This window comes from Pedobacter frigoris, from assembly GCF_032678645.1.
Taxonomy (GTDB): Bacteria; Bacteroidota; Bacteroidia; order Sphingobacteriales; family Sphingobacteriaceae; genus Pedobacter; species Pedobacter frigoris_A.
In genome coordinates this window covers 346,030-461,372 of record NZ_JAVTSP010000004.1, presented here as the reverse complement: position 1 = coordinate 461,372, position 115,343 = coordinate 346,030, and the positions used below count along the sequence as shown (strand labels likewise).

102 protein-coding genes and 2 tRNA genes (2 of these 104 only partly in view) are annotated in these 115,343 nt (G+C 40.4%); 52 read left to right on the top strand and 52 right to left on the bottom strand.

Annotated features, from left to right (window positions below):
* The 4 genes in view from R2Q78_RS15410 to mutL are tightly spaced (at most 6 nt apart) and all read right to left on the bottom strand, a layout consistent with a single transcriptional unit that may run on beyond the window.
* On the bottom strand, window positions 1-842 hold the 5' portion of the coding sequence (locus R2Q78_RS15410; protein WP_316793444.1) for an endonuclease/exonuclease/phosphatase family protein. It extends 271 nt beyond the left edge of the window; the window shows 842 of its 1,113 coding nt (coding positions 1-842); the start codon lies at window positions 840-842; its stop codon lies beyond the left edge, outside the window.
* Between the two features lie 2 nt (window positions 843-844).
* Window positions 845-1,708, bottom strand: a complete 864-nt coding sequence (locus R2Q78_RS15405) for a rhomboid family intramembrane serine protease (protein ID WP_316793443.1) — start codon at window positions 1,706-1,708, stop codon at window positions 845-847.
* Complete coding sequence (locus R2Q78_RS15400) at window positions 1,701-2,450, bottom strand: rhomboid family intramembrane serine protease (protein ID WP_316793442.1); 750 nt, start codon at window positions 2,448-2,450, stop codon at window positions 1,701-1,703. The genes R2Q78_RS15405 and R2Q78_RS15400 overlap by 8 nt, the downstream gene beginning before the upstream one ends.
* Window positions 2,451-2,456: 6 nt before the next feature.
* Window positions 2,457-4,328, bottom strand: coding sequence for a DNA mismatch repair endonuclease MutL (mutL, locus tag R2Q78_RS15395; protein WP_316793440.1), 1,872 nt, complete (start codon window positions 4,326-4,328; stop codon window positions 2,457-2,459).
* 140 nt (window positions 4,329-4,468) lie between these two features.
* Between mutL and R2Q78_RS15390 the strand changes: the two genes are divergently transcribed.
* Window positions 4,469-6,286: a serine hydrolase domain-containing protein gene (locus tag R2Q78_RS15390; RefSeq protein ID WP_316793438.1), complete on the top strand. Its 1,818-nt coding sequence runs from the start codon at window positions 4,469-4,471 to the stop codon at window positions 6,284-6,286.
* Window positions 6,287-6,506: 220 nt separating this feature from the next.
* On the opposite strand, the gene R2Q78_RS15385 is transcribed toward R2Q78_RS15390, so the two are convergent.
* The gene (locus tag R2Q78_RS15385) at window positions 6,507-7,472 is read right to left on the bottom strand and encodes an isopenicillin N synthase family dioxygenase (protein ID WP_316793436.1); all 966 of its coding nucleotides are present in this window, start codon (window positions 7,470-7,472) and stop codon (window positions 6,507-6,509) included.
* 187 nt (window positions 7,473-7,659) lie between these two features.
* Here R2Q78_RS15385 and msrA point away from each other — a divergent pair, with 187 nt between their 5' ends.
* Both msrA and R2Q78_RS15375 read left to right on the top strand, forming a co-directional pair.
* A complete protein-coding gene (gene msrA, locus R2Q78_RS15380) occupies window positions 7,660-8,259 on the top strand; it encodes a peptide-methionine (S)-S-oxide reductase MsrA (protein WP_316793434.1) in 600 nt (199 codons plus the stop codon).
* A gap of 43 nt (window positions 8,260-8,302) precedes the next feature.
* Window positions 8,303-8,779, top strand: a complete 477-nt coding sequence (locus tag R2Q78_RS15375; RefSeq protein WP_316793432.1) for a copper resistance protein NlpE — start codon at window positions 8,303-8,305, stop codon at window positions 8,777-8,779.
* A 48-nt stretch (window positions 8,780-8,827) separates the two neighbouring features.
* Here the strand turns inward: R2Q78_RS15375 and R2Q78_RS15370 are convergent, their stop codons facing one another.
* Window positions 8,828-9,814: an outer membrane beta-barrel protein gene (locus R2Q78_RS15370; protein ID WP_316793430.1), complete on the bottom strand. Its 987-nt coding sequence runs from the start codon at window positions 9,812-9,814 to the stop codon at window positions 8,828-8,830.
* Window positions 9,815-10,044: 230 nt separating this feature from the next.
* Between R2Q78_RS15370 and R2Q78_RS15365 the strand changes: the two genes are divergently transcribed.
* The gene (locus tag R2Q78_RS15365; protein WP_316793428.1) at window positions 10,045-10,677 is read left to right on the top strand and encodes an NAD(P)H-dependent oxidoreductase; all 633 of its coding nucleotides are present in this window, start codon (window positions 10,045-10,047) and stop codon (window positions 10,675-10,677) included.
* 131 nt (window positions 10,678-10,808) lie between these two features.
* Window positions 10,809-13,532: a carboxypeptidase regulatory-like domain-containing protein gene (locus R2Q78_RS15360; protein WP_316793426.1), complete on the top strand. Its 2,724-nt coding sequence runs from the start codon at window positions 10,809-10,811 to the stop codon at window positions 13,530-13,532.
* Window positions 13,533-13,575: 43 nt separating this feature from the next.
* Here the strand turns inward: R2Q78_RS15360 and R2Q78_RS15355 are convergent, their stop codons facing one another.
* Window positions 13,576-15,120, bottom strand: a complete 1,545-nt coding sequence (locus R2Q78_RS15355; RefSeq protein ID WP_316793425.1) for a PspC domain-containing protein — start codon at window positions 15,118-15,120, stop codon at window positions 13,576-13,578.
* Window positions 15,121-15,123: 3 nt separating this feature from the next.
* The gene (locus R2Q78_RS15350; RefSeq protein ID WP_316793424.1) at window positions 15,124-15,477 is read right to left on the bottom strand and encodes a PadR family transcriptional regulator; all 354 of its coding nucleotides are present in this window, start codon (window positions 15,475-15,477) and stop codon (window positions 15,124-15,126) included.
* Window positions 15,478-15,767: 290 nt separating this feature from the next.
* Here R2Q78_RS15350 and R2Q78_RS15345 point away from each other — a divergent pair, with 290 nt between their 5' ends.
* Window positions 15,768-15,926, top strand: coding sequence for a hypothetical protein (locus R2Q78_RS15345; RefSeq protein ID WP_316793422.1), 159 nt, complete (start codon window positions 15,768-15,770; stop codon window positions 15,924-15,926).
* 1 nt (window position 15,927) lies between these two features.
* On the opposite strand, the gene R2Q78_RS15340 is transcribed toward R2Q78_RS15345, so the two are convergent.
* The gene (locus R2Q78_RS15340; RefSeq protein ID WP_316793420.1) at window positions 15,928-17,070 is read right to left on the bottom strand and encodes a putative sensor domain DACNV-containing protein; all 1,143 of its coding nucleotides are present in this window, start codon (window positions 17,068-17,070) and stop codon (window positions 15,928-15,930) included.
* Between the two features lie 23 nt (window positions 17,071-17,093).
* Window positions 17,094-19,367: a TonB-dependent receptor gene (locus R2Q78_RS15335; protein ID WP_316793566.1), complete on the bottom strand. Its 2,274-nt coding sequence runs from the start codon at window positions 19,365-19,367 to the stop codon at window positions 17,094-17,096.
* 119 nt (window positions 19,368-19,486) lie between these two features.
* On the opposite strand from R2Q78_RS15335, the gene R2Q78_RS15330 reads away from it, so the two are divergent.
* Genes R2Q78_RS15330 through R2Q78_RS15320 form a run of 3 tightly spaced genes read left to right on the top strand, consistent with a single transcriptional unit; the run spans window position 19,487 to window position 21,767 of the window.
* Window positions 19,487-20,149: a metal-dependent transcriptional regulator gene (locus R2Q78_RS15330; protein WP_316793418.1), complete on the top strand. Its 663-nt coding sequence runs from the start codon at window positions 19,487-19,489 to the stop codon at window positions 20,147-20,149.
* Between the two features lie 14 nt (window positions 20,150-20,163).
* Window positions 20,164-21,447, top strand: coding sequence for a DUF2130 domain-containing protein (locus R2Q78_RS15325; RefSeq protein ID WP_316793416.1), 1,284 nt, complete (start codon window positions 20,164-20,166; stop codon window positions 21,445-21,447).
* A gap of 11 nt (window positions 21,448-21,458) precedes the next feature.
* On the top strand, window positions 21,459-21,767 hold the full coding sequence (locus tag R2Q78_RS15320) for a hypothetical protein (RefSeq protein WP_316793415.1): 309 nt from the start codon (window positions 21,459-21,461) through the stop codon (window positions 21,765-21,767).
* On the opposite strand, the gene rlmF is transcribed toward R2Q78_RS15320, so the two are convergent.
* The gene (rlmF, locus tag R2Q78_RS15315; protein WP_316793413.1) at window positions 21,757-22,704 is read right to left on the bottom strand and encodes a 23S rRNA (adenine(1618)-N(6))-methyltransferase RlmF; all 948 of its coding nucleotides are present in this window, start codon (window positions 22,702-22,704) and stop codon (window positions 21,757-21,759) included. The genes R2Q78_RS15320 and rlmF overlap by 11 nt on opposite strands.
* A 100-nt stretch (window positions 22,705-22,804) precedes the next feature.
* Between rlmF and R2Q78_RS15310 the strand changes: the two genes are divergently transcribed.
* From R2Q78_RS15310 to fabV, 6 genes are all read left to right on the top strand, one after another.
* The gene (locus R2Q78_RS15310) at window positions 22,805-23,158 is read left to right on the top strand and encodes a diacylglycerol kinase family protein (RefSeq protein ID WP_316793410.1); all 354 of its coding nucleotides are present in this window, start codon (window positions 22,805-22,807) and stop codon (window positions 23,156-23,158) included.
* Window position 23,159: 1 nt separating this feature from the next.
* Window positions 23,160-23,885, top strand: a complete 726-nt coding sequence (gene recO, locus R2Q78_RS15305) for a DNA repair protein RecO (protein ID WP_316793409.1) — start codon at window positions 23,160-23,162, stop codon at window positions 23,883-23,885.
* A gap of 104 nt (window positions 23,886-23,989) precedes the next feature.
* A tRNA-Val gene (locus R2Q78_RS15300) sits at window positions 23,990-24,067 on the top strand.
* Window positions 24,068-24,113: 46 nt separating this feature from the next.
* Window positions 24,114-24,191 (top strand) — tRNA-Val (locus tag R2Q78_RS15295).
* A gap of 142 nt (window positions 24,192-24,333) precedes the next feature.
* Entirely contained in the window at window positions 24,334-24,906 is a 573-nt protein-coding gene (locus tag R2Q78_RS15290) for an acyl-CoA thioesterase (RefSeq protein WP_316793407.1), read from the top strand.
* 75 nt (window positions 24,907-24,981) lie between these two features.
* Window positions 24,982-26,175 carry an enoyl-ACP reductase FabV gene (gene fabV, locus R2Q78_RS15285; RefSeq protein ID WP_316793405.1) on the top strand — a complete coding sequence of 398 codons (1,194 nt, stop codon included), beginning with the start codon at window positions 24,982-24,984 and terminating at the stop codon, window positions 26,173-26,175.
* Between the two features lie 62 nt (window positions 26,176-26,237).
* On the opposite strand, the gene R2Q78_RS15280 is transcribed toward fabV, so the two are convergent.
* Window positions 26,238-27,662: a PQQ-dependent sugar dehydrogenase gene (locus tag R2Q78_RS15280; RefSeq protein ID WP_316793404.1), complete on the bottom strand. Its 1,425-nt coding sequence runs from the start codon at window positions 27,660-27,662 to the stop codon at window positions 26,238-26,240.
* A gap of 195 nt (window positions 27,663-27,857) precedes the next feature.
* Here R2Q78_RS15280 and R2Q78_RS15275 point away from each other — a divergent pair, with 195 nt between their 5' ends.
* The 8 genes from R2Q78_RS15275 to R2Q78_RS15240 all read left to right on the top strand — a co-directional run bounded on the left by R2Q78_RS15275 (window position 27,858) and on the right by R2Q78_RS15240 (window position 37,045).
* Window positions 27,858-28,238 (top strand): transmembrane 220 family protein, encoded by a 381-nt coding sequence (locus R2Q78_RS15275; protein WP_316793403.1) that lies wholly within the window; start codon window positions 27,858-27,860, stop codon window positions 28,236-28,238.
* 3 nt (window positions 28,239-28,241) lie between these two features.
* Window positions 28,242-28,952 carry an EboA domain-containing protein gene (locus R2Q78_RS15270; RefSeq protein ID WP_316793401.1) on the top strand — a complete coding sequence of 237 codons (711 nt, stop codon included), beginning with the start codon at window positions 28,242-28,244 and terminating at the stop codon, window positions 28,950-28,952.
* Window positions 28,927-29,949, top strand: a complete 1,023-nt coding sequence (locus R2Q78_RS15265; protein WP_316793399.1) for a TatD family hydrolase — start codon at window positions 28,927-28,929, stop codon at window positions 29,947-29,949. The genes R2Q78_RS15270 and R2Q78_RS15265 overlap by 26 nt, the downstream gene beginning before the upstream one ends.
* A gap of 2 nt (window positions 29,950-29,951) precedes the next feature.
* Complete coding sequence (gene eboC / locus R2Q78_RS15260) at window positions 29,952-30,863, top strand: UbiA-like protein EboC (protein ID WP_316793396.1); 912 nt, start codon at window positions 29,952-29,954, stop codon at window positions 30,861-30,863.
* 16 nt (window positions 30,864-30,879) lie between these two features.
* Complete coding sequence (locus tag R2Q78_RS15255) at window positions 30,880-32,052, top strand: 3-dehydroquinate synthase (protein ID WP_316793394.1); 1,173 nt, start codon at window positions 30,880-30,882, stop codon at window positions 32,050-32,052.
* Between the two features lie 2 nt (window positions 32,053-32,054).
* Entirely contained in the window at window positions 32,055-33,263 is a 1,209-nt protein-coding gene (eboE, locus tag R2Q78_RS15250; protein WP_316793392.1) for a metabolite traffic protein EboE, read from the top strand.
* 12 nt (window positions 33,264-33,275) lie between these two features.
* A complete protein-coding gene (locus tag R2Q78_RS15245) occupies window positions 33,276-34,628 on the top strand; it encodes an alkaline phosphatase family protein (protein ID WP_316793388.1) in 1,353 nt (450 codons plus the stop codon).
* A 62-nt stretch (window positions 34,629-34,690) separates the two neighbouring features.
* Window positions 34,691-37,045, top strand: coding sequence for a phosphocholine-specific phospholipase C (locus tag R2Q78_RS15240; protein WP_316793386.1), 2,355 nt, complete (start codon window positions 34,691-34,693; stop codon window positions 37,043-37,045).
* A 5-nt stretch (window positions 37,046-37,050) separates the two neighbouring features.
* On the opposite strand, the gene R2Q78_RS15235 is transcribed toward R2Q78_RS15240, so the two are convergent.
* The 3 genes from R2Q78_RS15235 to R2Q78_RS15225 all read right to left on the bottom strand — a co-directional run bounded on the left by R2Q78_RS15235 (window position 37,051) and on the right by R2Q78_RS15225 (window position 38,283).
* On the bottom strand, window positions 37,051-37,332 hold the full coding sequence (locus tag R2Q78_RS15235; RefSeq protein WP_316793382.1) for an isoleucyl-tRNA synthetase: 282 nt from the start codon (window positions 37,330-37,332) through the stop codon (window positions 37,051-37,053).
* A 69-nt stretch (window positions 37,333-37,401) separates the two neighbouring features.
* Window positions 37,402-38,013, bottom strand: a complete 612-nt coding sequence (locus R2Q78_RS15230; RefSeq protein ID WP_316793381.1) for a YdeI/OmpD-associated family protein — start codon at window positions 38,011-38,013, stop codon at window positions 37,402-37,404.
* 81 nt (window positions 38,014-38,094) lie between these two features.
* Complete coding sequence (locus R2Q78_RS15225; protein WP_316793379.1) at window positions 38,095-38,283, bottom strand: hypothetical protein; 189 nt, start codon at window positions 38,281-38,283, stop codon at window positions 38,095-38,097.
* Window positions 38,284-38,790: 507 nt separating this feature from the next.
* Here R2Q78_RS15225 and R2Q78_RS15220 point away from each other — a divergent pair.
* From R2Q78_RS15220 to R2Q78_RS15160, 13 genes are all read left to right on the top strand, one after another.
* Window positions 38,791-42,000 carry a SusC/RagA family TonB-linked outer membrane protein gene (locus R2Q78_RS15220; RefSeq protein ID WP_316793376.1) on the top strand — a complete coding sequence of 1,070 codons (3,210 nt, stop codon included), beginning with the start codon at window positions 38,791-38,793 and terminating at the stop codon, window positions 41,998-42,000.
* Window positions 42,001-42,033: 33 nt separating this feature from the next.
* The gene (locus R2Q78_RS15215) at window positions 42,034-43,938 is read left to right on the top strand and encodes a RagB/SusD family nutrient uptake outer membrane protein (protein ID WP_316793374.1); all 1,905 of its coding nucleotides are present in this window, start codon (window positions 42,034-42,036) and stop codon (window positions 43,936-43,938) included.
* A gap of 25 nt (window positions 43,939-43,963) precedes the next feature.
* Entirely contained in the window at window positions 43,964-44,437 is a 474-nt protein-coding gene (locus R2Q78_RS15210; RefSeq protein WP_316793371.1) for a DUF5018-related domain-containing protein, read from the top strand.
* Between the two features lie 38 nt (window positions 44,438-44,475).
* A complete protein-coding gene (locus R2Q78_RS15205) occupies window positions 44,476-45,825 on the top strand; it encodes a glycoside hydrolase family 16 protein (RefSeq protein ID WP_316793369.1) in 1,350 nt (449 codons plus the stop codon).
* A gap of 39 nt (window positions 45,826-45,864) precedes the next feature.
* A complete protein-coding gene (locus tag R2Q78_RS15200; RefSeq protein WP_316793367.1) occupies window positions 45,865-48,147 on the top strand; it encodes an FAD-dependent oxidoreductase in 2,283 nt (760 codons plus the stop codon).
* 37 nt (window positions 48,148-48,184) lie between these two features.
* Window positions 48,185-49,108, top strand: coding sequence for an SGNH/GDSL hydrolase family protein (locus tag R2Q78_RS15195; protein WP_316793365.1), 924 nt, complete (start codon window positions 48,185-48,187; stop codon window positions 49,106-49,108).
* 25 nt (window positions 49,109-49,133) lie between these two features.
* Window positions 49,134-50,819, top strand: a complete 1,686-nt coding sequence (locus R2Q78_RS15190) for a sodium:solute symporter family protein (RefSeq protein WP_316793363.1) — start codon at window positions 49,134-49,136, stop codon at window positions 50,817-50,819.
* A gap of 155 nt (window positions 50,820-50,974) precedes the next feature.
* The gene (locus R2Q78_RS15185) at window positions 50,975-52,462 is read left to right on the top strand and encodes a glycosyl hydrolase family 18 protein (RefSeq protein ID WP_316793361.1); all 1,488 of its coding nucleotides are present in this window, start codon (window positions 50,975-50,977) and stop codon (window positions 52,460-52,462) included.
* A gap of 88 nt (window positions 52,463-52,550) precedes the next feature.
* Window positions 52,551-54,143, top strand: coding sequence for an alpha-L-fucosidase (locus tag R2Q78_RS15180; RefSeq protein ID WP_316793359.1), 1,593 nt, complete (start codon window positions 52,551-52,553; stop codon window positions 54,141-54,143).
* A gap of 89 nt (window positions 54,144-54,232) precedes the next feature.
* Window positions 54,233-55,243, top strand: coding sequence for a glycoside hydrolase family protein (locus tag R2Q78_RS15175; RefSeq protein WP_316793357.1), 1,011 nt, complete (start codon window positions 54,233-54,235; stop codon window positions 55,241-55,243).
* Window positions 55,243-57,474 (top strand): glycosyl hydrolase family 95 catalytic domain-containing protein, encoded by a 2,232-nt coding sequence (locus R2Q78_RS15170; RefSeq protein ID WP_316793355.1) that lies wholly within the window; start codon window positions 55,243-55,245, stop codon window positions 57,472-57,474. The genes R2Q78_RS15175 and R2Q78_RS15170 overlap by 1 nt, the downstream gene beginning before the upstream one ends.
* Before the next feature lie 11 nt (window positions 57,475-57,485).
* Window positions 57,486-58,610 (top strand): glycoside hydrolase family protein, encoded by a 1,125-nt coding sequence (locus tag R2Q78_RS15165; protein ID WP_316793353.1) that lies wholly within the window; start codon window positions 57,486-57,488, stop codon window positions 58,608-58,610.
* A 155-nt stretch (window positions 58,611-58,765) separates the two neighbouring features.
* Window positions 58,766-59,827: a LacI family DNA-binding transcriptional regulator gene (locus R2Q78_RS15160; protein WP_316793352.1), complete on the top strand. Its 1,062-nt coding sequence runs from the start codon at window positions 58,766-58,768 to the stop codon at window positions 59,825-59,827.
* A 33-nt stretch (window positions 59,828-59,860) separates the two neighbouring features.
* On the opposite strand, the gene R2Q78_RS15155 is transcribed toward R2Q78_RS15160, so the two are convergent.
* Together R2Q78_RS15155 and R2Q78_RS15150 are read right to left on the bottom strand one after the other, a co-directional pair.
* Window positions 59,861-60,262, bottom strand: coding sequence for a hypothetical protein (locus tag R2Q78_RS15155; protein ID WP_316793351.1), 402 nt, complete (start codon window positions 60,260-60,262; stop codon window positions 59,861-59,863).
* A gap of 58 nt (window positions 60,263-60,320) precedes the next feature.
* Window positions 60,321-61,199 (bottom strand): AraC family transcriptional regulator, encoded by an 879-nt coding sequence (locus tag R2Q78_RS15150; RefSeq protein WP_316793350.1) that lies wholly within the window; start codon window positions 61,197-61,199, stop codon window positions 60,321-60,323.
* Between the two features lie 227 nt (window positions 61,200-61,426).
* Between R2Q78_RS15150 and R2Q78_RS15145 the strand changes: the two genes are divergently transcribed.
* From R2Q78_RS15145 to R2Q78_RS15130, 4 genes are all read left to right on the top strand, one after another.
* The gene (locus R2Q78_RS15145) at window positions 61,427-62,866 is read left to right on the top strand and encodes an alpha-L-fucosidase (protein WP_316793349.1); all 1,440 of its coding nucleotides are present in this window, start codon (window positions 61,427-61,429) and stop codon (window positions 62,864-62,866) included.
* Between the two features lie 68 nt (window positions 62,867-62,934).
* Complete coding sequence (locus R2Q78_RS15140) at window positions 62,935-64,023, top strand: mandelate racemase/muconate lactonizing enzyme family protein (RefSeq protein ID WP_316793348.1); 1,089 nt, start codon at window positions 62,935-62,937, stop codon at window positions 64,021-64,023.
* A 17-nt stretch (window positions 64,024-64,040) separates the two neighbouring features.
* Complete coding sequence (locus tag R2Q78_RS15135; protein ID WP_316793347.1) at window positions 64,041-64,802, top strand: SDR family NAD(P)-dependent oxidoreductase; 762 nt, start codon at window positions 64,041-64,043, stop codon at window positions 64,800-64,802.
* Window positions 64,803-64,823: 21 nt separating this feature from the next.
* The gene (locus R2Q78_RS15130; RefSeq protein WP_316793346.1) at window positions 64,824-65,840 is read left to right on the top strand and encodes a zinc-binding alcohol dehydrogenase family protein; all 1,017 of its coding nucleotides are present in this window, start codon (window positions 64,824-64,826) and stop codon (window positions 65,838-65,840) included.
* Here the strand turns inward: R2Q78_RS15130 and R2Q78_RS15125 are convergent.
* From R2Q78_RS15125 to R2Q78_RS15050, 16 genes are all read right to left on the bottom strand, one after another.
* A complete protein-coding gene (locus R2Q78_RS15125; RefSeq protein ID WP_316793345.1) occupies window positions 65,837-67,216 on the bottom strand; it encodes an alpha/beta hydrolase fold domain-containing protein in 1,380 nt (459 codons plus the stop codon). The two genes, R2Q78_RS15130 and R2Q78_RS15125, sit on opposite strands and share 4 nt — an antisense overlap.
* On the bottom strand, window positions 67,213-68,772 hold the full coding sequence (locus tag R2Q78_RS15120) for a sulfatase (RefSeq protein ID WP_316793344.1): 1,560 nt from the start codon (window positions 68,770-68,772) through the stop codon (window positions 67,213-67,215). The genes R2Q78_RS15125 and R2Q78_RS15120 overlap by 4 nt, the downstream gene beginning before the upstream one ends.
* Window positions 68,773-68,793: 21 nt before the next feature.
* Entirely contained in the window at window positions 68,794-70,188 is a 1,395-nt protein-coding gene (locus R2Q78_RS15115) for an alpha-L-fucosidase (RefSeq protein WP_316793343.1), read from the bottom strand.
* A 112-nt stretch (window positions 70,189-70,300) separates the two neighbouring features.
* A complete protein-coding gene (locus tag R2Q78_RS15110; protein ID WP_316793342.1) occupies window positions 70,301-70,747 on the bottom strand; it encodes a DUF5018-related domain-containing protein in 447 nt (148 codons plus the stop codon).
* Window positions 70,748-70,764: 17 nt separating this feature from the next.
* Window positions 70,765-72,669: a RagB/SusD family nutrient uptake outer membrane protein gene (locus R2Q78_RS15105; protein WP_316793341.1), complete on the bottom strand. Its 1,905-nt coding sequence runs from the start codon at window positions 72,667-72,669 to the stop codon at window positions 70,765-70,767.
* A 12-nt stretch (window positions 72,670-72,681) separates the two neighbouring features.
* A complete protein-coding gene (locus R2Q78_RS15100; RefSeq protein WP_316793340.1) occupies window positions 72,682-76,140 on the bottom strand; it encodes a SusC/RagA family TonB-linked outer membrane protein in 3,459 nt (1,152 codons plus the stop codon).
* Between the two features lie 216 nt (window positions 76,141-76,356).
* Entirely contained in the window at window positions 76,357-77,478 is a 1,122-nt protein-coding gene (locus tag R2Q78_RS15095; RefSeq protein ID WP_316793339.1) for a FecR family protein, read from the bottom strand.
* A 100-nt stretch (window positions 77,479-77,578) separates the two neighbouring features.
* Complete coding sequence (locus R2Q78_RS15090) at window positions 77,579-78,163, bottom strand: RNA polymerase sigma-70 factor (RefSeq protein WP_316793338.1); 585 nt, start codon at window positions 78,161-78,163, stop codon at window positions 77,579-77,581.
* A 182-nt stretch (window positions 78,164-78,345) separates the two neighbouring features.
* Window positions 78,346-79,872 (bottom strand): sulfatase, encoded by a 1,527-nt coding sequence (locus R2Q78_RS15085; RefSeq protein ID WP_316793336.1) that lies wholly within the window; start codon window positions 79,870-79,872, stop codon window positions 78,346-78,348.
* A gap of 41 nt (window positions 79,873-79,913) precedes the next feature.
* Complete coding sequence (locus R2Q78_RS15080) at window positions 79,914-80,555, bottom strand: DUF6266 family protein (protein ID WP_316793334.1); 642 nt, start codon at window positions 80,553-80,555, stop codon at window positions 79,914-79,916.
* A gap of 8 nt (window positions 80,556-80,563) precedes the next feature.
* The gene (locus R2Q78_RS15075; protein WP_316793332.1) at window positions 80,564-81,070 is read right to left on the bottom strand and encodes a CHAP domain-containing protein; all 507 of its coding nucleotides are present in this window, start codon (window positions 81,068-81,070) and stop codon (window positions 80,564-80,566) included.
* Entirely contained in the window at window positions 81,034-81,426 is a 393-nt protein-coding gene (locus R2Q78_RS15070) for a hypothetical protein (RefSeq protein ID WP_316793330.1), read from the bottom strand. The genes R2Q78_RS15075 and R2Q78_RS15070 overlap by 37 nt, the downstream gene beginning before the upstream one ends.
* A gap of 242 nt (window positions 81,427-81,668) precedes the next feature.
* Window positions 81,669-82,310 carry a DUF6266 family protein gene (locus tag R2Q78_RS15065; RefSeq protein WP_316793328.1) on the bottom strand — a complete coding sequence of 214 codons (642 nt, stop codon included), beginning with the start codon at window positions 82,308-82,310 and terminating at the stop codon, window positions 81,669-81,671.
* Window positions 82,311-82,433: 123 nt separating this feature from the next.
* The gene (locus tag R2Q78_RS15060; RefSeq protein ID WP_316793326.1) at window positions 82,434-82,778 is read right to left on the bottom strand and encodes a hypothetical protein; all 345 of its coding nucleotides are present in this window, start codon (window positions 82,776-82,778) and stop codon (window positions 82,434-82,436) included.
* Window positions 82,779-83,135: 357 nt separating this feature from the next.
* Window positions 83,136-83,780, bottom strand: coding sequence for a sulfatase-like hydrolase/transferase (locus R2Q78_RS15055; protein ID WP_410478492.1), 645 nt, complete (start codon window positions 83,778-83,780; stop codon window positions 83,136-83,138).
* Window positions 83,781-83,800: 20 nt separating this feature from the next.
* Window positions 83,801-85,315 carry a M60 family metallopeptidase gene (locus R2Q78_RS15050; RefSeq protein WP_316793324.1) on the bottom strand — a complete coding sequence of 505 codons (1,515 nt, stop codon included), beginning with the start codon at window positions 85,313-85,315 and terminating at the stop codon, window positions 83,801-83,803.
* Between the two features lie 255 nt (window positions 85,316-85,570).
* Between R2Q78_RS15050 and ileS the strand changes: the two genes are divergently transcribed.
* From ileS to R2Q78_RS15025, 5 genes are all read left to right on the top strand, one after another.
* Complete coding sequence (gene ileS / locus R2Q78_RS15045) at window positions 85,571-88,963, top strand: isoleucine--tRNA ligase (RefSeq protein ID WP_316793321.1); 3,393 nt, start codon at window positions 85,571-85,573, stop codon at window positions 88,961-88,963.
* An 8-nt stretch (window positions 88,964-88,971) separates the two neighbouring features.
* Window positions 88,972-89,352: a TraR/DksA family transcriptional regulator gene (locus tag R2Q78_RS15040; RefSeq protein WP_084237845.1), complete on the top strand. Its 381-nt coding sequence runs from the start codon at window positions 88,972-88,974 to the stop codon at window positions 89,350-89,352.
* Complete coding sequence (locus R2Q78_RS15035; protein WP_316793317.1) at window positions 89,352-89,954, top strand: lipoprotein signal peptidase; 603 nt, start codon at window positions 89,352-89,354, stop codon at window positions 89,952-89,954. Before R2Q78_RS15040 ends, R2Q78_RS15035 begins: the two co-directional genes overlap by 1 nt.
* A 74-nt stretch (window positions 89,955-90,028) precedes the next feature.
* Window positions 90,029-90,736: an SIMPL domain-containing protein gene (locus tag R2Q78_RS15030; RefSeq protein ID WP_316793315.1), complete on the top strand. Its 708-nt coding sequence runs from the start codon at window positions 90,029-90,031 to the stop codon at window positions 90,734-90,736.
* A gap of 125 nt (window positions 90,737-90,861) precedes the next feature.
* The gene (locus R2Q78_RS15025; RefSeq protein ID WP_316793313.1) at window positions 90,862-91,176 is read left to right on the top strand and encodes a hypothetical protein; all 315 of its coding nucleotides are present in this window, start codon (window positions 90,862-90,864) and stop codon (window positions 91,174-91,176) included.
* 189 nt (window positions 91,177-91,365) lie between these two features.
* Here the strand turns inward: R2Q78_RS15025 and serS are convergent, their stop codons facing one another.
* A complete protein-coding gene (gene serS / locus R2Q78_RS15020) occupies window positions 91,366-92,637 on the bottom strand; it encodes a serine--tRNA ligase (protein ID WP_316793311.1) in 1,272 nt (423 codons plus the stop codon).
* Window positions 92,638-92,770: 133 nt separating this feature from the next.
* Between serS and rsmI the strand changes: the two genes are divergently transcribed.
* From rsmI to lnt, 3 genes are all read left to right on the top strand, one after another.
* On the top strand, window positions 92,771-93,475 hold the full coding sequence (gene rsmI / locus R2Q78_RS15015) for a 16S rRNA (cytidine(1402)-2'-O)-methyltransferase (RefSeq protein WP_316793309.1): 705 nt from the start codon (window positions 92,771-92,773) through the stop codon (window positions 93,473-93,475).
* 197 nt (window positions 93,476-93,672) lie between these two features.
* Window positions 93,673-94,326 (top strand): PH domain-containing protein, encoded by a 654-nt coding sequence (locus tag R2Q78_RS15010; protein WP_316793307.1) that lies wholly within the window; start codon window positions 93,673-93,675, stop codon window positions 94,324-94,326.
* Between the two features lie 9 nt (window positions 94,327-94,335).
* A complete protein-coding gene (gene lnt, locus R2Q78_RS15005; RefSeq protein WP_316793305.1) occupies window positions 94,336-95,961 on the top strand; it encodes an apolipoprotein N-acyltransferase in 1,626 nt (541 codons plus the stop codon).
* Here the strand turns inward: lnt and R2Q78_RS15000 are convergent.
* Together R2Q78_RS15000 and R2Q78_RS14995 are read right to left on the bottom strand one after the other, a co-directional pair.
* On the bottom strand, window positions 95,958-97,598 hold the full coding sequence (locus tag R2Q78_RS15000; protein ID WP_316793303.1) for an NAD+ synthase: 1,641 nt from the start codon (window positions 97,596-97,598) through the stop codon (window positions 95,958-95,960). The genes lnt and R2Q78_RS15000 overlap by 4 nt on opposite strands.
* 36 nt (window positions 97,599-97,634) lie before the next feature.
* Window positions 97,635-98,309, bottom strand: coding sequence for a porin family protein (locus R2Q78_RS14995; RefSeq protein ID WP_316793301.1), 675 nt, complete (start codon window positions 98,307-98,309; stop codon window positions 97,635-97,637).
* 57 nt (window positions 98,310-98,366) lie between these two features.
* Between R2Q78_RS14995 and gldB the strand changes: the two genes are divergently transcribed.
* Both gldB and R2Q78_RS14985 read left to right on the top strand, forming a co-directional pair.
* The gene (gene gldB / locus R2Q78_RS14990; protein WP_316793299.1) at window positions 98,367-99,407 is read left to right on the top strand and encodes a gliding motility lipoprotein GldB; all 1,041 of its coding nucleotides are present in this window, start codon (window positions 98,367-98,369) and stop codon (window positions 99,405-99,407) included.
* Window positions 99,408-99,411: 4 nt separating this feature from the next.
* Window positions 99,412-100,197, top strand: a complete 786-nt coding sequence (locus tag R2Q78_RS14985; protein ID WP_316793297.1) for a patatin-like phospholipase family protein — start codon at window positions 99,412-99,414, stop codon at window positions 100,195-100,197.
* Between the two features lies 1 nt (window position 100,198).
* Here R2Q78_RS14985 and R2Q78_RS14980 read toward each other — a convergent pair whose 3' ends face one another.
* From R2Q78_RS14980 to R2Q78_RS14955, 6 genes are read right to left on the bottom strand one after another with little or no spacing between them, the layout of a single operon-like run.
* A complete protein-coding gene (locus R2Q78_RS14980; RefSeq protein ID WP_410478491.1) occupies window positions 100,199-100,912 on the bottom strand; it encodes a 2-phosphosulfolactate phosphatase in 714 nt (237 codons plus the stop codon).
* 8 nt (window positions 100,913-100,920) lie between these two features.
* Window positions 100,921-102,000, bottom strand: a complete 1,080-nt coding sequence (gene gcvT / locus R2Q78_RS14975) for a glycine cleavage system aminomethyltransferase GcvT (protein WP_316793296.1) — start codon at window positions 101,998-102,000, stop codon at window positions 100,921-100,923.
* A gap of 40 nt (window positions 102,001-102,040) precedes the next feature.
* Entirely contained in the window at window positions 102,041-103,243 is a 1,203-nt protein-coding gene (locus R2Q78_RS14970) for a glycosyltransferase family 4 protein (protein WP_316793295.1), read from the bottom strand.
* Between the two features lie 18 nt (window positions 103,244-103,261).
* Window positions 103,262-103,873 (bottom strand): ribonuclease HII, encoded by a 612-nt coding sequence (locus R2Q78_RS14965; RefSeq protein WP_316793294.1) that lies wholly within the window; start codon window positions 103,871-103,873, stop codon window positions 103,262-103,264.
* A 37-nt stretch (window positions 103,874-103,910) separates the two neighbouring features.
* The gene (locus tag R2Q78_RS14960; RefSeq protein WP_316793292.1) at window positions 103,911-105,047 is read right to left on the bottom strand and encodes a glycosyltransferase family 2 protein; all 1,137 of its coding nucleotides are present in this window, start codon (window positions 105,045-105,047) and stop codon (window positions 103,911-103,913) included.
* Window positions 105,025-106,002: a hypothetical protein gene (locus R2Q78_RS14955; RefSeq protein WP_316793291.1), complete on the bottom strand. Its 978-nt coding sequence runs from the start codon at window positions 106,000-106,002 to the stop codon at window positions 105,025-105,027. Before R2Q78_RS14955 ends, R2Q78_RS14960 begins: the two co-directional genes overlap by 23 nt.
* Window positions 106,003-106,046: 44 nt before the next feature.
* On the opposite strand from R2Q78_RS14955, the gene ruvC reads away from it, so the two are divergent.
* Window positions 106,047-106,610 (top strand): crossover junction endodeoxyribonuclease RuvC, encoded by a 564-nt coding sequence (gene ruvC, locus R2Q78_RS14950; protein WP_316793289.1) that lies wholly within the window; start codon window positions 106,047-106,049, stop codon window positions 106,608-106,610.
* Window positions 106,611-106,655: 45 nt separating this feature from the next.
* On the opposite strand, the gene R2Q78_RS14945 is transcribed toward ruvC, so the two are convergent.
* The 10 genes from R2Q78_RS14945 to R2Q78_RS14900 all read right to left on the bottom strand — a co-directional run bounded on the left by R2Q78_RS14945 (window position 106,656) and on the right by R2Q78_RS14900 (window position 113,758).
* On the bottom strand, window positions 106,656-107,513 hold the full coding sequence (locus R2Q78_RS14945; RefSeq protein WP_316793287.1) for a DUF4349 domain-containing protein: 858 nt from the start codon (window positions 107,511-107,513) through the stop codon (window positions 106,656-106,658).
* A gap of 169 nt (window positions 107,514-107,682) precedes the next feature.
* Window positions 107,683-107,898: a hypothetical protein gene (locus R2Q78_RS14940; RefSeq protein ID WP_316793285.1), complete on the bottom strand. Its 216-nt coding sequence runs from the start codon at window positions 107,896-107,898 to the stop codon at window positions 107,683-107,685.
* Window positions 107,899-107,973: 75 nt separating this feature from the next.
* Window positions 107,974-108,861, bottom strand: a complete 888-nt coding sequence (gene atpG / locus R2Q78_RS14935; protein ID WP_316793283.1) for an ATP synthase F1 subunit gamma — start codon at window positions 108,859-108,861, stop codon at window positions 107,974-107,976.
* 57 nt (window positions 108,862-108,918) lie between these two features.
* On the bottom strand, window positions 108,919-110,493 hold the full coding sequence (gene atpA / locus R2Q78_RS14930) for a F0F1 ATP synthase subunit alpha (RefSeq protein WP_316793281.1): 1,575 nt from the start codon (window positions 110,491-110,493) through the stop codon (window positions 108,919-108,921).
* 62 nt (window positions 110,494-110,555) lie between these two features.
* Window positions 110,556-111,104, bottom strand: a complete 549-nt coding sequence (gene atpH / locus R2Q78_RS14925) for an ATP synthase F1 subunit delta (protein ID WP_316793279.1) — start codon at window positions 111,102-111,104, stop codon at window positions 110,556-110,558.
* Window positions 111,105-111,133: 29 nt separating this feature from the next.
* Entirely contained in the window at window positions 111,134-111,628 is a 495-nt protein-coding gene (locus R2Q78_RS14920; RefSeq protein WP_316793276.1) for a F0F1 ATP synthase subunit B, read from the bottom strand.
* A 75-nt stretch (window positions 111,629-111,703) separates the two neighbouring features.
* Window positions 111,704-111,913: an ATP synthase F0 subunit C gene (atpE, locus tag R2Q78_RS14915; protein ID WP_062551197.1), complete on the bottom strand. Its 210-nt coding sequence runs from the start codon at window positions 111,911-111,913 to the stop codon at window positions 111,704-111,706.
* 41 nt (window positions 111,914-111,954) lie between these two features.
* Window positions 111,955-113,052, bottom strand: coding sequence for a F0F1 ATP synthase subunit A (gene atpB / locus R2Q78_RS14910; RefSeq protein ID WP_316793274.1), 1,098 nt, complete (start codon window positions 113,050-113,052; stop codon window positions 111,955-111,957).
* Between the two features lie 47 nt (window positions 113,053-113,099).
* Complete coding sequence (locus R2Q78_RS14905) at window positions 113,100-113,486, bottom strand: hypothetical protein (protein WP_316793273.1); 387 nt, start codon at window positions 113,484-113,486, stop codon at window positions 113,100-113,102.
* Between the two features lie 47 nt (window positions 113,487-113,533).
* Window positions 113,534-113,758 (bottom strand): AtpZ/AtpI family protein, encoded by a 225-nt coding sequence (locus R2Q78_RS14900; RefSeq protein WP_316793271.1) that lies wholly within the window; start codon window positions 113,756-113,758, stop codon window positions 113,534-113,536.
* 173 nt (window positions 113,759-113,931) lie between these two features.
* Here R2Q78_RS14900 and R2Q78_RS14895 point away from each other — a divergent pair, with 173 nt between their 5' ends.
* Window positions 113,932-115,343 carry the 5' portion of a tetratricopeptide repeat protein gene (locus tag R2Q78_RS14895; RefSeq protein ID WP_316793268.1) on the top strand. It continues 1,261 nt past the right edge of the window, so 1,412 of the gene's 2,673 nt are visible here — the first part of the coding sequence; its start codon is at window positions 113,932-113,934; its stop codon lies off the right edge, out of view.

The following is a 115,343-nucleotide window of genomic DNA, read 5'->3' as shown; positions in this document are numbered from 1 at the left end:
TGTTGCTTCATGATGTCTACTTGTTCACTACGCTTTAAAAAAGCACTCCTCAGCATACTGATGATTCTTTTGGATGGCATCAGTTCGGCATCCATCTTTTTAGTGACCTTATCTATATAGTTGTAATCCTGCTTGTCAAAAGAAATGGATTGAAGGTGAATGTTATACACCCTCAATTTTTGCTGATTAACTAGCAGATCAACATATATACTTGCATTTCCGCCGAAATTCTCCCCAAACACGATAATACCTTTATCCTTTATTGGATATCTTGAGAATATCGCCAGTCCGGTAGCTTCATAATTGTTTTCTGCCGAAGGCACGAAATAATAATACGGTGTTTTTAGAATCCGTTTTAAGCTATCCGTGATATCAAAAGAACCCTTTCTTCTGGTAAAATATTCCTGAAAACAGATGATGTCCGGATTTTCATTTCGAATCACCTCCAGCATCTGTTGTTTTACCGGCTCTATATTTTCAAGCCCGTAAGGTTTAAAACTATGGACGTTATAGGTCATCATACGGATATGGTCCGGATTGTCTTTTGCCCCTTTTCCGGTATCGCCAAATACGCCAAGAGTAGCTGTTAGTGCATTCCAGCCGATCAAGATCAGGACAGCAGTGCCTATGGCAAAATTCCAGCGCTTCCTAAGGCACCACCACAATATCATGAGTACATTAAATAACAACAGGAATGGGTAAGCAAGCCCGAAGAATGGAATGTATTTATGATCACGCGGGTCAAACCTCCCGGCCATGAAACCCAATACAAGAGCAATTGCCAAAATTATGGCGACTAAGCGTACCAGTTTATCAAGAATTGAAGGCTTAGATTTCTTCATAACTAATGTTTGCTTGCCTTAAATAGAGTTTCCTTTTCTTCCCTGGTTAGCTTATCGTAACCTGTTTTAGAAATCTTATCTAAAATTGCATCTATTTCCTTTTGATCTACGGTAGTTTCTTTTTTCTTTACAAAGGACGGCTTTGCCGGATCCTTTTTTACAACCCTCAGTTTTGGTTTTTTCTTAAAAATATTGCTCAGGTCATTTCCATTTTGTAATAGTTTGATGAAGGTAAAACCCATAATCATACCACCGATATGCGCGAAACTACCACCCGCATCGGCAGTTCCTATACCAATAAGGTTTAAAACTACGTATGCAATGGCAAGAAATTTCAATTTCAAATCTCCCAAAAATAGAAGTCTGATGCTATAATCGGGTACAAGAGTAGCTGTTGCGACCACAATAGCCATCACAGATGCCGAAGAGCCGATTACAGTGGCCCCTGCAGATGAAGCAAAAACAGGGAAAATATTATAAGCAAGAAGATACAATAATGCCCCTGTAAAGCCTCCCGCCAAGTACACAAAATGAAACTGTCTTGGCTTTAAAAAATCTAAAAATATTCTTCCCATCCAAAACAGCCATAACATATTGAACAACAAATGAAAAAATCCTCCATGAAAGAACTGATAGGTTAATATCGTGTAAAACCTAGTAGGCAGTTTAACCAGTGATGCAGGAAATCCGAAATACTCCCTGATCCAGTCCCCACCAGCGATGCTCCCATTTCCTGACAGGAAAAAAGGAATATTGATCAGCGCAAACACCACAAAAATGATGACGTTTATCCCTATGTATAAATAGGATGGGTCTCCAGATTGAAATACTTTATGTTTCAGTTCTTTTAAAGGGCTGTTATTCATAGTATGTATAAAATCTATCGTTGTTCTTATCCTTCCAAAGTTTAACTAAAATAAAGCCAATTATTGCTCCTCCCAGGTGTGCAAAATGGGCGATTGAATCTCCTGGTACTTTTGCCACTCCTAAAGAAAGTTCCATTAAAATATAAACCGGAATAATATACTTTGCTTTAACAGGTACCGGGATGAACATGATATACAATTCTGTATTGGGGTATAACATCCCAAACGCGACTAGCAATCCGAATATAGCCCCTGAAGCGCCCACCATAGGTCCGCCATATATGCCTAGCAAAGTATCAGAATCCGATTTTGTCAACCCTGGAAGATTAATATTTCCCTGGATGTATCCCCCCTGATGTACAAGATCGGTAATTGGAACATTTGCAACCATTCCTGTAATATGATATACCTCATAAGCCTGAACTATCATTTGCAGCACTACAGCCCCTAATCCTGTAATAAGGTAAAAATTGATAAACCGCTTGGTTCCCCATCTGCTTTCAAGAACACTACCGAACGTGAACAATGCAAACATATTGAAAAAGATATGCATAAAATCCCCATGCATAAACATATAGGTAATCAGCTGCCATACACCAAAAAACTGAGAATCAAAATAATACGCGCCTAGCAATAAAGTCAAATTAGGATCCATATTCGCAAAAACGTACTTTGCCGCAAAAAACAACACATTAATGATCAGCAGGTTTTTTACCACTGGTGGTATATGTATATTATTCATTATTATCTATTTATCAAATTTCTTATCCAATTCACTCAACCCTATCGTTTGTATTACCGGCCTGCCGCTAATGCTAAAGTTAGGAGTTTTACAGGCAAAAAGCTGTTCAATCAAAGTATTCATTTCTGCCTGTCCCAATACCGTACCACTTTTAATGGCACTATTCCGTGCCATGCTTCTGGCCAGTGAATCACGCTTATCCAGTCTTAGTTCCTGCTGAGAATTCTTAAAGCCCTCTATCAGGTGTTCAAACAATTGAGTTTCATTAATATTATTACTTCCCAGATCTACAGGAATCCCTTCTATGACTAACGTATTTTTACCGAATTCTCTTACTTCAAAACCTAAACTTTTTATATCATCCAACAGGCTTTTTGCAAGCTCGTAGTCATTTGGGCTCAAAGTAACTGTCTGCGGAAACAAACTTTGCTGCGAGGCGCCCTTCCTGTCTTCCAAATGCAGGATAAATCTTTCATATAAAATCCGTTCATGCGCTGCCTGTTGGTCAATCAGCATCAAACCTGACTTGATCTGTGAAATGATATACCTGTTATGCAGTTGCATCAGTTGCTTCTGTACTGGAGCAAATTGGTCATCAGTATTTGTTCCGGGCAAGTCCAGAGACGATTGTTCTGCCGGACTTTCTTTCGCTATTTCGTAAAGAGATCCCCAGTTTCTTGTACTTGGAGACATTCCCCCTCCGCCACCGCTATAATTTTTAGAGAAACTCGCATAAGCAGCATCTCTGGTAGAAGCAGGTTTTTCATCTGCGAAAGGGTTAAAATCCGGATTGAAGCTAATACTTGGGGGCACAATCTCCTCAGGCGCCTTATGAGTGATCATATTGCTAAATCCGGTTTCCTGATCAAAATCTATTGTCGGACTAATATTAAACCTGCCCAGTGATCGTTTAACAGCAGAATGAAGTATGGCATAAATGGATTTCTCATCCAGGTACTTGATTTCTGTTTTAGTAGGATGAACATTCACATCTATCTTTGCAGGATCAATTTCGATGAACAGCACATATAAAGGAAAATTATCATCTGCCAACAACTCTTCGTAAGCCCTGTTAACTGCATGATTCAGGTAAGCATCTTTAATGAAACGATTGTTTACAAAAAAGAACTGTTCTCCCCTTGTTTTTTTGGCAAACTCAGGCTTGCCTATAAAGCCTTTTAAGTTGATAATAGTAGTTTCCTCTTCAACAGGAATTAAGCGTTCATTGTAGTTATTACCAAATAAATGAACAATACGCTGCTTCAATGCTGAAGATGGTAGCCTATAAATTTCTGCCCCATCATGATGTAAGCTAAATGCAATACCAGGATGAGCCATTGCAACTCTTTGAAATTCGTCAATAATATGACGCATTTCGGCAGGATTACTTTTTAGAAAATTTCTTCTTGCTGGTGTGTTGTAAAAGAGATTTTTAATAGAAATGCTTGTACCTTCTGAAGTAGCCACCGGCTCCTGTTTGATAAATGTCGCACCTTCGATCTCGATGAGTGATCCTACTTCATCTTCGTGTCTGCGGGTCTTCATTTCTACCTGGGCGATCGCAGCTATAGAGGCCATTGCTTCTCCCCTGAAACCCATGGTCCTTATGGCGAATAAGTCTTCTGCTTTGCGAACCTTAGATGTGGCATGGCGTTCAAAACACATTCGTGCATCAGTAACACTCATCCCGCAGCCATTGTCTATAACTTGTATCAATGCCTTACCGGCATCTTTAATAATCAGTTGAATTTTATTCGCACCTGCATCTATGGCGTTTTCCAAAAGTTCTTTTACTGCCGATGCGGGGCGTTGCACCACCTCTCCTGCCGCAATTTGATTGGCAACACTATCGGGTAAAAGTTGTATAATATCTGACATCTATATTCCTTGGTAAAGGTTGCTAATTTAGGCAAAATAAGCCTCAATAAGGACTATCTTTTTATATCTTTAAAAATCCATAGATCAAAAAGCCTAATTTTACGTTGTTCTAACAAGTCCATTACAGAGATAGAGATTATATGAAGAAAAAGAACCTTGCAAGCATCATTACCATTAGTTTTATTGCCGTATTTACACTGAGTGCCTGCGCACAGGAACACAAAAAAAATGAACAAATCCTTACAGTTGTCAATAACATTGCGAGCAATACTGTTCTTTTAAATAATCATGAAAATATAGTCCCTCTGAAAGATCTCGACAAGAAAAATATAGCCTCAGTAAGCCTGGGTTTTAGCAACCAGACCGTATTCGACAGTCTGCTCAATAAGTACACTAAGATTACCTCTTTCTCTTCTGCTGACTATCAAAATTCAACAACATTAAACGATCTTGAGGATGATCTTAAATACTTCAACACTGTTGTTGTGAGCATCCCTTCAGCCGCTGCGAATGATGTAAGAAATACCAGTTTCATTTTAAATATCGCCCGCAACAAAGAGGTAATCGTAGCTTTTTTTGGAGATGGGCGAACTTTAGGCTCCTTAGATGCAATCAAGGCCCCAATTGTATGGACAGATCAGAATACACCAATGGCGGCGACTGTCATTCCACAGATTATATTCGGAGGCATTGGAACCAGCAAAAAGCTGGCTAACAATTTATCGCCAAAATATACCGCAGGCTCTGGCTTCAGCACTACAAGTACACGTTTAAAATACACTTTACCTGAGGACGCGGAGGTGAATTCTGACAACCTGAAAGACATAGACAACATTGCTAATGAAGCAATTAAAGCACAAGCAACCCCTGGAATTGTAGTGCTGGTAGCCAAAGACGGGAAAGTGATTTTCAATAAGGCGTATGGAAATCATACTTATGTCAATGGCATTCCCGACAAATTGACTGATATATTTGACCTGGCTTCGGTGACAAAAACTACTGCAACTACACCGGTAGTCATGCGCTTGTTTGAACAAAATAAACTAAATCTTGATACCAACATCGGCGCTTATATCCCTAAAGCCCGCACTTCTCCTATGAATGAAATTAAAGTACGTGAAGTTATGCTTCATCAGGCAGGATTTATCCCTTATATTCCTTTCCATGATTATGTAAAACCAGGAGACTACAGCAGGGACTCCAGCGCAGCATATCCTACAAAGGTTGCAGACAACTACTACATCAGGAAAAACTTCTTTAAGGATATCATGTGGCCAAAAATGCTAAACTCTCCTATCAAAACCAGGGGAAAATATGTGTATAGCGACATTAGCATGTACGTCATGAAAGACATCGTGGAACGCATCAGTGGTATCCCATTAAATCAATACGCATCAGATAATTTATACAAACCTCTGGGTATGCAAACTGCAGGATTCCTGCCAAGGAACCGGTTCAGTAAGGATCAGATTGTACCCACAGAGCAAGATACTTATTTCAGAAAGACATTACTTGAAGGCTATGTCCACGATCAGGGAGCTGCACTTGCAGGTGGCATCTCAGGGCATGCCGGGTTATTTGCAAGTGCCAATGATGTAGCTATTATTTACCAAATGCTGCTCAATAGGGGAACTTACGGGGGCCAGCAGTATTTTAAACCTGAAACGGTACAGTTATTTACTTCTAAACAATCCAATGTAAGCAGAAGAGGTCTGGGCTTTGACAGGTGGGATCCCGATTTAACAAAGAAGTATCCATCTGAACTCGCTTCGTCCCAAACTTATGGACATACGGGCTATACCGGAACTTGTGTTTGGGTTGATCCAGCCAGAGGATTGGTATATGTCTTCTTGTCTAACCGTGTTCATCCTAGTGTTAGTGAAAAGCTGGGCAATATGAAGATCAGAGGAAGAATACAGGATGTAATTAATAAAGCTATTGATAGCGGAGTAAAGTGATAGAAGTGATTCGGTAACCAAATGCTATAGAAAATAAACATTTACGAACATGCCTGTGTTCCCTATGCAATCGTATCACCCGGGGTACTGCTCCGCTCTTCTGGGGTGTGGCTAGGATAACGAGCCCAGCAACACCCCAGAGGCAACGCAGAAGAAGCGCAGTTGCAGCGCAGCAAAAGCCTACGCATACCTAAAGGAAGGCATAGACATTTCATTTTCCTTACATTTTTTTAAGTCCGATCTCTCTCAATCTTTCATCAAGATATTCACCAGCCGTCATGTCAGTATACAATTTTGGATGTTCAGCATCAATACATGACGCTAAGCATGTCAAGTCCATATCACTCCGTGGATGTAAAAAGAATGGAACAGAAAAACGTGAAGTTTTCATCAGTTCACGCGGAGGATTTACAACTCTATGTGTAGTAGATTTCAATTTATTATTGGTCAGCCTTTGCAGCATATCACCAACATTTACTACAATATCCGTATGCCCCGCTTTGATTGGCAACCATTCATTACTTCGGGTAAGCACTTCCAGTCCATCAGCACTTGCACCAATCAACAGCGTGATCAGGTTAATGTCCTCATGAGCTCCGGCTCGCACGGCATCATCAGGCAAAGAATCAGGATCCTGAATAGGAAAATAGTGAATCCCCCTTAATATAGAATTGCCATTGTGTACGTGCTGATCAAAATAATCAACAGGAAGATCAAGATAAGCAGCAATTGCCCTCAGCAAATGCTTTCCATTAGCTTCCAAACGCTGATAAATCTCTCTCGTCACTTCATTAAACTCCGGGATTTCTTCCAAAAATTCATTGTCCGGATATTGGCTTTTAATTGGGTCACCGTCCATTACCTCTTGGCCAATCTGCCAAAACTCTTTTAGATCGGCCGTTTTAGCTCCTTTAGCTGTCTCCTTACCGGGACTTGTGTATCCGCGTTGTCCGGCAAGTTCAACCTTCTCATATTTTTTCTTTTGATCCGGTGACAAGTTAAATACAGCTTGTATATTCTTATAAAGTTTATCAATCAGTTCCTGACTTACACCATGATTGGTTATGGTCACAAAGCCGGAATCATTGAATGCACGCCCAAGTTCTTCAGAGAACTTTTTACGTTGTTCATCATCTCCGTTGATGTATGAACCCAAATCTAAACTAGGGATATATGGTGTCGCCATTTGATGTATTTTTATGATTAATATGTTAAATCTAAGGAATTATCAGTCAATTGTAAAGTTAGATCGGCAATCATTTTTCAACAAACTATATGCCCGCCCGTTACGTAATTTTACGAAAGGATTGTGCTCCACGTCATCCTGACGAGTGTACCTTTTTAGGTAATCCGGTAACTTAAGCAATAGAATCATGAAATATATTTCAATTATGGCCCTTATATTATTATCGCTCAACAGTGCTGATGCACAATCAAAAAAATTAGAAAAAGCAACCTTTGGTATGGGCTGTTTCTGGTGTTCTGAAGCAATTTTTGAACGCCTGAATGGTGTTACGAAGGTTAGATCCGGTTTTGAGGGCGGAAATGTAGACAATCCTTCCTATGAAGACGTATGTACCGGCACTACCGGTCACGCTGAAGTTATTGAAGTTACCTATGACCCTTCGAAAATAAAGTACGAGGAGTTACTCGAAGTATTCTGGAAAAGCCATGATCCAACCACACTTAACCGTCAGGGTGCAGATGTAGGTACACAATACCGTTCAGTTGTCTTTTACAATAGCGATGAACAAAAGCAACTTGCAGAAGCGTACAAAAAAGAGTTGAATGACACCAAGGCATTTGACAAACCTGTGGTTACACAAATTGATAAATCGTCGACTTTTTATGTTGCCGACAGTTACCACCAGGATTATTTCAATAAGAATGGCGATCAGCCGTATTGCCGTCTGGTAATTCTACCTAAAATGGAAAAGCTGGAGAAGGTATTTAAAGCAAAATTGAAACATTAAAATCAGGCACTATTTGTGTGGGTAGTCGATACCTAAAAATACAATGATGAAAAAACAAATTTTGGCGCTCGCACTGACATCTGTAGCTTTATGGAGCTGCAACGTAGAGACAAAAACGGGCACAGTAAACATAGATACGGTATCATCTATTGAATCAGATACCATTCAGGAAGACTCTACGCTAATCGCAGATGACCACAATGCTCAAAATTCTATCGACTGGGCCGGCTCCTACAAGGGAACAACCCCTTGTGCAGATTGCGAGGGAATAGAAACAGAAATCACATTAAATGATGATGCTACCTATGTCATAAAAGCAAAGTACCTTGGAAAAGACGCTAAAGTTTTTCAGGAAAACGGAAGTTTTAGCTGGGACAAAACTGGCTCTGTAATTGTTTTAAATGATGTTAAGGACCGCCCTTCAAAATTCTTTGTAGGTGAGAATACCTTAACTCAGCTTGATATAGATGGAAAGAAAATTACCGGGGCATTGGCAGACAAGTATGTTCTTAGAAAGTAAAAGGAAAATCAAATAAAAAAGGGGTTGTCAATGACAACCCCTTTTTTGTTAAATACTGATTTTGACACCAACATTGAGGCCCAGACCTCCAATATTAATATATGACCTTAAATCATCAGATGGTTTTGAGGGATCATAATTTGCCTGGCCTTTTACATTCATTGAACTGGTTATTGTCTTATGATAGTTTACCTCCTTATCGCCTGTTGGCTGATCTCCAAGTATGAGTGTTTTGGAACCAGCCGGAGTGTTGGTCGCATTGACTACCACTGTAGCTGTTCCATCGTATTTTCTTAATTCTTTATCTTTTCCGCCGACAGAGATATTTCTGTATTCCAGTTCAGAAAACAGACTTACCCCATTCCCGATTTTGTAGTCGAATCCTAATGCACTTTGGAAACCGATAGTAGCCCTTGGATTGATTCGCTCTTCTCTGGCTAACACCAGTGTAGTTCTTGTTCCCGGAGGAGATACTGTGCCCTGAGACGCAGCAATCTGACCGGTCTGGTCATTGACCGCAGTATTAATTTCCAGATAGCCGCCAACCGGAACGATTACACCAATCTTGCTATAAGGCTGAAATTTGCCGCTACTTGGCAAACGAAATACCAATGCTGGCGCCACGTCGAAAGCCTTAACCTGGCCAACCGCATGCAAGCTAAGGGCGGTTGTTCCATTATTTATCACCGTTTGTTTTAGCATATCCTGCTTTTCACTGGAAAAATAATTCAGTCCGACCTCTAAGCCTATCACGTTATTGAACTGGTAGCCCCCAACTAAGCCTGCTCTGAAACCCTGACCAAATGAGCCGGTCAATGCAGTTTCAGAAGTGGAGGTGGTGGCAGTTGCCCCAGTTCCGGTTATGGTCGTAGTTTTATCCCTGGCAAGCTGGCCATTTATAGCCGGGAATTCAACAGGTGTTACTTTCATGAAATAACTCCCGGTAGGTTTAATGTAGAAGCCTTTCTCTTGTGCTAGGGTCGTCAAAGAAGCAGCGGCTAATAAAGCTGTAGATAGAATTAATTTGTTTTTCATAGTCATTTAATTTAGCGACACACATCCTATGCATGCATAATAGTTAACGCTAAACCCGCTGAAATAGTTTGTCATATTTTGTTATCATTTAAAAGTCATAAGCAATAAAAGTCCTTTACGGTATAAATTAACATGTTTACATTTGCTAACAGTGTTATTTTTTATTCAAATCAAAGAAGAAATACACTGTTAATGAATGAATTAAGATATTAAAAATAATAATTACTCATATGAGCGTAATAGAAGCTTTGAACTGGCGGTATGCCACAAAAAAAATGAATGGAGAAACTGTTTCTCAGGATAAAGTTGATCAGATTTTAGCGGCGGCGCGCCTTGCTCCTACTTCTTCTGGCTTACAGCCCTTCAAAATTATCGTGGTTACAAACCCTGAATTGAAAGAAAAAATTAAGGCTGTCTCATTTGGACAGTCGCAGATCACAGACTGCTCCCACCTATTGATTTTTGCTGCCTGGGATAACTATACGGAAGAACGTATTAAGGGTGTATTTTCACGTACGAATGCAGAACGTGGTGTTCCTGATTCAGCAACTGCCGATTATGTTAACACAATTATTGGTATGTATACTGCAAAAACTGCTGAAGAAAATTTCCATCATGCCGCTAAACAAGCATATATAGCATTTGGAGTAGCGTTGACAGAAGCTGCGTTATTGAAGGTTGATGCTACGCCAATGGAAGGATTTAACCCGGCAGATCTTGATGAACTTCTGGGATTAAGAGCTCAGGGTTTACGCAGTACTACATTATTGCCTTTAGGATATAGAGATAGTGCCGGCGACTGGTTGGTAAATCTTAAAAAAGTCCGCACCCCGGTAAATGACTTTGTAATCGAATTCAAATAAACATCGGATCTGATTAGATTCTGAAGAGGATGCTTTTGCGTCCTCTTTTTTTATGCCTTGGCATTTGTAAAAAAATGTTAAAGATGCGTTACAATTGACCGACTACACCCATAAATGAATATATTAGCGATATGAGATTTTCAAACTTCATCATAGCTTTTTTATTACTTTCAATTGCGACTCAGATCTCTGCTTTTGGACAGCAGCAGGATAGTGTAATTCTGGACAATATCCTCAATAAAAGTAAAAAACTGGCGGAAGAACATCCAATAGAGAAGGTTTATTTGCATTTTGACAAGCCTTATTACAGTGTAGCAGATACAATCTGGTTCAAAGCTTACCTTACAATGGAGCAAAACCTACCTTCTCTGCTGAGTAAAATTGTATATGTAGATGTACTGAATAGTAAGGACTCTTTGGTACAAAGCATCAAAATCCCTGTCGTAAAAGGAATGGCAACCGGCAGTATACCTTTGAATCAGGGGACTTATTTACAAGGCAATTATTACATCAAAGCATATACGCTTTGGATGATAAACTTTGGAGAAGCTTACTATTTTAGCAAGACCGTGCCAATTGGAGAGGCTATAGATAAACAATTGAATACCCACTTTAGCTTCAAAACAAGCCAAACGGATAAAAACCAGACGATAGATGCCGTGGTTCAGTTCAGAAACAGGGACAATGTGGTTCAGACCAACAAAACGGTCAACTGGAGAGTGCTTTCCAATTATGATGAAGTTACCCGGGGAAAAGGAACAACTGACCAGAATGGATTCCTGAGGATAAAAATTGATTCCAAAAAAAATGAAGCAATCACCAACGGGGAACTGATTACCGAATTGGCATTGGCAGAAAATGATGTTGTAACATCATCGTTTAAGATAAAACCTCCTCAAGGAGCACATGATATCCAGTTCTTTCCAGAAGGTGGTGAAATCATCAGTGGTGTTGCTTCCAGAATAGGGTTTAAGGCGGTTAATCCCTCCGGATTAGGAATAGATTTAAAGGGAACAATTGTTGACAACACTGGGGCCGTCCTCAATACTTTTGAATCCTCTCATTTGGGCATGGGTTCATTTTATCTAACTGCAGATGACACTAAAAGTTACAAAGTAAATATCACTTTTAAAGATGGTTCTGTAAAGAGTTTTGACCTGCCAAAAGCATTGCCTTCAGGTATTACCCTGCAAATTGGGAATACTGATCCCGCGGCAATTAATTTGAAGATGATTGCCAATGATCCTTATTTTGCCGCTAATAAAAACAAGACCTTGTTTATCATAGGTTCGAATGGAGGTGTTATTTATTATGCAGCTAAAACCAAATTGAGCACCCAGCTGACCACGACCAAAATTCCAAGAGATAAATTTCCAACAGGGATTACTCAGATTACCTTATTTTCTGAAACTGGTGATCCTATTAGTGAACGACTCACCTTTAATCCTTCAGCCAATAATGTAAGCGTTACGTTAAAGACAGACCTTCCTGCATATAAACCAAAGCAAAAAGTGAAATTAACCGTCACTGCAAAAACTGCAACAGCACCGGTAGAAGGCGATTATTCTATTTCTGTTACGGATGCGCAAAAAGTACCTGTTGATGAAGATAATGAAATCACCATTTTAAGCTCACTCTTATTAACCTCCGAGCTAAAAGGATATATCGAAAAACCCAATTATTATTTCAACAAACCAAGTGAAAAAAAGACAGCTGACCTGGACGTATTGATGCTGACCCAGGGCTTCCGTCGCTTTAATTACAAGGACATTATGGCCGGAAAGCTTCCTGTAATTTCTATTTTACCCGAGCAGGATATGAGTCTTAGCGGGACTTTAAGAGACCGCACCGGTATGCCGGTAAGAAAGGGTGCGCTAAGATTAACTGTGACCGGATCAAGGTATGCAGCTGAGACATTGACAAGCCCAAGTGGAAAGTTCGTTTTCCAGAATCTAACAATTCCTGATTCATCAGAGGTTGTAATCAACGCAAAATATAGCGCAAATGGATCTAATCTGATGATTGTAATGGATCCGCAAAATGCAGCTCCACTGACTAGAGGCATGTCAACCCCCGACGAAATCGTTAATATCGACAGTGCACTGGCGCCATACCTCAATAACAGTAAAAAGCAATATAATTTCCTGCGGACCCTTAAGGAAGTCAAAATTGAGACAAAAGTAAAAAGACCGAGTCATTCCGACCATTCGGCATTGGCAGGACTAAGTTCTATTTCAGGAACTGTAATTGAAGGAGAAAGATTTAAGGGCTGTAATTCAATAGCGCTTTGTCTGCAAACAATGGCAATGGGGATGACTTACTTTGAAAACAATTTTTATGTAAGTCGTGACTACCAGGCAGGCAGCCGTGTTCCCGTTCAGATTTTCTTAAACGGAACTCCTATAGACTATTTCGGACTTGCAAGCGTTCAACCAACAGAAGTAGAATCTGTAGAAGTATTCCCGAAAGATGAACTGGGTACGGTAAACAGGATGTACAATACCAATGGGGTGTTGGTCATCAATACTAAAAAGCCTGTGAAAGGAACAAAAATTAGTCTTGAAGAATTAAAAAAGATGATGCCTGAAGCAAACATCTTAAAGATAAGACCTAAAGGCTTCAGCAAGCAGAGAGAATTTTATCTGCCCAAATATGTAAACCCTGCGAACACTTATAACTTTAATGACCTGCGTACTACCATCTATTGGAATCCTAATGTTGCAACTACGGCTACAGGGCCACTTACGTTGGAGTATTACAATGCCGATGGAAATGGCGCTTATCGTGCGGTTATTGAAGGCATAGATAAAAATGGAAATGTTTCCAGGTATGTCTATCGATATACGGTTAAATAGTCAACCGGTTAAGAATAAAAAAAGGGGCTTAAGCCCCTTTTTTTTATTCTGGATCATTTTCTTCGTGCTCATATTTACATTTAAAGCCGGCATCTGTCATCACCCACTCCGTAAATCCGCTGTTTGGATCATGATCACAATCCCAATAACGATATCCGGTGAGATATCTTCCAAATTCCTTGCTGATTTTAACATTGGTACCGACTGGTAATTTTATAGTTAGCTCGACCTCCTGCCCACGCCAACTCGCATTTTTAGGAAACCAGAGTACAGGACTAAAATTGAGTACCGCACCCTGCTGGAGAAAACCGTAGTGGATTTGCTGCGCGCTCTTTAAAGCGACTTCAAAAGTTTTACCTCTGGATTTAAAATTCTGAATAAGTACAGTCTTTCCATCCTCACTTTTTTCTATATTCAATCTGATATTCCTTGGCTTGTCAAATTCATTGTCAAGATCCTCAAGAATTGCTCTTCCTCTGTAATTTTGCGCATCAATACTGTACTGAAGACTATCTTCTTTGGTAAAAAATCGCGTCCGATCTATTTGGAGTGTATATTCTTTAAATGGTTGTAATGGAGCGACCTGAGAAAACTCGGCCCCTTCTTTAAATTCAGAGGAAATTTTGGCAACATAAAAGATCCCGGTTACTACACCAACAATCCATATGATCAATAAGCCAAAGGACAGCGTTTTGTTGATTGGCTTACCATTAAAGGCCACCCTTATAGAAAATAAAACCAGGGCCAAAACAGGGACACTGAAAGTGATAAATGTTGCAAAAGTCAGGCTTGACAAATACTCTTCGTTTACCATACTAACAGGGAAATAATGTACCATATCAGAATCCCAGAAGCCTAGAAAAGCAGCCAGGGCAACAATCAGACAGAGTAGAAACATGGAACCAAAAAACACAATAATTGCAGCAATGACCTTAAAAATAACCTTTCCTGTGCTTTCAATAAAATTGCCAAGTACATGAAAAAATTCTCCAATGAAGCCCCGCGACTGACTTACCAATTGATGCCTGCTATTTGCAAACCCTTTAAGGTTTGTCTCTTCGCCCATCATCTCCATTTTCTCAGCTCTTGTTTGAGCCCTTGGAATCATAATCCACAACACCGCATAAGCAATGAAGCCAGAACCCGCTAAGAAAATGCTGAGGAATGCAAAAAGTCTGATCCAGATGACATCTACATTCAAATAGTGACTCAATCCGATACAAACACCAGCTACTACACCCCGGTCAGTATTCCTGTATAATTTTTTAACAGAATTGAAGGCAGGCAGTTCCTGAGGAACCGAATCCTGATTTTCTTCTTCAGAAGTTTCAAAATCTTTAACCGATCCCATCTGACTAATGATAGACCTTACATCCTCAATGTTGACGGCCTGTTTTTGCTGTTCCTGAAGTTTCTCTGCAAACATTTCGGCGATGCGATTTTCAATATCAGTAACGATTTCAAAATCATCGGTGCTTTTTGCAAAATGCTGTTTTACTTCATTCAAATAAACTGTAAGCATTTCATAGGCATCTTCCTCGATATAAATGATAGAATTGCCAATATTTATGTTGAGTGTCTTTTTCATTGATTATGAATTTTTTGGGTTAGTATTGTCGGCAACTTTCTTTGAGGTATTGATCGCATAGGAAAGTTCCTGCCAGGTTGTATCAAGCTGAGTCAATATGGATTTACCCTCAGGAGTAAGTATGTAATACTTTCTGGGAGGACCAGATGTAGATTCTACCCAATTATAACTCAGTAATCCGTTATTCTTCAGGCGGGTTAATAGAGGGTATAGTGTACCCTCCACGACAAGTAACCTCGCCGATTTTAGTTCGGAGATAATATCTGAGGCATATATCTCACCTCTTGATATAATCAGAAGCACACAATATTCTAGTATGCCCTTCCGCATTTGGGTTTGGGTATTTTCTGCTATCATAATACAAAGTTATATGTTTTATATAGTAATATGCAATACATAGTACTATATAAAAGTAAAAACTAAATGTATACTACTGAATATCAGTACAATAATTTTAAGCCGGATGTCTGAAAAAGCATACACAACTCGTCAAAATCAAACCATTTCGACTCAATTGGATCAAAATATATACAGATGAATGAAGAGAAATCAACAGAAAATGAAAGTTATTCACATTTTAACAATTTAGATTCCATTTGGCTTATCGTTTGTGTTAGGCTAATTGCACCTACAAAACACATCTACCTATGTTAATCAAATCACTCACAGTCCTCCAGGCATTTGCAAGGCAAAAAGAAGAGGTGAAGCGAAAAGCGGTTACCAAGACACAATGGATCAATGCCGACAGAGTAGTAATGATTGTAATTTTTTTAAGCGTGATCGTAGGCGCGATCGTATTTTCGTAGACTAGAGCAGCAGCGTATCAATTCTATGTGCTTGCACTCTTTCTTGCAGCACAGACCAGGTATAGATGGTAAAATGGCCGTCCTGTGAGGCAACCAATGCGGTAGCGTCGCGCTGATCGTGAACGAACTGGGCAGCAGACAGGTGTCTTGTTCCTCCTACTTTCGCTGGATGCATGACTATTGCTTCACCTCCTTCAATAGGTTCCGAAAATGAAAGTTCATCAATGTTATCCTTACCCTTAGCTCTTCCTATTTTCGCGCCAAAGGCAAGCAATTCATATTGACTACTAATTATAGTAGCGCCATCAACTGCAGTTAATCCTGCCAAATGCTCAACTTCTCTTTTCAATGCAGTTTGCCAGAAGATCTGGCTCGCCTCTTTCCTGTCCTGTTGTAATAATTTAGACAATCCGGTGAAAGATGGCTGTATGGAATACTGGATGGGTTTTATAATGGACTGTAACCAATTATTTGTTTCATTAGGAACAACGAGCAAGGTACCTCCTCTTCCATGCGCCCTCATAGAGACAGCTATTTGGATCAGCACATTGACAGAATCATTCCAATAGGACAATGCTGTGAGATCCAGGAGGGATAAAAGCATCGGCGGACAGTCAGGTAAGCTAGTACTGTGTCCATCAACCATTTTCACCTGGTCGCCTTTAAGAACCGCTATGTTTGTAAATTTCCCAAAGCCATAAATCCTCCTGTGTTTAATTACAAGAAGCGCAGGCTCCGAAACATCCAGTACAAAACAAAAATTAGGAATACTTACAGTAGTTCCCCAGATGTAAAGTCCGCCATCTTCTTCCCATATTCCTAAATGTATTCCTGCACGTTCTATACCAGGAGCAAGCTTCGTTAATGTACCAGGGTTCAAAGGAAACCTTTGCTTGAAAAGCAGCGGATTACCGGCCTGTTCGGGAGGAAGAAATGCAAGGGATATTTTTGGTGAATGTCCTTCTTCTTTTCTCAAACTAGCCCAGAAAGTGGCATCAATAATGGCTTCAACTATATGCGCAGAAGGTAAGGGGGCCAGATCATCTTCACCTTTATCACGGGCAGCAGCAAGGTGAGCAGCAAATATTGCCTCAACTTTTGGCGCGATGAGCCGTGCTGCCTGATAGGTAGAAGGATAGATCATGCCATAAAGTTAATGTATTGAATTTATTTTATGGTATACCTGACACCAAAAAATCCCCTTATTCCCTGGTTTGGCCCATAGACATAACTTGGATCAAATGTCAGTCCGTAAGGGTTGTCTTTTGTGACCATTACCTGACCATTTTGTTCCAGTTGAACATTCTTATCAAAGGGATCATTAGCCCTGGCAATAATAAAAGGATTCCCCTTATTTGGCGTCCAGTTGAGGAGGTTTTTAACCCCGCCGTACAATTCAAACTTATTGAATCCTGAATAGGTAAACTGAATATTCTGAATACTCCATACGGGCGAAAATTCTTTCCGCGGATCCAGCTTACTTAAAAGAGGAAGTCTCATGCGACTATAAATATTACCGGTATAATCGATAGCGAGCTTTAAAGGTTTCAGTTTATAGGATACTGCCCAGTTTCCTGAGAATTTTTCCGTAAGTATTTGCTGCATTTTAATCCCGTTTTCGTAGGTAGCAACGTCCTGATAAGTAGCCCCAGCGATGACCTTCAGACCATTTTTAAAAGTAAGGTCAAAGTTGGCGCTTAGTCCTTTACTGACCGCATAACCATTCAGGTTATCATAAATGATCTTATTAGGGTCTGTATCAAAATCCCCTATGATACGATTGTTAAAATAGGTGTAAAAGGCAGAGCTTTCTATACCTAAAAATGTTCCGTTATCGGTATAAATTTTCTTTAAGTAATTTAAGTTTACATTATAAGTTTTTTCTGGCTTTAGCTCGTTGGGGATTTCTACTGTCCGCGCACCTGTAAGTGCCGCATGATCCTCTGTAAAGATGTTAACTACTCTAAATCCAGTCCCCGCATTTAAGCGGATGATGTTATTGTCATTAAGGCTCCACTTGTAAGCGAATCTTGGTGTAAAAATATTACCATGTACAGAGTTATAATCATATCTAAATCCTGCAAGGAATTTATGCCGTTCAGCTAATGTGATTTCATCCTGAATGAAGATTCCGGGCAGCCAGGTATTTCGGGCAACACCCTGATTATGCACCGCGGTTGCAGGCGTATTGTCATCGTAAAAAGTGTATCTGAGTGCCGCCCCTACTAATAAATCGTGACTACCTAGTTTCTTGTCCCAGGTCATCTGCGTAAAGCCGATCTTCTGCTCCGCTATGTAAGATGTGGTGCCATACCTGCTATCCTGACTATGGTCGTTATAAGAAAATGCAAGAAACAGTTTTTCGTCAACCGGCAACTGATAATTCCCAATCAATTCCCATCTGCTGGTATAGATGCTTTCTCCGTATACCTGGTTTCCTCCCCTGAAAGATTTGTTCCATTGCATTTCGCCTCCCCAGCGATCTTCATACAGATATCTGGCACCAAGCGTAAAAACCCTTTTGTTCTTCCGTTCAATATTCCATTTTTGAAATACAGAAATACGGTCGGCCAGGGTCACATCGGTGAAGTTATCATGATTATGATCTACGGGATTGCCATATTTAAAATAGTTGATCCCCGTAAGTACAGCTGCTTTTTTACCCGCATTGAGCTTAAAGGCCAGGTCGGCATTATATTCCCCATAGCTCGTTGAAAAAAGATCGGCAGAGATGAATGCAGCATTCTTAGGCTTTTTGGTAATGATATTGATCAACCCTCCTACAGCCTCGCTTCCGTACAAAGAAGATGCCGGTCCTTTAACAATTTCCATTTGCTCCACCAGTGAATTGGGGATGCCCGATAGTCCATATACTGTAGATAAACTACTTACTATAGGCATTCCATCAATCAGGATCATGGTATATGGACCTTCCAAACCATTAATATGTATATCGCCGGTATTGCAAATATTGCAATTCAGCTGAGGTCTCACACCATTCACATTCTGAAGGGCTTCAAAGATATTTGGTGTAGGGTTCTTTTTAAAATAAGCCGCGGTATACACTTCAACCGGGACCGGACTCTCAAGACGCTTGACTTCTTTTAAAGTCCCGGTAATCACCACCTCGTCCAAATCATTCTGTAGGTTACTGAGGTCAAAGTCGAGTTGGTTCTGACCTTCTGCGACTGTGGCAGTCTTAACTAACTTTCTGAAACCTACTGCTGTTACCAGTACCCTATAAGATCCAGGCTTGATACTCTCAAAACTATAATTACCAATTGTATCCGTCTTGCCGGCTATACCGGTATTCTGTAAAGTAACACTTACTGACGACAAGGGTATACCTTCTGACATAATGGTCCCTTTAAGTGAAGAAGTCTGTGCATTTACCAAAATGCATGAAAAAAGGAGAGTAACAGCTAATATAGTTTTAAGCATTTTCATTTGTCTAATTTTAAAAACAACATTGCAAAACTATAAAAGTTAGACTTACCTAACAAATATAATTTGACATTTATTATTAGTCATTTGTTTTAGATAAAACCTATTTTTGTATTATGCTATCTTATACAGAGGAAAACTATCTAAAAGCATTATTGAAACTAAGTTTTCAAAATGAAGAAAGACCCGAGGCAGGAACCAATGAAATGGCTGCTTACCTGGGGGTAAAGCCGGCGACCGCTACCGATATGCTGAAAAAGCTGAAAGAGAAAGATCTGGTGACCTACAAAAAATATGGCAAAATTTTACTTACTGAAAGTGGTAAGAAAAATGGGATTGCTATTTTAAGAAAGCATCGCCTATGGGAAACCTTCCTTTATGAAAAGCTTGACTTTAGCTGGGATGAAGTTCATGAAGTTGCAGAACAACTGGAGCATATCCAGTCTGCAAAACTCGTAGACAAGCTCGAAGAATTCCTGGGCTTTCCGGAATTTGATCCTCATGGAGATCCTATTCCTAAAGCTAATGGAGAAATACCGGCCACGGCCAAAACTTTGCTGTCTGAAATAAAAGCGGGAGAAACCTGTAAAGTGGCTGCAGTAAAAGATACTTCCACATTATTTCTTCAGTATCTTGAAAAATTGCACATTACCATTGGCACTACTTTGAAAGTGATCGAAGTAATTGCGTTTGATGGCTCATTGAGTATCCAGATAGGAAGTCAGGAACCAAGAAGCGTATCCATGAAGTTTGCAGAAAGTTTATTTGTACAAAGCTAATTTAAGTTTGCAGTATGTCCACAGAAATAAAATGTCCTAATTGCGCGCACACCTTCCCTATCGAAGAAGTGATGGCTGAGGAATATAAAAAAGACCTCAGGGAAAAGATGGTATCTTTTACCAAACAGAAGGAAGAAGAGTTTGCGAAGAAACAGCAGGAGTTCCTGACACAACAAAAACAACAGGAAGCGACCTTTGAACAACAGCAAAAACAGCAGGCACTGGCTTACGAACAAAAACTAGCGGAAGAAAAAAAACAGCTTCAAAGCACAATAGAGGAGAGCCTGCGCAAAAGTATCTCTACGGACTTTGAGAACAAGCTCCAGATGCTCGACAATGCACAAAAAGAAAATGAAGAAAAACTAAGACTTGCGCGGGCCAAAGAACTGGACTTTCTGAAAAAAGAACAGGCCATGAAGGACAAGGAGGCTGAGCTGGAACTACAACTGCAAAGAAAATTACAGGAACAACGTGCTGAAATGACCGAACAGATCAGAAAGCAAGAGGCCGAAAAAAATAACATCAAAGAGACTGAACATCAGTTGCGGGTAAAGGAACTGGAAAAACAACTCGACGACCAGAAAAAACTCGCCGAAGAGATGAAAAGAAAAGCTGAACAGGGCTCAATGCAATTGCAGGGGGAAGTTCAGGAACTCATATTGGAAGAATTACTCCGCAACGCTTTTCCTTTCGACTTAATTACAGAAGTAGGCAAGGGAGTCCGGGGAGCAGATTGTGTACACCACATCAGAAACCAATTTGGCCAGGATTGCGGCAAAATCATCTATGAAAGTAAACGCACCAAAGATTTCTCTATGGAATGGATTGAGAAATTAAAAAAAGACATGCGCAGTATGGGGGTTGATGTAGCAGTTATTGTTACCCAGGCTTATCCGAAAGGAATGGATTGCTTTGGAGAAAGGGATGGCGTGTGGATCTGCTCATTTGATGAAGTAAAAGCAGTTTCTTATATCTTACGTGATGGCATTGTAAAGCTTTTTAGTGCTGCAAAATCCCAGGAAAACCGAGGAGATAAAATGCACATGCTTTATGATTATTTGACCAGCAATGAATTTTCTGAACAGTGGAAAGCAATAAGAGAGGGCTTCATGAGCATGAAGCTTTCTATTCAAAGAGAACGTGATGCTATGGAGAAATTATGGAAAGCAAGAGAAAAGCAATTGGAAAAAGTAATGCTTAACGCTGCTCACATTCGCGGATCCATAGAGGGGATTGCCGGAACGGACAGTATTCAACTGAGCCTGACTGACGATGATGAGCCACTACTCTTAGACTAAGAAAAGTTCTAATGATCTACGCAAAGAAAAAAATACAAAACAACGCCAACCTTTCGGCTCAAACAGCAAAAATCATTGCCAACGTAAATGAACTGAAAGAGAAGAATATCGTAAAAATTGAAGGTGCTGAGGTCTATGTATATCCGGAAATCTGGAAAGACAAGGCCACAGCATTAAACTGGATCAAATGCCTGCATTTATATTGTATGCTAAAACACAGGCTTAAGGAAAGTGATACGCTCCACTTTAAACATTATACCAACGGAGAATTGATCGGGCACTTTAAAAATAAAAAAGCTACAGTATTGGTTAGCTTTTAGTGCTCCATCTTTTTGCCGCCCATTGCTGTTGCTTTTCAGGAGATAAGAAAGTCCATGCTACAAACCTGCTGATCTTTTGACCCTGAGCCATCTCTACCTGTTTCACTTCATAGGGGTTAACTCTTTGAAGTGCATTAAAAATAAAAGGCAGGTTGCTGCTCTTGGAAACCAGTGTGGTAAACCAAAAACATTGGTCTTTGATCCTACTGCTTTCGGCTATCATTTTCCGGATAAAGCCAACCTCACCCCCATCGCACCAAAGCTCTTTATTTTGTCCGCCAAAATTTAGGGTTACAGCTTTTTGCTTTCCAAGGTTTTGAAGCTTACGTTTTGTTCCTGCCAGTGCTTCTTCTGCTGATGCATGAAATGGCGGATTGCATAAAGTAAAATCATAAATTTCTCCGGGCTTAACAATCCCGCTAAATATATGGCCGGGATTGCTCTGCTGGCGGCATGTAATGGCATTTGTCAACTGTGGGTTCGCTGAAACAATTGCTTGTATGGCTTTAACCGCCCTTTTATCCACTTCAGACCCCAGGAAACTCCAGCCGTATTCCTGATGACCAATGATTGGATACACGCTGTTTGCGCCCATGCCAATATCAAGTCCTTTTATTGATTTCCCTCTAGGAATAGCTCCCGCATTACTTTGGGCCAGGAGATCTGCGAGGTAATGGATATAATCCGCACGTCCGGGAATTGGCGGACACAAATAACCTTCAGGGATGTCCCAATGATCAATACTATAAAAGCATTTTAGTAGTGCCCTATTTAACATCTTAACTGCCGCAGGATCAGAAAAATCAACGGATTGATCTCCATAAGCATTCACTTTTACAAAATCACTTAGCTGTGGTAGCGTTTTCATCAGCTCAGGAAAATCATATCTCGAACGATGTTTGTTTCTTGGATGCAGGGCAGTTTTTTCTTCAGACATTCCTTTAAAAAATTACGCAAAGGTAAGGGTTCTGCACAAACAATTGGATATGTAAGAAAGCATGTCGTACTTTGTAATGGTAATCTGTACAAATTTAATTATGATGCAAAGATTCTTTAAAAGCTTTGGCTATGCATTTTCGGGCTTGACCTATGCTTTTAAAACGCAATTCAATTTTAAATTTCACGTAACCTCAATGCTGATCGTCATTATTTTGGGGTGGTACTTAAGATTATCGCTGTCCGAATGGCTATGGATCATTGCTGCTTCGGCCCTAGTGATCATTATAGAACTTTTGAACACAGCAATAGAGGTACTGGTAGACCTCGTCTCTCCAGCCTATCATGAAAAAGCGAAAATCATAAAAGATGTTGCAGCAGGAGCAGTATTGGTGTCTGCAGTTTTTGCGGCACTTACAGGTCTCCTTATCTTTATTCCAAAAATCGTAGGGTAAGATGTTGCATAAAACCAGGGGAATTGTTTTAAAGACCACTTTATATAGTGAGAGTAGTGTTGTGGTTCAGATCTTTACAGAGAAATTTGGCATACAGTCTTATATGATCAACGGGGTAAAAAAACCGAAGGCAAAGATCAGGATGAATATGTTACAACCCTTGCACCTGGTAGACATGGTTGTTTACCACAAAACCAACACCAGCATACAACGGGTATCGGAATTGAGGCCTTCTCCTATTTTTAGCAGCATTCCATATGACATCATTAAAAGTACGATGGTCATATTCCTGAATGAAGTACTTTATAAGAGTATCAGACAGCAGACCACAGATGACAATCTATTTCAGTTTATTTTCAATGCCGTGTGCTGGCTGGATGAGAACAAAGAAATGAATGTGAATTTTCATCTTTCTTTTTTATTGAAATTATCCCGGTTTCTCGGTTTTGCACCAAATACTGAAACCAAAAGTGACTACAGTTATTTCGATTTACAGGAAGGCGAGTTCAGGTCAAGAACCCCGGTACACCCTCATTTCTTAGAAAAAAATGAAGCACTTTTGTTCATTTCTCTGTTTACGATGCCTTTTGAGAAAATAAATGAGATAAAACTGGAGAATAAAGTGCGCCGCAACATTCTGGATAAAATACTGATTTACTACACCTTACATACTGCATCTTTTGGAGACATCAGATCTCACCAGGTTCTGGAGGACGTACTTTCTTAAAATCTCACAAAAGTTTTTGGAGTTTTAATTTAGACGTGTATATTTGCACTCCCCAACGTCAGGGGATATGGCTTACTCAGCCAAATAAAAGAGTAGAACCAAAGGGGAGATTAGCTCAGCTGGTTCAGAGCACCTGCCTTACAAGCAGGGGGTCACTGGTTCGAACCCAGTATCTCCCACCAAAAACAGCTTACTCTGCTGTTTCAAAATAAAAAGAGTAGAACCAAAGGGAGATTAGCTCAGCTGGTTCAGAGCACCTGCCTTACAAGCAGGGGGTCACTGGTTCGAACCCAGTATCTCCCACCAAAAGCCTTTCAGAAACCTGAGAGGCTTTTTTTTATTGCACAAAATTCACCTTTCTTTACCTTCACCGATTTTTGGATAAGAAAAACTATTGCATTAGATTTATAGCAGGCAAGCACGAGCATACCAGCTAATTTTATTTACAATGACCAGCACCGAAATCCCTGAAACTGCATCTTATAAGCCTGTGAGTTTTTCACAAACAACCATTACAGAACTGATGATCCCTTCCTACTCCAATTTTGGAGGAAAGATACACGGAGGAATCTTATTATCATTAATGGATAAAGTTGCCTACGTCTGTGCTGCCAAACATGCCGGCAATTACTGTGTCACAGCTTCCATAGACGCCGTCAATTTTCTGGAACCGGTGGAGGTCGGGGAACTGGTTTCACTAATGGCTTCTATCAATTATGTGGGTAACACTTCACTTGTTGTGGGAATCAGAGTGATTTCCGAAAATGTAAAGACCAACAAAATCAAACATACCAACACCAGCTATTTCACTATGGTTGCAAAAGACGACCAAAACAAAACGGTGAAAGTACCCGGCCTGATACTGGAAAATAACGATCAGATCAGACGTTTTATCGAAGCAAAATCCCGAAAAGAAATCAGGGAAAACTACCGAAAAGAAGTGGAGCAGATTAATGTCCCTGTAAACAACGAACTCTGCATGCAGGAACTTTCAGGAGAGCGCTGTATCATCACTGCATAAGTTCTGAATAAAAATTCTAGCTTTGTCAGAATTTTGACTCACATATTATTCGTATAACTACAACACAAACAATTTATGATTATTAGTCCTAGAACCCGTGGTTTTATATGCCTTACATCACACCCTGAAGGATGTGCACAAAATGTATTGACACAGATTAACTACGTAAAATCCCAGGGATTGACAGATGGCCCTAAAAAAGTATTGGTAATCGGCGCATCTACAGGATTTGGTTTAGCTTCAAGAATTACAAGCGCATTTGGATCAAATGCATCAACCATAGGAGTATACTTCGAAAAACCGTCTGCACCGGGCAAGCCAGCTTCTCCGGGTTGGTACAACACCGCAGCATTTGAAACTTTTGCAAATGAAGCAGGCTTATATGCCAAAAGCATTAACGGTGACGCTTTTTCTAATGAGATCAAGCAAAAAACAATTGACCTGATCAAAGCAGATCTTGAACAGGTAGATCTTGTTATTTATAGCCTTGCTTCTCCAAGAAGAACACATCCGGCAACGGGTGAAACTTTTAATTCAGTTTTAAAACCTATTGAAGGCAGTTTCAGTGATAAAACAGTCGATTTTCATACAGGCATTGTCTCAACAGTTTCAATAGAACCTGCAAATGAAGAGGAAATAGCTAACACTGTCGCAGTGATGGGCGGCGAAGATTGGGAAATGTGGATAACGGCCTTAAAAGAAGCAAACTTACTGGCTCCGGGAGCCACTACAGTAGCCTATTCTTATATCGGACCAGCGCTTACAGAGCCTGTATACCGCAAAGGAACCATAGGTCGTGCAAAAGACCATCTTGAAGCAACTGCTTTCGGTATCACTGACCTGTTGAAAGACATCAATGGAAAAGCTTATGTTTCTGTAAACAAAGCATTGGTGACCCAGGCCAGTTCTGCTATTCCGGTGATCCCGCTTTACATCTCTTTACTTTATAAAGTGATGAAAGCAAAGGGAATTCATGAAGGATGTATAGAACAGATCAGCCGTCTGTTCAAAGAAAACCTTTATGCAAAAGACGGTGTCCCTGTTGATGAAAAAGGAAGAATCAGAATTGACGATTGGGAAATGAGAGAAGATGTGCAAAATGAAGTGACTGCACTTTGGGCAGAAGCGACAACAGAAACCTTACCAGCAATCGGAGATTTAGAAGGCTACAAAACAGACTTCTTTAACTTATTCGGCTTTGAAGTTCCTAAAGTCGACTACAATGCAGACGTAAACGAAGTAGTTGAAGTTCCTGGACTTCAGGCCTAATCGACTCCATATAAAAAAGTGGCGTGACTTGAAAAAGTCACGCCACTTTTTCATTACCACCTTTAGTTTTGCGGCACTAACTTATAAATCCTGCCGGGTGATTCTACAGCAATATAAATATACCCATCGGGAGCCATGCGTACGTCCCTTACCCTGCCAATATTCTTAAATAAGATCTCTTCTTTAACCACCTTGTTACCTTTTAGAACAGACCTCTGCAGGAATTGAAAACGAAGGGAGCCTGAAAGCAGGTTACCTTCCCAGCCTTTATACTTGCTACCAGTTACGAACGCAAGTCCACTTGGACCAATAGACGGTATCCAATAATGTAAAGGCTGAACCATGCCCTCTTTTGCTGTGAGGTTACTAATTGGTTTTCCATTGTAATTGATACCGTAAGTAATTATTGGCCAGCCGTAGTTCTTACCGGGTTCCTCAATATTTATTTCATCGCCACCCCTAGGACCATGTTCGTTAGTCCAGATTTTTCCGGTTATCGGGTGAATGGTCATACCCTGAGGATTTCTGTGTCCATAAGAAAAAATCGAGGAATAAGAATAAGTGGAAGATTCTGGTCCTGCGGTTTTAATAAAAGGGTTATTAGCGGGAATACTACCGTCACTTTTTATCCGATGGATTTTCCCCAGATCATTGTCTTTTATCTGTTGTGGATTTTCTTTTTCATTGCCACGCTCCCCAACTGAGAAATACAAATAACCATCCTTACCAAACTGCATTCTGGAGCCATAATGGTGTTGGGTTCTCGAGTAAGGTTCTGCTACAAAAATATCCTTTTGCTCTGTTAATGCATTTCCCACAAGTTTTGCCTTCATGATCGCAGTTGTTGCCAAAGTAGCGCCGCCCTCATTTTTAAACTTAGAATAAGAAAGGTATATCGTATTGTTTGATGCAAAATCCGGATCAAGTATTACATCCATTAAACCTCCTTGTCCACGGGCCAAAACCTGCGGAGCACCGCTTATAGCCTGAAGGGACTTATTCTTTACCCTATAGAATTTACCACTTCTGTCAGTAGCCAGGATTTCATTGTCCGGTAAAAACGCAATACCCCAGGGAACATCCAGTCCTTCACCAACAAGTTCCAGTTTGATGGTCATGGCCTCGGTTTTAAAAATGTCAGACTTAGGCCTGTCGTTCGAGGTATACTTTCCAACATTTTTTATCCCTGTAAGGATATAATCAGCCAGCGCATTTATTTCCTTATCAGTCATGCTCTCTCCAAAAGAAGGCATACCTTCGTCTGCATATCCACTCTTAATGGCCTTAAATAAATCTTCTTTTTTATTACCATGCTTCCAGCTACGGTCTACGAACATATCCATTTTTTCCCCATGGCAACCGGCACAGTATGTCTTGTAATTCGTAGCGGCATCTTTAACCAAAGGCTGCTTTCTTCCAACATTGAAACTCATACAAACAGCTACAATCGCAGTCAGCACGACTAGAATTCCTAAATTTTTACGCATAAAATCTCATTTGTAGCATGAAAATACGATTTATCAGTTACAAAAAACCTTTTCACAAGTAATATAATTGATATCAATTTCAGCCGTACTCAAATCACATTCTATAATTCAATTTTTACATTCAGGTTTGCTAAATCGAGTTAATTATCTGTTTATTTGTATTTAGTATTTCAACACACACAAATTGAAACTTTCATGATTATTTTACTTAGCATATTAAACGCTATTTTTTGCATTGCATTCGTTGCTTTTGCTTACCTGAACTTAAATGATGTTGACCCGTGGCTTTGGGTACCTATTTATATGGTGGCTGCCATTTGTTGTGGATTTGCCATTTTTAATCAATTTTACCCTAAAATCTACTTAGGAGCCATATCTTTCTATCTTATTTATGCGATCATTTTATTCTTCGCTAAAGATGGGGTGCGGGATTGGATTTCAAAATACAGAAGACCAAGTCTTGTAGAAAGTATGCAGGCGACTAAACCGTATATCGAAAAAACCAGGGAGTTTTTTGGTTTGCTGATCATCAGTGCCGCACTTGCCATCAATTATTTTGTGGCTATCAATTTGTAAAACATGTCTTTAACAGATAAACAGGTAATAAAAGACCTGGATCATATTTTTCTTCAAATCATCAGCCGCCAGCTTTCTGCCGAAGCGCTGACTTGGCTCAAGGCTAAAGCTGAACTGGTAAAAAATGAGGAAAAATCCATCCAGCTCAACATGGCATTTGCCCATCTACCCAGGTTTTCTTCAAAAGCCGCTATAAACATTGAACCGGAAGAAAGTAAAGCCATTGCACAATTGCTTCCCGGATTTAAGATTACACATTGGGCACTGGATAGACTTTGCCGGGTATGGCTGCTGATGCAAGTACCGGCAGATCATCAGGATGTTTATTTCAAAAAGATAAACGGTCTTTTTACGGCATCCGAGATGAATGAGCAAATAGCGCTGTATTCCGCACTCGCTTTATTTCACTATCCTGAAATATGGGTTTCAAGATGTGAAGAAGGGATTAGAAGTAATATAGGGACCGTGTTAGAAGCCATTATGTATCACAACCCTTATCCCGCAGCATTTTTATCTGAGGCTGCGTGGAACCAACTCATATTGAAAGCATTTTTTACAGAAAAAGATGTCAATCTTATTGTTGGCCTCCACGAAAGGCTAAACAAAGCTCTGGCTGACACCTTAAATGATTATGTTCAGGAACGTCTTGCGGCGCACAGAACAGTATTGCCAGAGATCTATAAACTTATTGAAGAAACAAAAGAGAAAATATAAAGAACGAATTATGTGCTGTAACGAGAATTTTCAGGAAAGAAATGAAGGAGAAAAAATCCAAACCGTCCTTGATCTGAATGACATCAGCGGAATGAAGTTTTTCGATCCGCATGTCCACATGACCTCACGTACTACGGATGATTACCAGGCAATGGCCGATGCAGGTATCGTAGCGCTCATTGAACCCGCATTCTGGCTTGGACAACCACGTACAGGGGTAGATAGTTTTACAGATTACTATAGCAGTTTAATCGGATGGGAAAGATTCAGGTCTTCGCAATTCGGGATCAAGCATTACTGTACTATAGGGCTAAATTCCCGTGAAGCCAACAATGAAAAATTAGCGGAACAGGTGATGGAAATCCTTCCCCAGTTCATTTTTAAAGAAGGCGTGGTTGGTATAGGCGAAATCGGATTTGATGATCAGACTGCCGCAGAAGAAAAATATTACCGACTACAACTAGCCCTGGCCCTTGAGGCGGGATTACCGGTGCAGATCCACACTCCTCACAGAGATAAGAAAAAAGGAACCCAGCGCAGCATGGATATTGCCATTGAGCAAGGGCTCGCTCCGCACATGGTGATCGTTGACCACAACAATGAGGAAACGGTAAAGGAAGTTTTAGACAGGGGCTTTTGGGCGGCATTTACCATTTATCCTTTTACCAAAATGGGCAATGAACGCATGGTCGAGGTTGTAAAACAATATGGCTCAGAAAGAATCATGATCAATTCGGCTGCAGACTGGGGCATCAGTGATCCCCTGGCCGTTCCAAAAACAGCTGCGCTCATGAAAAAATCAGGCATTAGTATAAAAGATATCGAACTGGTTACTTACCGCAATGCGATTACCGCATTTGCACAAAGTGGCCAGATTGATGAGCAGGATTTCCTGACAGTTAAAACTATCGACCAAAGCCAGAAATTTGAAAGCAATTCCATACTAAGGGGCGGACAACAACCAAGAATAGATAAAAACTCTATTATTATTTCCTAGCCGTGAAGAAATTAATCGGATATCTTAGACTAATGAGACCGGCCAATGTGGTTACTGCTGTTGCCGATGTATTGGCAGGAATGGCTATTGCTGGATATTTTACTGAAATTATCCCTGGCTGGCATACAACAATCAATACTACACCATATTTATTACCCGCTATTCTGCTCTGCATATCCACTATAGGGCTTTACAGCGGGGGAATCATCCTGAATGATGTTTTTGATGCAGAGCTCGATGCGAAAGAACGACCAGAACGCCCGATACCAAGTGGATTGATCTCTAAAAAGGCAGCCACAATTTTTGGAGGTGTCTTCTTTTTTATAGGGATTTTTACAGCTGGCCTTTATAGTAAAGAATCACAATATCTTGCCGGCGCCATCATGATATCCTGTTTGGTGTACGACAAATTCCTGAAACACAGCTCAATATTCGGCCCCTTGAATATGGGTTTATGCCGGGGTTTAAACCTTTTATTAGGAGTGAGTATCATAGGGCCTGCTATTCAGCAATGGTGGTTCCTCGCATTTGTTCCTATCATTTATATTGCATCCATCACCATGATCAGCAGAGGCGAAGTTCATGGAGGGAGCAAGAAAATGCTGTATTTCGGAGGCTTGTTATATGCTGTAGTAATTTCCTGTATCCTCACATTTGCTTATACAAAGGATAATCTTCTCCCCACTTTAATATTTGTTTTACCATTTGCCTTTATGATTTTTATGCCGCTGCTCAAGGCCATAAAAACTCCAATTGGATCCAATATCGGCAAAGCCGTAAAAGCAGGGGTAATAGCCCTGATCCTAATGAATGCAGCATGGGCAAGCGCTTTTGGCGTATGGCATGTTGCTGTTTTCATTGTTGTTTTATTACCAGTATCATTATTACTGGGTAAGGCTTTTGCCGTTACCTAGTCAAGCATTTTAGTATATGAGTCATTTAGAACAATCGTTCAGTGTAAAATTTGAATATAAAATATTTTTCACCAGTTCACTTTTCGATACCGGCAATCCGATCTTCAGCGATTTCTTTAAAGGACGACCATCGGAGTCAGTCCGCAAAATATTCTTTGTCGTAGACCAGGGAGTTGCTGATACACATTCCGATCTTTTAGAAAAGATCAAAACCTACTTCGCACAACACCAGGATGTGCAGCTGGTAGAGAACATACTTATTGTACCAGGTGGTGAAGCATCAAAAAACGACCCTTTATTGTTCGATCAGATTGTGGAAGCAGTAAACACCTACGGTATCGACCGTCACTCTTACATTGCCGCCATAGGCGGAGGAGCTGTACTTGATCTGGTTGGCTATGCTGCTGCAGTTTCCCATCGGGGAATAAAACACATCCGAATTCCCACAACGGTACTTTCGCAAAATGATTCCGGAATAGGAGTTAAAAACGGCATCAACTACAAAGGCAAAAAGAATTTCCTGGGCACATTTGCACCCCCGACCGCTGTATTTAATGATGATGAATTTCTGACCACACTGACCGACAGAGATTACCGTTCCGGAATTTCTGAGGCTATAAAAGTTGCGTTGATTAAAGATCCTGAATTCTTTTACTGGATTGAAAAGCATACGCAACAACTCGTTCAGCGTGATACAGACACCATGAACTATCTGATCAAACATTGTGCACAGCTGCATTTAAATCACATTGGCGGCGATGATCCTTTTGAAACAGGCTCAGCCAGACCTCTGGACTTTGGGCATTGGAGTGCACACAAATTAGAACAACTCAGCAATTTTGAAGTATTGCACGGTGAGGCTGTGGCCATGGGTATTGCATTAGACAGCACCTACTCCTTCTTAAAAGGCATGCTTACAGAAGAAAAGCTATTGAAGATCTTAAATGTCCTGGCCGCATTGTCATTCAGCATTTCAGACCCTATCATACAGATTAATGACAAACATTCCCCTATCCTACGGGGCTTGTCAGAATTCCAGGAACACCTGGGAGGTTTATTGACCATCACCCTATTAACCGATATTGGTACCGGAAAAGAAGTGCATGAAATGGACTATGAACTACTCATTAAAGCAAGTGCATACGTAACTGCATTTACGCAACATTACACAGATACCATCAAACAGTAATTATGAAGGTAAATACAGGTCACTTAACTTATTGTACAAATATTCATGCCGGCAAAAACTGGGATGAGGATTTTAATGCGCTAAAACAAAACTTCCCCATAGTCAAGCAAAATGTGGCTCCCACCGAGGCATTAGGTTTGGGCTTGAGGTTATCTCATGCAGCCAGTCTGCAGCTACAAAATGCTGCTGAACTTGAGCTTTTCAAACAATGGCTTCAAGAAAATGATGCCTATGTTTTTACCATGAACGGATTCCCATATGGCGATTTCCATCATACAATAGTTAAGGCAGATGTGCATGCGCCTGACTGGACTACAGACGACCGTAAGGATTATACCATCAGGCTATTTCATATCCTCAAATCTCTTGTACCAGAAGGAATGGACGGCGGAATTTCTACCTCTCCGTTAAGTTACAGGCACTGGTTTAAAACCCCTCAGGCATTAAAAGAAGCAACAGAAAAAGCTACTTTGAATATCATTGAAGTCATCAAGTTACTCGCTGCAATTAAATATGAGCAAGGCCTGTTACTGCATTTAGACATAGAACCAGAACCGGACGGCATACTGGAAACCGGCAGGGAATTCATAGACTGGTTTGAGCAATACCTCTTACCTATTGGAATCCCGGAAATTAAAAATTTCTTCAGCACAACGGATCAGGAAGCTGAAGCGATCATCAAACAGCATCTTTGTCTTTGTTACGATGTTTGTCATTTTGCCATAGGCTACGAAGACCACGAGGCTGTATTGGCCGAATTGGAACATAAGAATATCCGTGTAGGCAAAATCCAGATCAGTGCAGCTTTAAAAGCAAACCTAAATGGATCAGCAGAAAAAAAGCAGCAGATCAGGCAAAGCTTCAATACATTTAATGAACCGACCTACCTTCACCAGGTAGTCGCGCTTCAAAACAACGGTGATGTAAAACGCTATCAGGACCTACCCGAAGCATTGGATGATTTTGAAAACAAAGATACAAAAGAATGGAGGGCACATTTTCATGTTCCCATTTCAATTCAGGATATAGGTCTTCTGCAATCTACACAGAGTGATATCAATACCGTACTTGAACTGCAAAAAGCCAGACCTTTTACCAATCACCTTGAAGTAGAGACCTATACCTGGGAAGTTTTACCCGAACAATTGAAATTACCGATAGCTCAGTCGATCAGCAATGAACTGAACTGGGTGATAGATACATTAGCATAAAAATGAGTTAAGATGAAGAAAACTGTAGTTATAGACGTTGTAGGATTATCGGCTAACCTGATTGGTCAGCATACCCCATTTCTTGAAAAATATATAAAAGATAAAAATCTGGGCAAAATAACCCCTATGTTACCTGCGGTAACTACAGCCGTTCAATCTACATACTTAACAGGGAAATGGCCATCTGAACATGGCATCGTTGGCAACGGCTGGTATGACAATACCGATGCTGAGATCAAATTCTGGAAACAATCCAATAAACTGGTACAGGCAGATAAAATCTGGGACAAGGCCAAAAAGGCAGACCCTAACTTTACCTGCTCCAATATGTTCTGGTGGTACAATATGTATTCCAATGCAGATTATTCCGCTACACCACGTCCAAATTACCTGGCCGACGGCAGGAAGACGCCCGATTTCTATTCGCATCCCGCTGAATTGCGTGATACGCTAAAGGAAAAACTGGGTGAATTCCCACTGTTTCAGTTCTGGGGACCAGGCGCCAATATTAAATCTACACGCTGGATTGCTGATGCCACCATGGCTACAGATGAGCTGCACGACCCAACCTTAACCTTAGTCTACCTGCCTCATCTGGACTATTGCCTGCAAAAATTCGGGAACGACTTCTCTAAGATCAGTAAAGAGCTTGGGGAAATTGATGAAGTAGTAAAAGATCTTGTCAATTTCTATGAAAAGAAAAATGCCAATATCATTATACTATCGGAATATGGAATCGCTCCGGTGAGTAAGCCCGTACACCTAAACCGTATTTTCAGAGAAAAAGGATTACTTCAGATCCGGGTAGAGCGGGGGCTCGAATTGCTGGATGCGGGTGCTTCCAAAGCATTTGTCGTGGCGGATCACCAGATCGCCCACATTTACATCAACGATCCTTCGGTAACCGCTCAGGTAAAAAACATCCTTGAAAATACGCCTGGCATTGCACTAATCCTGGACGAAGAAGGAAAGAAAAAACACCACATCAACCATGAAAGAGCAGGTGATTTCGTAATATCTGCCGCTCCAGAACACTGGTTTACCTATTATTTCTGGCTGGATGATGCAAAAGCACCAGATTATGCAAGGTGTGTAGACATCCATAAAAAACCAGGTTATGATCCTGTTGAGATGTTCATGTCGTCCAAACCACGCGCGGCCTATAAGCTACTCAGAAAAAAAGCAGGGTTCAGGTATGTTATGGATGTAATTCCTCTGGATGCGACCTTAATCAAAGGTTCACACGGCAATATTGACACGCCAGATGAATTTCACCCGGTGTTGATTACAGACACGGGCCTCAACTCAAAAAACATAGAAGCCAACCAGGTATTTGATGTCATATGGAAAGCTTTGAATAGTTAAAATTATCCCTTTACATTTTCTTCAATTTTGCCTAAGTTTGGTTTACACACCAATAAACCAATATGGACTCGAGAAGAGAATTTCTTAAAAAAGCAGCCCTGTTATCGGGTGCAGCTACGCTCCCAAATGTGATCCCTATGTCTATTCAAAAGGCAATGGCCATCAGTGCAGATCCGGGATCTACATTTTATGATGCAGAGCATGTAGTTTTTCTAATGCAGGAAAACCGTTCATTTGACCACATGTTCGGAAAACTGAAAGGCGTAAGGGGATTCAATGATCCACGTGCTTTTACGCTGCCTGACAAAAACAAGGTATGGCTGCAGAAAGATAACGCCGGAAAAACTTACGCACCATTCCATGTAGACATCAATAAAACCAAAATCACCTGGCAGGGTGGCCTTCCCCATTCCTGGTCTGACCAGGTTGCTGCCCGCAACAATGGCAAATATGATAAATGGGTGCCTGTTAAATCGCTAATGTGCCTTGGTTATTACGACAGGACTGACGTTCCGTTTTACTATTCAATGGCTGATGCCTTTACCATCTGTGACCATAATTTCTGCTCTTCGCTAACCGGAACTACGCCAAACCGTTTGTTCTTCTGGACGGGAAATATCCGGCCGGAACTCAACGGAACTTCAGTAGCAGCAGTAAGTAATTCTCAGGCTGAATCCAGAGGGGATACTTATGTAGACTGGGAAACTTTTCCCGAGATACTGGAAGACAATGGGATCGACTGGAAAATCTATCAAAATGAAATATGGTCAGCAGATCTTCCAGGAGATACGGTGGATGATTGGTTGGGCAATTACGGAGACAATGCCATTGAGTATGTAAAACGATACAATGTTAAGCTCTCTGCCTATTTCCGTAAGAATGGTGACATTACAGGAAAAACCAAGCTGACCGCAGCCGAAGTAACAGAAAAATACAATAAACTCTCACAAAGGGAGAAAAACCTGATTGATAAAGCTTTCGCAAGTAACATCAACGCCCCGTTCAATTACCTAGAACTGGCACCATTTACATTTACTGATGATCAGGGTAAAGAACAAACTTTAAACATCCCTAAAAACGATATATTCCACCAGTTCAGGTCTGATGTAGACAATGGAAAATTGCCAACCGTATCCTGGCTGGTAGCTCCTCAAAGATTCTCCGACCACACCAGTTCCCCACTCTACGGAACATGGTATGTATCAGAAGCCATAGAAATTCTGACTAAAAACCCTGAAGTATGGAAGAAAACAATTTTTGTACTTACTTACGATGAGAACGATGGCTATTTTGACCATATCCCTCCCTATGTAGTACCTAAACCGAATGATCCGGAAGCAGGCAAGGTTTCTAACAATATTGATGTAGCCTCAGATTACGAAAACAAAAAAGGCAGTCCTATTGGCTTAGGCTATCGTGTACCAATGGTGGTGGCTTCTCCCTGGAGTAAAGGAGGGTATGTAAACTCACAGGTTTTTGACCATACTTCCTGCCTGATGTTCCTTGAAAATTTCCTGAGCAAAAAAACAGGAAAGAAGATCAGAAGCAGCCAGATCAGCAGCTGGAGAAGAGCCATCTGCGGAGACCTTACTTCAGTATTCAGGCCTGCAGCGGACATCCCGGCAGTAGTTCCTCCCCTATTGAAGAAAGAAACAACGATAGTCAATATTCAGAATGCAAGAAACAAGCCTGCACAATTAAAACCTGATGCACTGTCACAATCGGAGATCAATAAGATCAATAAAGGCTTGGGCATTCAGGAAAAAGGCACCAGCAAAGCCTGTGCATTGCCATATCAGCTCTTTGCTGAAGGCAATTTATCTTCCGATAAAAACAGTATAGCGCTTCATTTTGAATCGGGGGAAGGAAATTTCGGACAAAAAAGCATTCCTTGTGGTGCTCCATTTAATGTTTACACCAAAACCCTCTACAAAGGGGCAGCGGGCAAAACATGGGCGTACGCGGTAAGCAGTGGCGACCAGATCTCTGATCAGTTGAAAATTGATGATTTTGAGAATGGTAAATACAACATCTGCATCACCGGGCCAAATGGGTTCTACCGTGAATTTAACGGCAGTAAAAATGAACCCGCACTTCATGTAAGCTGTCTATATGAGTCAAAGGGATTTTTAAGCAAAAAGCCGAGTGGAAATCTGGTCATTGCACTTGAAAACAAGGACGATAAAGACCTCGAGATTTTAATCACAGACAATGCCTACAAAAGCACTGAACAGCTCACAATTGCATTAAAAGCAAAAAGTAAAACGAGCCTGCCGATTGACCTTCAAAAGAATTCCGGATGGTACGATTTGAGGGTGACCATTAAAGGAGATCCTTCTTTTAATAAGCAATATGCCGGTCATGCCGAAAACGGAAATGATTCTATTACCGATCCTTACATGGGTGGGGTTATATAAGTCTATTAAAGTGGCGATTCATCAGTCGCCACTTTCTTCTCATTTTCTGATAGCTCTTCTTCTTGTTTCTCCGGATCCAGCTCTATCTCTCCCTGTTTATTCGGCTTCGCAAAAATTATAGGAAAGAGAAACATCAATGCTCCTGTAATGAATAAAATTCCGGCCAATGACAGCAAATAATTACTGGACTCGATCTTATTTACACTCATTATCTTATAGCCAATCAACGCCAAAATACCCAGTATAAAGGCGATTACTGCTTTTTGAAGTTTTAAAATCTTGATCATAACAAGAGGCTTTTAGATTGACGGATTTAGAGCTATCAGCAAAAATCAATCCATTAAAGTTTGCGTTTGTTACTTCATATACTTCCAGAATCTAGCTTTGCCTTCCGCTATCCACTCCAATGCTTCATCTATTCTTTTCTGCCTGGTAGCTTCTGTTTTGGCTTCGCTGATCCAGGCAATATATTCCTTACGGAAAGAGTCTGACCTGGCATCAAAGATTTGTTTTGCCTGTGGATTTTGCTCCAACTGCGCTAAAAAATAATCAGGTGTTTCTAAAACCTTAGGCTTCTCAGATTTTGGAGTTACCACTTTAATGCCTTGTTCGTTGAGTTTCATTGCCTCTGCAATGAAGCTAATAAATTCTTCATCCGAAGGAAGTTGTGAGAACTGACTGATTTTACCGAGAAAACGCTGCGCGGCCTTCAGATCTTTATTCGCTTTTAGCCTGGCATCAGACATTAGTTCTCCCTTCAGGAATGTGAAAGCACAGTGATTCTTATAAGAAGCCATCACGCACATAAACTGTTCCTTATAATCAAAATGCGGAAAACCCCATTTTATAGCCTCTTTTACCTCCGGACAGGCATTGTGGACAAGCTGGCGCCAATGCTTTAAAATTGGCTTTGCAAACTCTTCGGATTTTGCAATGTATTCGTCGACCGCTGGATTGAACTTTGACATAATGATATAGCTCAGATTAATACCTTAAACTTACAAGACCTCATTCGCTTGTGCAAATATATTTGAAATACTGTGTTGTACTTACCAAATCTGTCTGCTCATTGCCTGTAACTCAACAAGCAAAGGAAAATCAGCCACATCATAATCCACCCTCCCATTAGTACCATTGATAAAATCACCAGGTAAATAAACGTCTAAACATACACCTACGATTGATATCGCGCGGCTAAAGATCTTCGTAAAAGCAGTACCATCCTCTCCTTGGAGCAAGGCAGTCAGTTCCTGATCGATATATGCTATAAACAGCCATGATGTATTACCCCGTTACTTTAAAGTTAAGCTATTTCTCTTACAAAATTCATATAAGTTCTTACATATAAACCAACTACAGTAAGAAATAAACCTTAATTCCCCTTGCTAAAATGGTTAGAATATTTAAAATTAGTGTTTTTGCAACCGCTCCCAAAATTGGGAGCGGTTGCAAAATGATTTTTTAGCGATTTACTTTTCATTTAACAGAGTCGTGGTTTAAGTTTATACTGAAAACCAAATATAAACCAGATGACATATTGATGTTGTTGGCTTATAGATCGTAAACCTTTTATTCACCAAAACAAAAAATATGGACAAAAATATACTAACCATCATTTAGCCCATAATTAATGGGACTTTTAATATAACCTTTTGTCTTCCGTGCAAAAAAATAACCAAATTAAACTTAAAGTAATGATAAAAAACATTAACCGTGTTAGGTATTTACCTAAATGCCAATACTTTATGGCAAAAATAATTTTACCATGTTTTGTATGCGCAATTATTGCAGAACCTTTTGCATCAAAAGCCTTAACATACAATAAAATCACAAAAAATGTAAGCTTCTTGAATACTGTTAAATTTGATCTTATAAGAGGTAAAATAACAGATATTAGCGGGTCGCCTATTCCTGGCGCAACAATTACAGAAAAAGGCACAAAAAATGGTACAACATCAGATGAGAAAGGGGCATTTTCCATAAATCTGAGTAATAATAATGCTGTTATCGTAATTTCTATGATTGGCTATGAGTCATTTGAAATTGTGGCAAGTGCTATTCAGAATGGTGTCATAAAACTCACCGAATCGAATAGGCAATTAAATGAAGTAGTGGTAACCGCTTACGGAAAAGTTAAAAAGAAAAACCTAACTGACGCCGTTGCCTCTATTGATGGTAAAACTTTACAGGATAGGCCTTTAAAATCCCTTGCTGAGGGTTTAAAAGGTATTTCTCCAGGATTAAATATCACAATAGCAAGTGGCGCGCCAGAAGCAAGTCCTTCTCTAAATATTAGAGGATTTACGTCAATGAACTCAACAGGAGGACCTTTGGTCTTGGTCGATGGTGTGGAACGCCGGATATCAGATGTGAACCCGAACGATGTAGAATCTATCTCTGTTTTAAAAGATGGCGCGTCAACTATTATCTATGGATCTCGGGCACCTTACGGGATAATTTTAATCACTACCAAAAGCGGAAGTAGTGGTAAAATGGCTGTAAACTATAGTTCTAATTATAAATTTTCTACATCGGCTATGATGCCCGAGCTTCCCAGCACTTATGATTGGGCAACTTATTTAAACCAGATAGCGCTATCGGCTGCCACAGGTACGGGTACTAAAATAGTCGACGATTTAACTTTAGAGAGGATAAAGGCACATGCTGCGGGCGACTACACGAATCCTGTGTTTGCAGGCCTGGATATGAAATACGTAATCAATGGCTCGTTCCCAATTGCCAATGGTTATAGCAGGTATAACAGCTTTGGCACGGATGATTATAATGCGGCTTATTTTAAAACTGCAGTACCTGCTACCGATCAAAATTTAAGTTTCTCCGGCGGTAGCGATCGTATTAAATATTATGTAGGCTTGGGTTATAATAATACTGCTGGGGTACTAAAACCGGTAGATAATTACTATAAAAGATACAATGGATTAAGCAAGTTGCAGTTTAAAGCAACCGATTGGTTAGATTTAGATGCAAGCTTTAATTATGGCCGTGCAAGTACTTTAGGTCCTAATATAATGGGACAGGGCAATAATTATAATACCTTTTTCTCTTTCTTGGGTCGTGAGTTTCTTAATAACCCGCTCCGTAACCCTGATAAGCCTGCTTATTATAGCTCACCTGTTTATCTTTCTTCTATCATTGGCGGTACTGTCGCCTCTACCAGTAACGATTTGACATTTACCGGAGGCTTTAACTTAAGACCAATAGCAGGCCTTACCATTATCGGCAATTATAATTTTAGAAACAATTCTTTCTTCAATGAAACAGCACAAAAAGTTGTATACTCTTATAATCCAGATGGTACCATAACCAATGGATTTAGAAGTGCGGCAAATAGTATGGAAAGCAAAAGTTATGGCACTACAGATTATAATTTTGGTAAACTTTCCGCTGAATATGCCAAAACATTAGCCGATGCCCATCATTTCCTCATACAGGTGGGGGCACAGGCAGAAAGCAACCAGTATAAACAATTAGATGGTAGTGGACAAAACTTTTTTGCACAAGATAATGTTAACTCCATAAGAACAACGGCGGGCCCATTTAACGCCAATGATGTTTTAAACCATTGGTCTACAATAGGTTATTATGGATTAATTACTTACGATTTTAAAGAAAGATACTTACTTAAGTTGGCCGCTCGTACAGATGCCAGTTCGAGGTTTGCACCACAATCAAGATGGGGATATTTCCCTTCTGTTTCTGCTGGATGGAATGTATCCAACGAAAATTTCTGGAAATTTAAAGATTATGTATCGCAGTTTAAAATTAGGGCATCATGGTCTAAAACCGGTGATCAAAGTTCACAGGGTAACTTATACGCCTATTTACCTACTATGCCCTCTGCTACAAGTACCAGAACTCTTTTGGGAGGCAGCTTAATAAATTATTTAAATCCATCAAGCTTGGTAAGCAGCACGTTAACCTGGACTAAACCGGCTATGTTAGATTTTGGTTTCGATTTAACTGCCTTAAAAAACAGGTTGACTATAACCTATGATTGGTATCAGCGTACTGTTTATGATCAGGCAGATCAGCCTAAACCATTGCCCCAAACATTGGGAACGAGTTCGCCACCCGAAAATACTGCGACATCAGAAACCCGTGGATGGGAAATAAATGTAAGCTGGAACGATAAATTTAATCTTGCAGGCAAAACAGCCAACTACGGGCTATCATTTTTAATGAGTGATTATATTGGTTATGTCGTTAAGTATAACTTAAATCCAACAGGAAGCAGAAGCGTTCTTACTCCAGGGGTACTATTTGGGCAAAATTTAGTATACACCAGCCAAGGCATTGTACAAAATACTGCCGGATTAAATGGGAAAGTATTTAACGGAAGCTATGGTTACCCCGGCTACATTACCTATGCCGATTTAAATGGAGATGGTTTTATTAATGCTGGTACCGCTGGAGCCTGGTCAAGTCTTGGTGATCAAAAAACCGATGGCTTTAATTATCCACGTAAAAGCTATTCGATATTACCCTCCTTCTCTTGGAACAATTTTTCGGTATCTGCCATTTTTGAGGGCGTAATGCAATGGAAACAATATGTAAACAACGAGCTGGTTTTTGGTCAGCAGGGGCAGTTTTTTTCTCCGTTCTATAAACAAACAATCGAAAAAGGATTTTGGAATACAGATAACACCGGTGCATTTTTCCCTGCGGTGGGCCAGGTGCCAGCCATTAATGATCAATATATGTTAAACTTAGCACACCTGCGTGTAAGGAATGTAACCTTGGGTTATAACCTGCCGGATAAGTGGCTGCAAAAAATAAAACTGCAAAAAGTTAATGTGTATTTAAGCGGCGAAAATCTTGGCTTTATTTACAACAAAGCCTTTGTCAAATATGATCCGGCATTACTTTCTGCATCGGGTGGTATTGGTTATCCGCCTATGAGAACCTATTCGTTAGGATTGAACGTTTCGCTGTAAGTATCCGCAATTTAAGTTAACCAAAAAAATAAAATGATGAAATATAAATACATATCAAGAAGCACGGGTTACATGTGCCTGCTATGCGTAGCTTTGCTTAGCGCTTGTAAAAAAGATTTTTTAGATAAGCTGCCACAAGATGCAATTTCTCCGGATGTTTTTTTTAATACCGCATCGGACATTAAAACTTATGTAAACTCGATGTACGAAACGCGTACACCTTTTTATGTATTTAATGTAAATCCGGATAATTCACGGTTGGATTTAGGTTCGGATATATTGATCGATGGTGTTACCGTTACTGCATCTTTAAACCAGGCGAGTGCTACAGGTATTGCTGGTCTTGAATCGGTTGAGGATGCCTGGAGAATTGGTTACGCAAACATTAGGCAAGACAACTATCTTTTTAAAAATGCCACAGGTAAGGTACAAAACACTCCCGCCGCCAATCATTTTATGGGCGAAGGTTACTTTTTTAGGGCATTAGATTACTTTAACTTGCTTAAGCGATTTGGCGATGTACCTATTATTACCGATTTGGCTACCGATAATGATGCAGCAAATTTATATAAGCTTCGCCAATCGCGTAATGAGGTTGCTAAACAAATTATTAAAGATTTAGATTCGGCCATTAAAAAACTGTATTGGAAAGGACAGGGAGAAGCCGTCGCTGGTCGCATTAACAAAGAGGCTGCCATTGTATTTAAAAGCAGAGTAGCCTTGTACGAGGGCACCTGGGAATATTACCACGGCCTTCGCAATACCCCTTTTGCTGTATCGGGAAAAGATGGCAAAGAGTTTTTAGCATTGATAGAACCTGCGATGCAAGAACTGATTACTTACCAGGGAACCCGCATATTTAGAACCGGCAACGAGCCATATAACAGACTGTTTGCCCAAAATGATATGGCTACCGTAGACGGTGTTTTTTGGTACCGTGCTTATGATGGTGTAAAACTCGCTTCAAGTAATAATTTCTATTTAAAAACCAACGATAACGGCCCTTCTATTACGGATCATTTGGTAGACATGTACCTTAATAAAGATGGTTCGCCACAAAGTCTAACCACGCCTTACAGTCAATTAAATACACTTTCGAGCCAGCTAGATCCTCGTTTTAGACAAACTATTTTTACTCCTGATCGTGGGCCGTATGGCAAAATACCTGGTAGAGAATTTGGCTCGCAAAACCTAAGGTATGCTCTTCCTGCATTGATGTTATCACAGCCTGGTATTACAAGTACAGGATATCGTACTTATAAGGGTGTAGTATTAAACGCTGCAGAAGTATATAAGGGAGAAACGGATGATATTTTTATCAGATATGAAGAAGGCTTGTTGGCATTGGCCGAAGCTAAGGCCATTTTGGGTACTGTTACCCAGGCCGACCTTGATAAAACTGTTAACGTAATTCGTGCCCGCGTAGCTATGACACCGATGAGTTTAACTACCGTACAAGGGTTTCCATCATCAGCCTACCGCGAGGATTTGGGTTTCACCTTAGGCGCACCTAATATTGTAAACGAAATACGACGCGAACGCACTGTAGAATTTGCTCTGGAAGGTCATCGTTTAGATGATATTAAACGCTGGGCTGTATATGATAAAGTGATAAATGGCTATGTACCAAAAGGCGCACAACTGCAGGAATTTTTAGATTACTTTAATACACCAAGCAACTTAACCGCCGATGGATTCGCAATTAATGGTGTTAATTTTCCATTATTAATAACTACAGGTGCCAATGTAAACGTGAATGCTTTTGCTAGTAGCGGCCGCATTAATCCTTACTTTAAATCATCGCAGTTTCAAACAGCAACATCCACTGGTTTTTATATTAACCCGGGCAGAGATTACCTCACTTTTGTGCCATTGTCGCAAATACAGCTTTATAAGGCAGCTAACGTAAGGCTTACACAAAACCCAGGATGGAATTAATATGATTACATTAAATATAAGAAAGATGAAAAATATAAAAATAATATTGGCGGCCTTTTTAATGTTGGGAAGCTTAAGCTCTTGCATTAAACAAAGGATAGAACCTGATTTTTCGATTTATGGCGATAAGGCTTTTATTACAGGGGTAACCACTTTTGATTACCGTACAGTAACCCGAAAGCTGAATTACAATGAAGAGGTTACCGGCTACGAAGTACGTGCGGTAAACAATACCGTAACGATTGATAATGTAAATTTTAAAATTAATATTTTGGTAGCAAAAATAGCCCCAGCTACCGTAACAGCAGCAAATCCACAGGTAGACTTAGCTAAAGTGGGCATTCGTTTAGTAAATCAGGGAACTAAGATAGAACCATTAAATAGCGCTCCAACTGCTGGTATAATTGCCGATTTTTCTAAAGGGCCTTACGTTTACAGAATTTACTCTGCTGATGGTAGTGTTAGAGACTGGACTTTAACATTCGCTATTACACCTTAATTAAATAACGTCAACCCCGGTTAATAAAAAAGTATTATTTGCACGATCTTATGCTTAACACCCTCCAATTATTGAAGTGTAAAAATCTACACCAGGCTATTCTCAGTTGTTTATTGCTAAACAGCACGATTTCGTATGCGCAAACACCAACTACTACAGCTATACCAGAGACACTAAATAAAACGCAGTATCAACTATTGTTTAAAGATGACTTTGACGGAACAGGTACTCCATCTCCAGCAGACTGGTTATTAAGAAAAAACCACAAATTAGGTGGCTCCAGCGTTCCCGGAAATGTGCTACAAAAAGACGGTATCTTATCTGTTTTATTTACGCAGGACAGCACCGCCTCAGGTGATGAAAAATTTAAAGGAGGAGGCATTGTTTCGGCCCACAATTTTGGCTACGGTTATTATGAGGCGAAAGTAAAGTTATATGGTGGAAAACCGGAATTATCAGGCTTTCATCAATCTTTCTGGTCCATGGGGCTTACCGGTACAAATGAGGCCGAAGGAGCAGGCATACGGCAACCGTTGGTTGAACAGGATAACTTTCCGCAAGAAAACCGGGTTCTGGAAATTGACGGTTTCGAAATGGATTCACGCGGCCATAAACTTGCGCAGAACTATCATATTTATACTCCAGTACATACAAGTGAACAGCCTAATCCAAAAGAGGTAGACAAGGATGTATCTAAATGGATCATCGTGGGTTACGAATGGTTGCCAGACCGAATTAATTTTTATTGTGATCATAAATTTATCGGGACAAAGTGGTTAAAAGGCAAGTGGCAGGTATATGCACCGCAAAATGTTTGGCTCACAGCTTTACCTATAGCAACGGATTGGTCTGGCCCCTTACTAGCGCCACCAATCGGTGCGGCGATGCAAGCAGACTATTTTAAGTTTTATGCTAAAAATATGGTCGGAGTAAATCGTATTGGCAATGCAGATTTTGAGCATCGTGTTTTAGGCGGCGACCCGAGCTACCCGGTAGCTTGGATTGTAGCCCGTACAAAAGGCAATGACACCAGCGCAGTTAAAGTAATAACAGATAGCACCAGTGCTAAAAACGGCAATCGGTTTTTGCAATTTCAGTCTGACAAAGAATTTAAAGCAACAGCCATGCAGGTTTTGCAATATATCCCTAATGGAAAATATGTCTTAACAGCGTGGGTAAAAAGTAGAGGCACAAAAAAGCAGGCAGAAATTACAGTCATCAGTGGTACAACAAAAAAGACAATTAAAGTTCCTGCTTACAAAAACTGGACAAAAGTATCCCTTAACCATGTTTCTGTACAAAATACAAAAGCGATTATAAAAATAACCACCACGGCAGGTGCCAATCAAAAGTTACAGGTTGATGGAGTAACATTTTCCGAAATGTAATGCAATTAATTTTCCCCTAAATCTATCTACAAATAAAAAATGATAAAATCTGGAGACAACAGACAACAAAATTTTCCACTAATAAAAATAGAAAGCGATTTAACCATCGTCGGTGGTGGCCTATCTGGCGTATGTGGGGCTATTACCGCAGCCCGACAAGGTTTAAAAGTGACCTTGGTGCAGGACCGCAGTGTATTAGGCGGCAATTCCAGTAGCGAGGTTAGGCTTTGGATACTAGGCGCTACATCGCATATGGGCAACAACAACCGCTGGGCACGTGAAGGTGGTGTTGTTGATGAGATTTTGGTTGAGAACACCTACCGAAATCCTGAAGGAAACCCCATTATTTACGATAGCATTTTGCTGGATAAAGTAGTTAGCGAACCTAACATTACGCTGTTGTTAAATACTGTGGTATACGAGATTGCAAAAAAAGATGTCACTACAATTGAAAGTGCTACCGCTTTTTGCAGCCAGAACCAAACTTCTTACACTTTAAAATCACCTTTATTTTGTGACGCCTCTGGCGATGGCATTATGGGTTTTTTAGCCGGTGCGGCTTTTAGGATGGGTGCCGAGAACAAGCAAGAATTTGGCGAACTGTTTGCCCCAGATAAAAGCTATGGTGAGCTTTTGGGCCATTCGCTTTACTTTTATTCTAAAGATACTGGCAGACCTGTAAAATATACTGCACCGGCGTTTGCCTTGGACGACATCACAAAAATCCCCCGTTTTAAAAGCTTTAATGCTAAAGAATATGGCTGTAAGTTGTGGTGGATAGAATACGGTGGCCGATTGGATACGATACACGAAACTGAAACGATAAAATGGGAATTATGGAAAATTGTATACGGCGTTTGGAACCACATTAAAAACTCAGGTCAGTTTCCCGAAGCGGAAAATTTAACTTTAGAGTGGGTAGGAATGATACCCGGCAAACGCGAAAGCAGGCGTTTCGAGGGAGATCACATGCTGATACAGCAAGACATTATTGAACAACGCCAACACGAGGATGCTGTCGCATTTGGCGGCTGGAGTGTTGATTTGCACCCTTCTGATGGTGTGTACTCTCCCCTGCCGGGATGTAACCAATGGCACAGTAAGGGCATCTATCAAATTCCTTACCGCACACTATATTCCAAAAACATCAGTAATTTGTTTTTGGCCGGACGTATCATCAGCGCATCTCACGTGGCTTTTGGTTCGTCACGGGTAATGGCCACAGGGGCTCATGTTGCTCAGGCTGTAGCTACAGCAGCAAGCATCTGTAAAAAAGAAAATTGTTTGCCTGCCGATGTTTTGGAACTGCAAAAAATGAACGCCCTGCAACAAAAGCTACTGGCAAACGGTCAATATATCCCAGGTATTGTAGTAAAAGAGGCTAATGATTTGGTACAGCAGGCAAAAATTGTTGCCAGTAGCGAATTGCAATTGCAACAAATTGCCGAAAATTTTGAAAACCAACCGCTTGAAATTGCAGTTGCGCAGTTATTACCATTAAAATCAGGCGCAATTACGCCAATACATTTTAAGGCATTTGCAGATGAAAAAACTGTTTTAAAAGCCGAAATCAGGATTTCTTCAAAAACAGGAAATTTTACACCTGATGTAATTTTGGACAGTTATACTTTCAATTTAAACCAGGGAGAAAATCAACTCAGTTTAAAAACAGATATATTGCTTACAGCAGATCAGTACATATTTATAGTATTGCACAAAAATCCCGCAGTAAAAATACCACGTAGCAAACAAATGTTTACGGGAATTTTATCAGTTTTCAATACGAGCAATCCGGCAGTATCAAACTATGGCAAGCAGGAAGCACCTGATGGCATTGGTATGGATAGTTTTGAGTTTTGGTGCCCACAGCGTAGACCTGCCGGGCACAATATCGCTTTGCAGTTAGAAAACCCAATAACAGCTTTTAGTGCTTATAATATTGCGAACGGCCTACCCCGGCCAAATACCGGAGCTAATGCCTGGGTAGCCGAACCCAATAGTAAAAACCCAACTATAAAAATAACATGGGATGAAGTAAAACAGCTAAAAAGAATAGTTTTGAGTTTCGATAGTGATTTTGATCATCCCATGGAAAGTGTGCTCATGACCCACCCCGAGACCGTAATGCCGTTTTGTGTGCGCAATTACAAAATTTACGATGATGCCGGTAACCTGTTGCAACAGAAAACTGGCAATTACCAAACCCGCAATGAAATTATTTTATCCAATGCGATAAGTACAAAATCAATTAACATCGAAGTAGAACACCCTTCGGCCAATGTGCCGGCTTCTATTTTCGAAGTTAGAATTTATGAAAATTAACTTAAATTATTCTCAGGACAGAAAATAAAATATATTGATGAAAATAGGAGTATCATTTATAGTAATAACGCTATTTAGTTTATGTAGCACTTTCGCCCAGTCCCCATTTGTAAAAAATATAAAGCGCATTGTCTTTTTGGGGAACAGCATTACCTATGGAGGAATGTATGTTGAGGATATAGAAGCCTATATGGTGCAACGGTATCCGGGGTATCATTTTGAATTTATTAATGTGGGGCTGGGCAGTGAAACAGTTTCGGGTTTAAGTGAAGAAGGGCATGCGGGTGGAAGATTCCCAAGGCCGGATCTGCACGAACGGCTAAGCCGGGTACTGGCTCAGACAAAACCTGATTTGGTTTTTGCCTGTTACGGAATAAATGATGGCATTTATAAACCTTTGAACGATGATCGTTCTAAAGCTTTCCGTGATGGTATTATTTGGTTACACAAACAACTGGATAGCGCCAAAGTAAAACGTATTATTCATATAACACCCATGGTGCACGATGATAAAAAATTACGTACAAATGGATATAATAAAGTGATGGATGCCTATTCCGACTGGTTGCTGGGGTATGGTAAAGCGCACAATTGGGAAGTGATAGATTTACATACAACGCTAACGAATTATCTTAATGAACAGATAGCCAGGGATAGCACATTTCGGCTAGCTGCTGACCAGATACATCCCAACGAAGAAGGACATTGGCAAATCGCTAAAATTATTTTGCAGGCTTTAAACCAACCCGTAAAAGAAGATCAAAAAGGCACACTGATGGCGACGGAAAAAGACAGGCAGCTATTTGAACTGGTGAAAGAAAGACAACGGCTTATGAAAGATGCCTGGCTTAATTCCACGGGACACAAACGACCCGACATGCCAGTGGGGCTTCCTTTAGCAGAGGCAAGACAGCGGTATGAAGAAATTGAAAAAAAGATCCGGACACTGCAGAAAAAATAAAATAGTTTAAACTACTAATTGAATAATGGATAAATACATTGATACATCGGTAATCGTCATCTTTTCGGTTTTCATCATGCTCATAGGGATTTCCTTTTCCCGTACCGGACGTAACCTCAAATCTTTTTTTGCAGGTGGCGAGGCCGTTCCATGGACTATTGGGGGCTTGTCGTTGTTCATGAGCTTTTTTTCCTCGGGCACTTTCGTAGCCTGGGGCTCCATTGCCTACAAGTATGGCTGGGTGGCCATCACCATACAATGGACCATGTGCATTGGTGGGCTGGTTACAGGTTATTTTTTGGCACCCCGATGGAAAGCCACGGGCAACCTTACCGCAGCGGAATTTATTCGCGAGCGTCTGGGTGGAAAGGTACAGCAAAGCTATATCTATATTTTTATGCTGGTGTCGCTGTTTATCAAAGGTTCAGTCCTCTATGCAGTATCTCGTTTGGTAGGCACTGCACTCGAATTTCCTCTAATCCCGGTAACCATTGCCCTGGGTATTTTAATGATTGCTTACACTGCGGTAGGCGGTTTATGGGCAGTAATGGTTACCGATATTTTACAGTTTGTTATTCTTACTGCTGCAGTACTGCTGATTATTCCATTGGCATTGGGCGAAGCCGGAGGTTTTACAAATTTCATCAACAAGGTGCCGGCCGATTTTTTTAAGCCTGTCAATGGCGAATATACCTGGGCCTTTATTATGGCTTTTGCCATCTACCATATTTTTTATATTGGTGGCAACTGGACATTTGTACAGCGTTACACCAGTGTTGAAACGCCAAAATCGGCATCGAAGGTAGCTTATCTCTTTGCCGGGTTGTATATTATCAGTCCTGTTTTGTGGATGTTGCCACCTATGGTCTACCAAACCATTAACCCATCACTTACCGGTATGGAAACTGAAAATGCCTATTTAATGGTTTGCCAAAAGGTATTGCCGGCAGGGCTGATGGGACTGATTTTAACAGGAATGTATTTTTCTACTTCAGCATCAGCCAATACAGCGCTGAATGTGGTTTCGGCGGTTTTTACAAACGATATTTATAAAGAAAAAATAAACCCGAAAGCCACCGATGAACAATTGATGAAAGTGGCCAGACGCTCATCATGGGCATTTGGCTTAGGAATGATCGGAGTTGCCCTGATTGTACCGCTGATTGGTGGATTGGTGGAGTTTACCCTGAGCGTGGGTGCTATTACTGGCGGACCTTTGCTGGCTCCGCCAATATGGGCATTGTTCAGTAAAAGATTGAGCGGAAAAGCTACTTTGTCCATAACGCTCATTTCGCTAGCCGCCAACCTGTTCTTTAAAGTAATTACCCCATTATTGTTCGATTTAAAATTGAGTCGTGCCAACGAAATGTTACTGGGCGTAGGATTGCCATTTTTACTGTTATTGGGTTACGAAATTTATGCACGGTATAAAAAATTCACAAGCTATGAGTACCAGCAGCTGGAGGTTCGCAAAGCACAACGTAAAGCTGCTGGGCCTGTGGCCGTCAGCGAAGAAGAAGCCATAGCTATAAAAAAACAAAACCGTTTTGGTCTGTGCATGATTGCCTTCTCGCTATCCTTTATAGCCGTATTGCTTTTAATTTTAAGTATGCTAACCACAAAAGGTAACTGGATGGTGGCAGGTATTGCTTCGGTAATACTGATATCATCGGTTATCCCCTACCGGGCTTCAAAAAAAGTATTGGTTTAAAAGATTACATGAGCGAAGTGAGTTATGTAAAAAGTATAACCACAAAATGAAGATATAAAGCAAGTATATGAAAGCGGTATGAGGGAAGGAAATATTATATAGCAAGAACCACAAGCAATATTAATTTAATTAGAACTAACCAAAAAACCCAAAGTATGAAGAATCAAAAAAAACTAATGCTAATGGCATTGGCGCTAATTACCGGCGTTACGCTATCCTGCAAGAAATCAGAGCCTTTGACCGAAACTGAAAATGCCACAGGGAAATTTAAAATCAAAAATGCGACCAGTACCATAGGCCATCCGCTCGGCTTGCAAACCAATTTGCGCATGTATGGCTACTATGCTATTTTTGGTGGCTCCTGGGAGCAACAAATGGACTCGGTAAACATTGACCAGCTAACAGATGTTTGCATTTCATTTATCAATCCAAACTCTAGCGGTGTATTTACCATCAGTAATGACATTGCGCAGGCCGTAATAAAAGGACATAACCAGAATGTAAGAATGCATTTCTCCTTTGGCGGCGGTGGTGGCCCGGCCTATTGGGATAACCTCATAAAACCGGCCAATAGGGCACAGGTAATATCAAATATCAGAAAAGTACTTACTGATTATAATTTTGACGGCGTAGATGTTGATTTGGAAAACGAGCGCATTACGGCTGACTATAACGGTTTTGTAGTACAGCTTTCCGATACGTTAAGATTATACAACAAACAGCTATCGGCAGCATTGTCAGCCTATCAAAGAAATCAATTATCTGCCGCAGTATACAGCAGGTTGGACTTTTTAAATGTAATGTGTTATGATTACGGCAGTTCACCTGGTTCGCATTCATCTTTTGGCCAGTTTCAACTTGATTTTGCTAATTTTTCCGCCAAACTACCAGCATCAAAAATTAATATGGGTTTTCCGGGATACGCCTGGCAATACCTAAACGGCGTTAAGAACACGCAGGTTTCGTTAAAAACTATTCTCCAACAATCTCCCAAAGCCTATGCCTTAAATTATCAAACACCTACCGCAAACAAATCCTGGTGGTACGATGGACATCCTGTACTAAGGCAAAAAGTAGCCTATTGCCTGCAACAAGGTATCGGTGGTATGATGATGTGGCAAATTATGCACGATCCTAAAAGCGAAGAAAGCTCGTTGCTAAAACTGGTTAATTTTTGCGCTGGCAATCCGGCCAACAAAGGCTTTTACCCTACCGTTCCTTTTACACTACTTGCAAGGCATAGCGGTAAGGCCATGGAAATTATCAATGCTTCTTTAGCAGATGTGGCGGGCGTACAGCAAGGAACCAGAGATTTAAGCGCAAATCAAAAATGGCTAATTGAGCCCGGTGGCGCAGATCTTAAACTAACAAACTATAATAGTGGCAAAGTGTTAGATGCAAGGGATGGAACCGCTACAGGCCTTGGTTTACAGTTTGCCCAAAATCCGTGGAACGAGGGCGGAAACCAGCGCTACAGGCTGCTTCCAAATGTATTGGGATATTATCAGATTGTAAACATGACCAGCAACCGTATAGCAGGAGTTTACCAGTCATCTACAGCTAATGGGATGAGGATAGTACAAGAAAACAATACCAACGGACAAAACCAGCAGTGGATGATTTTTAGAGAACATCAACAATAACTAATCAGTAATGGTTCTTGTTAATCAAAAACTTACCTTAAATAAATGCCGTTCATAAAAAATGAACGGCATTATTAAAACACCCACAATGAAATTGAACCAAAAAATAGGCTTGCTATTCATCACAGCTTTTATTTCACTAAATGCATCAGCCCAACAAAAAAAACTTACCTGGGAGGAATTACGTAAAGACTATAATTTCCCAAAATGGTTTGCCGAAGCGCGTTTTGGAATATGGGTACACTGGGGGGCTCAAACCCAGCCTGCAGAGGGTGGTGGGTGGTATGCCCGTCACATGTATATGCAAAATGTTGGCAACGAAACTTGGGGTGCGGGTGCTTATCCTTATCACGTTAAAACCTATGGACACCCATCAGAAAAAGGTTTTAAAGATGTCATACATGAGTGGAAAGCGGATAAGTTAAATACCGATGAACTGTTGAAATACTTTAAAAACATTGGTGCCAAATACTTTGTAGCATTGGCAAACCACCACGATCATTTCGATAATTTTGCCTCTACCTACCAACCCTGGAATTCGGTAAATGTAGGGCCTAAAAAGGATTTGATCGGCCTCTTTCAAAAATCTGCCCAGAAATATGGTATCCCATTTGGAGTAAGCAGCCACGACGACCGCTATTTGGAATGGTGGAAAAGTGCTTTCGGTGCAGATAGCACAGGGCCTAAAAAAGGCGTTAAATACGATGGCTGGTTGACCAAAGCAGATGGCAAAGGGAAGTGGTGGGAAGGGCTTGATCCTGCAGATCTGTACGGTCTGCCACCTGAAAAGCGCACACCGGAATGGGTTAAAAGCGTAAAAGAAAATTATGTTAAGCGTCATGAAGAACTGATAAGTAGATATAATCCTGATATGCTGTGGTTTGATGGTTACGGTTTTCCATATGGAAATTATGGTAAAGAGGTTTGCAGCTATTTTTACAACCAGAGCCTGCATAAGGATGGGAAAGTATCGGTGCTGGTGGCAGGAAAAATGGCCAATGAACCTTCAGTAGCAAAAGACTTTGAACGCGGAGGCTCCAGTACAATATTACCTCAACCATGGCAAGGCACATTAACCTTCGGTAGTTGGTTTTATAAAAGTGACAAACCATTAAGGCATAATGCAAAAACGGTAATTGAAACGCTGACAGATTACATGAGCAAAAATGGAAATCTATTGTTAAATGTAGAATTATTGCCCGACGGAACAATTCCCCCTAAACATAAGCTGATACTCGACACCATTGGAAGATGGGTAAACACTAATGCTGAGGCCATTTACGGTAGCAAGCCATGGAAAGTATATGGTGATAACCTGCACGGTGTAAGGCAGAAAAAGAACATTAGCGAAGCCGATTTGGAGGCCAATAAAAAGCAAGAGAATGAAGATTTTAATGAACGTACTATAAGCAGCAAGCCTTACCCACACAACGAGGTGCGATTTACGACCAAAGATAAGAACTTATATGTTTTCGTACTTAACCCGGTAAAGGGCAAAATTGAAATACCGGCCTTAGGCTGGCAGTCTGTTGATAATAATAAGAAAATATCGTCGATTAATTTAGTTGGTGATGCAGAAAAAATAGATTTTGAACAGACAAAAGATAAGCTGGTGATTGCTATTGATGTAAATAATAAGTTTAACTACACTAAAGTGTATAAAGTGGTAGGGGTATTATGAAAAATAAAATCCTGATAACCTTTTTATGTCTATCATCCATATTTTTCCAGTTCTGCAAAGTAAGGAAAGATATTTCGTTGGAGATAAAAATGAACCCTATACCTCTTTCTGCCAAGTTTAGTAACGACAGCCTTAGTACCTGGTGTAGTTCGGTTGCAAAAGATGATGACGGGATGTTCCATCTTTACTATTCAACCTGGCCAAAGCGCCTGGGCTGGGCCTGGGTTACAGATTCAAAAGTATCGCACGCTGTGGCCAAAAGTCAATATGGCCCCTATAAATTTGCCGACGTGGCTTTGCCTGTGCGTGGCGCACAATATTGGGACGGACTTTGCACGCACAATCCTACGATCCACAAATTCGGCAAAAAATATTACCTGTATTATATGGGCAATACCGGTGATGGTATCAACCCTAACGGGGACAATAAGGCCATTGAAAATCTAAACTGGACACACCGCAACAATCAGCGTATAGGCGTGGCCATTTCTGACAGCCCTTATGGACCCTGGAAGCGCTTTGATCAACCGCTGGTAGACGTAAGCAAAGACAGTACGGCGATGGATGCACTGGCCGTAAATAATCCGGCGGTAGCACAGGGACCTGATGGGCGTTACCTAATGGTGTACAAAGCCATTGGCAGGAAAAGGCCATTGCCTTTTGGCGGGCCTGTCGTGCATATGGTGGCTTTTGCCGATCATCCTGCCGGCCCTTTCAAAAAATATGCTCAGCCGGTTTTTACCGTAAAAGGAAATGATTTCCCTGCAGAAGATCCATATATCTGGTACCAGGCTGGGAAGTACCGGGCCATTGTAAAGAAAATGGAAAACGACAAAAACGGAAAAGAAGATGCGATGCTGGTACAATATGAATCTGCCAACGGCCTGGATTGGGTACAGTCTAAACAAGCAATTATATCCGACAAAACCATCACCTGGGTCAATGAGCGTGTGCAAAAACTTACGCATTTAGAAAGACCTCAGTTATACATAGAAAATGGTAAACCTGTAACATTGTTATGCGCCGGAGATACCCTGGATGCAAAGGGCGTGAGGCAAACTTTTAATGTTCAAATACCAATATCCGTTACTGAAAAATAATGAAAAGGAACGCATCTGATTTATTCAAAAATTCTCTCTTGTCCTATAGTATGATCTCCTGCTTACTGATAATGGTTGGTAATTATATTTCCTCATACGCCCAAAATAATAAGCTTGCCATCAGCAACCAAACCTTATGGTATACCCAACCTGCCAACCACTGGCTGGAAGCTTTGCCCATGGGAAATGGCGCATTGGGTGCCATGATTTTTAGCGGCACTGAGACAGAGCGCATCCAGTTTAATGAAAGTACATTGGCCACCGGTACCACGGAAACCATCGGGAGTTACCAGCCTTTTGGCAATATCTATTTAAAATGGAATCATAAAAATCCAAGCGGTTACAAAAGAGAGCTCACTTTAAATAACGCTGTACAAACTGTAGCGTATACCAGCGATGGTACCTATTACCATCGCGAATATTTTATCAGCTATCCCCAGAAGGCAATGCTAATGCAGGTAAAAGCATCTTCAAAAAAAATAAATGTAGAAGTGTTATTGAAAGATGTGCATCAGGGGAAAACTGCAGTTACCGGTAACGGACTTTCATTTGCGGGTACTTTGGAAAACAAAATGCAGTACGAGGCTCGCTTACAGCTAAAGGCACAAGGTGGTACGATGAGCAAAACCGATTCCTCCATCATTGTTAAGGACGCCGACGTATTTACTTTATATCTTGTTGCGGGAACCAGTTTTAAACCCTTTTCCGGTAAAGAATTTTTAGGAGAAGCTCCTCATCACAGATTGGTAATGCAGATGCGCGCTGCTGTAGCAAAACCTTACGCTATTGTAAAAGCTGAACATGAAAAGGATTTTGGCACTTTATATAACCGTGTACAGTTGACGCTGGGACAGGCACCCAATAAAAATACCCTTGCCCGCTTAAAAGACTATACAGAAGGTAAAAAAGATGCTGATTTTGACGCCCTGCTGTTTCAATATGGAAGATATTTGCTCATCAGCTCATCACGTAAAGGCGGGGTGCCGGCGAATTTGCAGGGCATTTGGAATGACGATGTGAAGCCTGCCTGGTATGCGCAGTACACCACTAATATTAATGTTCAAATGAATTATTGGCCAGCTGAGATTACCCATTTGCCAGAATGCCATTACCCTATGTTAGATTGGGTAGAAAACCTGGGTAATGTGAACCGCGGCTCGAAAGACAGCTTGCTGAATACTAAAAAAGGTTGGGTGGCATACAGCACTAATAACATAATGGGCGGGCCCAGCAGATGGCGGTTGCATCGGCCCGGAAGTGCCTGGTTAGTTCAACATTTTTGGGAACATTATTGCTACACCGGTGATTTAAATTTTCTAAAACAACGGGCTTATCCGCTCTTAAAAGAACTGACCGAATATTGGGAAAGCTTCCTGGTGCTCAATAAAGATGGCAAACTCATTAGCCCCGATGGCTGGTCGCCAGAGCATGGGCCTGGTAAAAACGAAGAAGATAAAAAATCTTATCCCGGCGCATCTTATGACCAGCAGATCGTGTATGATTTGTTTAGCAATTTCATAGATGCATCCAAAGTTTTAAGTACTGATGCAGCGTATCGTACTAAAATTGAGGGTGTACGAAAAAAAATGTTAGGTCCTCAGATTGGCCGATGGGGGCAATTGCAAGAGTGGATGGAGGATGTAGATGATTCTACGGACCATCATCGGCATAATTCGCATTTGTTTGCGGTTTATCCCGGCAGACAAATAGCCCCATTAACAACACCAGAGTGGGCAAAGGGTGCCATCCGCTCTATGGATGCGAGAGGCAATGGCGGAACCGGCTGGAGCGTGGGCTGGAAAATAAACATATGGGCGAGATTATTCGATGGCAATAAGGCATATGATATGATTCAACAACTCATCCGCTTTGTGCCTGCCACAGAAACAAGCGGTGACAAAAGTGGCTTATATGCCAACCTTTTTGATATTTGTCCACCTTTTCAAATTGATGGAAATTTTGGCTATACCGCTGGTGTAGCTGAAATGTTATTACAAAGCCATGAAGGAGAAATTCACGTGTTGCCTGCGCTGCCGGATGCCTGGCAAAATGGTAGCATTAGCGGCTTAAAGGCTCGAGGAAATGTAGAAGTAACCATAAGCTGGAAAAATAAAAAATTAACACAGGCTAGTTTTAAGGCATCAAAAGATGGCATTTATACCGTCAGGTACGAACGTCAATTAATGAAAATAAGGCTTAAAGCAGGCACAGTGAAAAACATTAATATTTAAATATAAAAAACATGAAATATAGGAGTAAGCTGGTTTTAAGTTTGATCATCGTATCTGCATGCTTTTACGCCAAAGCCCAAAAACCGCAGGTAGACAAAAATGGTAATCTGGTATCAATGGATAACGTTGAGATCTTTTCTATGATACAGCCCATTCCCCTAACAAATATTTTTAGCGATAAAGATTATGACATTTGGTGTGGTTCGGTTATAAAAGGAAAAAATGGAAAGTTTTACATGTTCTATAGCCGTTGGCCGCGCAAGGATGGCCATTATGCCTGGGTGAACAAATCAGAAATTGCATTGGCAAGAGCCGATAAACCCGCAGGACCATACAAACATTTAAAAGTGGTTTTAAAAGCTCGTGGCAACCAATATTGGGATGGTACTACGACACACAATCCATATGTCATTGTACACAAAGGGAAGTATTACCTCTACTACATGGGTACCACTGGCAAAAGCACATTAAAGCAACCCATTACAATGGCTGATAAAAACTGGTGGGAATACCGAAACAACCAGCGGATTGGGGTAGCCGTAGCCGATAACCCCGAGGCAGAATTCAAACGTTTTGACAAACCTGTATTGGATGCAAGCTTTGATAGCACGGCATTTGATGCCATGATGGTGAACAATCCGGCGGTTGCAGTAAATGATAAAGGTAAAGTAATACTGATTTATAAAAGCACCGATAAAAAAGCACCCAATGGCAGTAAAGTAAGCTTCGGTGTGGCATTTGCCAATGCTCCATTAGGTCCATTTACCAAACATCCCGAACCTATTTTTACTTTTAAGGATTTACAAACGGAAAGCGTAAAAATGCTGGCCGAAGATCCTTATATCTGGTTTTACAAAGGCAAATATTACGCTATTGTACGCGACGTGGTCGATTATTTTAACAAGGGAAAATCTACGCTGGCCTTATTGCAGTCCAGGGATGGTATCGACTGGCAAGCTTCAAAATATCCCGCAGTAGCACCCTACAAACTAAAATTTGCTGATGGAACATTCAGCGAAGATAAAATAGAACGCCCATGGCTGTATCGCGAAAAAGGTGTACCCATAATTTTATTCGGAGCAATGGGAGTCAACAACCGTGAACATTCGATAAATGTAGCGGTGCCTTTGAAATAGCTGGATTTTTACAAGACTTTTTTTAGATGTTTTAATAATTGCAGTCACTATCAGACCATGTTGTAATTATTTTTGAATGAGAGGTTTGAGAACTCCTCAAACTTTCTTAATTTGTTAATATGAAACCACTATGATTTTTCAAACCACACAGTGGTATGAAAAAATCTGATAGCTTCATCACAAAAGAAAACAAATTTAAACAGATGAAAAAGCATCAGGTAACCATAATTGATATTGCCAGGGAACTCGGTATTTCCAAATCTACGGTTTCCAGGGCTTTATCTGGTCACCCCAATGTACACGAACAAACCCGGACTAAGGTACTTAGGCTTGCTGAAGAATTTGAATACCAACGTAACATGTTTTCGGTGAACCTCATGCGTAATGCGACCCTTACTCTCGGTATTATCGTTCCCGAATTTCACAGATCTTTTTTTCCGCAGGTAATCATGAGTGCCCAGGAAGCTGCAAAAGAAGCGGGATATAATTTGGTCATAGCCCAATCGGACGAAAACTATGAAACTGAAGTAGCCAATACTAAGGTAATGCTTCAGTACCAGGTGGACGGAGTGTTGATATCCCTTACCAAAGAAACTCAAAACTTTGACCACCTAAAGCAATTTGAACGAAGAGGGATACCAATTGTCTTGTTCAATAGGGTGTGCGACCAAATTATGGCACCAAAGGTTATTGTAGACGATCAATTAGGTGCATTTGCGGCCGTGGAACACCTGATTAAGACTGGAAAAAAAAGGATTGGCCACCTTACCGGTCCTGAAACTCTAAAAGTCTGCAAGAATAGAAAAGAAGGATATTTTGATGCTTTAAAAAAATATAATATTGCACCCGATGATGACCTGGTGATTAGTTACGACCTAAATCCTGGTAAGGTTAAGATATATGTGAATCATTTTTTAGCGATGGAACCCAGACCAGATGCCTTATTTTGCATAAACGATACGACCGCAGTTGAAGTTATCAAACACCTCAAAATTAAAGGATTAAAAATCCCCGAAGATATTGCTGTGGTGGGCTTTAGTAATGATTCTGTTTCTACTTTTATAGAGCCCCAGCTTACTACTGTGGCACAGCCAATAGAATTACTGGGCCGTACAGCAGTGTCTATGCTAATCGAACAAATAGCGCGGGATCCGGATAAATGGAAGGCAAATACAGTAGTCTTAAAAACAACGCTTATCATAAGAGATTCCAGCTAAGTCGCATTTAAGAATAACAGCAACCGGATAAGACTAAAACTCTTCTGCTGTTGATCTGGTATTTAAATCCAGGAAAACAAAAGTAATTACCCCGTTTTCTGTATCTATTGAAAAATCAACTTTGTCATTTTTTTCATAGTCAGTATCGCTATAGGAACAGGCAAAATGATAAGCTAAATGATAATTAAAATCAACTTTGCCAACTTTTTTATCCGTGTCATAATTTGCATCATCCAACTCAATTCTAGTTATGGTAACGGCCCCACCTTCATCTGAATGATAGGAAAGCAGCCGATGAACCAGTTCATTTGATGGCTTAACCACATCTTCAATCGCGAGGGGTAATACCTTACTTAAAAAATCTGTTATCCCAATTTCCCCGGTTTCAAGCGATTTATAATCAACACCAGAAAATTCAATCTTTAACTCAGCCATGATGGTTTATTTGGTAACTATCTATTATTTTTTCAATTTACGACCTATTGTTTTGCAGCTAAACACCGACCAGCATCTTCTTATATTCCTTTGGTGTAACCCCTTTCGCCATTTTAAAAAACCTGTTAAAATGGGAAAGATTGCTAAAGCCTGAATGGTAGGCGAGCTCGCTGATCTGCAAGTCAGTTTCTGCTATTAATTTACAAGCATGGCCAATTCTTACTTCGTTTACAAAAGTGGCAAAAGTTTTTTGCGTACGATTTTTAAAATATCTGCAAAAAGCCTGTTTATTCATATTACTAACTTCAGCAACATGGCTAAGCAAAATATCCTGGTTAAAATTATCAAAAATATACTTCAAAATTTTGTCCATTCTATCATTGTCTTTTAACTGATAGTTATTGGTATAACCGGGACTCGTTAGCAACTGATAATCCTTAGCATCACACAGCAGTTTTAGAATTTCTAATACGCCTATCAAACGCCCGATTTCTTCGGTTTCAGCTAGAAGTTTCACTAGCGCCTGACTCACTTCCCTCTTAGCATCACCACCGAACTTCATTCCCCGCCTCGCTAGCTGAAAAAAACTCTTTATACGTTGTATGTTCTCCGGCTCTCTAAAAGTGTCCAATATTTTTTCAGGATGGATAAAAAGCGAAACCGACCTTGCATGTGTGTTTGTAGGCAGGTTGCTGAAATACTGTTTGCTGTTGTGCCATACATGCGGCAAATTAGAACCAACAAAAATCAACTCATCATCACCAAAATTGGCGATGCTATCCCCTATCATCACCCGCCCTTCACTCTCTATATGATAAACCAGCTGACATTCTTCATGGAAATGAAAATCAGTACCAAAATATGGTGCATCGACTACTTTTATACCATAGGTATCATTTGTTTTTCCATCAAGTATTTTAGCAAATATGGGTTTCATTGTTTCAGGCGTATTCAAAAGCAAGTTAGAAATATATTCTAAATTATCTGTAATTAACCACATTCTATACAACATGGCTAATATAGCATTAGCATTAGCAAATCAGCATTTAGTTATTTCACCGGCTCATCAATAAATTAGCTTTAAAATTACCAAATAGTATGTGCATGCTTTCACAACAAGATGCTATGCAATACTTGTATGTATTTCTAAATAATTTACAATAAATGAGAAAATATAAAATAATCCTCATTGGGCTTCTTTTTTTTGTCTGCAATGCAATCGCTCAATCCAATTTACATCAATTGCAATCCAACTTTGTTGATTTGCAGTTTGGGGTAATGTTACACTTTAACATGGGGACTTTTACCGATGAAGAATGGGCAAATCCAAACCACAGTCCAAAAGAATTTAATCCCGGAAAGTTAGATTGTAGCCAATGGGCTAAAGCATGCAAGGCTGCCGGAATGACTTATGGTATTTTGACGACTAAACACCACGATGGTTTTTGCCTTTGGGATTCGAAATATACCGACTATGATGTAGCCAATAGCCCGGTAAAAAAAGATGTAGTTGCGGAATACGTTAATGCTTTCCGTAGTCAGGGCTTAAAGCCCTGTTTATATTTTTCCATATGGGATCGCCATAATGGGGTAGAAAATGGCGGAGCAAAAGAAGAAGAGTTTGTCATGAACCAGCTTACTGAATTACTGACCAAGTATGGGGAAATACCGATGATTATTTTTGACGGATGGAATTGGAAAATGGGTCACAAAGCAATCTCCTATCAACGTATTTATGATCACATAAAAAAATTGCAACCTAATTGTCTGATAGCTGAACATAATGGAAACAGTCCCTTACAAACAGACATCGTATATTATGAAGGTCCAAAGGGTGTTTACCCGGAAGGCAACAACATTTATCCTTCGCAAATGGCGCTTACCCTCACCAATGGTTGGTTTTGGCATCCAGGTGCGGCACAGCAGGTAAAAAGCGTGAATTATACCTTAGATAAATTGCAGCGTGTGGTTCCGCTATATTGCAATTACATGATCAATATCGGCCCAAACCGTGACGGTCTTTTTGATGAACAGGTAGTAGCACATCTTAAGGCGGTAGGTAAGTTGTGGAAACCACTCTCTGCGAGGCTTCCATTGCCAAAACAACCTGTTATTCCACTGGAATACCTTGATGTAAAATCAATTTCATCTTCCGACGGACAGGCGTTCGCAGAACCTGCCGGTCCGGCCGGCACAGGTTCTCCTATCGCTGCATTGCTCAATCAAAAAACAGCCGGTGTGATGATTGACGGAATAAGCGATCTGGTAGGAGATCGTGGCGGATTTGGTGCTTTTCAAACCTTCTGGAAATTTTCGCAGGAGAAAAACCGTTACCTCATCCTAGATTTAGGAACCGAACAAACAGTGAGCAAATTCTATTACCTCCCAGCACAATTAAAAGGCTACCGTGGGACAATAACCAAATACCAACTATCTGCGTCAACAGACAATCAGACTTTTCAACAAATTAAAGCAGCCAACTGGGACAAAACATCCAACCTGAAAGTAAGCACATTTACCCGTATCAAAACAAGGTTTATCAAGCTGGAAATTTTAGACGCTATTGAAGAAGCCATGATCAGCGAAGTCGGTCTGGGCAATTGATACTACCACCCCCTGAAAAAAAAAGGAACGGTATGGAAGAAGTTTTTCATAAAAATTAATAAGACCGAATGAGTACCTCATCATCAAAAATAAAAAGCTACAATATCTATTCAGCAAAATGCAAACTTAAAAAGCCCATTGCTGATGCTACACATACGTTAACGGAAATATCGTTTCTCGTATTAAGGCTTCAACTTGAGAATGGCATTATCGGAGAAAGCTATCTTTTATCTTTCCAATATTCTCCAAATGCCATTTTAGGTGCCTTAAAAGATGCTTTGCCTAACGTAATTGGCTTTGAAGCGAATCAAATGGGAATAATAGCGACAAAGCTTGAACACAACTCGGAATATTTTGGTAATAACGGAATAAATAAGTGGGCTGCTGCGGCTATAAACATTGCTATGTGGGACGCCTGGTCGCGTACTTTAAATGTTCCCATTTGGAATATGTTTGGCCTGCACCGGGAAAAATGTGCCATATACGGCAGTGGCGGATGGCTTTCTTATACTGCAGATGAGTTGATCGAAGAAGTAAGTGATTATAAAAACCGAGGTTTTAAGGCAGTAAAAATAAAAGTAGGTTCGCCCGATTGGCAAACAGATGTAGAGCGGTTAAAATTGGTAAGAAACGCTGTCGGAAACGAATTAAATATTATGATGGATGCGAATCAAGGCATGCAAACACCTCAGGCAATACAATTGGCCCGTAAAGCTGCTGAATTAAATATTTATTGGTTTGAAGAACCTCTAAACCATCAGAATTTTGATGGGTATCAAAGCTTAAAGGCACAAACGGGTATTTCTTTAGCTATGGGAGAAAGAGAATACGATACAATGCCTTTAGTAGAACTGGCTAAAAGAAACGCCATTGATATCTGGCAGCCAGATATCTTACGCATTGGCGGGGTCGACGCATGGCGTGATAGTGCGGCGATTGCCGCCGCTTACCAAATACCGGTACTCCCGCATTACTACAAAGACTATGATGTACCTCTGGTATGTACCATTGCAAATGGTGTTGGGGTAGAAAGTTTCGATTGGATAGATACTTTAATTGATAACCCGATGCTCGTCAAAGATGGCTACGCCTACCCACATCAACAAGCAGGTTGGGGTTTTAGGTTTTTAGATGAGCATTTAAACGAGATTAAATAATTACTCAATTGACTAAGATGGGAACAGGAATATTTTCGCTGACAAAAAAAACTGCATTAATAACCGGTGGTGGTACTGGTATTGGCTTTGGCATTGCCCAGGCGATGATCAATGCAGGTGCAAATGTGGTCATCACTGGTAGAAATACTGAGAAACTATTGGAAGCCCAAAAACTACTTGGCGAAAACTGTAAAGTAATAACGTTTGATGTAACGCAAAAATCAGCAATTCCTCAATTAATTCAGGAGATAGAAAGTACTATTGCACCAATTGATATTTTGGTGAATAATGCCGGTATCCACCTTAAAAAATGGGCTTTGGATACCAGTGATGAGGAGTTTGAAAACATCATACAAACCAATTTACTGAGTGTGTTTAGTTTAAGCAAAGCCTGTGCTAGAAAAATGGCTGGTCGCAAAAACGGAATTATCCTTTTTATTGGCTCTATGGCTGGGATGTTTGGTATAGATCGGGTATCTGCCTATGGTACTTCCAAGGCAGCGCTAACAGGTTTAATGCAAAATCTGGTTACTGAATTTTCAGCCCATAACATCAGGATAAATACCATTGCCCCAGGTTGGATAGAAAGCCCTATGTTTTTAAGCGCGATTAATTCAGATCCTGAACGTAAACAGAAAATAACAAATCGAATTGCGATGGATGGCTTTGGCACTGTCGATGATGTCGGTCATGCCGCTGTTTTCCTTTCATCCGCTGCAGCCAGATACATTACCGGTGTAGTCTTACCTGTAGATGGAGGCGCCTCAGTCAATTTTTAAAATACTCGCCTATAAATTATAATGAAAGCAATAATATTAAAAGAACCAGGTAAGTTTGAAGCAATTGTAAAACCCCTACCCCATTTACCGGAAGAAGGCGAAGTACTAATGAAAATCAAGCACATTTCTATTTGCGGTACAGATTTGCATGCTTATAAAGGTAAACAGCCATTTTTTTCCTATCCCCGTATTTTAGGACATGAAATAGCTGCCGAAGTCGTAGCAATTGGCGAGGGCATTACTCATCTTAAACCAGGGGATCTGTGCAGCATTGAACCCTATCGAAACGCAGCGGTAGACCAGGCTGTAAGGCGGGGAAAAACTACCTGTGGAAGCAAACTGACCGTGCTTGGTGTACACGAAGATGGTGCCTTACAGGAGTATTTTATATATCAGGGTGAAAAAGTGCATAACGCCAATGGACTTACACCAGACCAGGCTGCAATTGTAGAACCATTTGCAATTGGAAGCCATGCTGTAGAAAGAGCAGAAATAACAGCAGATGACCTGGTTTTGGTAGTAGGCACAGGACCAATCGGTATTACTGTAATTGCAATGGCCAGCTTAAAAGGAGCAAAGGTTATTGCCCTTGATGTAAATACACATCGGTTAGCCTATGTAAAAGAGAACTTTGCATCAACCAAAACACTTTTGCTAAACGATAACATACTTAACGAACTTCAACATTTACTGGATGGCGACCTGCCAACGGTAGTGATCGACGCCAGTGGTAATAAAAATTCAATGGAAAAAAGTTTTGAATACGTTGCTGCCGGTGGTACCATTGTCTTTGTGGGCTTATTTCAAGGTGATGTTGTTTTTAATGATCCTAATTTTCATAGGAAGGAACTTACTGTCAGAGCCAGCAGGGCCGCAACTGCTGAAGATTTTATAAAGGTCATAGCAGGTTTTAAAAATGGCACCATCAATACCAGGGGGTACATTACTCACCGCATCGCATTCGATCATTTGATCAACGATTTTAAAAAGCTATACCTCCCTGAAGAAAATGTGATCAAAGCCATTATAGACTTTTAATTAAATACCTTTTTAAAAAAATTATAGGCGCCATCTACTACAGTCATATCCATATAAAACACATGGCCCTTGCCCTCCTTAATTTCTAATTCTGTCAACACCCCCTTTTCTTTATAAAGGTTGTACATATCTATAGCTTCTTCAACCGCTACCGTGTTATCCTCACGACCGTGTATGAACAACATTGGAGCGTCGTCTGAAGTAACGTGCCTGTAAGGAGAAATCTTCTCAAACCAATCTGGCAAGCTGCTTGTATTTCCTATAGGCCAGGTTTTTCTGCCAGTTAGGGTTGGCGTCGCAAAACCAGCTGCGACGTGTATTCTGCTGGAGAACTTAAGATTACCCACATCGCCGTCTAACAGAGGATCGTTGCCAGTGGTGGCCAAAATTGCAGCCAGCTGAGCGCCTGCCGAGGCGCCGCAAGCGCCTATCCTGTTCGTGTCGATATTGAATTTTCGGGCGTTTGCCTTTACCCATCGTACCGCAGCTTTCGCATCATAAACACACTGAAGGGGAGTAACCGCATCTAACATTCGATAATCGATATTAACAGTAACATATCCTTTACCAGCCATGTACCTGGCGTGGGCTTCAAACCATGCCCGTTTATGTACCGCCCATCCACCATCGTGTATAAATACAATGCAGGGAACAGGCATTGCAGACTTGCCCTTAGGCAAAAACAAGTCAAGTTTTTGGCCATAGCCGTTAGGCGTAGTATAGGTAATATTACGATGAGCTGATGAATTGGAGATCATCGCCTCCATATTTACGGGGCTAGCATCAGTAATGAGCTCAAACCCTAATGTACGGGCGGCTTTTACAAATTTGGCTTCATGCTCATTCAAAAAATTTTGTGCTTTACAGTATGTTATGAATGTAACCAGGGACTTTTCAGGACTCTGGACATGTGGATGCTCCATATATACATCCTTTAAGTAAGTCCATTTTGCCGCTTCATATGCAGGTGTGGATCTGATGACGGCCTGTTTTTCTGCCTGTAAAAAATGGGCATAAGGTTCAGTTTCCTTTATCTTTTTTGTCAAAGTCTTTTTTAGAGAGACCGAATCTACAGCCAATACTACGTTAATAATTGACAGATTACCACCCTTTATGGTCTCACTTTGGTGGCCTTTTGCAGAAATTTGCAGTAACTCATCCGGATCGGCGTCAATTTCAAACCATCCATCAGCATCCGTCACGACATATTTGCCGGTTTGTTTTACTTTGATTTTCGCTCCCTGTAAAACCTCTCTTTTATTTTTAACAGTTCCGGTTAATTTTATGGTTTGTCCTAAAGCTAAAGTATCACAGAACAGCAATAAACAGCATGCAGCGGCACAAATAATGTTTCTGTAGGAAAGATAGGATCTCATGGTTTTATAGTTTGTAATTTTGTACCAGGCCATGCAACAGGCTGCTGGCTGGCTTTGTAAACAGGCATAGGTGCATTCCACATTTTGAGTTGTGTGCCAAGCATATTAGTCAATTCGTTTGTTTTCTGAGGGTTTTCGGCCGCCAAATCTTTGGCTTCTCCAATATCGCTCTTTAGGTTGTAAAGCTCGCTTTTTCCATTACGCAGGTTGTAGACCAATTTCCAGTCACCCTGGCGAATCGCACTGAAATAATTCATACCTATCTCTTCGATATTGCCCCATTTGTTCGGATAATGCCAAATCAGTGTCCGGGTATTATTGCTGAATGAAGGGTTTTTAAGGATTGGCACAAAGCTTTCCCCATCTATATGCTGTACGTTTTTGTAATTTTTTACTCCCGCCAGTTCTAATATACTTGGAAAAAAATCTTCGATAATTACATATTGATTTGCGACTGTTGAGGATTTTACCATAGCTGGATATTTTACGATCATTGGTTCGCGGATACCGCCCTCATAAACCGACCCTTTGCCGGCTTTTAAAGGTAAATTTTGAATATTATTTTTATTGCCGCCCCGCTCTCCGGCCTTTGTAAGACTTAAGCCTCCATTGTCACTCATAAAAATAATCACCGTGTTCTTCTCTATACCTTTTCGTTTCACGAAGTCCATGATATCTCCAAGGCTTTTATCCATGCCCTCTACCAGACTGGCATAAGAAGCCTCAACAGTATCTAAGCCCGCTTCCAAATATCTTTTTAAAAACCTCCTATCGGCCTGCAAGGGTACATGAACTGCATAATGTGACATATTCAGGTAAAATGGCTGATTATTTTTAATGGGTGCATCCAATGCCTTTAGCGCCTCCATTGTCAGCGCCTCCGTCAGAAACACATCGCTGCCATAGTATTCCTGCATATCAGGTACTGCTCTTGACGTTGCTTTACCAGGCATATTGCCATAGTTTTCTTTGGCCAGATAGCTTTGTGGATTGCCGGCAGAGTTTCCCGCTATGTTAACCATGAACCCCATATTATAGGGATTTGCACCTGGCGTTCCAGAAGATCCCCAATGCGCTTTTCCGGCATGTATGGTAAAATAACCTGCTTCTTTTAATAATTGCGGAAAAGGCGTGGCATGAACTGTCTTTTCAATATTCGCCACCGGACTAAGACCATTGTAATTCCAATTTGCCGGCAAAAACTGATTATCCGGAGCATCTGTGTTCCTGTTCTTTTCAGTATCGGTCCAGTTGGTAATGCCGCTATGTGCAGGGTTTAGTCCCGAAAGCATCGCTGTCCGGCTCGGAGTACATACCGGTGCGGCATAGGCATTGGTAAACTTCATACCTTCTTTGGCCATACGCTCCATATTCGGTGTATGGTAACGCTGGTTTAAAGGCGTTACTTTATTCCAAAAAGGCAAAGAGGTATCCTGCCAACCCATATCGTCAATTAAAAAGACAATAATATTTGGTCGCTGTGGTGCCTGCGCCTGTATCTTTTGCACACAAGCGATGAGTATAATCGTTAGAAGGCTTTTGTTGAAATTCCTCATGAGTAAGTTAACCTTGTTATTTTATTGAACGTTAAACACTTTGAAAGAATCAATGATGGGTTCAGCAATACTTTCTTCAACTATCAACCGGATCGCTTTAGTCTTAACATTTTCAAACATCTGTATTCTTTTGTTGCCGACAGACGTTCCCTCGCATATAGGTTTCCATCTATTGTTTATCCTGGCCTCTATTTTATACTTCCTGATCCGTTCTCCTTTAGATATATCTTCTCCTATCGAAATATGATTTACATCAGATTCCTTTGCCAGATTAATTGTTGTGATCTTCCCCGTTCCTTTCACGTCCGCCAGCGGCGTATGAAAACGACGATTAATTTCATTCCCAAATTCGGCGAGTCGCTTTACATCCCCCTCCGGCATCAGCCCTGTATTGTCTGGCGTCAATCCCAGGATCAATGTTGAATTCCTGCCCACTGATTTATAATACATATCTACCAGCTTCTCGAGCGGGAAAACAGTATTTTCATCTCCAGGTTCCCAAAACCATTCATGTCTGTTGTTGTCACCGCGTAAAGGAGCATCAGACATAGCGGGAACCCAATATTTTCCATTAGGATCCCCATTCTTTAGCAAGGCGTAGCCATTTGCTGAAATATTCTTACCGGTGCTTTCCCCAGCACCAGTTGCAGGATAGGGAAATGTAGACCAGCATGGGTAACCAACAGTACCAGATTCTGATCCGCCCCACCTTGCTTCTGCCAGCTGTTCGTTATGGTAAAATAAAGCATTTGGCTGGTATTTCTTTACGATAGGAAGTACATCTGGTGCACCTTTTTCCGGACTGCTTGCACCACCATCAAACCATATCTCAAACAGCTCACCATACTTGGTACAAATTTCCTTCACCATACCTTCAACCATTGCGTTATAGTATTTTTGTCTTTCTTTTTGCATCTCTCCTGTTCCATTTACTTTAAAGTCATGTACTCCGAAGAAAGAATTCCAGCGTATGCCAAGATATATTCCTGGTTCAATGTCATGTTTCCTGCAAGCATCAACGAATTCTTTTACCAAATCTCCTTTACCATCTCTCCATTTAACAGCTTTTAAACTATAAGGATTATAATCTGACTGAAACAAAGCAAAACCTGTCTCGTGGGTAGCTGTTAATATCGCGAACCTGGCCCCGGCGGCTTTTGCTGAGCGTACCCACTGTTCCATATCCAGTTGTTTCGGATTGAAAATATTATAGTCGTACACAGGTATGCTCCTGTTTTTGCTTTGCACATATTTTGACAGGTCAAATATGTGTAAATCGTAATGAAATACAACACCTAGTTCGGCCTTTTGCCAGGCCAGCTGTTGTGCATTTGGAACAGGTCTTTGCTGCATTTGTGCAAAAACAGCACTGCAAAAAAATGAAGAAATTAAAAATGTGAATATATATCTAAACATTGTTATGATCTATTTATTATAACCTCAGTGACTACTAATGTAACGGTTTGGCCGGAAAGAAATCCAAACTGGCGAAATAGCTTCGCCAGTTTGGACTGAATCAACAAAAAAATCAGGGTGCGACGGAAAAGCTTATCGTCCAGTCTCTTGTGGCCCCATCTGCTGAATGAAGACGGTACACATAAGGACCCTTTGAAAAATCCCCGATCAGACCTGCTGTAGGTGCACCATTTATGGGTTCAACTCGTTGGGCGTCGGTATTTATCGCAATGCCAATGTTTGTTAAATTAACATCTGTTACCTTGGCAAGTACTACGTTTACCTTGCTATTGTTCCGGTCAACAGTTTGGGTATTGGTTACTGTCAGCTTTTGATAACCAGCAACTTGTTCGCCATAGTTCAAGTTGGATTTAACTTCTTTATAGTAAAAAGTATTGATCGAGTTTACAAAAGCCTTATCGCCATAAACCGAATCATCCGGTTCAATACGGGGCTTTGTACAGGCGAAGCAAAATAATACAATGAGTATCTGGATTGCTAAAAATTTTCTAGTATTCATGATTCAAATATTTTAAATTATTTCCAACCTGGGTTCTGTGTTAGTGTTACGTTAGCCTGCGCTTTATACAATTGTATTTGAGCCTGTGGTACAAATGAAAGGTAGTCTCTGGAAGGATCAATAAAAAAGCCCTGAGCACCTTGTTGAAATTGAGGCGATTTGAAATAAGGGTTCATACGGCCACTTGCCGCAAAAGCGGAAACGTTTTGTGTTGCACCGGAAGTGATGAGTATCGGAAAGTTAATTCCAGCTACACTGGTTCCATCAGCCGTTAATTTAGCCGGATCATTAAAGTAAGACAAAAACTCTTGCAATTGTGCCCCTCTGGGTGTGTAACCGTTAATCGTTTTGTCATATACTGCCCAGCGTTTAATATCGTCTAGCCTGTAACCTTCCAATGCAAGCTCAATGGTTCTTTCACGACGTATTTCATTCACAATATTTGGTTCTGAAGTAGAAAATCCAAGTTCTTCTTTATAAGCTGAAGGAGGAAAAGCAGTTACTGCACCCAAGCTCATATTGGCCATGCCCACCCTGCTCCTGATTACATTTACTGTTTTATCGATATCGGCTTGCGTAATAGTTCCCAGAATGGCTTTAGCTTCTGCCAGATTTAACAATCCTTCTTCATAGCGGATCAAAATATCATCAACGCCATCACGAGCTGGCACTGCTGAAGTTAAAATGGCTCCCTTCCAGTTTCTATATCCGGTAGAGATAAAGTTGTTTGCTACCGAAAGAACAGGTGCATTGACTGGATAGCGTAAATTTAGCGTAAAAATCTCGCGTCCAGGAATTTTACCCGCCGGCCCCCGGTCCGGAGTCCAGATGGTTTGTCTAAATCTTGGGTCTAATTGGGTCGACAAAGTATTCAGTTCTCCATAACTCGAGGGCACCACCTGCGGCGATCCGTCTTTGTTTAGATACTGATCCACCAGGTGATCCGTAATAGAAGCTGCATTGTCAATTACTTTCGTGTAGAAATTGTGAGAAAATGAGGTTTTGGTTGGATCATATACGCGGTACCAAAAAACACCGTCGACAGTTGACATATCGTTTTGTGCAAAAAGTTGATTATAGGGTTCTGCCCCTGTTCTGAATATCCTGGCACCCTGTGACGTGATCAACTGCAGCATCGCTGGCTCTACCATTTCCAAAAATTCACTTCCGTCTTTACCCACTACGGCAAACGGGGTTCCTTTTCGGCCATGATAATATTCCCAACTACCTTCATATAATGCCACACGGGATTTGAGTACGATGGCAGCTTCTTTATTTATTCTTCCGGCTACTGCCTCGCCCTGCCCTTTGGGAAACAGCCCGGCGATCGCGGCATCAAGGTCATTGATGATTTGTTTTACAACATCATACCTTGATTGACGCGGCATATATAGACTAGCAATATCATCATCGGCAATCAGATCAGTGATAATTGGCAAATCTCCATATTGTTTCAAAAGGGTAAAATAATCCAATGCCCTAAAAAAGTATGCTTCACCAAGAAAATGGGCTGAAGCGGGTGTCTTTTCAACTTTCGGTAAAGCGTAATGAAGTAAATAATTGTCTTGTCTGATGTTCCGGAAGCCCGTCGCCCAGCCATCACTGGCCGTACCATTACCTGCTACACCTGTGGCACTCACCTGATTTAACTCAGGAGTTATGATGTTAGAACTGATCAGCACATCAGATCTTAAATCAAGCATCACATTATTAACATTAGTTTGTGCGTTATAAACCGGCATCCGGTTTTCATACATCGCATTGAGGTAGATTTTTAGATCAGACGCAGTATTAAAAAAGTTCTCTGCCACAACCTTGTCTGGAGGAGTAGTACTTAAAAAATCCTTTTTACAAGCAGCAAACAAGGCCAAAATCGCTATGGCAATGTATCCTATACTGCTATTTATATATTTTGTTTTCATCTTCTATATCATTTAAAGGGAAACATTTAAACCAAAAGCATAAGTACGCATTGGCGGATAACCGCTTCCGGCGACACTTGTGTTGCCGATCACATTCAGCAAAGCGGGATCGTAGTCTACAAATGCCTTATTGAAAATAAAGCCAAGGTTCTCTCCGCTTAAAAACAAGCTAACTTTTTGCAACTTCACTTTCTCCAGCCATTTTTTTGGCAAATTATAGCCCAGGGTGACATTTCTTACCCTCAAATGAGCCAAATTCAGCAAATACTGATCATTAGCCAAAGGCAAGGAAGTAGTAATTGACGGGAAAAATGCAGTTTTGTTACCCGGGGTCCAGTACCCTAAATCAGAACTCTGCTTATAAAATGGAGAAAAGAATTGATTTCCATTTGTTCCAAAAACATATGGATCAGCAACATATTGTTTCCATTGCATTACCCCTTCAAATATCGCCGACAAACTGATGTTGCGCCAGGAGACTGACGGGAGAATAGAAAAACTTTTACGCGGATAGCTAAATCCCTCAGTTTTTTGATCGCCAAGGTCGTACCAACCATTTCCCTGGTCAATCACACCATCACCATTAGTATCTTTGTAAGTTAAATAACCGGGGTAATTAAAGCCATTGTTCAACACACGATTGTTAAGATCAGCTGTGTTTTGTACCACACCCGCACTGCTATATATGAAATTTTGACCAAATAACATTCCCGGAAACCATTGGCTGCGATCGCCTGTTCCATTGTTCGCATATTTTACCACATAGCCCACATAATCACTCATCAAAAAGGAAAGGCCGTAATCAAAATTCTCACTGGCTAGCTTCAAGTTGTCTCTCCAGCCGATGTTCAGTTCCCATCCGCGTGTTTCGGTAACTGAATTATTGGTTGGCGCCCCGCCGGTGCCCAATGCAAGTGGCAGAATTTTCGGCGGACCGGCTTGATCATATACTGTTCTTTGGTACCAATCTGCGGTAATGGTCAGTCTATTTTTTAAAGCTGCTACATCAATACCAAAATCTAAAACAGTAGGTTTCGCCCAGGTCAATGTGCTGCTCACCAAACTTCCGGGGTTTAGATAAGGATTTAAATTTCCGCCTAGGAGTGTAGTTAAACTTGTTCCCGAACCTAAAGTAGATAGATAGGTATAGTATTCGTTTGACCCTGCTGATGCTAAGTCACCACTTTTAGACCAGGAGGCCCTCGGCTTCAATAGACTTACATAATCTTTAAATTTCCAGAAATTCTCGTTCGCGACATTCCATGCCAGGGAGACAGATGGAAAATACCCCCACCTGGAACCAGATGCAAAACGGGAGCTGGCATCGGTTCTGCCTGCGATTTTCAACAGATATTTTTCTTTATAATCATAAGTAAAAACGCCATAATAACCCAATGAGGTCCAGTCATACAATTGATCTCCGGCGGTATAGGGTCCCGCTGAAGTATTGATTGCAGGTGCTATATCAGGAGAATATAAACCTTTAGAAGAGGCAGTAATATTTCCAAAATTATTTTCTTCTGTTTGCGCGCCTACCTGTACAAAGAAATGGTGGTCTTGAGCTATATTTTTTGTGTATTCTGCTGTCAGATTTCCAAATTTGTAATCATTGCCTCCAAATGTTTTCACAATGCCGCTAGTCGTAGGCGACCTTAAACCTGGAATAATCAATCCGTTAGAATAAATGTACACCAGCTTGGTCAACGATTCATTTTTAGAATTACGATTCCTGAAATTATAACTTCCAGCAATTTTCAATCCTGCTAACGGTCTCAAATTGAAGCCGCCTGTGAAGGTTAAATCATCACCCTGACTTGCTACCTGTCCCGAACGGAAATACTGGAGGTTGACTACAGAATTGAAATAATTCTCGTTATCCGGATTTTTGATAGCGATGTTATAAAACTCTCTTCCAACTACAGAAAACAGGGTCGCATAATCACTATTGTTGCTATTTACCATCGGGCCCAGAGCATTAGCACGGGCATAATTCATACTTGCATCGAAATCAAGCCAGGAAGCAGCTTTGAAATTAATTTTAGCAAGGGCATTATACCTTCGATATTCATTATCTACAGGTTTAAAAATGCCCTCCGATTTATTGTAACCTAAACCCACATAATACTTTACACGATCTGAACCACCGGAAAAACTGAGATTTTGTTCCATCGACGGTACATTAGATTTAAAATATTCATCCTGGTAGTTATCAGTTCCGAAACTGGTATATCTACCGAAACCAAAATTCGAGGTTGGATCCGGAAATGACCCGTTGATCACATATTTTCGGTCTATTCCCGCAAAAACAGGATTGTCATAATCACCGGCTGCATGAGCTTTGATACGTTCCAATGTTAAGTCTGAAAAATAAGGTACGCCTGTCCCGTCAGGGGTAGCACGGCCAAGCTGATTCATAAAGCTTGCCCACGAATAAGTATCGGGTATAGTTGGCAATGAAGCAGCACTGGTAAATTTGTAATTTGAAGCGTAATTTACCGCGACATTTCCCGCATTTCCACTTTTGGTGGTTATTAAAATAATTCCATAAGGTGCTCTGGAACCATAAATAATACTGGAAGCACCATCTTTTAAAACCGATATATTTTCTACATCATTCGGGTTAACCTCCTGCATAGGCCTTTCCACACCATCAACGAGTACTAAAGGTGCACCTGATGAGTTTAAATTAGTAAACCCCCTGATGTTTATTGATGGATTTACCTCAGGAGCGCCACTAGACATAGAAATGTTTAAGCCCGGAGCCAAACCTTTTAATCCTTCTGCTAAAGAACGGATAGGCCTGTCTCGCAATTCTTCGGCATTTATAGAAGATATGGCATCGGTTAGGTTTTGTTTTTTCACCGCACCATAAGCAGTGACTACAACTTCAGTTAAATTTTCTTCAGAATCTGAAAGTACGATCTTTCCATCTTTGATGCTCCTGACTGCTACTTCTGTACTTTTATAACCAATAAAAGACACAATCAGTACCGCATCTTCATTTACATTACGCAAAGAAAAATCACCATTTGCATCTGCGGTAGTTGTGCTCCCTGCGCCGGTAGCTCCTTTTACCTTTATTGATGCTCCAGGCAGCGGAAGTCCATTTTTGTCTACTATGCGTGCCCGAATATCGATATTGCTTATAGCAGGCATAATTTTCTTCAAATTTGAATCATCTCCACTTGGTCTTACAATTACCGTCTTATCAGAAATTTCGTAAACCAAAGGCTGACCTTCAAAACAAATCCTCAGCGCGCTCGTGATATCTACGTTTTTTAACTTCACTGTTACTGGTCTGGCATTCTTAAAAGCCTGATCAGCATAGATAAAATCATAGCCACTTTGACTACTGATTGATTTCAATACTTTCTGGAGCTCCTTCCCCCTTTCGTCAAGGGTAATTTGCGCCTTCGTTGAAGCACTCAGCTGAAACAGGAATGCTGTCATAATGAAGATGGTTAGTTTCATTACAAGTATAAATTTATTTTTACCCGTCCGTAAAATTTGCAAGGGAAAGCCAGCAACCTGGCCAGTCCCAAAAATCTCGTTAATTTTCATTAATTTTGGTTGTTTGGTTCTTGATCTGTTCGTTCTTTAAGGAATTACAGCAGTACCAAATTCAGAGCGGGAGTAGGTTGAAGCATTCCCGCTTTTCTATTTGTCACTGCCAGATTTTGTATAATTCTATGGCATAATAACAATCCTCCTTCCTTCTAATTTTAAATGAATGGCCCCTGTACTATTAATCTTGTCTAATATTTTTGAAATGTTGTCATACCGGCTAATCACGCCTGTAAAGGTTGTCTCTGGATGATTTCCTTCGTATACCACCTCCACATCGTACCACCTGGAAAGCTTGCGCATTACACTGGAAATGTCCTCAGAATTGAAAATAAACTTGCCGTTTTTCCAGGCGATCGCTTCAGCCACATCTACCATCTCAATATTAATTTTTCCTGAAGCGTTGATTGTGCCTTGCTGCCCTGGTTTAAGTATGGTCGAATGATTTAACAACACGGCTCCTTCAAGTAGCGTGGTTCTTGTTAAGGCTTCGTCGGAATAAGCATTTACATTAAAATGTGTACCTAAAACTTCTATTTTCTGCTTGCTTGTTTCTACGATGAAAGGATGCATTTTATCTTTAGCGACTTCAAAATAGGCTTCTCCTATTAGTTTTATGGTACGTAATCCATCTTTTTTTAGAGCAGGGGCGTAAGACAAGCTCGATGCAGCATTTAACCATATCCAAGTGCCATCTGGCAGGCGCAATCTGTAAGTTTCTCCTTTCGCGGTAGAAATGGTGTTGATTTCATTTGCCCCCGAGACCTGGCTCTGAATTTCATAGATTAGTTGTCCATCCGCTGCCTTTTTGATCACTACTCCAGATTCGGTTGCCAGTTCACCATTTGCGGCATCAGAAAGTGCAATCCTTTTACCATTGGCAAGTGTGAGGGTAGCTCCGATCTTCCCCGGCTTCACTTCGGCCTGTGTCACCGAGATATAATCCTGCTTAGTTTTATTTGTATTGTTGTAAAAAAGCAAACCTACACTCAGAACGACAGCAATGGCAGCCGCATAGGCAAGTAGTTTTCCGTATCTGAACTTAGTGACTTTTACCTGCTCCCTGTCTGCTTGTATGCGATGCCAGATCAGCATCATTTCTTCGTCCATGTCATCATCAAAGGCGTCAGCATTATTTCTTTCGGCGTAAGAATTATACCAACCCTCTACTGCTGCCCTTTCCGCATCAGTAGAGGTGCCGTTGTCATACCTCTCCAATAATTCCAGTACTTTTTCGTGATCCATGTTTATTGAGGAGAAAGTACTCCTATGTTGATAGGACACACGAAACCGACCGGGGTAGTACCTTTGTTTTAAAAAAAAATAAAAAAAGTTTGATGCCAGGTTACCTGATGTTCAGATAAACAATCAAGACAGATAATGGAAGATCTAATTTACGACGTAAAATATGAATGGCTTTATTGATCTGCTTTTTTACAGTAAGGTCTGAAATATCCAGTCTTTCAGCTATTTCTGCGTGAGTGAGATATTCATTTCGACTCAACTGGAATACCTGACGCATTTTGTCTGGCAATAATTCTACTTCCTGTTCAATCAGCCGCTTCAATTCATTGAAGTCGACTTCTGAATCAGTGCTGAAATCTCCTTTCTCGTAAAATCCTCCCAACTCTTCCAGATAATGGCTCTCGTATTTTTCCTTTCGGATGGTATTCAACACACTATTCCTAATCGATCGGTATAAATAAGCTTTCAGGCTGACAGACAGCTCCATATCCGCCGCTTTGTTCCAAATAGCAGTAAAAACTTCTTGTACCACATCTCTTGCACTATCGCGGTTGTGAAGCATATGACGAGCGTGCAAATAAAGCACAGACCAATACCGCTTATAAATTTCGGTAAATGCACGTTCGTCTCCTGATTTCAGGAGACGAAACAGCTCTGTATCCGAGATTTTAGTATAAGGTTCCATTACTTAAAGTCTGCACCGTTATCAGTCATATATAACTAAATATACAACATTACCCTTCAATGCAATTAAATATTTTTAAGATTAAACCTCATCCGGCATTGCCACTCCTTTAGTTTCATCCCCAGCGCTCTTTTTATGAAGACATAATTTTCTCACTGAAGCTAAAGACAAAATGCTGATAATTAAAAAGATTGATCTGGCATCGGCACTGGCTTACCTGTTTTTTTGTAGACGGGCATTTGTGCATCATAGCTTTTCAGTTTTTCAGCCAGTAAAACAGCCATTTCTGATGTTTTCTCAGCGTATTTTACAGAGAGATCATTTTGTTCACCAATGTCGTTTTTAAGATTATACAACTCCTTACTACCTGTTTTCAAATTGTAAATCAGCTTCCAATCGCCCTGACGTATCGCACTCCTATAATTAATTCCGGCAACATCCTGCGCTATCCATTTGTTCGGAAAATGCCACACTAATGGCCTGGTGTCAGGACTTTGTTTTTTATTTTTTATCAGGTCAACAAAACTAATCCCATCCACCTTTTGTACCGTTTTATAGTTTTTGGCACCAGCCATCTCCAATATTGCAGGAAAAAAATCTTCAATAATTAAATAACGATCCGTAGAAGAACCTGGCTTCGTCACCCCAGGCCATTTCACCAGCATTGGCTCCCTAATACCGCCTTCGTATACAGAACCTTTACCCGCTTTTAAAGGCAGGTTTTGAGTATGAGGTTTACCTGCCCGGGGCGACTGGCTAAATCCGCCATTATCACTCATAAAAATGATGATGGTATTTTTATCAATATTCTTTTCCTTTAAATAATTCATTATATCTCCCAGGCTTTTATCCATTCCTTCTACGATAGAAGCATATTGCGCTTCTTTTTCAGGAAGACCTGCATCCTTGTATTTTTGGATAAAACGTTTATCCGCTGCATAAGGCACATGTACGGCATAATGGGACATATAGAGAAAGAAAGGTTTTTTATCAGAAATGGGCTTTTCCAGAGCCTTTAAACCTTCAACAGTGAGTGCTTCAGTAAGGAATACAGATGTACCGTGATACTCCTGCAATCCGGGCACGCCCCAGGGCACTTTAGGCTTGTCTTTTTCATTACCATAATTCTCTTCGCCAAGATAACTGCCCGGTCCACCCGCAGCATGCCCTGCAATGTTTAAATCAAAACCTATGGTCAGCGGATCCGCAGCGGGTGTAGACATTGCAGCATAATGTGCCTTGCCACAATGTATCGTATAATAGCCAGCGTCTTTTAACAGGGCTGGAAGTGGGGTTACATAGGCGGTATTGTTAATTCCCGGCACAGGAGATATTCCATTCACATTCCACATCGGCGGTCTGAGCAAAGAATCAGCAACATCAACACTGGCATCTTTATACAAGGTCCAGTTGGTTACCTTATGTCGTGCTGCACTCATTCCTGTCATCAGACTTATCCTGGAAGGGGAACAAACAGGCGCAGCATAGGCATTGGTAAATTTCATACCTTCCCTCGCAAGTCTTTCCATGTTGGGTGTATGGTAGCGCTTGTTAAACTCCGTCACCTTTGTCCAGAAAGGAACTGAAGAATCCTGCCAACCCATATCATCTACCAGGAATACAATGATGTTTGGCTTTTTTGACCTCTGAGCTACAGCGCCGGTACCAGAGAATAGGACAAGGAGCACTAAAGTTCTAATAGATTTCATATATGTGTATGTATTTAATTTTTAGCCTTTATCGGCGTCCTTTACGTTACTATTGTTACACCCAGATAAAGGGTGGTACTTACCAGATTACCGGCATCATTCACACATTGCATGTAACCATGCAGCTCCTGACCTTCAAAACCAGCAGGCAACTGCAATATAGCTTCCTGATCACCCCGCTGTGCTGCATCTTTAAAGGTAACAAACTTTTCGTTTTGCGGGCAGTACCAGATAAATGTAACCAGGTCGGTATGCTGATTAAAAACAGACTCCGCCGCATTTTCCCATTTGATGTGCAGTATTGCATCTATAAGGGAGAGTATTTCTTTAATCATAGAAATAAAAAGCTCACCCCTGCTAAAAATCGCTTTCGAAAAATCGATCTGTTTCTCAGCACCTTCACCAATCAGGGCATTCTTAAAAATAAAGGAGATGGCCTCATTCATGGGTGTTTTTCCTGCTTTATAAATCTGAAACCCAATCCAGATCAGTGCTTTCAGTGGCTTTAGCCATGCGCTCACCATTCCAAAAGCCTTCCAGTGATACAGCTGTGCCTGACTGGGAGCTTTTTCCGACTGTTCCGGCAAACTGCGCAGGTAATCAATACCACGCCAGTTTACCGCCACTACATGCCCTACTTTACCGCTTAGCGGCCCGTTTATTCCATTTTTATACCTTGCCATAATTTATTTTATAACCAATCTGCGTATTTACTAATCGTCTTTTTAAGCCTCAATCTACGATGCACCGCATTGCCATCTCTGCCCCCATCCGATGCCGTGTTACCCTCAATCGTCTGAATGTAATTTCCTCTGTCCATTTCCACGAGACCAACATGAGCTATCCGACCCAAGTCCTTAAAATATATTCCTATGACATCTCCAGGCTTACCTACCTTCACCAATTTTGAAGCGGGGAATAGCGCTGGTGACCATGCCGTCCGAGGCTGTTTATACCCTGCCTGGCCAAAAACCCAGCTCACAAAACTCGCGCACCAAGCGTGACCTTTTGGAAGGCCAGTATACTTTAAATACTGCTCTATCCTAACACCATCATTCTTACCTGTCAACTCTTTTACACCAATTTCTCCTCTTGCTATATTAAGCACCCTGCCGCTCTCTCCTCCCCGAGGAGAGACACCCGTAGGGAGAGAGGAGCCGACTACACCATCCCAACCAAACACGTCACCGCTGCCCATAACAATAGCACAAACGATGCAAAATAAAAACCTAACTGTCTGCATATATTCATTTCTTTAAACTGTAAAACCATATTTTCAAACTCAGGCAATCCCATTGCCACCCATGCCCTTTGAAGCAACCACCAGCACAAAGCCACTATTACCATAAAACTGCACAAGTTCATCAACAACAACGGCGTTGTACTCTTCACGATAAAAGCAATTGTCCCAGCCTCATCATCAAACCAACCCTGCATTCCCATCAAAACCATCAAAAGCACCCCAACCATCACATGCTCCTTCTTTACATGAGCCATAAAACCCCAGGCGTACTCACGCCCCATATCATTCCTATTTAAACTCAATACATTCATAAAATCTCCTTTTTTAAATTATCTACAACTCCCTTCCGAGACGACCCGACCAAGGCTGACCATAAACTGGCGATTGCCAATAAGTACTTGATGTCAGCGGTGATCGGTATCGGTCGATTGGATTAGTTCGCTAGCAGAAAAAGACAGGTACCTCCGAGCGGGCATAGCACTTATTTGAGCTACGACAGTAGCGAAATTCATTGCAGCCCGCGAGGAGTGTACCATGTCTTTTTCAGAACTAATTAGGCAACAACCGAAACCATCCCAACATAAGTACTATCACTAGCCAGTTTATTGTCAGCACTAAAAAACGCAATCCAGCAGTGCGCCTGTGATCCGACGAACGAAGCCGGCAGCGTCATACTGTACGCCCCAACGGACCTCGCAATCTGCCTGTACGAAACAAACTTGTTCAGATCAGGACAGTAGACCAGCAGCACCGCAAGGTCGGTCGGCTCACCATACTCCATACCCGTGTTTGGCGTCCAGGAGAAATCGACCTCATGACCCGCAGCACTCGCCACCTCAGGATCTATGGCACCCTCCAGTTCACCACGACTGATCTCCACAACCGGATAATCCACTAGATAGTTAGGTGCCACACCCGTCACAGCGTTCTTCAGATGATAAGATGAAGCTGCGTTCATCGCTGTTAATCCCTTCTTCTGCTGGGACAACCATCCAATGTTAATGATTGATTTCATGTCTGCCAGAAACGGCACCATTAATGAAACCTTTGCACGTGCGTTGAGTTGTGCTGTCGTTGGATTGTCTACATAATCGCCTAGACTTCGCAAATAATGCACCCCGTTCCAAATTGAACCTACTACTGTGCCTACCTTACCCATGAAAGGGCCCAGTATACCTTTATTGTACTTTCCCATTTTCTAATTTTTTTAATGGGTTTATTGATGTTTTACTCCGGCAGGCACAGAGACGCGGCTCCCGGAGATGCCTAATGAAAGGCTATTGCTCAGCTCCCGCATGTCAAATGGGAGCAAAGATCATTATCGGCTGATCGCCCGTTCCAATTCCGTTTTTAAACCAGCCCATTCAAAGCAAGGCTTCATTTCATTCGAGACCATTTCCCACACCTGAAGCACTGCCTCTTCCTCCTTAGCTAGTCCCAATTCCAGTACCCATTTGCGCATTCGGCTGCCTTCCAGTTGCAGCACCAAAGCACGCTTTAAATCCTGAAGATGATTACCCAGGTTGATGAGAAACTGATTGGCTTCCCGAATACCGATCCGGTACAACATGGTTTTCTTGCGGAACACCACCTCAGCTTTATCATTCGATTTCAGGTAAATACTGATCTCGAGAGAACGATTAATTTTGATTGTTTTACTCATAAAAAGATGATTCATATTTGATATAGAACAAAGGTAAGCAGGCAGCTACTTACCCCTGTTGGAGATTCCGGCAATAGTGTTCAGTCCTTTTCAGACCAAAGTGTCCACTTTAATTTTTCCAGACAGCAGCCGTAGTTTTTGGATGGGGTATGCTCCGTATCCAGGCAGATCCATCGGCGTAAAGTAACATTCTCAGCCCCTCATCTCACTCGCTCTACACAAAGCCTTTCTCAATCAAAAATTCTGACCATTAGCGCTTCACTACGCTCTTAAAATCAAAATCACCACCCAAGAGTTCAGATCCCAACAGAAATCCACCTAATGCGCTTAAAATCAGTCAAGTGGATAGTTTGCAGATTATTTATTGCACACTTTGAAGCGAAATGAGTGGACAGCAGGTTTCAAAATTACCTGGCTACTATTGCCGAAACCTCCATCTAAACCGATGATCCTGTGGTTTTCCATAAAAACAGTCGGAACCCGATCAGCCGTTGCCGGAAAAATAAATGAATAATCGAAGCCTACTTCATTTGGACCAGGCTTAATGTCTCCATTCCAATCCTTGGTCACCTGATCTCCAAGCCCCAGGTGCCATTTACCTACGATACCTGTGCGGTAGCCTGCGTTTTTAAACACCTTCGGCAAGGTGGTTTTATTTGTGGGAACAATTAGTGCCGCATCGCCGGGCAGGATATTTCTGCCGGCCTGTCTCCAGGGATATTCCCCGGTCATCAGGGCATACCTTGAAGGTGTACAGGTTGCCGAAGTACAATGGCCGTTGGTAAACCGGAGCCCACCTTTTGCCAGTTGATCCGTATTTGGCGTACTGATTTTGGTAGCACCGTAACAACTTAGATCCCCATAGCCTAAATCATCTACATAGATCATGATCACATTTGGCTTCTGGCGATCAGGTGTAACCTTACTTATCTTTTTCTGCGCAAAGACTGGCAGCGCAAGCATGACAAAGGCAAATCCGGAAATTACTTTAATTAGGCTCATCGTGTTTTAAATAATCATGATTAGTTCTGCGGCGGAAAATTAAAAGGCATCCATTTCGGATATTTCGCCAGTTCTTTTTCTACATCATCACCGATTGGAATTCCCCATGTCTCCCAAAAAGGCACCAGGTTTCTTTGTACAATATTTGAATAGGTCTTCACCCACAGGTCTCTTTTCTGCTGATCGTTTAGCCTGCCAATGGTAGGTCCGAGTTTCTGGTATGCCTTAAAGAATGATTTAAAGCTTTCCCATCCGAAACCTTCCTGCATCTGACGAAACATAATTAACCCCAAAAAAGCGTCTTTTTGCCATTTCTCGTAAGAAGGCCCGGCTGCGAAATATGCTTTCATCGATTTTTGTGTATTGGCATTTGAGATGGCTGAGTGGGCATTGTCGCGGCCACCTACCAGCCTGTCGAACATATACAGCGAGAAGAAGTTGTTACTTACTTCTGTAGTACCGCCAAATACCCAGTCCAGGTTTTGCATATTATGGCCAATCTCGTGGAAAAAGCCCCAGTTGGCACCACCACCACTTGGCTGCATCAGTAAAGATGGGTCTGCCATGATCTCATTACTCAACATTTTTCTTGAAGGGGAATGATGGATCATGATCGGATAACCGCTGTGCATGTATCCCCCACCAATATGCTCGTCGACGACCATGCGCTGCGCTCTGTAAAACGGCATTTTTATTTGAGCAAGCTCCATTTCACCTTCAACGATCATATCCCAGAGCTTGATCACTTCCGCTGGATTTTTTACAGTTTGCAATACGGAATCCGGTAACGTTAAAATCACGTTTTCACTGGCGATCTCTCCCCATGGTGCTTTGTTGTTTTTCAGCTGTTGATTCCATTCCTCATTAGTTGTTTTGCCTGCAACATACAGCGGTGCCTGAATGGCGTGTGAAATAGAAAGTTCCACTATCCGGCTGTCTTTTTTCGGAGAGATGGCGATGTACACTAAACCTCCAAAAGGTGAGGCTAGTTTGTTAGCACCGTTCTTTAATTTCTGAGTTTTGGTGATGATAGGCATCCGGCGCCAGTCTTCTTTTCCGGCAACCCACCAATTTAAGCGGTCAGACTGTGAACCAATCTGAACTGTCAAATCATCAGCATTTACATTTTTTGGCACATTGATCTCAATGTATTGTCCGGCAACGGCATACAAACCTGTACTGTACAGCACATCATTCCATGGATTTGAATAGCCAAGTGTGTTTACGATGCTCACGAGACTGTCTACAATTTTTTTATGGGTAATACTCACTGTTTGCTTCGTGAATTTATACCCCTCTTTAGCACTTCCCGGAAAAAAGGCAGATGAAGGATGTGCTTTTACATTTTGGTAATCAGCGCTTTTTAACACATCGTCACTCCATTTTGCAATGGCTTTTCTAAACTCAACATCGTCTTTGGACAAGGTGTGTTTAGGCGAAATGACTATTGTTGCAGGGTCTTTAACTGCATCCTGGGCATACAGTGAAGATGTACCTGCAGATGCAAGAAGAGCCAAAGCAAATAACTTCTTCATGGAAATTTTACTACTTCTGTTGGTCAGCATTTTGTGTGGTTTTTGGTTTAAGTATGGAAGTTACAAATGCTATAAAATAACTGCAGCACCAATTATTACGCAACCGTTTGATAAGCATGTAATATTTATGTTGTAATTGGTTGTACGCATCAATTCTGTCAGCGATACGCTGATTAATTCACATGAAGTTTGGTTTCAATTTCTCAATCTAATATCTTAACTTTGCAACCTTAATTTTTTTGAGATACTTGATTGATGTATAGGGAATTTAAACAGTTAGAACTAGCGAAAATAGGGAAAGAAATACTAGAGTTTTGGAAAGCAGAAAACATCTTTGAAAAAAGTGTTTCTACCCGCTCAGAATCCAACCCATTTACTTTTTTTGAAGGTCCGCCTTCAGCAAACGGAATGCCTGGTATTCACCACGTAATGGCCCGTGCTATTAAAGATATTTTTTGCCGCTACAAAACAATTAAAGGCTTTCAGGTAAAACGCAAAGCTGGCTGGGATACCCATGGTCTCCCTGTAGAGCTGGGAACTGAAAAAGAATTAGGCATCACCAAAGAAGATATTGGCAAAACCATTTCCATAGAAGAGTACAACGAGGCCTGCAAAAGGACTGTTATGCGTTACACGGATGTGTGGAACGACCTGACTGAAAAGATGGGCTATTGGGTGGATATGGATGATCCGTACATCACGTACAAATCTAAATATATGGAGTCTGTATGGTGGCTATTGAAACAGATCTATGATAAAGGCCTGTTATACAAAGGCTATACCATTCAACCTTACTCTCCGAAGGCCGGAACAGGTTTAAGTTCACATGAGGTGAACCAGCCTGGAGCATACCGTGATGTGTCGGATACGACGATCGTAGCGCAATTTAAAGCGCTTTCAGGTACGCTTCCAACGTTTTTACAGGGTTTCGGGGTTATTCATTTCATGGCCTGGACTACCACTCCCTGGACTTTACCATCGAATACTGCACTAACCGTTGGCCCTAAGATTGAATATGTATTGGTAAAAACCTTTAACCAGTATACTTTCCTGCCTGTAAATGTGATTCTGGCAAAAAATCTTGTTGGTAAACAGTTCAGCAAAGGATTCTTTGAAAGTACCGCTGCTGAGGATTTTGAGAATTTTAATGCGGGGGATAAAAAAATCCCTTATCAGGTGCTGGCTTCCTTTAAAGGTGCTGAGCTTGTTGGAATTAAATACGAACAGCTTTTACAATATACATTACCCTATCAGAACCCTGAAAATGCTTTCCGTGTAATCTCAGGAGATTTTGTGACGACAGAAGACGGAACCGGTATCGTACATACGGCACCAACTTTTGGTGCTGATGATGCTAAAGTAGCTAAAGAGGCAACCCCTGAAGTTCCTCCTATGCTAGTTCTGGATGAAAATGGGATGCCAGTACCTCTGGTAGACCTGCAAGGAAAATTCACTTCACATATGGGTGCTTTCGCCGGAAAATATGTGAAAAACGAATATTACAATGAAGGCGAGGCTCCTGAGAAATCAGTAGATGTAGAAATAGCCATCATTTTAAAAGAAGAAAATAAAGCCTTTAAAGTAGAAAAATATGTGCACAGTTATCCGCATAGCTGGAGAACTGATGAGCCTCTTTTATACTACCCACTGGATTCATGGTTTATCAAAGTGACCGACATCAAAGACAGGATGTTTGATCTGAATGAAACCATCAACTGGAAACCAAAATCAACCGGAGAAGGGCGCTTTGGAAACTGGCTGAAAAATGCGAATGACTGGAATCTTTCGCGTTCAAGGTACTGGGGCATTCCTCTGCCAATCTGGAGAACAGACGACAAAAGGGAAGAAGTGATCATTGGCTCAGTGGAAGAATTGTACCAAGCCATAGAAAAATCAATCGAAGCCGGACACATGAAGGAGAATCCTTTTAAAGGATTTGAGATCGGAAACATGTCGGAAGAGAATTACGACCTGGTAGACCTGCATAAAAATGTAGTGGATGAGATTGTATTGCTTTCGCCATCCGGGAAACCGATGAAGCGTGAGAGTGACCTGATTGATGTTTGGTTTGATTCCGGAGCCATGCCGTATGCACAATGGCACTATCCATTTGAAAACAAAGATAAAATAGACGAGAGCAAAGATTTTCCTGCTGATTTTATCGCTGAGGGCGTAGACCAGACACGTGGATGGTTCTATACTTTACATGCCATTGGCGCCTTAGTTTTTGATAAAGTTGCCTATAAGAATGTTGTTTCTAATGGATTGGTGCTCGACAAAAACGGACAGAAAATGTCTAAACGCCTGGGCAATGCAGCAGATCCTTTTAAAACCCTGGAGGAATATGGGCCGGATGCAACGCGCTGGTACATGATCTCCAATGCCAATCCATGGGATAACTTAAAATTTGATATTGAAGGAATCGCAGAAGTACGCCGTAAGTTCTTTGGTACGCTTTACAATACTTACGCATTTTTTGCTTTGTATGCGAACATCGACAAGTTTGAAATAGACCACAATAACCTTACACCTGTTGCGGAGCGCAGCGAACTGGACAGATGGATTTTATCGCTGCTGCAGAACCTGATAGCAGAGGTTGATGAAAGCTATGCGGCATATGAGCCGACAAAAGCTGCCCGGGCAATCCAGTCGTTCGTGGATGAACACCTGAGCAACTGGTACATCCGTTTATCTCGCCGCCGTTTCTGGAAAGGTGAAATGACTGCGGATAAAAAGGCTGCGTATGAAACGCTTTATGCCTGTTTGACTAGCTTGTCTCAACTGATGTCGCCTATTGCACCTTTCTTTGCAGACTGGCTATTCCAAAACCTTACAGCCGGCGATGCGGCCAATAAGATTGAATCCGTGCATTTGACAATTCTTGAACCTGCAAATGCTTCACTGATTGACAATGAGCTGAACGAACGCATGAGACTTGCTCAGGACATCTCATCAATGGTATTGTCGCTGCGTAAAAAAACAAGTATCAACGTGCGTCAGCCGCTTGCGAAAATCCTGATCCCTGTACTTGACAACAAATTCGCTGAGCGAGTGGAACTTGTAAAAGAATTGATATTATCTGAAACCAACATCAAGGATATTGAGTACATTACAGATACTGCAGGCTTTATCACAAAAAAGATAAAACCTAATTTCAAAGCTTTAGGCCCAAAAGTAGGGAAAGACATGAAACAGGTTGCAGAAATCATCAGCAACTTAAATCAGGAACAACTGAGCCAGTTTGAAGCAGCAGGGAAATATGAAATTAGTGGCACCAATTATGTTATTGAGTTGAGCGATGTAGAAATCATAGCTGAAGACATTCCGGGATGGCAGGTGACGAACATGGGCAATTTAACAGTTGCACTTGATGTAACCATCACAGATGAGTTGAAGCAGGAAGGACTATCCAGGGAACTGATCAACAGAATTCAGAATTTAAGAAAAGAACTGAATTTTGAAGTTACTGATAGAATTACCGTGACTTTACAAAACCATAATTTAATTGCAGGTGCTGTAGCACAAAATAAAGCCTACATTTGCTCCGAAATTTTGGCAGATAACATTGAGTTAACGGAAACTTTAGATAATGGAAACAAAATAGTAATCGATGATGTTGAACTACAAATCTCGATTGCACAACAATAATTATTATTATGGAAAAAGAAAAAACAAGGTACTCTGACAGCGAACTTCAGGAATTTAAAGAATTGATCCAGGAAAAACTACGTATGGCCAGAGAAGAGTTTCTTGATTTAACAAACTCGTTGAGCAGTCCGAATTCTAACGGAACTGAAGATACTTCCGGAACATATAAAACGCTTGAAGATGGTTCGGCTACGCTTGAAAAAGAGCAGTTAAACCAATTGGCAGCACGCCAAAAGAAGTTTATTGAAAACTTAGAAGCGGCATTGGTACGTATTGAAAACAAGACTTACGGTATTTGCAGAGAAACGGGTAAACTGATTCAAAAAGAACGTTTACGTGCGGTACCCCACGCTACTTTGAGTATGGAAGCTAAACTGAAGCAGTCGTAATGAAAGGCTATACTAAACCTTTATTAATTATTTTCTTAGTATTGCTTGCCGATCAGGTTTTAAAGACCTGGATCAAAACCAATATGTTTTTGGGCCAGGAGTTTAAGATGATTGGAAATTGGTTCATCATCCATTTTACAGAAAATAATGGAATGGCCTTCGGTTTAGAGTTCGGAGGGGAGTTCGGGAAACTGGCTTTATCTCTTTTCAGAATTGCTGCCGTAGGAGGAATCGGTTATGGATTACATTACCTTATCAAGCATAAACACCACAGAGGGCTGATATTAAATGTCGCATTGATTTTTGCAGGTGCATTGGGTAATATCATAGACTCTGTATTATACGGAGTGATTTATGGTTATGCAGGCCTGTTCCATGGCAGGGTTGTGGACATGTTTTATTTTCCGATTTTGCAGGGCAATTTCCCTTCATGGGTGCCAATATGGGGCGGGGAAGACTACATCTTCTTCAGACCGGTGTTTAACATTGCAGATGCCGCGATTTCCGTGGGTGTAATCATCATACTGATCTTCCAGAGAACATATTTCAAAGAAGAAGTGAAAGAAGAAATTGGACCTAATAATGAGATAGTTGAGGATTAATTTATCATAAGCTTGTGGAATTGGTATGATAATTACATCTGAATATCAAATACACAAATGAAAAACATTACATTATGAAAAAGTTATTAACTCTTGCCTTCGCCACATTATTAAGTATAAGTGCGATGGCCCAACAAGTAGACTTAAGAAAGAAGATCAGTGTCAGCGGTTCTGCAGAGACCGAAATCACTCCGGACATCATCTACATCAGCATCTCTTTAAAAGAATATTTTAAAGACAACAACAGCAAGAAAAAGGTGGACATCACTACATTGGAAACCCAATTGTATAATGCCATTCAAAAAGCTGGATTGGATAAAGAAAATTTAACCATCAACAACCTGTCGAGCTACTCATGGGCTACTGAGAAAAAGAAAAATCCTGATTTCCTGGCAAGCAAGCAATACCGTTTGAAGGTTTCCGACCTGAACAAATGGAATGCGATTATTGCTGAAGTAGACGCGAAAGGCATTGCTTACACCAATATTGAGAGCTACGATTATTCTAAGATCGAAACGCTTAAAAAAGAGCTTAAAATTAAGGCACTGCAGGCAGCTAAAGCCAAAGCAACTTACCTTGTAGAAGCATTAGGAGATAAACTTGGTAGTGCAATAGATATTCAGGAGATCAACAATGAAGCATACCCTCAGCCAATGTACCGTGCGAACGTGATGATGATGAAAGCTGAAAGTGCTGACATGGCTGGCGCTGCTGCACCAGAGATCGACTTTAAGAAGATCAAACTGAATTACGTAATGAATGTAGTTTTTGAGATCAAATAATAAAATTCTGACCTGTACTGTATACAGTCTCAAAAAAAACAATAGCATTTTAATTAAAAAACCTACCAATTGATTTTTGGTAGGTTTTTTGTTATTTATCCCTATATCAACAAAATTCAAATCGTATGAAAAGAATAATTTACTCATTGGTGCTGGTTTTCACACTGGCCATTAGCGCAAACACAGTTACAGCAGCAGAAAAGAAGGACAAGGTTAAAACTGAGATGACTGCGGAGCAGAAAATTCAGTTGAAGAGAATTACTGACCGTGTAGAGGAAATTAAGGCGATGGACAAGTCAGAATTGTCAAAAGATGAGAAAAAAGCATTACGTAAAGAATTAAGGGAATTAAAACAACAAGCCCGTGCAATAGGTGGCGGTGTTTACCTTTCTGTTGGAGCGATCATCATCATTATCTTGTTGCTGATTCTTATCTTATAATATTGCCCCCTATTACTTATTAATATCTACCTAAAGAAACAAAGCCCCGGTGATGAACCGGGGCTTTTCTATGTTTTGTCTTCGTCCTCTCGACGACAGGAAATCTCTTAAACTTTAGCCAAGCAAGGGATTTCTCCTACAGCCTGTGCTGAACTTGTTTCATTATCGAAATGACGCGTGCTGAAAGTATCAATCAATATACTCGAACCCTGTATATTTCACTAAGGCTTCAGGAATCTTAATGCCTTTATCAGTCTGATTGTTTTCTAAAATGGCTGCAACAATCCGTGGCAATGCCAATGCACTTCCATTTAAAGTATGTGCAAGTTGGGTTTTACCTGTCGCGCCTTTAAATCTTAGTTTAAGTCTGTTACTTTGGTAAGTCTCAAAATTAGACACCGAAGATACTTCAAGCCAGCGTTGTTGCGCAGCGCTCCATACCTCCATATCATAAGTCATTGCTGATGTAAAGCCCATGTCGCCACCACATAGCCTCAAAACACGGTAATGCAGGCCGAGCTTTTGCAGTAAAGATTGAACATAGCTGCTCATGTCCTCCAGTGCTTCGTAAGATTTATCAGGGTGTACAATCTGAACAATTTCTACTTTATCAAATTGGTGCAGTCTGTTCAGTCCGCGAACGTGTGCGCCATACGATCCTGCTTCTCTGCGGAAGCAAGGAGTATAACCTGTATTTTTTACCGGAAGTTCTTCTTCTTTCAGGATCACATCACGATACAGATTCGTTACAGGCACCTCTGCGGTTGGGATAAGATACAGATTGTCTACACCGACATGATACATCTGTCCTTCCTTATCGGGCAGTTGTCCGGTACCAAATCCAGATGCTTCATTTACGAGGTGAGGAACCTGCATTTCTCTATAGCCAATGGCAGTTGCATGGTCTAAAAAGAAATTGATCAAAGCCCTTTGCAAGCGTGCTCCCTTTCCTTTATAAACAGGGAATCCGGCACCGGCTATTTTTGTACCCAGTTCAAAATCAATGATGTCATATTTTGAGGTAAGTTCCCAGTGAGGCTGAGCATTAGCTGGCAGCTCTGCCGGTTTACCATGTTCGTATACTACTTCATTTTCTTCAGCTGTACTGCCTGCCTTAACCAGATGGTATGGCAAATTTGGTAATTGTACGATCAGATTGTGCAATTTCAATTCCGCATTTGCAAGCTGATCTGATAACACCTTATGCTGTTCCTTATTGGCAGTAGTTTCTGCTTTCAATACTTCAGCCTCTTCCTTTTTACCATTACGCATGAGTTCACCAATCTGTTTTGCAGCAGCATTAGCTACGGCTGAAAGGTTATCCAACGAAGTTTGAAATTGTCTGCGCTCTTCATCAATATTAATAATTTCATCAACCAGTTCTGGCTGTTTGAAATGACGTACACTTAGTCCTTCTAAAACTTTCTCTCTATTTTCGCGGATATAGTTAACTTGCAGCATTATTTTATTTTTTGCACAAAGATAAGATTTTTTGATTGACGATTTTAGACTGATGAATTACGATTTTCAATCTATAAACCTGAGTCTTTGCATGATCAATCGTAAAATCAAAAATCGTAAACCGTAAATACAGATGGGCAAACTATTTCTTGTACCTACACCGATTGGAAACCTTGAAGACATGACTTTCAGGGCAATCAGGATTTTAAAAGAAGCCGATATCATTCTGGCGGAAGATACCAGAACGAGTGCGCCCATGCTGAAGCATTTTGGCATTGATAAAAAGGCATATTCTCATCATCAGCACAATGAACATCAGGCAACCTCAGAAATCATCAGGTTTTTAAAGGAGGGCAAAAATGTAGCCCTGATTTCTGATGCAGGCACACCTGCAATATCAGATCCCGGATTTTTTCTGGTAAGGGAAACCATCAAAAACGAGCTGCAGGTAGAGTGCCTCCCAGGTGCTACTGCTTTTGTTCCCGCCCTTGTTAATTCGGGACTACCTTCCGATGCTTTTGTATTTGAAGGCTTTTTACCTGTAAAAAAAGGCAGGCAGACAAAGATGAAGAAACTCTCTGAAGAAGAAAGGACAATTGTTTTATATGAAAGTCCTCATCGCTTATTAAAAACATTGGAGGAATTTATTCAATATATGGGAGAGGGCAGACAGGCTTCCGTGAGCAGGGAGCTTACAAAGCTTTATGAGGAAACGGTAAGGGGTACGTTAATAGAAATAAAATCACATTTTGAAAACAATATATTAAAAGGAGAATTTGTAATTTGTATTGCCGGAGCAGAGGAACAAGTAAAGAAGAAAAATAAATACAAAGACTAAAACCTACGTTCGCCACCCTGAATTATTTCAGGCACAGATATATGATTTCAGACCTTGCTCAAACGGGATCCTGACCTCGAAGAAGCTGCGAAGCAAAATAAATTCAGGATGACGGCACATAAAAAATAGCTGCTTTTAGCACGATGATTGCTTAACACAGCATAAGAAACAATAATACAACATTATAAAGACACAACATGATATTAATTGATAGATTTTTAAGTGATGAACAAGATCCTAAAGCTGTTGAAAAAGTTTTAGGAAAATTAAATGATATGCTGACTGCCAATGAAGAACTGATCTACATGGCGGTGCAAAAAAAACCGGCTGTAAACTTGCTGCCTGACTGTATCGCTGTGAGTAACAAGCGCCTCTTCTATTGTGAGCCTGGAAATTTTGGAATTACCATGAACTTTAAAGATATCTCCTGGAAAAGCATCAAAGAGGTGTCCTTTAAAGAAGAAATATTTGGTTCTAAATTCATTTGTGTACCTCTTCATGGTGAAAACATCATCACTGAATACATTCCAAAAGTTCAGGCCCGCAAATTATATCAGGCGGCCTACGAGCAATTGGAAAATTTCAAAGAGCAGCAAAGACAGGCGGATCTGGAAGACAGACGTTCTGCTACTTCTCCTGTTACGGTAAACACCGTTGCAACTCCCGAACCGGTAGAAGAACCTCAGGCTTTTATGCCGCCTGCGACTTCATTTACTCCTCCGGCGCCTGTTGAAGAACCTGAAGATGAGACGACATTGAAGCTTAGAAAACTAAAGAGTTTGTATGACAAACATCTGATCACTCAGGATGAGTATGAAGCAAAAAAGGCAGATATCCTAGACAGTTTATAAGCCCGCTTGATGAACTCAAAAAATTCTTACCTGCTGGCCATATTAAGTGCATTTCTAATGTGGCTGGCATGGCCTCCAATTCCATATACTACTCCCTTGTTATTTATTGGCCTCGTGCCTTTATTGATCGCCTGCGAACAAATCATTCTAAAAAAGACCAATAAAACAGGAAAAAAGATATTCCTGACAGCGGGGTTAACCTTTTTAGTTTGGAATACGGCATCCATATATTGGGTGTACAACGCTATAAATGCAGTAAACGGAGCTGTTGTATCGTTTTTCGTGTCCCTGATCCCCTTTGGATTGGGCGCCCTGCTCATGACCTTTTCATTCTGGTTATATTACAGGCTTAAGCTCATAACGAATAAATATGTAGCCTATCTTGGCCTCATTTCCTTTTACATATCGATGGAGTACCTGCACCAGACCTGGGACCTGGCATTTCCCTGGATGACACTGGGGAATGGATTTTCAGGTATGCACCAGCTTGCCCAATGGTATGAATACACTGGAGTGTATGGGGGCTCTGTCTGGATACTGGTAAGTAATATCCTTGCATTTGAAGCATACAAAGCCTTTAAAGCCTCTCCTAGTGGATTCTTAAAATTCAGGCCGGCGTTGTTCTGGATTTTATGGGTAATTGTACCCGCGGCATTTTCACTGGCAAAATATGCGGGATACAAAGAGAAAGAAGTCCCTGTAAATGTAGTTTCAGTTCAGCCCAATATTGATCCTTACAAAAAATTTGGTGGCCTTTCAACAGCAGAGCAATTGAATATTCTTACACACCTATCAGATTCTATTGCCCAGCCAAATACCGAATATTTTATCTGGCCGGAAACCGCCATTCCAGATGAGGCTGATGAAGACAATATCCGAAGTAATTCTGATTTCTTGATGGCACAGCAGTTCTTAGGGAAATATAAAAATGGAAGTCTGATCTCGGGAATAGAAAGCAGAAAATTTTACAATACCAAAGAGACATCATCATCAAGCCAATACGACAACAGCACGTACATAGACGTTTTTAATGCTGCTATTCAAATTGAAAACTCTGCCAATGTTCAGTTTTACCACAAGTCTAAACTCGTTCCCGGTGTAGAGAAAATGCCTTTCCCTGCTGCATTATCTATTTTGGCTCCTGTTTTTGAAGGATTTGGCGGTACCGTGGGTGGTTATGGTTCTCAGGATGCGCCGCAGGTATTTTATGCGTATAGCGGAATTGGCGTGGCACCTGTAATCTGCTATGAATCTATCTGGGGCGACTGGATTGGTAGAGCCGTCAAAGATGGCGCTCAGTTCATCGCAGTAGTCACCAACGACGGCTGGTGGGGCAATACCTCAGGAAAAGACCAGCACTTGTTATATGCGAAGTTAAGAGCTATAGAAACACGCCGCTATGTGGTCCGCTCTGCAAACACGGGGATATCCTGTTTCATCAATCAGAAAGGGGATGTAATTAAAAAAACCAAATGGTGGGAACGGACAGCAATAAAGTCGGATATCAATTTAAATGATGAACTCACATTTTATGTAAGAAATGGGGATTTGATTGCATATCTGTTCTGTATCACCGGTGTGCTGCTGGCGCTGTTTATCGCTTATAAAAAATGGATTCTTAAAAGTAAATCCTAAGAAAGGTACTTTCCAACAATAGGCATCCTCCTGCCCATACCAAATGCTTTAGGAGATACCCTTAATATTGGCGGTGTCTGGTAACGCTTAAATTCGGCGGTGTTTACCATTTTGATGATTCTCCTAACCAATGCTTCATCATATCCCTGTGCAATAATAGCCGAAGAGCTTTGCTTTAACTCTATATATTGATACAGAATTTTATCCAGTGTGTCGTAGTCTGGCAGTGAATCAGAATCCTTTTGTCCGGGCCTTAACTCGGCAGAAGGTGGTTTTACTATGGAGTTTTCAGGAATCACAATACCATCTTTATTGATGTAATGTGCAAGTTGATAGACCTGAGTTTTGTAAACATCTCCAATAACGCCTATAGCACCGCACATATCGCCATACAATGTACCATATCCTACTGCACACTCGCTTTTATTAGATGTATTCAACAGGATATAACCAAACTTATTGGACATTGCCATTACAACTATTCCACGGCACCTGGCCTGAATATTTTCTTCAGTCAGATTAAACGGCAATCCGCTAAATGCCGGAGCCATCATACTGTCAAATGCATCTGCGGCCTCCTTTATAGCAATGATCTCATGCTTACAGCCAAAACTTTCTACCAGATCAAGGGCATCTTTAATTGAATGATCTGAAGAATACTTCGAAGGCATCAATACTGCCATTACATTCTCCGGACCTAAGGCACGACATGCCAGTGCACATACCACTGCAGAGTCAATCCCACCTGAAAGACCAAGTACTGCTTTTTTAAACCCTGATTTTTCAAAGTAATCCCTGATCCCCAAAACAAGTGCCTGATAAATCTGCTCTATGTCCGGAACTGCCTGATGAGATTTATTGCTGTAGCCTTTTATGGTATCATCTTCTATCTCATAAATCTTAAGCTCTTCTTTGAAATAAGCCATTTCATCCAACAGATTTCCATGCTTATCAAATGCAAGTGAACCTCCATCAAAGATGATCTCTGTTTGCGCGCCTACCTGGTTCACGTATAACAAAGGCAGCTTGTATTTTTTAGCATTATCAGCCAATACAACAACCCTTTCATCATCATGACAATATGAAAATGGAGAAGCTGCGATATTTATCATCATATCAGGATCTTGCTTGATCAACTCGTCCATAGGATTGGACACATACAACGGATTGTTATTGATATTCCATAGGTCCTCACAAATGGTCAGTGCAATTTTACGGCCCTTAAAGGTGATGCATTCAAACTGATTGGCCGGCTCAAAATAGCGGTACTCATCAAAGACGTCATAAGTAGGGAGCAATGCCTTTTTTACGACAGCCTTTACACTACCTTCTTCAATAAAGTAAGCAGCATTGTACAAATCCTTACCTGCCAGCACCTCATTTCTAACGGGTAAACCAATGATACAGGCAATCCCTTTACAATGCGCCGCAATTTCCTGTGCGGACTTTTCACACAAAGCGATAAACTCTTCGAACTCAAGAAAATCACGTGGAGGATAGCCGCAAACTGCCAGCTCCGCGAAAACAACAAGATCTGCACCTTCAGCTTTGGCCTTTAAAATGTTGTCGGTTATTTTTTTTGTATTGTATTCGAAGTTACCTATGTGGTAATTGAGCTGAGCCAATGCGATTTTCATATTCCCAAAGAAGTTATTAATGCTGTCTGGATGCAATTAAAAGAAAACACCAAAATTAATACCGATATAATGGTTACGAACATTATTGTCCTTGTCATCTGTGATGTCAGTAAATCCATTATTATAGGTTAACCCACCAAACAGACTGGTATTGCCAGAGATGTCAAATTCTCCGCCAGCTCCTATGATCAGTCCGGCCCTGTAGAACTTAATTGATTTAGAAACGTCCTGATCTCTGTATTCCATATTACCGTTTGCATCTGCATCTTGTTTAGCGCCGATTTTAAAATCATTGGACAATCCAAACTGTCCATACCAGCGAACGTCTCCAATCTTCGTAGTTTTAAGCTTCACGGTGAGCGGTACTTCTATATATTGCAATTGGTACTTAAGATCGTAAGCAATCTGCCCGGGCGTACCACCTACCCCAACCGCAGGGGTTGTTCTCACTTCCGTAGTTTTGCCGTTAATTGTGTTAATAGTAATGCCTGTTGCAAAACTGTAGTTCTCAGCAAAATTAAAATCACCCAGCAAGCCATACGCAAACCCCAAAGATACGCCATTGCTTTTCCCGATCTGAGGTTTCACCCAACCAATTGTAGGATGTGCAGTTAAACCCAACCTGAAACCATATTGAGAAAGCACAGATTCCTGCGCAAAAAGATTACCTGTTATAAATATTAGCAGCAGTCCGATTAGTGTTCTTTTCATATGAATATTTCTTTATTGTATGATGCTTGAAAAAACTTAGTTATATATTTGTTTATAATGAAGTACAACGTAAATTTCCGCCAAAGCTATCTATTTTTTCTTTTTGTACTTGCTTTTTTTTCATTGCTTTCCTGCACGCAAAGTACTAAACCAGACGTTAGCACAATACATTTAGATGTAAAAATTGCCCGTTTCGATCAGGATTTATATGCCGGTAAATCAAAAGATATAACTGAGACTGATGAATTTCTGAAGAAGAAATACGGCTGGTTTTACAATGACTTTACCAATCGGATGGTCGGTAATGGCGAATATTCAAGCAGGGAAATTTTAACTACACTTTATAAGGACCAGGCCTACACTGATTTGAGCAGGGAATCTGATAGTGTTTTTAAAGACATCACGCCGATAAACAATGACCTTACACAAGCTTTTAAATACATTAAATATTACTACCCAAAAGCTCAGATACCTCAATTCATTTCTTTTATATCCGGATTTGCAGTTCAGACACCAATAGGAGACAATTACATGGGCATTGGTCTGGACATGTTTCTTGGGAAAGACAGCAAGTTCTATAAAGCAATAGTACAAAGTGTGCCTGGTTACCTATCCAGACGATTCACTCCTGAATATATCGTGCCAAGAGTTGCGGAAACCTACGCCCGTGAAGAGCTTTTTAAAGAACGCGATGAGGATCGGACATTACTTGCTAAGATGATCCACAATGGCAAAATCCTGTATTTCATGGATCAGGTGCTTGCTGATGAAGTTCCTGATTCTGTTAAGATCGGATATACCAAATCACAAATAGAATGGTGCAAAGAATTTGAGGCAGATATATGGGCCTATTATCTGGAAAACAACCTGCTCTTTGAGACCGACTATCAGAAAATACAGGTATTTTTAAGTGAAGGACCATTTACACCGGGTTTAGGGGAGAAAAATGAATCGGCACCAAAATTGGGCGTATGGATAGGCTGGCAAATTGTGAAGAAGTATATGAAGAATAATCAGGAGGTTAGTCTTCAGCAACTCATGATGGAAACCGACGCACAAAAGATATTAAATGCTTCAAAGTATAAACCTAAAAAATAGGCGCATGGTCAAAGTTGGAATAGTATTATCAGGAGGTGGAATCAGAGGTATTGCGCATTTAGGTGTTTTAAAGGCATTCAGTAATGCAGGAATCAAATTCAGTCACATTACAGGAACCAGTGCAGGATCAATAGCAGGTGCCTTGTTTGCTGCAGGTGTAGATCCGGAAGAAGCCCTTAATATTTTTCTTAAAATCAGGTTGCTGAAGTTCATCAGACCCGCGGTAGGCTCACTGGGACTCATGAACCTGGAAAATACCGTCAACCTTTTCAAGGAATATTTTCCTGATGATAAGATTGAAAGTCTTAAAATACCATTGACTATTGCGGCTACCAATTTCAGCGAAGGAAAAATCGTATACTTCAGCAAAGGACCGCTAATCAGGATCATACAGGCATCAAGCTGTATCCCAGGTATCTTTAAGCCGATAATGATCGACAATCAAATGTATGTGGATGGTGGTGTTTTAAATAACTTTCCGGTAGAGCCACTACTCAATAACTGTGATTTCATTATTGGATCCTCGTGCAACCATCTGAGGGCAGTAGACAAAATTACCGGTATCACCGGTTTGATGTCACGGGCAGGTGTGATGTCTATCAATAAGGACATGGAGCAAAAAGCAGCATTCTGCAATGTATTAATTGAACCAAAAGGTATGGGGGAGATCAATACTTTTGACACAAAAAAAGCAGAGACCATTTACTGGCTTGCTTATGAGGAAACGCTTAAGGCGATTAAGAATAATGAGTTATTAAAAAATCTGATCGCCGAAAACGGGAAAATTTAAATTAGGCTTTTAAAGCAACGAGCGCGTCACCTACAAGTACTGGAATAGCCTCGCAAACATTCAATTGCAAGCAGAATTTCACATCTTCTTCAATGTTAAGCTGCGCAAGCCTGTGGCTATGCGAAGACTTATGCAGATACTTCCTCAAATCACCTTTTGCGCACTCATACAGGTCTTCTGCAGCTACCGATGAATCATCAATGTGTGTAAAGTCCTTTCGTAGTTCTGCGACTACTGCCCCTGCAAATAAGGTATCCTCCAGATTGAATTTATCTTTCCAGCCCGCGCAAAGCAATAACACATTCTTATCCTGAACTCTTAGCCAATCACATAAAGCTGCTAAATTTAAAAAAGAGCCCATCACTACCTGATGTGCTCTTTCTCTCGCCATTTGAAGGGCTTTAGTACCATTGGTTGTAGTCAGTACAATCGTCTTTCCTCCAACCTTTTCTGTTGTATAGGAGAATGGTGAATTGCCAAAGTCGTAACCTTCCACGACTTCTCCATTTCTTTCTGCTGCCAGCAAATATCCGTTACCTGCATAGCGAAGGCAATCTTCAACTTGTGCTACAGGTATTATTGCTGTAGCACCGTTATCTATGCCATAAACAATGGATGAAGTTGCTCTGAGTATATCAATAACTACTACAATACTGTCTTCTATATCATAGAGATTTAGCAGTGCAGGGGTTAGGCAAACGTCTATACTTCTCAAATTAATGTTTATTTATAGAAAGGAAACTTTACAATTTTAGCCTTGATCCTGGTATTACGGATATTGATATAGATCTCTGTACCTTCTTTATCCATCCCTTTGGCTACGTAACCCATTCCTATTGCTTTTTGCAGCGACGGAGATTGAGTACCTGAAGTTACTTTACCAATTACATTACCCTCTGCGTCAACGATTTCATAGTCATGACGGGGAATACCTCTGTCGATCATTTCAAAACCAACAAGTTTGCTTTTGATACCAGCTTCTTTCTGTGCCAGTAAAGCTTCAGAGTTTGTAAATTTCTTCGTGAATTTGGTAATCCATCCCAAACCTGCTTCTATTGGAGAAGTAGTGTCGTCGATATCATTGCCATATAAGCAGAAGCCCATCTCAAGACGCAATGTATCACGCGCGCCTAAACCTATCGGCTTGATGTTAAAAGGAGCTCCAGCTTCAAAAATTGCGTTCCAAATCTGATCTGCATGCTCATTATCAAAATAAATTTCAAATCCACCAGCTCCTGTGTAACCAGTTGCTGAAATGATTACATTTTCAACACCTGCGAATGTGCCTTTTACAAAGTTATAATACTCCATGGAAGCCAGGTCAACTTCAGTCAGGCTTTGTAAAGCCTCTGCAGCTTTAGGCCCCTGAATAGCCAACAAAGAGGTTCTGTCAGAGATATTATGCATCTCCACTCCTTTATCGTTGAACTTCTGTATCCAGTTCCAGTCTTTATCTATATTAGAAGCATTTACCACCAGCATATAGGTTTTCTCATCTAAGCGATAAACCAATAAATCATCGACAATACCACCATCTTCGTTAGGCAGGCACGAGTACTGAACCTTACCATCGTAAAGTTTAGAAGCATCATTACTTGTCACACGTTGAATCAGATCAAGTGCATGCTCTCCTTTTAGGATAAACTCACCCATATGACTCACATCAAAAACACCTACAGCAGTTCTGACTACTGCATGTTCTGCATTGATTCCTTCATATTGAACTGGCATATTATATCCTGCAAACGGCACCATTTTGGCACCTAAAGAGATGTGTTTGTCTGTTAACGCGGTATTCTTCATAATATATATCTATAAAAACGTGGGCAAAAGTACATAAAATTTAGGCACTTACTAATTTTTGATAGATATTCAGCATTCTTTTAGAAATAGCAGAAATGTCATGATCTCTTTCCACTGTTTTTCTGGCATTTTCACCAATTTCCCTCCATTTATTCGGATTTGTAATGCATTGTAATATGGAACGATAAAATTCGTCTGCTGTATTCGCAATGAGAATATCTTTACCGTGTGCACATTTAATACCTTCGGCAGCCATGCTTGTCGCAATAATGCATTTTCTCATAGCCATTCCTTCTATGATCTTTACCCGCATACCACTTCCAGAAAGCAATGGTACAATCATAATTGCTTTGGAATTGATAAATTCTACGGCATCAAAAACTTCACCTTCTACAACGAGGTTCTCAGAATCATATTCAAAAAACTGCCGTTGCATATTTTTACCGGCGATATAGAACCGCAGTTCACTGCTCAATTTTTCAATATCAGGCCATATTTCGTCCAGAAACCATTCCAGCCCCTCTTTATTAGGCCGCCAGTCCATAGCTCCAAGATGGAACAGGGTTGGAAAGCTTGTTTTATTCGGGTCGGTAACGTATTTCTCAAAATCAAGTGCGACAGGAAAAACCTCAATTGCTGCCTGGCAACCAAACCGCAGGATGCTCTGCCTGTCCTGCTCACTAATGGCAAAAATATGATGAAAGCGGTTGATCTGTTCAGTTTCATAAACCTTTAAGCGTCGGGCCAAAAACTGAAGATAGCTTCTCCTTGGCGTAAAACTCTCTGTCATAGCAATCCGTTCCCATACTTCAAACTCAATATTATGAGCCCTGTATATTATTTTTGCCTTACTGTTTGCTTTAACGATATCCAGATAAGGAACAACAAATAAACCTTCAAACTGAATGACATCAAACTCTGTTTCCCTTAATATCTCCTCCAATAACCTGGCCGCTTCATCATCAAAATAACGGGAAACATTGTAAGATTGATTTGAAAAGATATTAAAGAAAGCTCCCCAAACATTTACTTCTGTATCCAGACTGAAAGAATGAAATTTAATACCATCAAAAACAGGATCATAAATATCATCCACATCTACCCTATGTTTGTTGGTGTTAATACTAAATAAAGTTATTTCCACATCAAGCCGCAACAATCCCTTTATAGTATTGTAAACTACTATAGGATACCCGCTATTTGGGGGGAAAGGGACTCTGTTTGTAAGAATTAATATTTTCAAATCATGTGAAAATACTAATTATCCTTCGTTTTCGGAAAACAGCTCTAATTGAGGATGGGTAACACTGAAAGTTTTACGATGAAATGGCGATAATCCATGTTCCAAAGCGGCAATTCTATGGACCACCGTAGGATAACCTTTATTTTGATGCCACTGATAGTGAGGATAATCTGTGGAAATTCGCTCCATATATTCATCACGGTGTGTTTTGGCAAGAATAGATGCTGCTGCAATATTTAAATATTTCCCATCACCCTTAACAATACAACTATGTGGAATATTCGGATATGCTTTGAACCGGTTGCCATCAATACTTAAATACTGGGGTGTAATCTTTAATTGCTCGACAGCCCGGTGCATCGCTAAAAAAGAAGCATTCAGAATATTGATCTGATCAATTTCAATATTATCCACAGCTGCCACAGCCCAGGCCATCGCCTCTTTTTCTATGATCACCCGCAGTTTTGTCCGCTGCAAATGCGTGAGTTTTTTTGAATCGGTCAGTTCACCGGCTATGAAATCGGGAGGGAGAATTACAGCGGCCGCAAATACGGGGCCTGCAAGACAGCCTCTTCCGGCCTCATCACATCCGGCTTCCAATAATTCATTTTGATAGCAGTTTAACAGCATAGCAATACAAATCTAAATAAAATAACTCTGGCACCCATTACTTCACCATTCTATCCTTCCAATTGTATTTACCCGAATTTCCGGCAATTCCAATGTATACGATGTATAAAATATGTAATAGGTTCAATACGGGCAGCATCACCAGTAATTTCCTCCTCTTCGCAAAATTGGTCACATCCAAAAGGAACAAAAACTCCACAGTAATTTTTGCCAGCAACTGAAATAAAGCAAGTTTCAAATAAAAGCCTATAAAGAGACCGATTCCAATATTTAAAAGTATACTCAGATTAAATAGCCAGATGCAAACACCCAGCACAATAATCGATTTGTTCTTATACCTGGTACTTTTTGAAGCCCATCGCTTCCGCTGTTGGATAAATGCACTGAGTGTAGGTTTTGCATGTGTATAAACCACAGCATCAGTATTCTTCAAAAATCCTATTCGCTGCTCATAACGTGCTGCCATTTTATGTAAAAGCAATTCGTCGTCGCCTGAAGCCAGGTCGTCAATTCCTTTAAATCCTCCTACTTCGTAAAATGCTTCCTTTTCGTAGGCCAAATTTGCTCCATTGCAAGTCGACGGTTTATTATTCCCAATAGTAGAAGCTCCAAGTCCGATAAGGTATAAAAATTCCAGCGACTGTGCACGCTCAAAGAAACTCTTTTCCTCGAAATATGCGACCGGCGAAGAGATCATTTTATATCCTTTCTCCTCGTAAAAATTCACTATTGTACTTAACCAGTTTACCCCCATTCTGCAATCAGCATCAGTGGTGACAATAAGCTTACCTTGTGATTGACCAATTGCTGTTTGTATCGCCTTCTTTTTATACGAATTGAGTGCCTTATCTTCATTTAGTCTGATCAGCTTCACTCCATTTATCTTATATCTTTCGATAATCTCAGCAGTATTGTCCGTCGAGTGGTCATCTATGAAGATGATCTCGGTCAAATCTTTATTGTAATTCTGTGCAATCAGGTCTTTTATTGTCTTCTCGATAATGGCCTCTTCGTTTCGCGCAGCAACAATAATTGTAACTGCAGTTCTTCCCTGAATTACTGAAGGTTTGAAATTATTCAATTTATGCCAGCCCCTGATGAAGGCGATGACAACTACCACATACAATATGGTGAGGAAAGAGGATAAATAACTAACTACGCTGTATACTTCCAAAAAAATTAAGTTTAAAAACAAAATAAGAACCCAATATAGCAGGAATTATAATATTTATAAGCCATATACTTGCCGTACATGCAATGACTGCCACATCCTGATGGGTTACAAAACTAAAAAAATAGGATGCTGTAAGACTTCTTACACCAACATCAAAAAGATCAAGGGATGGCAAAGTTGACTGAACAAAAAACAAAATACTTACCATCATTAAAATATCTAAATAATGAATATCCGGAATAAGCCAATAAAACAAAATGAAGTATTGTGTACTAAATACGACGTATCTTGCCAGACAAAAAAGCAAAATATTTAATAGCTCACGCTTATGATATCTGGCAAGAATACTATAAAACTTCTTGTATTTTCGGGTAAAACGTATAGAAAGCAATATTCCGTTTAGCCACCTGATATTAAAATAAAATACGATAAAAAACGTACAAAATACCAGTGCCAGAAAAACAAGTGCATAAAACAGTATGTAATCAAGGCTAACAAACCGATAAATAAATACACATATCGCAACGGCTCCAAAAATATTTGTGAGTACCATCTGACCAATGTTCCCAACGGCCATTGCAACTACTCCGATAACCCTCCTTTTAGGAGACAGGAAAAACACTCTTCCTCCGTACTCACCAATTCTGTTAGGCGTAAATACCGCCCAGGTCAACCCGCAAAAAACTGATTCTATCGCTTTCCAGACCGATATTTTTTCTACCTGTGTTACCAGTCTCTTCCACTTTAATGCCTCAAGACCCCAGTTTACAAGCATTAATGAACAAACAACACCCAACACCAACGCAATTTCTGAGCTGGATATTCCTTTTAATAAGTCTCTAAAATTCTTTAGGTTTTCATTTGCAGTCAGTTTATGGTAAACAAACCAAAAAGCAAATAAAACAATGGCTGTCTTTAGTAGATAAGAAACAATTTTTTTATAGGACGATGTCAACTTTTTTTTCTTTTACTCTCTGCAAATATGCTTAATATTGTCTTATGTTGGTGGAAAAAAAGGAACGGATAATCATGGGCATAGATCCCGGCACCTCGATTATGGGTTATGGTGTGATATTAGAGAAAGGGAGTAAAATTGAACTGATTACTATGGGAATTGTGAGAATGGACCACCTTGATGATCATTTCTTAAAACTCCAGCGCATTTTTGAAAAAACGATAAGTCTTTTAGATGAATTCAAGCCAGATACCATGGCACTTGAAGCTCCATTTTATGGGAAAAATATACAGGTCATGCTAAAACTGGGTAGAGCCCAGGGTACGGCTATGGCTGCCGCACTTTCCAGAAATATTCCAATTACCGAATATGCACCACGTAAAATTAAACAATCGATTACAGGGAATGGGAATACCAGCAAAGAACAAGTGGCTGCGATGCTACAGAGGCTTTTGAATTTTAAAGAAACCCCTGAATTTTTGGATGCTACAGATGGATTAGCTGTAGCCGTTTGTCATTCTTTTCAGAAAATCAGTACTACAGGCAAAGGAAAATCCTATTCAGGTTGGGAAGCATTTGCAAAGGACAACCAAAAGCGTTTAAAATAACCCGTCATCGCTCTCCCAATGACGGATTACTCGTCTTGAATAATATTAAGATTTTATAGCCACTGGCTGTAGCTTCCTTCTATAGTATTTAAATATAAAATAGCCAATAATTCCAAGCACAAACAAAACCCATAAATTAGTCAGTGTCAATATAATCTCAGTGAATATAACCCATCCTGTCTGTATACTTAACCAGAATCGTTTAAAAAACCCAGGCCGAAAATCAGATAAATTATCATTCTCTACAGTCATCTGTTTAACCGTATTATCCTGATAAAAATTCAAAGTGATATTGCTGTATTTAACCTTGCTATCTATAATCAGGTTTTCTATCTTCTTATCTACATAATCATCTTTTAACGACAAGGAGGTTTCAACGTTGTTGCTCTTTTTATTGGCATGTTTGTTCAACTGTGCGACTGCTTCAACTCTATTTTGGTTCTTTAATTGATTGGCCAGATAGGCAATACTCTGATCATCCAGTTTAAGAGATTGCTGATCGATAAAAACAGCTAGTTTTGCAATCTTATTGGTGAACTCATCTAACTTATCAGAAGGAACTTTTGCAGTAATGTATCCTTCAGTCCTGTAAGATGTAAGTTCGAGAAGAGAATCTGTCGATTGCCTCACTTTTTCTGTATTCTGAATATCGCTCCGAATAGAAAACTCGGTCACGGTCCCTCCTTCAGACCGAATAGCCGAACTTAGTTGCTCTTTGGTATGTTGTACATCTTTTACCCTAAACCGCATATCAGCAGTTTTTATAATCTTTTCAGTCAACGTCGTATCAGCAGTTTCAAGATTTGCTTCGGTTAAATCTGCGCTTTCACGACCAATTTTCTCACTACTATTGCAGCCAAAAGCCGCTATTGTAAATATACAATAGATTAAATATTTTTTCATAGTATTAATTATTAGTGGTTTTCCCTTAATACCAAATACCCAATTAGGTAACCTCTTGAAATCGCCCTCCGTGAAAATAAATAATCAGAACAACAGTAATGTTACAAAAAAAGAAGGCCTTATTAGTTTGCAAACTAATAAGGCCTTCTTCAGAAAACTGCTTTAAATATTAAGCAGCGAGTATTTTAAATACGCCTTTACAAGCGATGATTGAACCGATCAAAAGAATTACCCAAGATACAATAGATAACATTGTGGAATCAGCAGCAAAACGTAGATATACGCCCAGAATACTAACTAAAATTCCTACCGTCATCAATTTATAAATTGATACTTCGTTAGCCCTTTTCATGCTTTCTGTATTGTGTTTTGGTGTTTGTTCCATTGTATTCTTTTTATATGGCTCAAAAATAATATTTTTTAAACAAATAGTGCAGAATCTGCACTTTTAATAGTGGTTTTATCCGTTCAACGCTGCTGCACCACTTACGATCTCTGTAAGCTCTGTGGTAATTGCCGCCTGACGTGCCTGGTTGTATGAAAGCTTCAATGCCTTTAACAAATCACCCGCATTCTCAGTTGCCTTATCCATTGAAGTCATACGTGCACCATGCTCAGAAGCATGTGAATCCAATACAGCTTTGTACAACTGGATCTTAATAGATTTCGGAATCAATTGTTCTACAATCTCTTCCTGAGATGGCTCCAGAATATAATCAATGTTGGCAGAAGATTTAACTTCTTTAACATCTGTTTCGGCCTTTGGCAAAGGAAGCAATTGTTCAGTAGTAAGAACTTGAACAGCAGCATTTTTAAATCTGTTGTAAACCAACTCTACCTTATCAAACTCGCCTTTTTCAAAACCAGCCATAATTGAATCGGTAATCTTAGTTACATTTTCGAAAGTAAGCGCGCTATATACTTCATTATTGTTACCAATTACTTTGTAATTACGCTTTTCATAAAAGTCCTGAGATTTTTTACCAATAGCAACGATGCTTACCTTACCATTTTTATATTGCTCACTGTACTTTTCGGCAATTAAATTATTGGTGGCTTTAATCACGTTCATATTAAACGCACCAGCCAAACCACGGTTAGAAGATACCACTACGATCAAAACTTTGTTAGGTTCACGCTCCTGTATAAAAGGCGAAGATGATCCTTCAAGGCTTCCGGAAAGATTTCCTAAGATCTCTTTAAGTTTAGTAGCATATGGGCGTAATTGTACAATTGCATTAGTAGCACGCTTCAACTTAGCAGCTGAAACCATTTTCATGGCCTTAGTAATCTGCTGAGTAGATTGCACTGATGCTATACGAATTCTTACTTCTTTTAAATTTGCCATTTTGTTAGTATCGAGTATGGGTATCAATTATGATTGATACCCATTACTTTTGTCTAATTAATATTTACCTGATAATTCTTTAGCTACAGTTTCCAATACTCCTGTGATGCTGTCATCAAATTTACCTGCTTTTAAAGCCTGTAAAGTCTCTGGATGACGCAACTCAAGCTGCTGTAAATATTCAGCTTCAAATTCCTTTACTTTATTTACAGGAACAGAACGCATTAAGTTTTTAGTACCAATGTAGATAATCGCAACTTGTTTCTCAACAGTCATTGGAGAGAACTGACCTTGTTTCAAGATCTCTACGTTACGCGCTCCTTTATCCAATACAGATTTAGTAGCCGCATCAAGATCCGAACCGAATTTAGAGAAAGCCTCCAATTCGCGGTATTGTGCCTGATCCAATTTCAAGGTACCTGCAACTTTCTTCATTGACTTGATCTGTGCGTTACCACCTACACGTGATACCGAGATACCCACGTTAATAGCCGGACGAATACCAGAGTTGAACAAGTTACTTTCCAAGAAGATCTGTCCGTCAGTAATTGAAATTACGTTAGTTGGAATATATGCAGAAACGTCACCCGCCTGAGTTTCGATAATAGGAAGTGCAGTTAATGAACCACCACCTTTAACGATACCTTTTAATGATTCAGGAAGATCGTTCATTGCCTGAGCAATCTCATCATTAGAGTTGATCTTTGCAGCACGCTCTAACAAACGACTGTGAAGATAGAACACGTCTCCAGGATAAGCCTCACGACCCGGTGGACGACGTAATAACAATGAAACCTCACGGTAAGCTACAGCTTGTTTAGACAAGTCATCATAAACAATTAAAGCTGGTCTTCCAGTATCACGGAAGAACTCACCTATTGCTGCACCAGAGAATGGAGCATAGAACTGCAAAGGAGCAGGTTCAGCAGCTGAAGCGGCAACAACTACTGTATATGGCATTGCACCGTTCTCTTCTAAAGTACGTACAATGTTTGCTACAGTACTTGCTTTCTGTCCACAAGCAACATATATACAGAATACAGGGTTACCTGCTTCGTAAAATTCTTTTTGGTTGATAATCGTATCGATACAAACCGCAGTCTTACCAATCTGACGGTCACCGATTACCAGCTCACGCTGTCCGCGACCAATTGGAATCATACCATCGATAGCTTTGATACCAGTTTGCAAAGGTTCAGTAACCGGCTGACGATAGATTACCCCCGGAGCTTTACGCTCAATTGGCATTTCGTAAGTCTCACCAATAATTGGTCCTTTACCGTCGATAGGCTCGCCAAGTGTGTTTACAACACGACCCAACATACCTTCACCAACTCTGATAGAGGCGATTTTCTTAGTACGTTTAATTGTATCACCTTCTTTGATCTTGTCAGACGGCCCCAAAAGTACCACACCAACATTATCCTCTTCAAGGTTCAAAACAATACCTTGTAAGCCTGTTTCGAATTCAACTAGCTCACCTGATTGAACTTTAGTTAAACCATAAACACGGGCAATACCATCGCCCACCTGCAATACGGTACCAACTTCTTCAAGTTCTGCTTCTGATTTGAAGCCCGCCAATTGTTGCCTGATAATTGCCGATACTTCGTCTGGTCTTACCTCTACCATAATTTTATATTATTTCTTTTGTAAATCAGTATTATGTTATCTTTTATTATTCTAAGCCCGGATTAAACAATACCCTGGGCAAATTCTTTTTTTAGTTTATTCAGTCCGCTTAAGATACTCGCATCAAATTGCTTATCTCCAACTTTTAAAATAAAGCCACCGATCAGATTAGCATTCACTTTCTCCCTGATCACTACTTCATTTGCACCGATCTCTTTCTTAACTATCGCTGTAATTTCAGTTCTGTTAGCTTCAGTAAGCTCAGTAGCTGAAGTTACCTCTGCTGTAACGATTCCTTTGATTTGATTGTATTGAGTAATAAAGGACTTCGCAATACCAAACAAAAGTTCCGAACGTCCTTTGCTAACTAATAGCTTTAAGAAAGCTTTCGTTACCTGATGCACACTATTTCCAAATACTCCCTCTAATATCCCTGATTTTTTGTCCAAAGGAACAATCGGATTTCTAAGGATGGCCTCCAACTCAGGATTATGATCGATCACCTGCTCTAAAACAACCACATCATTTTTAATCTCCTCTAAAGCATTTTGCTCTGTAGAAAGATCAATTAATGACTTGGCGTATCTTGATGCTGCTTTATTTTCTAACATTTTCTTCGGTATATCTGGCTAAACAAAAACTAGTTTAATTCAACGTCTTTCAAAAGATTCGCTACTAAGTCTTGTTGCTTAGCTTTATCTTCTAATTGAGTACGCAATACACGCTCAGCAATATCAAGAGATAAAGTTGAAACCTGATTCTTCAATTCAGCTAAAGCAGCTTTCTTTTGGTTTTCAATTTCAATTTTAGCTTTCTCAATTAACTTAGCTCCTTCAGTATGAGCCTGAGTTTTTGCCTCATGAACAATACTATCTTTTAAAGTCTTAGCTTCTTTTAGGATACGGTCACGTTCTTCACGAGCTTCTTTCATCAACTCCTCATTCTGAGCAGTTAAACGGGTCATTTCTTGTTTTGCAAGTTCAGCTTTGTTCAAAGCCTCATCTATTGATTGCTCACGTTCTTTAATGGCAGCCAATACAGGTTTCCAGGCAAATTTAGCCAATAAAAACATCAGCAATAAAAACGCTATCGTTTGAAGGATAACCAAGCCAAATTCAGGTAATAATAAGTCCATCTAAGTATGTATTAAAATATTCTTTTTCTTTTTAACAAAAAAATGTACCAGGCATTCACCTGGTACAAATTAATTTTAGCCATTACCCATTAGGGCAACTACTACTGCGAAAAGCGCAACAGCTTCAACGAATGCTGCAGCGATCAACATTGCAGTTTGGATTTTAGAGGCTGCTTCCGGCTGACGAGCGATACCGTCCATCGCGGAACCACCAATTCTACCGATACCTAGACCAGCGCCAATCGCAGCTAATCCTGCACCAATTGCAGCAATACTTCCTGTAATCATGATTTTATATATTAATTGTTGTTAAAAAATAATTCTTATTAATGGTGTTCTTCTATTGCCATGCCAATAAACAGGGCGGACAAAATGGTAAATATAAACGCCTGGATAAATGCAACTAACAACTCAATCGCTCCAATGAATACCGCAAAGGCAACAGATACAGGTGCAATATAAAGACTGTCAAACACAAACACTAAGCAAATTAATGACAATACAAGGATGTGACCTGCTGTGATGTTCGCAAACAAACGAATCATTAACGCTATTGGTTTTGTAAAAACACCTACTAGCTCAACAGGAACCATTACTATATACATCCACCATGGCACATCAGGCATAAAGATGTGTTTCCAGTAGTATTTATTTCCATTAAATACAGTCAAACAAAATGTAGCTAAAGCAAGAACCATGGTTACAGCAATATTACCTGTTAAGTTAGCTCCTCCCGGTAGGAATGGAATTAAACCCAACATGTTATTGAACCAGATAAAGAAAAATACAGTCAGCAAATACGGCATAAAACGCTCATATTTATGACCAAGATTTGGCTTAGCAATATCATCGCGAACAAAAAGAATGATTGGCTCCATCCAGGATTGCAACCCCTTTGGAGATTTCCCTTTGCGTTTTTTATATCCATTTGCAACATTAATAAATACAACCAGGATAATGACAATTGAAAGAATCAATGTACAAACATTCTTAGTCATCGAAAGATCAAGAGGACGTGCATTTAATGCATGATGCTTCTCATCTAAATCAACAAACTGCCCGTGTTCATTTGCAACTGCAGAAGCATAGTGAATTTTCTCATGAACTTTAACAAAGCGCTGACCTTTTCTTTCCACTACCACCTTACCCTCATCATCGTGATTGAAATCACTTGAATTGAAGGTAACAAACCCATCTTTTGTATACAAAACAACAGGAAGACCAATGTAAGTCTCTCCTATTACATGCCAGCTATGCGAGTCAGCAATATGATGCAAGGCAAATTTACCAATATCAAATTTCTTTTTCTCAGGCTCAGCATGAGCATTCTCAGTTACGTGTGTCGTGTCTACCTGAGCAAAAGCAGCAGGCGAACTAGAAAAAAACGCTAAAAAAAGCGTAAAAACAACAATTAACCTATTCACTTTAAACTCAAAAACGTGGCTACAATCCATTTAGTCGCAGATTTTTACTATTTATTTTGGTGGCGCAAGTTACGTAACAAACAGTATATTTCAAAGAAGGAGAACAATAAATATAAAGAAAAAAAATTCAGTACGAAAACCATCCCCTTTTCCTTGCTGTTTAGGCTGTAAATCAGCACAAAAGCCATTGAAAAAATCATCTTCAATGCAATCGACCCCATTATCGCCATAATTCCAACTTCAGGATTACGTTTTATGCCCAAATCAGCTACTATATATGCGATAAATGTAATACCTGCAAGAAAACCAAAAACTACCCAGAATTTCTTAGCCAAAACAACTACGCCCGGAAAAGCAGAAGGAAGAAAATAAGCAATAACAGCCAGAACAAGGCTGAACAACAAGTAATAAAGGGTAAAACGTACTATACTCAAAATTTATATTTTTTACAAAAGTATGCATTTACCTCCGTGAAAAATAATCACTGGCTATTTTTATTTAGTTGTTTTACAACCTGATACAAAGCCACAATCACGCCAAACAAACTGATCAAAGCAGTAAAAATAGGCTTGTCACTCTCCCTGTACTCATCTATCTTATAACCAATAAAAGCAAACACACCAATTGTAGCCAGCATTTGAAAGCTGATGGACGAATATTTCGCAAAATTGTTTACATTCTTTTTCTTTTCATTAGGCTCAGTCATATCCCCGTACAATTAAATAATCTATGTTTTGTTAAGAAGTTATTGATGAATAAAATACTTTTGTATAAATGAAAAATTACGCTACCCACAATTTAAAGGTAATATTATTTAGTTTATGCACCTGCATAATATATTCCTGCGGCTCGCAAAAGGACACTGCGACAAGCAGAAGTATGCAAAATCTTTCGGCACGATATAATTATATATACAATTCAAAAGTTATCCTCGCAAATCACCAGACTGAACTGGTAGAAACTTATGTAGACAACTACGATCAGGTACTTCCGCTTTACCTTGGGCCGGATGTAGATATCGCACAAGCCAATGTTTCATTAAACCTGAAACCAATGGAAGATATCATCAAAAAAGCTCAGGCAATTATCCTTGATAAAAGTTATAGTAACTATATAGACGACGCTTACATCCTTCTGGGAAAAGCAAACTTTTACAATGGCAATTATTTTAACGCCGCTGAATACTTTGATTACACTGCTAAAACTTATAGAAATAACACAAACAGTTTTCTTGAAGCATTGAACTGGAAAGCAAGAAGTTTAATGCAACTCAGAAGACTAAAGGAGGCGAATCAAACTTTAGATAGTCTTGAGTATATCATTCCTGACATTAAAAAACAAAGTAATCTTGCAGATCCATTTGCAACGCTTGCACAAATGTGCATCTACCTTAATAATGATACCGCTGCAATCTCTTACTTAAGGGATGCTATTAAAGCCAGCAATCAGGGACAGAACAAAATAAGGTGGACTTACATATTAGGGCAACTTTATGAAAAACAAAAAGACTATCCAAATGCATTAATCAGCTACCGCAAAGTCGTAAAAAGTAATGCTTCATTCGAAATGTATTTTAATGCTAACCTCAGCCGTATAAAAATCAGGAGCTTACAAAATGGTATAAAAACTGACAAGCAAAAAGAACTGCTCGCATTATTAAAAGACGATAAAAACTTTGACTATAATGACCAGGTCTACTATCAAATCGCAGAGACTCATGCTGCAGATGAAGACTACCAGCAGGCTGAAAAGAATTATACGCTGTCTATTCAAAAAAACACCATTAATCAATACCAGAAAGGTCTGTCTTATTTAAGAATTGCCGATTTGAATTTTAAACAATTCAGAAATTATCTGAAAGCCAAAACTTATTATGACAGCACGGTAAATACTTTACCAAAAAACTACCCCGGATATGATCTGATCTTAAAAAAGAATCAAAACCTTCAATACCTAACAGACCGATATGAAATTATCAGTCTGGAGGATACACTCCAGGCGATTGCCAAATTACCTGAAGCATCAAGAGCAGCCAAAATACAAGCCCTGGTAAATCCAGTGGAAATTACCACAGCAAATCCCGTAATTACGAACTTCAATAGTCAGCTGAATTACGGAGCAGGGACAAACAACAAACTACAACCGCAAAATTCTTTTTATTTTAGCAATCCAACGGCAATCAGCATAGGATACTCCGATTTTAAGAGAAAATGGGGAAACAGGAAACTAGAAAATAATTGGCGACAAAGCGTGAGGACTTCTGCGCAGGAAACCACACAGGAGCTGGCAAA

Coding starts and splice junctions, on each gene's coding strand:
- R2Q78_RS14940 (WP_316793285.1), bottom strand. CDS start 107,898: ATGGAACAAACACCAAAACACAATACAGAAAGCATGAAAAGGGCTAAC.
- R2Q78_RS15365 (WP_316793428.1), top strand. CDS start 10,045: ATGAGCGTAATAGAAGCTTTGAACTGGCGGTATGCCACAAAAAAAATG.
- R2Q78_RS15370 (WP_316793430.1), bottom strand. CDS start 9,814: ATGAAAAACAAATTAATTCTATCTACAGCTTTATTAGCCGCTGCTTCT.
- R2Q78_RS15060 (WP_316793326.1), bottom strand. CDS start 82,778: ATGAGTAAAACAATCAAAATTAATCGTTCTCTCGAGATCAGTATTTAC.
- R2Q78_RS15185 (WP_316793361.1), top strand. CDS start 50,975: ATGAAGAATCAAAAAAAACTAATGCTAATGGCATTGGCGCTAATTACC.
- R2Q78_RS15235 (WP_316793382.1), bottom strand. CDS start 37,332: ATGATCAAGATTTTAAAACTTCAAAAAGCAGTAATCGCCTTTATACTG.
- R2Q78_RS15190 (WP_316793363.1), top strand. CDS start 49,134: ATGGATAAATACATTGATACATCGGTAATCGTCATCTTTTCGGTTTTC.
- R2Q78_RS15210 (WP_316793371.1), top strand. CDS start 43,964: ATGAAAAATATAAAAATAATATTGGCGGCCTTTTTAATGTTGGGAAGC.
- R2Q78_RS15245 (WP_316793388.1), top strand. CDS start 33,276: ATGAAGAAAACTGTAGTTATAGACGTTGTAGGATTATCGGCTAACCTG.
- R2Q78_RS15325 (WP_316793416.1), top strand. CDS start 20,164: ATGTCCACAGAAATAAAATGTCCTAATTGCGCGCACACCTTCCCTATC.
- R2Q78_RS15165 (WP_316793353.1), top strand. CDS start 57,486: ATGAAATATAGGAGTAAGCTGGTTTTAAGTTTGATCATCGTATCTGCA.
- atpA (WP_316793281.1), bottom strand. CDS start 110,493: ATGGTAGAGGTAAGACCAGACGAAGTATCGGCAATTATCAGGCAACAA.
- R2Q78_RS15110 (WP_316793342.1), bottom strand. CDS start 70,747: ATGAATACTAGAAAATTTTTAGCAATCCAGATACTCATTGTATTATTT.
- mutL (WP_316793440.1), bottom strand. CDS start 4,328: ATGTCAGATATTATACAACTTTTACCCGATAGTGTTGCCAATCAAATT.
- R2Q78_RS15145 (WP_316793349.1), top strand. CDS start 61,427: ATGAGAAAATATAAAATAATCCTCATTGGGCTTCTTTTTTTTGTCTGC.
- R2Q78_RS15275 (WP_316793403.1), top strand. CDS start 27,858: ATGATTATTTTACTTAGCATATTAAACGCTATTTTTTGCATTGCATTC.
- R2Q78_RS15150 (WP_316793350.1), bottom strand. CDS start 61,199: ATGAAACCCATATTTGCTAAAATACTTGATGGAAAAACAAATGATACC.
- R2Q78_RS15270 (WP_316793401.1), top strand. CDS start 28,242: ATGTCTTTAACAGATAAACAGGTAATAAAAGACCTGGATCATATTTTT.
- R2Q78_RS15320 (WP_316793415.1), top strand. CDS start 21,459: ATGATCTACGCAAAGAAAAAAATACAAAACAACGCCAACCTTTCGGCT.
- R2Q78_RS15090 (WP_316793338.1), bottom strand. CDS start 78,163: ATGGAACCTTATACTAAAATCTCGGATACAGAGCTGTTTCGTCTCCTG.
- R2Q78_RS15240 (WP_316793386.1), top strand. CDS start 34,691: ATGGACTCGAGAAGAGAATTTCTTAAAAAAGCAGCCCTGTTATCGGGT.
- R2Q78_RS15335 (WP_316793566.1), bottom strand. CDS start 19,367: ATGCTTAAAACTATATTAGCTGTTACTCTCCTTTTTTCATGCATTTTG.
- recO (WP_316793409.1), top strand. CDS start 23,160: ATGTTGCATAAAACCAGGGGAATTGTTTTAAAGACCACTTTATATAGT.
- R2Q78_RS15160 (WP_316793352.1), top strand. CDS start 58,766: ATGAAAAAATCTGATAGCTTCATCACAAAAGAAAACAAATTTAAACAG.
- R2Q78_RS15135 (WP_316793347.1), top strand. CDS start 64,041: ATGGGAACAGGAATATTTTCGCTGACAAAAAAAACTGCATTAATAACC.
- R2Q78_RS15215 (WP_316793374.1), top strand. CDS start 42,034: ATGATGAAATATAAATACATATCAAGAAGCACGGGTTACATGTGCCTG.
- R2Q78_RS15230 (WP_316793381.1), bottom strand. CDS start 38,013: ATGTCAAAGTTCAATCCAGCGGTCGACGAATACATTGCAAAATCCGAA.
- R2Q78_RS15375 (WP_316793432.1), top strand. CDS start 8,303: ATGATGAAAAAACAAATTTTGGCGCTCGCACTGACATCTGTAGCTTTA.
- gcvT (WP_316793296.1), bottom strand. CDS start 102,000: ATGAAGAATACCGCGTTAACAGACAAACACATCTCTTTAGGTGCCAAA.
- R2Q78_RS15360 (WP_316793426.1), top strand. CDS start 10,809: ATGAGATTTTCAAACTTCATCATAGCTTTTTTATTACTTTCAATTGCG.
- R2Q78_RS15180 (WP_316793359.1), top strand. CDS start 52,551: ATGAAATTGAACCAAAAAATAGGCTTGCTATTCATCACAGCTTTTATT.
- R2Q78_RS15280 (WP_316793404.1), bottom strand. CDS start 27,662: ATGCGTAAAAATTTAGGAATTCTAGTCGTGCTGACTGCGATTGTAGCT.
- R2Q78_RS15100 (WP_316793340.1), bottom strand. CDS start 76,140: ATGAAACTAACCATCTTCATTATGACAGCATTCCTGTTTCAGCTGAGT.
- atpG (WP_316793283.1), bottom strand. CDS start 108,861: ATGGCAAATTTAAAAGAAGTAAGAATTCGTATAGCATCAGTGCAATCT.
- R2Q78_RS15155 (WP_316793351.1), bottom strand. CDS start 60,262: ATGGCTGAGTTAAAGATTGAATTTTCTGGTGTTGATTATAAATCGCTT.
- R2Q78_RS15400 (WP_316793442.1), bottom strand. CDS start 2,450: ATGAATAATATACATATACCACCAGTGGTAAAAAACCTGCTGATCATT.
- eboE (WP_316793392.1), top strand. CDS start 32,055: ATGAAGGTAAATACAGGTCACTTAACTTATTGTACAAATATTCATGCC.
- R2Q78_RS15355 (WP_316793425.1), bottom strand. CDS start 15,120: ATGAAAAAGACACTCAACATAAATATTGGCAATTCTATCATTTATATC.
- R2Q78_RS15055 (WP_410478492.1), bottom strand. CDS start 83,780: ATGAGCCTAATTAAAGTAATTTCCGGATTTGCCTTTGTCATGCTTGCG.
- R2Q78_RS14965 (WP_316793294.1), bottom strand. CDS start 103,873: ATGCTGTTAAACTGCTATCAAAATGAATTATTGGAAGCCGGATGTGAT.
- R2Q78_RS15025 (WP_316793313.1), top strand. CDS start 90,862: ATGAAAAGAATAATTTACTCATTGGTGCTGGTTTTCACACTGGCCATT.
- lnt (WP_316793305.1), top strand. CDS start 94,336: ATGAACTCAAAAAATTCTTACCTGCTGGCCATATTAAGTGCATTTCTA.
- R2Q78_RS15330 (WP_316793418.1), top strand. CDS start 19,487: ATGCTATCTTATACAGAGGAAAACTATCTAAAAGCATTATTGAAACTA.
- R2Q78_RS15035 (WP_316793317.1), top strand. CDS start 89,352: ATGAAAGGCTATACTAAACCTTTATTAATTATTTTCTTAGTATTGCTT.
- R2Q78_RS15140 (WP_316793348.1), top strand. CDS start 62,935: ATGAGTACCTCATCATCAAAAATAAAAAGCTACAATATCTATTCAGCA.
- R2Q78_RS15095 (WP_316793339.1), bottom strand. CDS start 77,478: ATGGATCACGAAAAAGTACTGGAATTATTGGAGAGGTATGACAACGGC.
- R2Q78_RS15030 (WP_316793315.1), top strand. CDS start 90,029: ATGAAAAAGTTATTAACTCTTGCCTTCGCCACATTATTAAGTATAAGT.
- R2Q78_RS15195 (WP_316793365.1), top strand. CDS start 48,185: ATGAAAATAGGAGTATCATTTATAGTAATAACGCTATTTAGTTTATGT.
- R2Q78_RS15125 (WP_316793345.1), bottom strand. CDS start 67,216: ATGAGATCCTATCTTTCCTACAGAAACATTATTTGTGCCGCTGCATGC.
- R2Q78_RS15340 (WP_316793420.1), bottom strand. CDS start 17,070: ATGATCTATCCTTCTACCTATCAGGCAGCACGGCTCATCGCGCCAAAA.
- R2Q78_RS15220 (WP_316793376.1), top strand. CDS start 38,791: ATGGCAAAAATAATTTTACCATGTTTTGTATGCGCAATTATTGCAGAA.
- R2Q78_RS15200 (WP_316793367.1), top strand. CDS start 45,865: ATGATAAAATCTGGAGACAACAGACAACAAAATTTTCCACTAATAAAA.
- R2Q78_RS14985 (WP_316793297.1), top strand. CDS start 99,412: ATGGTCAAAGTTGGAATAGTATTATCAGGAGGTGGAATCAGAGGTATT.
- R2Q78_RS15065 (WP_316793328.1), bottom strand. CDS start 82,310: ATGGGAAAGTACAATAAAGGTATACTGGGCCCTTTCATGGGTAAGGTA.
- fabV (WP_316793405.1), top strand. CDS start 24,982: ATGATTATTAGTCCTAGAACCCGTGGTTTTATATGCCTTACATCACAC.
- R2Q78_RS15175 (WP_316793357.1), top strand. CDS start 54,233: ATGAACCCTATACCTCTTTCTGCCAAGTTTAGTAACGACAGCCTTAGT.
- ruvC (WP_316793289.1), top strand. CDS start 106,047: ATGTTGGTGGAAAAAAAGGAACGGATAATCATGGGCATAGATCCCGGC.
- R2Q78_RS15405 (WP_316793443.1), bottom strand. CDS start 1,708: ATGAATAACAGCCCTTTAAAAGAACTGAAACATAAAGTATTTCAATCT.
- R2Q78_RS15050 (WP_316793324.1), bottom strand. CDS start 85,315: ATGAAGAAGTTATTTGCTTTGGCTCTTCTTGCATCTGCAGGTACATCT.
- R2Q78_RS15350 (WP_316793424.1), bottom strand. CDS start 15,477: ATGATAGCAGAAAATACCCAAACCCAAATGCGGAAGGGCATACTAGAA.
- R2Q78_RS15070 (WP_316793330.1), bottom strand. CDS start 81,426: ATGAATGTATTGAGTTTAAATAGGAATGATATGGGGCGTGAGTACGCC.
- msrA (WP_316793434.1), top strand. CDS start 7,660: ATGAAATATATTTCAATTATGGCCCTTATATTATTATCGCTCAACAGT.
- R2Q78_RS15130 (WP_316793346.1), top strand. CDS start 64,824: ATGAAAGCAATAATATTAAAAGAACCAGGTAAGTTTGAAGCAATTGTA.
- R2Q78_RS15085 (WP_316793336.1), bottom strand. CDS start 79,872: ATGAAATCTATTAGAACTTTAGTGCTCCTTGTCCTATTCTCTGGTACC.
- rlmF (WP_316793413.1), bottom strand. CDS start 22,704: ATGTCTGAAGAAAAAACTGCCCTGCATCCAAGAAACAAACATCGTTCG.
- R2Q78_RS15115 (WP_316793343.1), bottom strand. CDS start 70,188: ATGTTTAGATATATATTCACATTTTTAATTTCTTCATTTTTTTGCAGT.
- R2Q78_RS15040 (WP_084237845.1), top strand. CDS start 88,972: ATGGAAAAAGAAAAAACAAGGTACTCTGACAGCGAACTTCAGGAATTT.
- R2Q78_RS15290 (WP_316793407.1), top strand. CDS start 24,334: ATGACCAGCACCGAAATCCCTGAAACTGCATCTTATAAGCCTGTGAGT.
- R2Q78_RS15390 (WP_316793438.1), top strand. CDS start 4,469: ATGAAGAAAAAGAACCTTGCAAGCATCATTACCATTAGTTTTATTGCC.
- ileS (WP_316793321.1), top strand. CDS start 85,571: ATGTATAGGGAATTTAAACAGTTAGAACTAGCGAAAATAGGGAAAGAA.
- R2Q78_RS14945 (WP_316793287.1), bottom strand. CDS start 107,513: ATGAAAAAATATTTAATCTATTGTATATTTACAATAGCGGCTTTTGGC.
- R2Q78_RS15080 (WP_316793334.1), bottom strand. CDS start 80,555: ATGGCAAGGTATAAAAATGGAATAAACGGGCCGCTAAGCGGTAAAGTA.
- gldB (WP_316793299.1), top strand. CDS start 98,367: ATGAAGTACAACGTAAATTTCCGCCAAAGCTATCTATTTTTTCTTTTT.
- R2Q78_RS15385 (WP_316793436.1), bottom strand. CDS start 7,472: ATGGCGACACCATATATCCCTAGTTTAGATTTGGGTTCATACATCAAC.
- R2Q78_RS15255 (WP_316793394.1), top strand. CDS start 30,880: ATGAGTCATTTAGAACAATCGTTCAGTGTAAAATTTGAATATAAAATA.
- atpH (WP_316793279.1), bottom strand. CDS start 111,104: ATGTTAGAAAATAAAGCAGCATCAAGATACGCCAAGTCATTAATTGAT.
- R2Q78_RS14920 (WP_316793276.1), bottom strand. CDS start 111,628: ATGGACTTATTATTACCTGAATTTGGCTTGGTTATCCTTCAAACGATA.
- R2Q78_RS14900 (WP_316793271.1), bottom strand. CDS start 113,758: ATGACTGAGCCTAATGAAAAGAAAAAGAATGTAAACAATTTTGCGAAA.
- R2Q78_RS15010 (WP_316793307.1), top strand. CDS start 93,673: ATGATATTAATTGATAGATTTTTAAGTGATGAACAAGATCCTAAAGCT.
- R2Q78_RS15105 (WP_316793341.1), bottom strand. CDS start 72,669: ATGAAAACAAAATATATAAATAGCAGTATAGGATACATTGCCATAGCG.
- R2Q78_RS14995 (WP_316793301.1), bottom strand. CDS start 98,309: ATGAAAAGAACACTAATCGGACTGCTGCTAATATTTATAACAGGTAAT.
- rsmI (WP_316793309.1), top strand. CDS start 92,771: ATGGGCAAACTATTTCTTGTACCTACACCGATTGGAAACCTTGAAGAC.
- serS (WP_316793311.1), bottom strand. CDS start 92,637: ATGCTGCAAGTTAACTATATCCGCGAAAATAGAGAGAAAGTTTTAGAA.
- R2Q78_RS15345 (WP_316793422.1), top strand. CDS start 15,768: ATGTTAATCAAATCACTCACAGTCCTCCAGGCATTTGCAAGGCAAAAA.
- R2Q78_RS15120 (WP_316793344.1), bottom strand. CDS start 68,772: ATGAGGAATTTCAACAAAAGCCTTCTAACGATTATACTCATCGCTTGT.
- R2Q78_RS15075 (WP_316793332.1), bottom strand. CDS start 81,070: ATGGGCAGCGGTGACGTGTTTGGTTGGGATGGTGTAGTCGGCTCCTCT.
- R2Q78_RS15170 (WP_316793355.1), top strand. CDS start 55,243: ATGAAAAGGAACGCATCTGATTTATTCAAAAATTCTCTCTTGTCCTAT.
- R2Q78_RS15000 (WP_316793303.1), bottom strand. CDS start 97,598: ATGAAAATCGCATTGGCTCAGCTCAATTACCACATAGGTAACTTCGAA.
- R2Q78_RS15310 (WP_316793410.1), top strand. CDS start 22,805: ATGATGCAAAGATTCTTTAAAAGCTTTGGCTATGCATTTTCGGGCTTG.